The sequence below is a fragment of the Streptomyces sp. NPDC054866 genome, assembly GCF_053610745.1.
On sequence record NZ_JBSGZA010000001.1, the window covers coordinates 280,865 to 395,269 of the forward strand.

A 114,405-nucleotide genomic window follows, 5' to 3' on the forward strand; every position below is an offset into this window, starting at 1 on the left:
GTGAGGGTCACCCTGGAAGATCCGGTCGATAGCCGCTTGACGAGACCGGTGCCCGGCCCCGGAGCGGCTGCGGACCGGGCGCCCGCCCTACTCCCCGTGAGGGTCACCCTGGAAGATCCGGTCGATAGCCGCTTGACGAGACCGGTGCCCGGCCCCGGAGCGGCTGCGGATCGGGCGCCCGCCCTACTCCCAGTGACGGTCACCCCCGACGATCCGGTCGGCAGCCGCTTGACGAGACCGGTGCCCATTCCCGGACCGGCTGCGGATCGGGCGTCCGCCCTTCTCCCCGTGACGGTCACGTCGGAAGATCGGGTCGGCAGTCGCTTGACGAGACCGGTGCCCGTTCCCGGAGCGGCTGCGGACCGGGCGTCCGCCTTCTCCCCGTGACGGTCACCCTGGAAGATCCGGCCGGTAGTCGCTTGACGAGACCGGCATCCATCCCCGAACCGGCTGCGGACCGGGCGGCAAGGGTGACCCGTGACGGTCACGCCGGAAGAACCAGTCCGCACTCGGCAGGAAAGCCTGACGGCCCCACGGGAGTGGTCGAAAGTTCCACCCCCTGGCCGTCCGGTCGTCTTCCCTCGCGCGGTGGAGGGGCGGGTGTCAAGGGTGGCCCGGAGGGTCATCGGCGTAGCCGACGCGACGCAGGAGCGCCCTTTACTCCCGGCCCGGAACCGCCAACCTCAGGACAACCGGGCGGCCCCGGTAACCCTCAACGCCCCCGCCCCAGCAAAGCCCCGCCCCGACCCCGCGCCCCCCCCACCGATCAGCTAGCCGTAAGCGCCGTAACCAGAGCCGGCGTGACCTGCGAGATCTGCCACCGCCTCGCCCCGTGCGAGGCCAGCGCCGCCGTCACGGAATCCGCGTCCACCTGAGTCGGCGGCTCCCAGCAGACCCTTCGTACCGTGTCCGGAGTGATCAGGTTCTCCTGCGGCATGTTCAGCTCCTCGGCCAGCGCCGAGACCGCCGCCCGCGCCGCGGAGAGGCGTGCCGCCGCTGCCGGGTCGCGGTCCGCCCAGGAGCGGGGCGGCGGAGGGCCGGAAACAGCCTGGCCCGGCTGTGGGAGCTCGGAGTCGGGCAGGGCCTTGGCCCTGTCCACCGCGGCCTGCCACTGCTCCAGCTGGCGTCGCCCCATGCGGTGCCCGAAGCCGGTCAGGCCGGCCAGCGCGTGCACGTTGGGCGGCAGCCCCAGCGCCGCCTCGACGATCGCGCCGTCACTGAGCACCTTGCCGGGCGACACGTCACGCCGCTGGGCCACCTTGTCGCGCGCGGTCCAGAGTTCCCGTACGACCGCCATCTGACGGCGGCGCCGGACCTTGTGCATGCCGGACGTGCGGCGCCAGGGGTCCACGCGGGGCGGCGGAGGCGGCGCCGAGGAGATCGCGTCGAACTCCTCGCGGGCCCACTCCAGCTTGCCCTGCCGGTCGAGCTCCTTCTCCAGCGCGTCCCGCAGGTCCACGAGCAGCTCGACGTCGAGCGCGGCGTAGCGAAGCCAGGGGTCGGGCAGGGGCCGCGTCGACCAGTCGACCGCCGAGTGGCCCTTCTCCAGGACGAAGCCGAGCACGCCCTCGACCATCGCGCCGAGGCCGACGCGGGGGAATCCCGCGAGGCGTCCCGCGAGCTCCGTGTCGAAGATGCTGGTGGGGATCATGCCTATTTCGCGGAGGCAGGGCAGGTCCTGCGTGGCGGCGTGCAGCACCCACTCCGCGCCGGAGATCGCCTCGCCGAGCTCCGACAGGTCGGGGCAGGCGACGGGGTCGATCAGGGTGCTGCCGGCGCCTTCACGGCGCAGCTGTACGAGGTAGGCACGCTGGCCGTACCGATAGCCGGACGCACGTTCGGCGTCCACGGCCACGGGGCCACTGCCTGCCGCGAATGCGGCGATCACCTCTGCGAGGGCGGTCTCGTCGGCGACCACCGGGGGGATGCCATCACGCGGCTCGTCCAAAGGGATCGGCGCCGTTTCGACGTCGTCCGGAGGGCCGCCTCCGGTGGTTCGCAGTGAGCTGTCTGCTGCGGTCTCTTGGGCGTCGGTCACCTGTCAAGGGTATCTGTGTATGCACAGCGCCCGTCGACGGAACGTTCCGTCGACGGGCGCGCGAGGGGTGTAAATGAGTCAGTGGATGATTCCGGTGCGCAGGGCCACCGCCACCATCCCGGCGCGGTCACCCGTGCCGAGCTTGCGTGCGATGCGGGCGAGGTGGCTCTTCACGGTCAGGGCGGAGAGCCCCATCGAGACACCGATGGCCTTGTTCGACTGACCCTCCGCGACGAGGCGGAGAACCTCCACCTCACGGCCGGACAGCTCGCGGTAGCCACCGGGGTGGCTGGGCGCGCCCGGCGGGCGGCGGTGCATTCGGGCGGCGGCCGAGCCGATGGGCGCGGCGCCGGGGCGGGTGGGGAGACCGACGTTGTTGCGGGTGCCGGTGACGACGTAGCCCTTGACGCCGCCCGCGAGGGCGTTGCGTACGGCGCCGATGTCATCGGCGGCGGAGAGGGCGAGGCCGTTCGGCCAGCCCGCCGCGCGGGTTTCTGAGAGGAGCGTCAGGCCGGAGCCGTCGGGGAGGTGGACGTCTGCGACGCAGATGTCACGGGGGTTGCCGATGCGGGGACGAGCCTCCGCGATCGACGAGGCCTCGATCACGTCGCGTACACCGAGGGCCCACAGGTGGCGGGTGACGGTGGAGCGGACGCGCGGGTCGGCCACGACGACCATGGCGGTCGGCTTGTTCGGGCGGTAGGCGACCAGGCTTGCGGGCTGCTCGAGGAGAACGGACACCAGGCCTCCTGGGGTGCGGGACGTAAGCCGGCTCGGGGATGAAGCCGGAGCGAACCGTGCTTTCAAGGTCACAAACCTCTTCGGCACCAAACCCGCCCGCCTTTAGAGAATGATCACGATTTGGTGAGTAACAATTCGGGCGATTCGGACATGCGATCGATCATCCGAAGATCAACCCGAATCGCAGTCGTTCAGAATCGCTCATCCGCGTGATCGTTCGGTCCAGCGGACCCGCCCCCGTCTTCCACCCCCGCTTCCACCCCCGCGCCCCCGCCCTCCGTCAAGGCGTCTGCGGCCCCCGCCGCTGCGGCAGCGACACCACGGACCCGTCGCCGCCGTGCCCCTGGTTCGCCGGCGGCAGGCCCGCCACCTGGCAGAGCAGATCGCACCACGCCGCGAGATGCGCCGCCGTGTCCGGCGCCCCGCCGGGTCCCTCGCGCGGTGTCCACGACGCCCGGATCTCGATCTGTGACGCGGGCGGCCGCTCGGAGAGCCCGCCGAAGTAGTGCGAGCCCGCGCGCGTGACGGTGCCGCTCGGCTCCCCGCAGGCCAGGCCGCGCGCCTGTAGCGCGCCCGTCAGCCAGGACCAGCAGACCTCCGGAAGGAGCGGGTCCGCCGCCATCTCCGGTTCCAGTTCCGCGCGGACGAGTGTGACGAGGCGGAAGGTGCCCTGCCAGGCGTCGTGCCCCGCCGGGTCGTGCAGCAGGACGAGCCGTCCGTCCGCGAGGTCCTCGTCGCCTTCGACCACCGCCGCCTCCAGGGCGTACGCGTGCGGGGCCAGGCGCTGTGGCGGCCGCGTCGGGTCGATCTCGATCTCAGGCCGAAGCCGTGCCCCGCGCAGCGCCTCGACCGCCGCGCGAAAGGGCAACGGAGTCGAATCCGCCACCTTCCCCTCCGTACTTTCCATCTCGCCAGCGCCGTCCGACCGTTGTCCTTGAGCCGCAGCCATGCGGGGAAGATTAAGGGGAACGGCGGCTTCGCGCAGGGAGAGACACCCGTGCGAGGGGCCCCGGTCAAGGCAGCGTGCCCCTCCGGGAGGAGGTCGGGCGGGGGTCGGGCAGGGGCTGGCCGGGCGCGTGCGAGACTTTCCCGCGTGAGTGCCAACAACAGCCAGAGCCCCGCGGGCCGGCAGAACGCAGCGACGTACGACTCCGCTTTCATGAAGGCGTGCAGGCGCGAGCCCGTGCCGCACACGCCGGTCTGGTTCATGCGGCAGGCCGGGCGCTCACTCCCCGAGTACCGCAAGGTGCGCGAGGGCACGGCCATGCTGGAGTCGTGCATGATGCCGGAGCTGGTCACGGAGATCACGCTGCAGCCGGTGCGCCGCCACAAGGTCGACGCCGCGATCTACTTCAGCGACATCGTCGTCCCGCTCAAGGCCATCGGCATCGACCTCGACATCAAGCCGGGCATCGGCCCGGTCGTCGCCAACCCCATCCGCTCGCGCGCCGACCTCGCCCAGCTGCGGGATCTGACGCCGGACGACGTGGGTTACGTGACGCAGGCGATCGGCATGCTGACGGCCGAGCTGGGGTCGACGCCCCTCATCGGATTCGCCGGCGCACCTTTCACCCTCGCGAGCTACCTGGTCGAGGGCGGTCCGAGCCGTAACCACGAGCACACCAAGGCGCTCATGTACGGCGACCCGCAGCTGTGGGCTGATCTGCTCGACCGGCTCGCGGAGATCACCGGCGCCTTCCTCAAGGTGCAGATCGAGGCGGGCGCGAGCGCCGTGCAGCTCTTCGACTCGTGGGTGGGCGCCCTTGCCCCCGCCGACTACCGGCGCTCCGTGATGCCCGCGTCGCAGAAGGTCTTCGACGCCGTGTCCTCGTACGGCGTTCCGCGCATCCACTTCGGTGTCGGCACGGGCGAACTGCTCGGTCTGATGGGCGAGGCGGGCGCCGACGTGATGGGCGTCGACTGGCGCGTCCCGATGGACGAGGCGGTACGCCGGGTCGGTCCCGGCAAGGCGCTGCAGGGGAACCTCGACCCGGCGGTCCTCTTCTCCACGCGGGAGGCGATCGAGGCCAAGACGGACGAGGTCCTGGACGCCGCGGCCGGGCTCGACGGCCACATCTTCAACCTCGGCCACGGCGTTCTGCCGTCCACGGACCCCGACGCCCTGACGCGCCTCGTGGAGCACGTCCACACGCGGACCGCTCGCTGACAAAGCCGTTTCGTAGTTGGCTGAAAATCTCGCCTGAATGTGACGGGTGTGGCGGGAGCGGGGGCCTAGCCAGGTGCCCGTACCGCCGCGACCGCCTTGCGCGCCGCCACCAGGACCGGGTCCCACACCGGTGAGAACGGCGGTGCGTAGCCGAGGTCGAGTGCGGTCATCTGGTCCACCGTCATCCGGGCCGTCAGGGCCACGGCGGCGATGTCGACGCGCTTGCCCGCTCCCTCGCGGCCGACGATCTGGACGCCGAGCAGCCGTCCCGTGAGGCGCTCGGCGAGCATCTTCACGGTCATCACGGCCGCACCGGGGTAATAGCCGGCGCGGCTCGTCGACTCGATGGTCACCGACACGAACTGCAGTCCCGCCGCCCGCGCCTCCTTCTCGCGCAGGCCGGTGCGGGCGATCTCCAGGTCGCAGACCTTGCTGACGGCCGTGCCGACGACACCGGGGAAGGTCGCGTAACTCCCGCCCACGTTCGAGCCGATGACCTGACCGTGCTTGTTGGCGTGGGTGCCGAGCGCGATGTGGCGCTCGCGGCCCGAGACCAGGTCGAGGACCTCGACGCAGTCGCCGCCCGCCCAGATGTTCTCGTGGCCCCGCACCCGCATCGCGAGATCCGTGAGCAGCCCGCCGTACTCGCCGAGCGGAAGACCCGCCGCGCGGGCGAGCTGCGTCTCGGGGCGCACGCCGATGCCGAGCACCACGACGTCCGCCGGATACTCCGCGTCCTCGGTGGCCACCGCCCTGACCCGGCCGTCGTCACCGGTGAGGATCTTGGTGACCTCGGCGCCGTTCACCATCTCGATGCCCATGCCGGACATCGCGTCATGGACGAGGCGGCCCATGTCCGGGTCGAGCGTCGACATCGGTTCCGTGCCGCGGTTGACGACCGTGACCTCGTAGCGGCGCTGGATGAGGGCCTCGGCCATCTCGACGCCGATGTAACCGGCGCCGATGACGACCGCCCTGCGGCCCTCCGTGCCCGCCAGCGTGTCCAGGAGCGCCTGGCCGTCGTCCAGGGTCTGCACACCGTGCACGCCGGGGGCGTCGATGCCGGGCAGGGAGGGACGGACCGGACGGGCACCGGTGCCGATCACGAGCTTGTCGTACGACGTCCAGGCCTCGGCCCCGGACTCCAGGTCCCGCGTGCGGACCCGGCCGCCCTCGACGTCGATCTCCATGACCTCCGTACGCATCCGCAGGTCGATGTCGCGGGCCCGGTGCTCCTCGGGCGTACGTGCGATCAGCTCGTCCCGCGAAGGGACGTCGCCGCCGACCCAGTAGGGGATGCCGCAGGCCGAGTACGAGGTGAAGTGGCCGCGCTCGAACGCGACGATCTCCAGCTTGTCCGGACCCTTGAGCCTGCGTGCCTGCGACGCGGCGGACATGCCCGCCGCGTCACCCCCGATGACCACCAGTCGTTCCTTCGCGATCCTCATACGGACACGCTACGACGCGGCGGCAGTTGAAGGCCTCCAGGCGGCCGCTAGTCGTCATCGCCCTCGCGCGCCGGTGCGGCCGGGGCCGCGGGAGCCGCCGCCACAGCGGGCCGACGCGGCAGCCGGGGCCGTACCAGGCGCTGCCACAGCAGGAAGAGCAGCGCCGCCACCGCCGCGAACGGCAGGATCGCGCCGAGGACGACCGCGAGCCACCGCAGCATCGTCACGAAGGCGCTCCAGCCGCCGGACAGCGCGTCCACGAACGTCGGGTCGTCGTCGTCCGCGTCCGCCTTCTTCACGGCCGTCTCGCTGAGCGAGAGCGTGATGGTGGACATGCTCGTACGGTCCTTGAGCGAGGACTGCTGCGCGAGCAGCGCCTCCAGTTCGGACTGACGGGTGCTCAACTCCCCTTCCAGGGTGACGACATCACTCAGCTTCGTCGCCTTGTCCATCAGCTCCCGCACCCGCGCCACGCTCGCCCGCTGCGACTTGATGCGGCTCTCCACGTCGACGACCTGCTCGGTGACGTCCTGCGCCTTGGCCTTGCGCTCGATCAACTTGCCCGTGCCTTCGAGGGAGGTGAGGACCTCGTCGTACTGCTCCTGCGGGACGCGCAGCACGATGCGGGAGCGTTCGTGGCCGCGGCCGTCGCGGTCCGTGGTCTCGTCGCCGACGACGCCGCCCGCGTCGGTGGCCGCCGCGCGCGCCTCGTCCAGGGCCTTCGGTACGTCCTTGACGCGGACGGTCAGGGTGGCGGTGCGGATGATGTGCGTGGCGGTGAGCTTGGGCGGCTTCTTCTGACCGGACTTGTCCGCCTGGCCGCCGCCCACTCCTTTGTCGTCCTGGTTGCCGGGCGCGTACGCGTCCTCGCGCGCGGCGCCGCCCGCCGCCTTGTCGCTGTCGCCGCCGCTGTCGCCGCCCGCGCTGCACCCGGTGAGCGCGAGGGCGACCGCGAGCAGGACGGCCGAGAGTGCCTGGACGGTGCGGTGCCTTGACGTGCTCTTGCTGGACGCGTGCATCTCGACGTACCCCCCGAGGGTCGTGGTGACTGTTGCTCCTTTGACGCCGGGGAGGGGCGGAACGATGGTTGCTGGCCGGTCCCGATGGGGTCACGGTCGGGACTCGCGCGGCTCGCGGAGCACGACTCGTAAAGTGGAGGCATGCGCGAAACGGACACACGTACGGGCCATGTCGTTGTCATCGGTGGCGGGATCGCCGGACTGGCCGCCGCCCACCGCTTGCTCGACACCGGGGCCCGCGTGACCGTCCTGGAAGCCTCCGACCGGCTCGGCGGCAAGCTGCTCCCCGGTGAGATCGAAGGCGTCCGCGTCGACCTCGGCGCCGAGTCGATGCTGGCCCGCCGCCCGGAGGCCGTCGCCCTCGCCCGGGAGGTGGGCCTCGCCGACCGGCTGCAGCCGCCCGCCACGGCGACCGCCGCGATCTGGACCCGCGGGGCCCTGCGGCCGATGCCGAAGGGTCACGTCATGGGTGTGCCCGGCGACGCCTCGGCCCTCTCCGGAGTGCTCTCCGACGAAGGTCTTCGGCGCATCGAGCGGGACCGTGAGCTGCCGCGCACCGAGGTCGGGGACGACGTCGCGGTCGGCGAGTACGTGGCCGCGCGCCTCGGCCGCGAGGTCGTCGACCGCCTCGTGGAGCCGCTGCTCGGCGGGGTGTACGCGGGCGACGCGTACCGCATCTCGATGCGCTCGGCCGTCCCGCAGCTCTTCGAGGCAGCCCGCACGCACGCCTCGCTCACGGAGGGCGTGCGCGAGATCCAGGCCCGCGCCGCGCAGAACCAGCAGACCGGGCCCGTCTTCATGGGCATCGAGGGCGGCGTCGGTCAACTGCCGCTCGCGGTCGCGGAGTCGGTACGCGCGCGTGGCGGGGAGATCCGCACGGGGGCGCCGGTCACCGAGCTGCGGCGCACCCCGGAGGGCTGGCAGGTGACCGTGGGGGAGCAGACCATCGACGCCGAAGCCGCGGTCGTCGCCGTGCCCGCCTACGCCGCCGCCGCGCTCCTCGGCGTCGAGGCGCCCGCCGCCGCGGCCGAGCTCGCCACCGTCGAGTACGCCTCCATGGCCCTGATGACCCTCGCCTACCGCCGCAGCGAGATCGACCTCCCCGAAGGCAGCGGTTTTCTGGTGCCGCCCGTCGACGGGCACACCATCAAGGCGTCCACCTTCGCCTCGCGCAAGTGGGGTTGGATCGCCGAGGAAGACCCTGACCTGCTGGTTCTGCGTACGTCAGTGGGGCGGTACGGCGAGACGAAGATCCTGGAGCGTGACGACGCCGACCTCATCGCGCTCTCCCGGCGCGACCTGCGCGCGGCCACAGGCCTCGACGCCGAACCCGTCGCCACCCGCGTCACCCGCTGGCACGACGGCCTGCCGCAGTACCCCGTCGGCCACCACGCGCGCGTGGCCCGCGTCCGCGAGCACGTGAGCAAGCTGCCCGGCCTCGCCGTGTGCGGAGCGGCGTACGACGGAGTGGGCATCCCCGCCTGCATCGCGAGCGCGTACGCCGCCGTCGATCAGCTGGGCGGTGACCTGGCCGGTGTGCAGGAGCTCACCGCCAACCCGGTGCAGAGCCTGCACGGCGGCGGAGGAGAATAGGGCCATGAGTGACGACGCCCCCGCCAAGAGCCCGAACGCGGGCAAGAAGGCCAAGGACCTCAACGAGGTCATCCGCTACACGCTGTGGTCGGTCTTCAAGCTGCGCGACCTGCTGCCCGAGGACCGTGCCGGCTACGCCGACGAGGTCCAGGAGCTGTTCGACCAGCTCGCCGCCAAGGACATCACCGTCCGCGGCACGTACGACGTGTCGGGGCTCCGCGCCGACGCGGACGTCATGATCTGGTGGCACGCCGAGACCTCCGACGAGCTGCAGGAGGCCTACAACCTCTTCCGCCGCACCAAGCTGGGCCGCGCCCTTGAGCCGGTCTGGTCGAACATGGCGCTGCACCGCCCCGCCGAGTTCAACAAGTCGCACATCCCGGCCTTCCTGGCCGACGAGACGCCGCGCAACTACGTCAGCGTCTACCCCTTCGTGCGCTCCTACGACTGGTACCTGCTGCCCGACGAGGACCGGCGCCGCATGCTCAAGGACCACGGCATGATGGCCCGCGGCTACCCCGACGTGCGCGCCAACACGGTCGCCTCGTTCTCGCTCGGCGACTACGAGTGGATGCTCGCCTTCGAGGCGGACGAGCTGTACCGCATCGTCGACCTCATGCGGCACCTGCGCGCCTCCGAGGCCCGCATGCACGTCCGTGAAGAGGTGCCGTTCTACACCGGGCGCCGCAAGTCGGTGGCCGAGCTCGTGGCGGGCCTCGCCTAGTTAATTCGGTTGCCGCGCCCGCCGGGTGCGCGTTTCATCGAGAGGTCGTAGCAGAGAAGGCGTAGCCGAGAACGAAGGATGGTGCGTGTATGCCCAGGGCCCCGCGGAACAGCTCGAAGCCAGCCCATTCCGCGACGCACTGGAGTCCACCCCACCATGTCCCGCAACACCTCTCGGCGGGCCCGCACTGAAGCGCGCGCCCAGTCCTTCCGCTGCCTGCAGTGCGGTCTCGACGTATCGATGACCGCGCTGGGCACCGACCACCGCAACCACTGCCCGAACTGCCTGTGGAGCCGTCACCTCGACGACACCCCGGGTGACCGGGCCGCGGAGTGCGGCGCCCGGATGGAACCCCTCGCCATCTCCGTACGAGGAGACGGCGAGTGGGTTCTGGTCCACCGCTGCACGCACTGCGGCGTCCTGCACGCCAACCGCACGGCGGGCGACGACAACGCCCTGCCGCTGACCCGGCTCGCGGTGCGCCCGCTGGCACAGCCGCCGTTCCCGCTGGAGCGGCTCGGCGCGCTGTGACCGGCTAGGGCTTCTTGGGAAGAGCCGCTGCCCGCGCGCCGGACAGCGGCTTGGGCTCCTTGTGCGGTGCGCACTCCGCGCGCCGTACGGGGAGCCTGCCCTCAAGGAGGTACGCCTCCATGTGGCCGTTGACGCACTTGTTGGGTCCCGCGCCGATGCCGTGGGTGCCCGCGTCCCGCTCGGTCACCAGGACCGAACCCGCCAGCCTGCGGTTCAGCTCCTTGGCGCCCGCGTACGGGGTCGCCGCGTCCCGCTCGGCGGCCAGGATCAGCGTCGGGGCGAGCTCGCCCTCATCGGTGCGGACGTCCAGGGGCTGCTGCCGGGCCTCGGGCCAGTAGGCGCACGGCAGGTTCATCCAGGCGTTGTCCCAGGTCTCGAAGGGCGCGGTGCGCGCGAGGAGTGAGTTGTCGCGGTTCCAGGTCTTGAAGTCCGTCGGCCAGGGCGCGTCATTGCACTCGACCGCGGTGTAGACCGCGTTGCCGTTCTCCTGCTCCTTGGCCGCCTTCGGCTCGGGCGCCGCCTGCTCGATCAGCGGCTTCGGGTTGCCCTTCACATACGCCGAGAGCGCCGACGCGCGCGCCGGCCAGTAGTCGTCGTAGTAGCCGGCCTGGAGGTACGCCGACTGCAGCTGGCCGGGGCCGACCTTGCCGCCCGCGGGCTTGGTCGCAAGCTGGTCCCGCACCTTCTCGTAGCTGCGCAGCACCGCCTCGGGCGTCTTGCCCAGGTGGTACGTCTTGTCGTGCTTGGCCACCCACGTGCGGAAGTCGCCCCAGCGCTGCTCGAAGGCCGCGGACTGGTCGAGGTTGTTGCGGTACCAGATCTGCGCGGGGTCAGGGTTGACCGCCGAGTCGAAGACCATGCGGCGCACGTGCGTGGGGAAGAGCGAGGCGTACACGGCGCCGAAGTAGGTCCCGTACGAGGCGCCCATGAAGGTCAGCTTCTTCTCGCCGAGCGCGGCCCGCAGCACATCCAGGTCACGGGCGTTGTTCAGGCTCGTGTAGTGCCGCACGGCCTTCCCCGAGCGCTTGACGCAGCCCTCCGCGTACGCCTTCGCCTGCGCGATCCGCTTCAGCTTGTACGCGGTGTCGGGGTGGGTCGGCGCCTGCGTCGGGGCCTTGGCGAACTCCTTGGGGTCCTGGCAGGAGATCGGGGCCGAGCGGCCGACACCGCGCGGTGCGTAGCCCACGAGGTCGTACGCCGCCGCGATGCGCTTCCACTCGGGGATCATGCCGGCCATCGGGAAGTACATGCCGGACCCGCCGGGACCGCCGGGGTTGAACACAAGGGCGCCCTGCCGCTTGACGGCCTTGCCGCGTCGCGGTTCGGCCCGCTCCGTGGCCTTGGTGCGGCTGACGGTCAGGCTGATCTGCTTGCCGTCCGGGTGCGCGTAGTCGAGCGGCACCGAGACCGTGCCGCACTTGATCGAGGGGGGCAGGCTCTCCACCTTGGGGCAGGCGCCGAAGCGGATACCGGCCGCCTGCGCGCGCCGGGCCGCGACCTGGGTGCCGTGGGCTTCCGCCTCCGCGTAGAGGGACGGGTAGGGGTAGGTGTCGGCCGCGGACGCGCTTCCCGTGGGGGCGGCGACGAGTGCGGTCAGGACCAAGGATCCGGCGGTTCCGTAGAGGGCGGCTGCTGCTCTCATCGCTCTTCATCCCTTCATTCGGCCGTGCGTTGCTCGAACAAAAGGGATGATTCGTTTGGTAATAGGCGAAGTAAAGCACCGCCCCGCCGGTGTCGGGCGTGTCGGGCTCAATGACCCCGATGCGCCGTGTCCCGGTGTGCGAAGGCCGCTCGGAGTTCCGGGTCGGCGAGGGCGCGGGTGCCGCGTACGGCCACGGCGGTGAGGTCGGAGCCGCCGCGCGCGGGGAGCGCGCTCAGGAGGAGCTGGCCCGCGGGCGAGGCCCAGCGGGGGTAGGGGTGGATCTCGAAGCGGGCCACGGCCAGGCAGCTCGCGTTCAGGACGAGGGGCAGCGCGAACCAGAGCGCCACGGGCACCTGTCCCGGCGGCTCCTGGGTGGGCATCAGGAGCGCGACGGCCCCGAGCGCGACCACCACGACCGCGGCGGCCCGCACCTGCCGGACCGCTCCCGCGACCCCCGACCAGGAGCCTTCGGGCAGGGCGAGTCCCGCCGCGACGAGACGGTCGGCGAGGGCCCGCATCGCGTCGGTGCCGGCCGCAGCGCGGCGCACCGGCGCTATCGGCGACTGCCCGCCGGGCCCTATCGCGCCGAGCACGGAGCGCTCCATGTCGTCGCCGCCCACCGGGTCGACGACCGTCGCCCAGCCGGTGTGCGCGAGCAGCAGGCGCCGGGCGCGGGCCATCGACACCAGGGTGAGGTCGGTGACGCGGGCGGGACCGCCGGAGAGGAACGCGGCTTCGTAGAGCGTCAGTTCATGGCGGTGCCCCGGGGCCGCGCCGTGCGGGGCGGCGCGGTACGCGGTGAGGCAGAGCCGAGCACAGGACAGGCCCGTCGCGACCCAGGCCACGAGAAGGAGCGGAAGCCAGAACATGCCGGTGTTGTATGCGAGGGAGCGGGGGCCGCGCCATGGGTTATTCAGCATGCGGACGCGGGATCGCGGGTACGTAACGTTCCGTTTTGCCGCGGGGCTTTTCCTTGCGCCCGCCCTTGTCGCCACCCTTATCTCTCTCCTCATCCGTGGGCTTGGGGCGGGAGGCCGGTGGGGGCAGCGAGAAGGTGGGGGAGGGGGAGACCGGGGTCGCCGGGGACGGCGACCGGGTCGGGCCCGGCGGGGCGGGGGAGCGGGTCACGGGGACGGGGCCCGCCGACGCCGCGTCGCGCGCCAGATCGTCGAAGTCGACGAGGCCGGTGCCTTCGAGGACCGTGATGTGGTCGAGGACCGTCGTGTTCGCGTCGTCCGCGAGCGTGCGCACCAGCGAGTTGCGGGTGGTCGCGCGGACCTCGGCGACCACCGAGAAGACCTTGCCGTGGGCGGCGCGCAGGATGTTGGCGAACTTCTCGTCGTACGCGTCGCCGTGCGCGTCGCTCATCTCGTCGAGCCAGCCCCGCTGTTGCGCGGTCGGCTGGTTGGGCAGTTCCAGGTTGAGCTGCGTCGCCACCTCGCGCACCCGCGCGTCCAGGAACGTATGGCCCTCGACGAGGTGCTCGCCCGCCGTCTTGACGGCCTTGTTGGTGCCGCGCGCCTCGGCCTGCTGGCCGGCGGGGAGTTCCCAGAGGCCCGCGAGCCGCACCTTGGTGATGAAGTCCCGGTCGAGCGCGGAGAGCGGGCCGAACTCCGTCGACACGGTCTCCGCGTCGAGTCTGTCCACGCCGGTTCCCGACCTGTCCTCGTACGACCAGACGGGAAAGAGCAGCGCGGCCAGTGTCGCGACGAGCCCCGCGACGATGAGGCCGGTGCCGTTGATGGATCGCATGGCGCCTCCTGTTGCGGCACCGCACGTTAGTGCGCCACGGAGAGGCGCCTGCCGGTTACCGCCCGGAGTACGTCAACTGCCGTACGGGTAAGGGGCATGGGATGCGGGGCGGGCGGTGCTCGCGCGGGGATGCGGGCCGGGTGCCGTTCGCACGCCGGGGGCGGGAGGCCTAGGAGCTGCCTCCGCCGCCTCCTCCGCAGCCGCCACCGCCTCCGCCCCCGCCTCCACCGCAGGAGGACGAAGAGCCCCCGCCGCCGGAACTCCCGCAGCTGGAGCCGCCGCACGAGGAGCTGCCCCCGCCGCCCCCGCTGCCTCCGCACCACGCGATGGTGCCGGTGCTTGAGCTCGCGTACGACGAGGACGTCGCCGCCGTACGTCCCGGCCGGATGCGGTGCGCGGCCTGCAACTGCGCGCGCAGTTCGGGGTCGAGGACGCCGACCAGGCCCTCCACCGCCACGCGGTGCGCCGCGCCGGACACGTGCGCGCCCGCTGCTCGGTACTCCGCGAGAGCGGTCCGGCCCGTGGGGGTCACCCGGGTGCGGGTGGCCCGGCTGCAGAGCTGGCCGATCAGGGCGCCGAGCACCCAGGCCACGATCAGGAGGATGGTCGACGCGCTCACGGGGTCCCAGGAGGGGCCGTCGCCGTCCTCGGCGGCGATGACACCGATGGCGAGGAAGAACCCGGCGAAGACCAGGGCGTTGTGCCGGATCTTGCGGCGCCGCAGGCGATCCAGGACCTCGGGGCGCACCAGCAGGCCGCGCCGGGCCATCGCGTCACCGACCGCCTGTACGGCGGGGCTGCGCATCACGCCGATGCGCAGCCAGTGCAGGGCGCCGCTCGGCGCGGCGGCGTGGGCCTGGAGCACCGCGCCCTCGACGGGGTTGCGGACCTCGGGCGACTGGATCGCGACGATGCCGGGGAAGGCGACCACCAGGCGCCCGTCCTCGTGCAGGGCCGCGATCGCGGCGTCGGCGACCCGGCCGGGGCCGCCGGCGAGGAAGGCGGCCTCCAAGGGGTCGAACACGGCTCCGTGCTGTGCGTCCGGCTGCGGAGGCGCGGCCTGCCGTATGCGGGAGACGCCGACGAGGAGACCGGCCGTCGAGGCCGCGAGGAGAAGGGCGAAACAGACGGACAGGATCTCCACGGCCGCCGCCCCCTATCCCCGTCGCAGCGCGAACCGCGCCGCCCGCAGCCACCGCGTGACCGGCCGCGCGTCCAGCGGCGCGGGCCCGGACCGCTCCAGCCACCACCGGGTCAGCCTGCCGCGCGCCTCCGCGTCCTCGGGCCGCCCGGCGAGCAGCAGCCGCTCGGCGAAGTCCAGTGCGTCACGCCGGTATCCGCCGGACATCGGCCGCGACTGCGCGTACGCGATGAACTCCGGGCGATAGCTGTCGCCGAGGATCTCCGGCAGCTCGGGCGCCACCTTCGCCACGACGTCCGCCCGCTTGCCGGTCAACGCCCGGCTCTGCACGGCCAGCCGGGCCCGGTCGAACCCTTCGGGCGCGGGCGTCCCGGCCACCAGGGCGGAGAGGAGTGCGGTCTGGGCGAGGGCGAGGCGCTGGCGGGTGGCGTCCGGCACGGCGGCAGGGGCCGCGGCGGCCTGCGCCGTTCCGGAGGCGCACTCACCGGAGGCGGGCGCCTTCGTCCGCACCGTCGCCCGTATCGCGTCCAGCTCCCGTTCGAGCTCTTCCGGCGCCGGAAAGTTCTCGTCCCGCTCCAGCAGGACGCCCGGCGGGCTCACCCGTCCGGCGAGGTCCGAAAGGATCGCGAGGACCGGCTCAGGGACCGGGTGGGCGTGGCTGTCGTGCCAGACGCCGTCCCGCTCGAAGCCGCCCGCGACATGGACGTACGCGATGGCCTCGACCGGCAGCTCGTCCAGGGCCTTCGACGGGTCCTCGCCGCGGTTGACGTGGTTGGTGTGAAGGTTCGCGACATCGATGAGGAGGCGTACGCCCGTGCGCTCGGCGAGCTCGTAGAGGAACTGCCCCTCCGTCATCTCCTCGCCGGGCCAGGAGATCAGGGCCGCGATGTTCTCCACGGCGAGCGGCACCGGCAGCGTGTCCTGCGCGATGCGCACGTTCTCGCACAGCACGTCGAGGGCGTCGCGGGTGCGCGGCACCGGAAGCAGGTGGCCCGCCTCCAGCGGCTGCGAAGCCGTCAGCGGGCCCCCGGCGCGTACGAACGCGATGTGCTCGGTGACCAGCGGCGAGCCGAGTGTCTGCGCGCGCTCGGCGAGCGCGGCCAGACGCGTCTCGTCGGGGCGGTCGGCGCCGCCGAGGCCGAGCGAGACGCCGTGCGGCACCACCGTGACGCCCCGCTCGCGCAGCCGGAGGAGGGAGTCGGGGATGTGCCCGGGGCACAGGTTCTCCGCGACAGCCTCGACCCAGTCGATGCCGGGCATCCGTTCCACGGCGTCCGCGATCTCCGGACGCCACCCGATTCCGGTCCCCAGGTGCTTCATGTTCCCCCTCCTCCGCCAAGACCCCGCGTCGTGCTCGTGTCTTGTGAACGTGTGCAGGGGTCATGGCCCCGACAGACGCGGCCGAACCCCTGAGGGGGGACGTTCAGAGCTACATTTGAGGTTCCGGCCTGTCCGTGTTGACCTCCCCCGGCGGTGCGGGCGAGGGCCGCGACGTCGTGGACACATCACCGGTCGGGCCGGCCGGCGGGGGCTCCGGGGGAGCGACGCCGGAGGGCGGCGGAGGCCCGGTGGGGCTGGCCGTGGCGGTGGCGGCGCCGCCGTTCGCGATGTCGTCGAAGTCGACGAGGCCGGTCGCCTCCAGCATCGTGATGTGGTCGAGGACGGTCTGGTTGGAGTCGCTGGCCAGCTGCCGTATCAGCGTGTTGCGGGTGCTGTCCCGCACCTGCGCGATCACGCTGAACACCTTGCCGTGCGCGACCCGCAGCAGATTCGCGAACTTCCGCTGGTACTCCATGCCTTCGGCCTCGGTCAACTCCTGGAGCCAGCCCTGCTGTTGGGCGGTGGGCTGGTTCGGAAGCTCCACGCCGAGCTGCGCCGCGACCGCACGGGCCCGCTTGTCGAGGTCCGTGTGGCCGACGATCAGATGGTCACCCGCCTCCTTGATCGCCTCGGTCGGTGCCCGCTCGACGGCCTGCTGGCCCGCGGGCAGCTCCCACAGCCCGGCGAGGCGCACCTTCACGAGCAGATCGCGGTCGGCCGCCGAGAGCGGACCCCACTGGGTGGCCACCGACCCGGCGGCCAGATTGGCGGGCCCCGTGCCCGAACGGTCGGCGTAGGACCACATGGGGAACGCGAGCGCGCCCAGTGTGGCCACGAGTGCCGCGATGATCAGAGCCGTGCCGTTGATGCGCCGCAATGTGCCGTGCCTCCCTGCCCGTCAACCTGCCGTGGAGGCAAGCTACTTCCTGGTACCGGGAGATACGGAAGGGGCGTGCGTGATGTTCAACGCTTTGCGTGATCGGTGTGAGGCGCCGGTGGCCGTCACATCTATCCCATCTATCCCATCCGTCCCAGGAGAGCCAGCATCTCCTCCAGCGGTGACGCGCCTTCCGGTGTGGGGAGTACGGGCGCGAACGCGGCCCCGGAGCCTCGGCGTTCGGGATCCTTCGGCACGCGGCGGGCGATGTCGAGTGCGGCCTCGATGACGGGCTGGGGGAGGTCGAGGCTGACGCCGACTCCGGGCCCGAGGGTCGTCGCCACGTCCCAGGAGTGCACCACGTAGTCCAGGAAGTGGAAGCCGACGGCGATCCGCCCCGTGAACGTCCCACCGACCTCGGGAAGCGTGAATCCCCGCTCCAAGACGCCCTCTTCGGCGAACGCGGCCAGCACGTGACGCACCGACTCGTCGTAGACCTTGAACGGGTCGCGGCCGAGCTCCGGCGCGATCCAGTACGTACGGTCGGCGCCCGAGCCCCGCGCCGCCGCCGCGAACCCGTGGTGCTGCGCGGTCATGTGCGCCACCAGGTCGCGCAGCGTCCAGCCGGCGCAGGGGGAGGGGCGCTCCCAGTCGGTGCCGCGGGCCGCGCGTAGGAGGCGGAGGGATTCTTGGAGGGCGGTGCGGTCGAGGGCGATGAGGTCGGGTGCGGTGAGGTCGGGCATGAGGTCTCAGTGTCCTTCCGCGGTGTGAACAGCTGGGCTCGGCCAGGGACTTGAGCTGGTGAGCAGCGCGCTCGCAGCCGCCCAGACGGCGTGGGGATCGAATGGGCCGCTCGCCGTCCAGGTGGCGGCGCGCATCGCGCCCCGGTCCCGGTGCGCGCGGACGATCCGTATGTGGTCGGGCCGCCCGGCGAACGCGTACAGCGACCGCTCGTCGATCCAGACCGAGACGGATCCCGAGCACTTGCGCCACGGGTCGACCCAGAGCCACATGCCGACGGCGCCGGGCGTCTCCGGCCACCTCCGGCGCAGCCGAAGCCCGGACAGGGCGATCGGCACGGTCTGGGTGTGCCGGTGAGCGGTGAACTCCTTGACGCTCGCGAGGAGTTGCCCTGACGCGTGCGCTTCGGGGCCTGCTTGCCAGGGCGTACGCATGATCGTTCGCGGGGTCGATCGAGGGGCCGGTCGCGGGATCGGTGGAGGCATGCGATGAGCTTAAATCTAAACGAACGGTCGTGCTAATTGTTTCGCGGAATCGCGGGTTGCTCAGGGGGCCCCGGTGGAGATGGGGCGCTGGCGCTCAGGGGGAGTTGAGCTGAGGCACCAGCGATGGGTCCGTGGCCGCCGCGCGCAGTCGTGCCGTGATGGCGATGCCCGCCCTGCGGTAGATGGCCGGCTCGTCGTGCAGCACCGAGTGCGCGTTCGCCGTCTCCATCAGGGCGATGAGCTCGAAGGCGAGCTGGGGGACATCGGTGTCAGGGAGCAGTTCGCCGGTGTCGCGGGCCTCGGCGACGCAGTACTCCACCTGGCCGGTCCAGTCGCGGTCGGCGCGGACCAGCGCGTCGTGCACCGCGCCCTCGCGGGCGTCGAACTCGGCGATCACCCCGTGGAAGAAGCAGCCGCCGGGAAAGACGCGCTGTTCCGAGTAGTCGAGCCAGCGCGCGCACAGCTGCCAGACGCGGCCGAGGCCGGGCGGGGACTGCCTGGCCGGTTCCACCACCGCGTCGAGGAAGATGCGGCCGGCCGCGCGGATGGTCGCGAGCTGAAGCTCCTCCTTGGAGCCGAAGAGCGCGAAGACCCCGCTCTTGCTGAGCTTCAGCTCGGTGGCGATCCGCCCGACGGAAAGCGCGTCCAGACCCTCGACCGAGGCGATGTCGACCGTGCGGCGCAGGACGAGACGCCGGGTCTGGTTGCCGCGCTCCACGCGCCCGTCAAGCTTGGCGCCTGCCGCGCCTGGGCCTGTTCCCGCGCGTGTTCCCGTGCCTGCTCCCGCCGTGGTCGCCGTCGCGGCGTCCTCGCTCACGCTGAGCTCGCTCGCCATGTCGGTCTCCTCAACGCCGTGCCTCCGTGAGCTTCTCGGGTACATCCTCTCGCGGGGGCCGCGTGGCTGGCCCGCGTGGCAGGGGCCGCCTTCGTCGGCGGGCCCGCCGCGGCTCGCGACCGCGGCGGGGGCGAGTTCAGCGCAGAGCGGGGTGGTCGGCGACCACGGTGCAGGAGCCGGGGGCGATCTCCGTGAAGCCTGCGTCCCGTACCACCGGCAGGCCGCTCGCCACGAGTTCGCGCCAGAGCGCGGCGTCCGGGGTGCGGACGGAGAGCGGGAAACCGGCGTCCCGCCAGGCCGCGCGCTCCTCGTCCGACAGCTCCCACCACGCCAGTTGGGCACCGTGCCCCGCCTGCGCCATCGCCTTGCCCGCCGACATGTCGACATCGGGGCTCATCCACAGGACCGGCGCGGTCGCGTCCGCGGGCGGCACCGCTTCCGGGTCGTCCAGGTCCGTGCCCGAGACCTGGAGCCGAGCCAGGTCCTTGGGCCAGCCGTCCAGCGGTACCGGCGGAAACACGCGGACCTCTGCCGACTTGCCCGTGACCGTGATGCCCGGGAGCGCCTCGGCCCGCCGCCACTCGGCGCCGCGGGCCCGCCGCACCACCTTGCGGATCCTGGCGTCCTGCCAGTCACGCATGGCCTGCGCCCACTCCCCGTCGCCGATGGACCGCTCGTCGCCGAGCATGACGAGTACCGCGCGGGCCGCGGTCTCCAGGGCGTCCGTACGGTGCGGAGGCTCGGCGCGCTCGATGCGGGCCACCAGTGGCAGCACGTACTGCGGTGCCTCGTCGCGTGTCGTCTGCTCCACGCGGAAGGGGCTGTCCTGGGGGTCTGGGGTGTCCTGCGGCTGGGAGGTCCCGGCGGCCTGGTCGCTGCTCACGCGTCCAGTCTGCCAGGCGGAAGATCGGGCCCGTCAGGGGCTTTGCCCGATGGCACTCCCTCCCTTGCCCCGTCGCCGGGCCCTTGCGCGAGGATGGCGGCATGGACAGTGATCTTGCGGGGGCCGCGCTGCGGCTCGACGGGGTGGGGCGGCGCTATGCCATGGGCGGACCGTGGGTCCTACGCGGCGTCGGACTCGGCATACGTGCGGGCACGCTGGTGCGGATCGAGGGCGCGAACGGCACCGGCAAGTCGACCCTGCTGCGGCTGCTCGCCGGGATCGACGCCCCGACCGAGGGCCGCGTCGCAGGCCGGCCGCGCACGGCGTACGTCCCTGAACGCTTCCCCGCGGCGCTGCCGTTCACGGCCGCCGGGTATCTCACGCACCTGGGCCGCATCCACGGCCTGGCGAAGGGCGCGGCCGCGCGGGGCGCGGAGGAGTGGCTGGAGCGCTTCGGGGCGGGGAGTTACTCCCGTACGCCCCTGTCGGAACTGTCCAAGGGCAGCAGCCAGAAGGTAGCCGTGGCCCAGGCGCTCCTCGCGGCGCCCGAACTCCTGGTCCTCGACGAGGCGTGGACAGGCCTGGACGCCGCGGCCCGCGACGAACTCGACCGGGCCGTCGCCGAGCGGGTCGCCGACGGCGGTGCCGTCGTCTTCGTGGACCACGACCCGCGGCGGCTCTCGGGGACGGTCGACGTGACGTACGCGGTGGTCGGCTCGGCGGTGAACCTCCGTACCCCGGACGGCACTTCACCGGAAGCCGCGGCATCGGAATCCCCTTCGGTCGTGATCGAGGCGCAGGGACCGCCGGGCGCCACGCCGCCCCCTGTACTGGGCGCCGTAACAGGGCCCTCCCCGGAGGGCGCGCTGCGACTGACGGTGCCGACGACACACTCGGACGTCGCGTTGCGCACACTGCTGACGGCACGCCCGCCGTGGCATGTGGTGTCGGTAGCGGAGTCCGGGTCGGTGCCGGAGTCCGGGTCGCTGTCGCAGTCCGGGGCGGTGTCGGGCCAGGAGTCGGGCGTACCCGCCGCCCGCCCCGCGACGGAGGAGGTGTGCGACCGGTGAACGCTCTGCTCAGCTATCAGTCCGCCCTCCTCCTGCGCTCCCAGCGCTGGCTCGCCCCCGTGATCCTTTACGCCGCGTTCCTCGCCGTCGGCGTGCAGAGCGGGCAGCCGGTCCTCGACTCCCTCGCGTACGCGGCCGCCGCGCTGCTGCCCGTCGCCGCCTGGCTGGTGCGGATCTGCGCCACCAACGAGCCGCCCGCCGCCCGCAGTTGCGCGGCAGCGGCGGCCGGTTCCTGGCGGGCTCAACTGGCCTGCCTGCTCTCCGCGTTCCTCGCCACGGCCGTGCTCGGCGCCGTCGCCACCCTCGTCGTGGCGGTGATCAGTGACGCGGCGAGCACCGATCACCGGACGGCCGTGAACCGGCTCGCGGCGGGCGGAGCGGGGCTGCTCGCGATGCTGGTGAGCGCCCTCGTGGGCACCGCCATCGGCGCCCTCACAAGTTGGCCGCTGATGCGCTCGCCGGGCCGGGCGATCCCGGTGATGCTGCTCGCCGCGCTGCTCTCCCTGGTGACCACGGGCTCCCCGGCGAAGGCGGCCATGACCGGGCTCGTCTCGGGGTCGCGGGACGGGGTGGTGCCGCTGCCGCTGCTGCCCGTCGCGGGTGCGGCGGTGATCGCGGTGGCAGCGGTGGGGGTCGCTTGCGGGCTGGCCTCGCGCAGGGGGTGAGCAGCACCCCGGGGTACCGGGGTACCGCGGGGTACCGGCAGCTCAGCCCGAGCAGGCCGTGCGCTGCGCCTCGTGCCACTCACACACGGGGCACAGCGTCACTCCCCTGTGCGACTCCGGGTACTCGGTGGGCTCGCGGCACAGCACGCACTCGGCGAACGGGCCCGCCTCGGTGTCGGCGGTTCCCTCGGTGGCGGCGTCGTCCATGCGGGCAGCCTAGCCGCGCGAGTGCGAGGCCCCCGCCGCCCGGATCTGCTCCGACACCCGGACGAACCGGAAGCCGCGCTCGCGCAGCTTCGGGACGATCGTCCGCAGGGCACGCTCCGTCGTGGGAGCCGCGCTGCGCGTGCAGTGCATGACGACGACAGAGCCGGGCCGCACCCCGTCGAGCACCTGCCGGGCCACCGCGTCGGCGTCCGTCGCGAAGGCGTCGCCGCTCACCACGTCCCACTGCACGGCCGTGACACCGCCCGGAGCGAGCGCGCGCAGCGCCTGCTTGTCGTAACAGCCGCCAGGGAAACGGAAGTACGGGACCTGGCGCTCGACGCCCGCCTTGCGGAACGCGGCGAAGGCGCGCTCCACGTCGGCGCGCATGCGGGATGCGGGGACGGTCGGGAGGCCGTAGCAGCGGTCGGTGAAGGCGTAGTGGCTGTACGAGTGGTTGGCGACCTCGAAGAGCGGGTCCCGGCCGATGTCCTTGGCCTGCGCCGGGTACTCCTCGGCCCACCGCCCCGTCATGAAGAACGTCGCGGGCACCTTCAACCGGCGCAGCGTCGACACCAGCGCCGGGTTGTCGAAACGCTCACCCGCCGCGGCGCGCGGCCCCTGGTCGGCGGTCATGTCCGCGTCGAAAGTGAGGGCGACGGTGAGGGTGGCGGACGCAGGGGTGCGGGGGGCGTTCTTGAAGACGGGGGTGAGGCCCGCGGGGCCGGGGGCGAGGGTCGCGGGGCGGGGCGAGGCGCTTGCCGTGGGGCGCGAGGGCTGGTCGCGGCCGCCCGGCTCGGGGTCCGTGCCGCAGGCGGCGAGCGCGGAGAGGGTGAGGACGGTCAGGGCGCCGGCGGCGGTCAGCCTCCGGGCCCTCGGTCTCTTCGTAGCGGATCTCTTCGTGGCCGGTTTCTGCGCGGCCGGTCTCTGCTCGGTCAGTGTCCGTGTCGGGGCGATCATCTGGCGAACGTATCGGCATAAAAAGGATGAAATGGTGAGGTGCGGGCGACGCTGCCCCGCACTGCCCCGGACGGCCGAACCACCGGACGGCCGAACCACCGGACCACCGGACGGAACCGACCGGCACATCGTGACGTCTGGCACAGGGCGACCAGGACCACCAGGGCGTCGGTCGGCTGAGTTGGGAAACGCCCGAAAGGCGGCCGCAACATGTTCGTCCTGCTGATGTACGGCGCCATGCTCGCCGTACCGCTCTGGGGCATCGCGGTCGTGGTGAAGCTGATATCGGTCGTCCTCCCGGGGCGCCGACCGGACTGGCCCAGGGACCTGCTGCTCTGGAGCGCGGGCATGGCGGCAGCCGCAGCCGTCATCGCGTACACGATCGGGCTCGGCTTGGTCCAGTGGGACGCGAGCGAGGCCGAGTCGGGCGCGGGGTCCTCCCCGGCGGTTCCCTGCCGGTCCCTCCCGCCCGGCACGCTCGACCAACTCGCCGGGCACGAACCGTCCTACTTCCCGCTGGGCTTCGACTGTCTGCTGGACGGCGGCCGCGTCGTCGAGGCCGATGGCCCCTACGGCCTGCTGAACGTATTGGCCGCCGCCTTCGCCCTGGCAGCGGTGCTGTCGGCGCTCGCGGTGGGGTTTCTGGACGAGTACCGGGCGCGGGCGCAGAAGTCCTTCACGTGACGGGCGCGGAGGTCCCCTCACGTGACGGCGTGGATGTACCTCACGTGACGAATGAGTGCCTCTGTGGCGCGGCGCCACCCAATTCGCCTGCCAGGTAAGCGACTTCGGCGCCGGCGAGCGTGGCCGCGGCTATTCTGCTGGCAGCTTGAGGTCCTTGCAGATGTTGAGCGGAGGGGGACCGTGACACATGGGGCGCAGCGCGGGGAACTGATCGGCGGCCGCTACCGGCTCGTCAGGACTCTGGGGGCGGGCGGCATGGGGCGGGTCTGGCAGGCCCATGACGAGCAGCTCAGGACCGACGTGGCGATCAAGGAGTTGTTCCTGCCCGCGGTGATGTCGCCCCTGGACAGGGCGCATCGGCTGGAGCGCGCCATACGCGAGGCCCGCAACGCGGCGCGGCTGCGGGACCACCCCAACATCGTCACCGTGCACGACGTCGTCATCGTGGACGGCGTGCCGTGGATCGTGATGGAGCTCGTCACCGGTGCCACCCTGCAAGAACGCCTCCGTCAGGGGCGACTGGGAGTGGACGCTGCGGAGGCCGTGGCCACGGCCGTCCTGAGGGCACTTGAAGCGGCGCACAAGGTGGGCATCGTGCACCGGGACATCAAACCGGCCAACGTGATGTTGTCCGCGGACAACAGAGTCCTGCTCACCGACTTCGGGATCGCGTCCAACGAGGCCGATGCGGGGCTGACCGGTACCGGCGTGGTCATCGGTTCGGTCGCGTATCTCTCCCCGGAGCGGGCCCGCGGGCACAGGGGCGACGCGGCGAGCGATCTGTTCTCCCTCGGAACGACGCTGTACGAGGCCGTGGAAGGCGTGTCGCCCTTCCACCGTGGGACGGTCGTCGGCTCGCAGTACGCGGTCGCGCACGAACCTGCCCCGCCTCCGCGGTACGCGGGCCGCCTCGCGCCCCTGATCCAGGGGCTGATGGAGAAGAGGCCGGAGGATCGCCTGACGGTTCCGAAGGCGCTCGACCTGCTGGCTTCGCCCGCGCCGAGGCCGCGGCCGAAGCAGGAGAGCCCGGTCGTGACGGTGATGCCCTCGGTGGCGCCCTCCGTCGGCGGCCTGGCCACCGCGGGGGCGGTGCCCCCGATGCCCGCGCCCGCACCCGTAGATCGCGGCATCGGCACCCCGTACCCACCTCGGCCGGAATCGCCGCCGGGACCGTCCGGGCCGCTCGGGCCGTCCGGGCCACCGGGGTCGTACGGGCCCGCCCCCGCCGACACCGACCGGAAGAAACTCGCGCGCAAGCCCCGCCGCGGAGTGCTCCTCGGCACCGCGCTGGTCCTCGTGCTCTCCGGCGGTCTGTACGGCGGCTACCTGTGGACGCAGACGCAGTACTTCGTCGGCGCCCACGACGGGCATGTCGCGGTCTACAGGGGAGTCACCCAGGACCTGGGCTGGGTGAACCTGTCGAAGGTGGAGGCCGACCACCCCGAGATCGAACTCAAGTACCTGCCGGCGTACCAGCGCAAGCAGGTCGAGGGAGCCATCGTCGGGGACGGCGAGGACGACTCGAAGGCCAAGGTCGATGAGCTCGCCGTCCAGGCGTCGGCCTGCAAGAAGAACGAGCAACGCCGATCCGCGGAGAGCGACGCGAGCGACAGCACCCCTGCCCCCGGCCTCTCGAAGGAGGAGAAGAAGCTCGTCTCCTTGTGCCCCGCCCAGTAGTTCACACGGGCGGCAGCAGCAGCTCACGCCCATGCGGCCGTCAACAGCTCACGCGGCGGCCTTCTAGACCCAGCCGTCCAGCGACCCCATGTACGCGTCGAAGTCGTCGCGGTGGATGGTGTGTCCTGCGCCCTTGACCGTCCGTACCTCGAACCCGCGCCGCTCCAACTCCCCCTTCAGCTCGTCGGACACGAGGAAACTGGGGTCCGCTACCTGCACCAGCGACGGGACCGCCGGCGCGGCGGGCGTGCGGTCGATGGCGTTCGGTCCGGAGAGGGCGAGCGCGGTGTCCGGGTCCCAGGCGGCCAGCGTGGCGACCTCGACGTCGATGTCGGCCTCCTCCCAGCGCGGATTCAGGTTCGCGATCGTCCTCCGGGTCGCGTTCCGGAACTCGACGAACACGGCGGGGTCCACGCCCGCCGCGCCGAGCACCCACGCCGGGTCGGAGTAGACGGCCCGTGCCGGTGCGAGCCGCTCCACCGCGAGGGCCAGCGCCATCCCGCCCAGCGAGTGCCCGATCGCGAGCTCAACCCCGCTCGGCACCGTGTCGACGAGGTCGTCCGCGAAGATCTCCGGGCTGTACGCGCCGCGCCCGCTCGCCCCGTGCCCGCGCAGGTCGACGCCGATCACCCGGTAGCCCTTGTCGGCGAGGGCGGGACCCAGGCGGCGCCAGGTGCGGTGGTCCGACATGATGCCGTGGACCAGGACGGCGACGCGGTCTCCGGTGCCCCATTCGCGGGTGTTCAACTTCATGGTGATACCTGCTTTCCAGTTTCGTACGTGGACTGCGACTGCGACTGCGACTGCGACTGCGACCTCCGACCGGCCGCGGCCGGCTAATCAGCGCACGCCGCGTATGGGGCGGACCGCGAGCGCGCCGAGGACGGACAGGACGGCGCCCGCGACGAACAGGGCCGTGTAGCCGCCGCCTTGACCGCCTCCGCAGAGCGAGACGATGACGGAGGCGACGAACGGGGCCAGGATCTGTGGGCCCGCCTGCGCCATGTTCAGGACGCCGAGATCGCGGGCCGCGTCATCGGCGCTCGGCAGGATCATGGACACCAACGCGTTGTCGACGGCCATGAAACAGCCGAAGCCGAGGCCGTTGAGGGCGGCGTAGACGATCATCGCGGTCCAGGTCGGCGAGACGGCGGGGACGACGAGGGCGACCGCGGAGATCGTCGCGGAGGCGGCGACGAACAGTTTGCGCCGGTCCATCCGGTCCGAGAGCACACCGCCGACAACGGTGGACACGGCCATTGCGACCGCGCTGACGGGCGCGAGGACGGCGACTGCGTCCTCGGGCTCCATGCCGGACGGCAGATCGATGTGGTCTTGCAGGATGTAGAGCTGGTAGCCGAAGACGCAGAAGTAGCCGAGCACGAGCAGTGCGCGCCCGATGAACGCCCAACGGAAGTCGCGGTCGCGCAGGGCGCCGAGGAACGCCGCGAACTGCTTCTTGAACGGGACCGGCGCGGGCGCCTCCGACCGCCGCGCGGACGACTTCGGCCTCTCCCGGGCGAAGGCGGTGAACAGCACGGCGGAGAGCGCCACGAACAGGCCGAGCACCAGATATCCGGTGCTGAGGTGGTCGGCGAAGGCCGAGCCGATCAGCGCGCCGAGGGTCGAGCCGATCGGCAGTCCGATGCCGACGGCCGCGGACGCCCTGCCGCGGGCGGCGAGCGGTACGCGGTCGGGGACGACCGAGGTGAGCGCGGCCTGGAAGACGTTCATCACGGCCTGGCCGAGACACCAGGCGATCGTCACGAGCAGCACCGTCTGGACTCCGCCGAGCAGGGCCATCGCGCCGACGGCCGCGACGCCGCCCCCGAGTATCCAGGGGTTGCGGCGTCCGCTGCGGTCGGAGAGTGCGCCCGCCACGGGGTTGAAGACGGTGGCGAAGACCGCGCTGACCCCGCTGACGAGGCCCAGTACGGCGACCTTGTCGGCCTTGTCGATGTGCTCGATCTGGAGCGGCAGCAGCACGCTGCCGACGCCCACGTAGAGCGCGTACATCGCGGTGTTGGCCAAGGTCAGGAGGGGCATGAGGCCGCGCGGGGCGCCGGACCGGCCGTCGCCCTCGCCCTCCCCGGGCGGGGCCTGGGGCGTCTGGTCCTGGTGAGCGGAAAGGGCCACGTTGCCCTCCTCCTCAGAAGGTCGGTCGTGATGACCGAAGGGGTGGGTGACACGTGTAACTTGACACGTGTAAGGGCATTCCTAGCACTCACCCCGCGTCCGCACCAGAGCCGCAGCCGGAATAGCAGCGGGGAAGCGGCCGGGAAGAAGGCGGCCGGGAAGAAGGCGGCCGGAAAAAGCCGCCGTGAAAGGATGCGCAGCAGGATGACTGACAGCTCGGGCCCCCAGCGGGGCAGTGCCTCGCCCCCCACCAGCACTTCCGTCGCCCGGCACGCGGGTGTCTCACGTGCGACCGTCAGCTACGTCCTGAACGGCCTGGCCGCGGGACGCGTCAGCGACGCCACGCAGGAGAAGGTCCGCGCGTCCGCCGAGGAACTCGGATACGTTCCGCACGCCGCCGCCCGCTCCCTGCGCTCCGGCAGCAGCGGGCTCGTCCTGATCGCCGTGCCCGCCGACGCGGTGCCCGTCTTCGGGTCACTGTTCACGGGCTTCGTCGCCGCGTTCCAGGCGGAGTTGCAGGCGTACGGGCACACCGGCGTCCTGCACGGCGCCAGTGCGGGGGACACCCCGAAGGACGCCGCCCGCGCCTGGGCCGAGCTGCGGCCCGCCGCCGTCATCGCCACGATCGGCGCGCCGCTCGACGAGGCGTCCGTCGAGACGCTGAAGCGCTCGGGCACTTCAGCGGTCGTCTCCTACGGGCCGCCGCCCGCGCCCGGCGCGCACGGCATCGCCATGGATCAGGCGGAGGTCGGCGCTGTGGCCGGTGCGCATCTCCTGGCGGGCGGGCATCGGCGTATCGGCGTCGTCGTCCCGGTCGAGCACGGCCTCGGCATGTTCAGCACGCCGCGCCTCGAAGGCGTTCGGTCCGCTGCCGCCGCGTATCCCGACGCGCGGGTGGAGCCGGTCGATCTTGCGTACACCGAGGAATCGGCGGCCGAACTGGCCGCCAGCTGGCGCGACTTGGGCCTGGATGCGGTGTTCGCCTACAACGACGAGTACGCGATGCTCCTGATGCGAGCCTTGCAGGACACCGGCATCGACGTCCCCGGTGAGGTCGCCGTGGTCGGCGCGGACGATTTGCTGCTCGGCAGGCTGCTGCGGCCGAGGCTGACGAGCGTACGCATCGAACTCCCCCCGGCCGCCGAGGTCGCCGCCCTCGTCGACCGCCTCATCCGCGAGCCGGGGACACCGCCCGCGGTGCACGGGCGGTCGACGGCGCACATCGAGGTCAGGGAGTCCAGCCGCGGGGCGAAGTGAAGCCCTCCGGAGCCACGGAGTCACGGAGTCGCGGAGTCACGAACCATCCACCGCCGTCAGGGACATCGCCTCGGTGAATCGCTGCCTCAGCAGCTCGTACTCCGCCTGACGGCGCAGCAGCCGGCCCGGCGGCCGTTCCTTGGAGCGCGGCGCCGTGATCCGCTGGCCCAGCCTGAACTGCTCCCGCGTCAGGTCCAGTTCGACCCCGTTCGCCAGGCGGTTCCACCAGTTGAAGCCCTGCTGCTCGCCGTCGGCCGACCACACTTCGCCGACCAGCAACTCGCCGCCGAATATGTCGTGCACGACGAGCGCGGTGATGTCGCAGTGACCCCAGGCCGGGTTGGCAGAGGTCCACGGAGTGCGCTCGGCGTCGTCGGGCGAGCAGGTGTCGGCGGACCACGCGGCACGCAGCGCGGCTTCGATACCGGCAGGGGTCAGCGGGTTGGCTTCGCGCGGGCTCTGCGGGTTGGCTTCGGGCGGGCTCGGTGGGCTCGTTGGGTTCGGCGGGCTAGGTGGGCTCATGGTGATCACAATGGCATCCGCCACTGACAACGACGCCACCGTCACGGACGAAGGGCCCACCCATGCGCTCGACCCTCTTCAACGTCGCCTTCGACTGCGCCGACGCGTACGAACTCGCCCAGTTCTGGAGCAAGGTGGTGGGTCACCCGCTCAACGACGACGACCTCCCCGGCGAATCGACCGCGGCCATCGCCCTGCCCACCGGGCTCAACCTCTACTTCGCCGAGGTCTCCGAACCGAAGACCCACAAGAACCGCGTCCACGTCTGCCTCCAGCCCGACAGCACCCGCGACGCGGAAGTGGAACGACTCCTGGCGGTGGGCGCGACGTTGGCGGCGGACCGCCGGAATCCCGACGGCACCGGCTGGGTGGTCCTGACCGACCCTGAGGGCAACGAGTTCTGCGTGCTGCGCAGCACGGCGGAGCGTGCGGCGGGCGAGGCGGTCGGCTGTGACCGGGGCGAGGCTGCCGCCAACTGACGCAGGCAGCGGGCCGCACCCATTTTGGAGCGATCGATTCATAATGTGCTAGCGTCCTGATCGTCGATTTTGGAGCGGTCGCTCCATAATGTGGTCGAGTGATCAGGAGGAGCGTCAATGCCGCCTGCGGTGTACATAGTTGGGCTCGGCATCTTCACCCAAGGGACCTCGGAGTTCATGCTCTCCGGGCTCCTGCCGGGCATGGCCGCCGACCTGGGGGTGTCGATCCCGGACGCGGGGCTGCTGATCTCGGCCTTCGCGATCGGCATGGTCGTCGGCGCGCCGCTGCTCGCGGTGGCCACCCTGAGCTGGCCACGGCGGACCGCCCTCGTCTCCCTCCAGGCGGCCTTCGTCGTCGCCCACGTGATCGGCGCGCTCGCGCCCGGCTACGGGGTCCTGTTCGTCACGCGCGTGGTCAGCGCCCTCGCGTACGCGGGGTACTGGGGCGTGGCCGTGGCCACCGCGGTCGCCCTCGTGCCGCCCGCGGCCAAGGGGAAGGCGGTCGCCGTGGTGGCGGGTGGTCTGACGCTGGCCACGGTCGTCGGCGTACCGGCAGGCACCCTGCTCAGTCAGTACTCCAGCTGGCGCGCCGCGTTCTGGGCGGTGGCCGCCGCCACCCTGGTCAGCCTTCTGTGCACGCTGCTCGTCGTCCCCGGCGGCCGGCCCGAAGCCGGGCGTACGTCGGTGAAGGCGGAGCTGCGCGGTATGGCGAGTCCCCAGCTCTGGCTCTCGTACGCCATCACGGCCGTCACCTTCGGCGCGGTCATCGTCACCTTCAGCTATCTCGCGCCGCTCCTGACCGACGTGAGCGGAGTGTCCGAGGGATGGGTGCCGACGGTCCTCGCCCTGTTCGGAGTCGGCGGGATGGTGGGCCTGTTCATCGGCGGGCGCACGGCCGAGACGCGCCCCCTGCGGACCCTCGGCCTCGGGCTCGGGGCGCTCGCTCTCTTCTCCGCGCTGCTCGCCCTGACGGCAGGTTCCATGGGCGTCGTGATCGCGCTTGTGTTCCTCCTGGGTCTGGTCGGGTACGTCACCAATCCCGCACTCCAGTCACGGGTGTTCACCCTCGCCCCGGCCGCCCCGACGCTGGCCGGCGCCACCAACACGGCCGCGTTCAACGTCGGCAACACCCTCGCCCCGCTCCTCGGCGGCCTGGCCATCGACGCCGGACTCGGCTACGCCTCCGTGGCCTGGGTCGGCGCCGCACTCGCCGCCGCCGGAGCGGTGGCCGTGCTCTGGGCGGCGCGGCTCCAGCGGGCTGAACGGGACGTCGTGACGGAACCCCTTGAACGTACGCGCGTGGCCGCATGAACAGGCCTCGCATGAACACCCGCACTTGCGTCACCGCCGACCCCGACTGGTACGCATCGGCCGGAATCTCGCTCGGCATCCGCGTCGGAGACCTCGTCTTCGCCTCGGGACAGGCTCCGGTCGATGAGCGGGGCGTCACGGTAGGCGCCGGGGATTTTGAAGCCCAGGCCCGCAGGGCGCTGGCGCCGCGCTCGCCGATCCCGCGTGGATGATCGAGATCGAGGGCATCGGTGCGCTCGCGTAGTCACGCACCATCGGCGTCACGCACCATCGGTGTTTTGTACGTGTATTCCAAAACCCGTACTGTGGGTCCATGGCCAGGCCACGAGAGTTCGACGAGGACCGCGTCATCAGCGCGGCCATGGACACCTTCTGGCGTCACGGCTACGAGGGCACGTCGACGCGCGCGCTGTGCGACAGCACCGGCCTCGGGCCCTCCAGCCTCTACAACACCTTCGGCGGCAAGCGTCAGCTGTATCTGCGCGCACTGCGGCGCTACTACGAGACGAGTACCGCCGAGCAGGTCGAGATCCTGCAGGGCGAGGGCACGGCGAAAGAGCGGCTGCGGGCCATGATGGTCCATGCCGTGGACGCCGATCTCGACGAGGCGGACGGGCGCGGCTGCTTCGCGATCAACGCGGCCGTCGAGATCGCCGGGCTCGACCCGGAGGTCAAGGAAGCGGTGCGGCGCAACTTCGACCGCGTGGAGGAGGAGCTGCGCGCGGTCGTGACGGACGGCAGGCGCAAGGGCGAGCTCCGCTCCACGGCCGACGCACGGACCGTCGCCCGCCGGGTGCAGAGCACGTACTACGGCCTGCGCGTCCTCGCCCGCGTCCAGGACGACCGGCAGGCGCTGCTCGACACGGTGGAGAGCGCGCTCGCCGACCTGTGATCGCCCGGCATCCCAACGCCACCTGCGCGCAGCTCACTTGAGCCCTGGCGGGTCGAACAAAATCGGCGTGCCCCCGCCGCGGGATCTTTGTTCACGTGAAGTATCCCCAGAAGTAATCGCGGCTGATTGGATATGCGACGCCCACCCCCCCACTCTCAGGAGATTCAGTGCCGCACCCAGCGCTGCGCAGGACTCACGCCGCCGCGATCACCACCGTGCTCGCCGCGGCCACGCTCGCCGCCGTCGCCCCGTCCGCTACCGCGACCGCCGCCGACGCGCCTGCCGCCTCTGTCGACACTCCCGCACTCAAGGTGCTCTCGTACAACGCGTTTTTGTTCAGCAAGAACCTCTACCCGAACTGGGGCCAGGACCACCGCGCCAAGGCCATACCGGCCGCGGACTTCTTCCAGGGCAAGGACGTGGTCGTCCTCCAGGAGGCCTTCGACAACTCCTCGTCCGACGCGCTGAAGGTCAACGCCGCGGACCGCTACCCGCACCAGACCCCCGTCATGGGCCGGAGCAAGGACGGCTGGGACGCCACCGGCGGCGCGTACTCGTCGGTGACCCCGGAGGACGGCGGAGTGACCGTCCTGAGCAAGTGGCCGATCCTGCGCAAGGAGCAGTACGTCTACAAGGACGCCTGCGGCGCCGACTCGTACTCCAACAAGGGCTTCGTCTATGCCCAGTTGAACGTCAACGGCACGAAGGTGCACGTCGTCGGCACCCACGCCCAGTCCACCGACCCGGGCTGCGGCTCCGGCGAGGCGGCCGCGACGCGCGCCCTGCAGTTCAAGGAGATGGACGCCTTCCTGGACGCCAAGAACATTCCGGCGGGCGAACAGGTCGTCGTGGCGGGCGACTTCAACGTCGATTCCCACAGCGGTGAGTACGCCTCGATGCTCGCCGACGGCGGCTTCGCCCCCGCCGACGGCCGCGGCGGCCACCCGTACTCCTTCGACACCCAGGACAACTCCATCGCGTCCGAGCGCTATCCGGACGACCCCCGCGAGGACCTCGACTACGTCCTGCATCGCAAGGGCCATGCCCGCCCCGCCACTTGGCGCAACGAGGTGGTCAAGGAGCAGAGCGCGCCCTGGACGGTCTCCAGCTGGGGCAAGCAGTACACGTACACCAATCTGTCCGACCACTATCCGGTGATCGGGTCCTAGCCCCACGGGGTGCGCGGCGGGCAGCCGCGCACCCCGCCCGGCTTCGTCAGGTCCGGTGCCAGGGCCCCGTCACGGCGAACGTCGTGCCGGGGGTGTAGCAGTTGACGTACATCGTGTCGCGGTCCGGTGAGAACGAGACGCCCGCGAACTCGCCCCACTCGGGCTTCTCGGGGGTGCCGATGTTCTGCCGGTTCCGGGCCATCGTGTAGACCTCGCCGCGACGCGTCAGGCCGTACACGTGCTGTGCGCCGTCGCCGTCCTCGGCCACCATCAGGCCGCCGCTGGGCGCGAGGCAGATGTTGTCGGGGGACTCGCCGGGCAGCTGGATGTCGGTGCTCGGGCCGAAGACGATCACCAGGGTGAGGCGGCGCTTCGAGGGTTCGTAGCGCCAGACCTGCCCGAAGTGGTCGGCCGCCGAGCCCTCCGCGCTGTGCGCGAAGGACGACACGAAGTAGACGGAGCTCCCGCCCCAGTAGCAGCCCTCCAGCTTCTGCGCGTGCGTGATGCCCTTGGGGCCGAAGTCCTGTAGGCGGATGGGGGTTTGGGCTGCGAGCGGGTCCGGTACGTCGACCCATTCGATGCCCTCGAAGCACGCGCCCGTCTCCTGGATCGCGGAGAGGTCGGGCACGCCGGGCACCCGCATGGCTTGCAGCTTGCCGCCCGCGCGGAGCGAACCGCGGCCGCCCTCGGGCTTCTTGGGCAGGAAGCGGTAGAAGAGGCCGAAGGGCTTGAGGAAGGCGTCCTCGGTCTCGTAGACGACGCCCCGGCGTGGATCGACGGCGATCGCCTCGTGCTGGAAGCGGCCCATCGCGGTGAGCGGCACGGCTCCGGTGCGGTGCGGGTCGACGGGGTCGACCTCGAAGATGAAGCCGTGGTCCTTGGTGTAGCCGTTCGTGCCGGCCTTGTCCTCGTTCTCCTCGCAGGTCAGCCAGGTGCCCCAAGGGGTGGGCCCGCCCGCGCAGTTGACCGCGGTCCCGGCGATCGCGACGCGCTCACCGAGCACGTTGTTGTGGCGGTCGAGCGCGAGCGCCGTACAGCCGCCCTTGGCCATCGGGTCGTAGGTGAGGCCCTTGACCGTGGGCACGGGGGTTCTTCCGTTGTGGCGGTTCTCGTGGTTGCGGACGAGGTGGACGCCGCCGCGCTTGCCGCGGAACGCGTCCATGCCGTCGAAGTTGCTCGGCACCTTGCCCTCACCGGACGGCAGATCGCCGCCCTCCCGCGAGAGCACCTTGTAGCGGAAACCTTTCGGCAGATCGAGAAGACCGGCGGGGTCGGGCACCAACGGCCCGTACCCGGCCTTGCCCTGCGCGGCGGCACTGCCCGCGAAGAGTTCCGTGAGCGCGCCGGTGAAGGCGATTCCCGCACCCACCGCACCGGTACGGGCTAGCACCTGACGTCGTGTCGTGGACATAAAAGGTCGACCTCCTGCTGGCGGACAGGAACATGACCGGATGTGTGTACCACGTGCCCAGGCGTGCGGGAACCACGCGCGTAGAGGTGAGTCGCTACGACCCCACGAGTCCCTTCGCGTCCCGCGCGAGCGCCGTGAGCCGCGAGATCGCCCGGAAGTACTTCTTCCGGTAGCCGCCGTTCAGCATCTCCTCGCTGAACAGCTGGTCGAAGGGGACACCCGAGGCGAGTACGGGGACCTCGCGGTCGTACAGGCGGTCGGCGAGCACGACCAGGCGCAGGGCGGTCGACTGGTCGGGTACGGGCGTGACGTCGGTGAGGCAGACGGCCTCGATCCCGTCGGTGAGCGCTCCGTACCGGCTGGGGTGGACGCGCGCGAGGTGGTCGAGCAGATGCGGGAAGTCGTCGAGGCTCGCGCCTTCGGTCGCGTACGCGGCCTTGGTGACCTGCTCGTCCGAGTACGGAGCCGGCGCCTCCGGAAGCCCCCGGTGGCGGTAGTCGTCGCCGTCGATGCGCAGCGACTTGAAGTGGGTGGCCAGGCCCTGGATCTCGCGCAGGAAGTCGGCGGATGCGAACCGGCCCTCGCCGAGCTTGCCCGGCAGCGTGTTCGAGGTCGCGGCGAGTGCGACGCCCTCCTCGACGAGCCGCGCGAGCAGCGAGGAGACGAGCACCGTGTCGCCCGGGTCGTCGAGCTCGAACTCGTCGATGCAGAGCAGCCGGTGGCCGCTGAGCGTGCGCACGGTCTGCTGGAAGCCGAGTGCCCCGACCAGGTTCGTCAGCTCGACGAAGGTGCCGAACGCCTTCTGCTCGGGCGCGGCGGGCGTCGCGTGCCAGAGGGAGGCGAGGAGGTGGGTCTTGCCCACTCCATAGCCGCCGTCGAGGTAGACACCGCGGGGGCCGGTGGGGGCGGCGGGCTTCTTCTGGAACCAGCGGCGCTTGCCCGCACCGGACGCGTGCGCCCCGCCGAGCCCGGCCGCGAAGCCGCTCAGGACCCGCACGGCCTCGGTCTGGCTCGGCTGGTTCGGGTCCGGGATGTACGTATCGAAGCGGACGGAGTCGAAGCGCGGCGGCGGCACCATCTCGGCGACCAGACGGTCGGCGGGTACATGGGGCTCGCGGGCGCACAGCGACAGGGGAGCCGCTTCGGCTATGGGGCTCTGCCCGGGGGCGGCGGTGGAGGACGACACGGTCCCTAACTCTAAGCGCCGTGCAAGACTGCTGGACATGCGACGCCTGTTCCCTGTGACCGACCAGACAGACGAAACATCAGTACGAGAGTGGGGGCTGGGGGAGCTGGCCGACGCGTACGCCTACCCTCCGGGCGAGGCCTCGTGGCTGCGCGCCAACATGGTGTCCACGCTGGACGGGGCGGCCCAGCACGACGGCCGTTCGCACCCCATCTCGAACGCCACGGACATGCGGATCTTCGGGACCCTGCGCTCGGTCGCCGATGCCGTGGTCGTGGGCGCCGAAACGGTACGCCAGGAGGGTTACCGACCGGCACGCGCGCGTGACGCCTTCGCTGAGCGCAGGGAGGCCGCCGGGCAGACGGTGGCGCCCGCGATCGCCGTGATCAGCGCGAGCCTCGACCTGGATTTCACCCTTCCGCTTTTCACCTCGCCCCTGGTGCCCACGCTCGTGGTGACCGGCGCCGCGGCGCCCACCGACCGGGTCGCGGCGGCCGAGAAGGCGGGCGCCGTGGTGGTGGTCGCGGGGGAGGGCGCGGTGGTCGAGCCGGAGCGGGTCGCGCCCGCCCTGGCCGAGCGCGGTCTGACCCGGCTGCTCACGGAGGGCGGGCCCCGGCTGCTCGGCCAGTTCGTGGCCGCGGGGGCCCTGGACGAGCTCTGTCTGACGGTGTCCCCGATGCTCACCGCGGGGGACGCGCAGCGGATCGCCTGGGGGTCCGCGGTTGCGGTGCCGGAACGGTTCGCACTGGCTTCCGTACTGGAGGAGGCCGGGTTCCTCTTCACCCGATACCGTCGAACCTGACAATCAGCGGAATCAGCCGTTCCGTTTGGCTTCCGTTGGGCACACTAAAAGTCGCAGACCCCGTGCGGCCACGGGGCAGGATGGTTTCCGCAGGGGCTTGCCGAGACAGACTCCCGGCAGCCCACGGATGAGAAGGGCGCCTGTCGTGTTCACAAGCGTATTGATGATCGAGAAGGCCCTGACCTCCGCCGACGTGGAGTTCGTCACCACCTTGCACGGCGACGAGACGGTCAGCTTCCGGGTGCTGCTCCAGCCCCGTGGCGATCAGGCGGACCGCCTCCTTCGGGCCATCGACGACGTGGCTCTGGGGGAGCTCGACGAGGCGGCGAAGGAAGGCGACGTACCCGAGGGGCAGGACGCCACGGCCCCCGCGCAGAAGGCCCTCGCGGTCTCGCTGACGGCGCTGCGCGCGGCGGGCTGCGAGGCGACGGGACAGCTGATCGAGGACCACCCCCTCGACGCGCTCAAGGAACTGGTCGACGAGGCGGACGCGGACGAGGTCATCGTCCTGACCGACCCGCACTACGTGGAGGAGTTCTTCCACCGGGACTGGGCGTCCCGTGCCCGGCACAAGGTGGGCGTACCGGTTCTGAAGCTGTTCTCGCACACGGAGGACTAGGAATTAGGCTGGGCCGGCCCAGTTACTAGGCTGGACCCCGCCGGGCCGCACGGCCCGGCACGTTCAGTCGCCGTCACACCTGGAGAAAAACCTATGGCACCCGGCCTTCCCACCGCCATGGACCGACCGCACTTCATCGGCATCGGCGGCGCCGGAATGTCGGGCATCGCCAAGATCCTGGCCCAGCGTGGCGCCAAGGTCGCGGGCAGCGACGCGCGGGAGTCCGCCACCGCCGAGGCCCTGCGGACCCTGGGCGCCACGGTCCACATCGGCCACGACGCCGCGCACCTCGCGCCCGACGCGACCTGCGTGGTCGTCTCCTCCGCGATCCGCGCCGACAACCCCGAGCTGGCCCGCGCCACCGAGCTCGGCATTCCGGTCGTCCACCGCTCGGACGCGCTCGCCTCTCTCATGGAGGGCCTGCGTCCGATCGCGGTGGCCGGCACGCACGGCAAGACCACGACGACGTCGATGCTCGCCGTCACCCTCTCCACCCTCGGCCTCGACCCCTCGTACGCCATCGGCGGCGACCTGGACGCGCCGGGCTCGAACGCCCTGCACGGCGACGGCGGCATCTTCGTGGCCGAGGCGGACGAGAGCGACCGCAGCTTCCACAAGTACGCGCCCGAGGTCGCCATCGTCCTGAACGTGGAGCTCGACCACCACGCCAACTACGCGTCGATGGACGAGATCTACGAGTCCTTCGAGACCTTCGCGGGCAAGATCGTCCCCGGCGGCACGCTGGTGATCGCCGCGGACCAGGACGGCGCAGCCGAGCTGACGAAGCGGGTCCGCGGCCTGGGCGAGCTGAACGTGGTGACCTACGGCGAGTCCGAGGGCGCCGACCTGCGCATCCACAAGATCACCCCGCGCGGCCTGACCAGCGAGGTCACGGTGATCCTGAACGGCAAGTTCCTGACCTTCACGGTCTCCGTCCCCGGCCGCCACTACGCCCACAACGCGGTGGCCGCCCTGGCCGCGGGCATCGCGCTCGGCATCCCGGCGCACAACCTCGCGTCGGCCATCGGCTCGTACACCGGCGTCAAGCGCCGCCTCCAGCTCAAGGGCGAGGCGGCGGGCGTGCAGGTCATCGACTCGTACGCGCACCACCCCACGGAGATGAGCGCCGACCTGGAGGCGATGCGCTCCTCCGCGGGCGACTCGCGCCTCCTGGTCCTCTTCCAGCCGCACCTCTTCTCCCGCACGCAGGAGCTGGGCAAGGAGATGGGCCAGGCCCTGGCCCTCGCGGACGCCTCCGTGGTCCTCGACATCTATCCCGCACGCGAGGACCCGATCCCCGGCATCACCAGCGCCCTGATCATCGACGCGGCTGTGGCGGCGGGCGCCGACGTGCGCGCCGTGCACGACAAGACGGAGGCCGCGGCGGTCGTGGCGGGAATGACGCGGCCCGGCGATCTCGTTCTCACCATGGGAGCGGGCGATGTCACGGACCTCGGCCCGCAGATCCTGTCAGAGCTGTCGAAGTAGCGAGTCGAAGTAGTAAGGGGTTCAGTCTCATGTCGTACGACGTCGAGAAGCCGGACGAGCAGTGGCGCGCGGAACTGAGCCCCTCGGAGTACGCGGTCCTGCGCCAGGCAGGCACGGAACCGGCCTTCGTAGGTGAGTACACCGACACCAAGACCAAGGGCGTCTACTCCTGCCGCGCGTGCGGCGCGGAGCTGTTCACCTCGGAGGAGAAGTTCGAGTCGCACTGCGGCTGGCCGAGCTTCTTCGACCCCAAGGACACGGACGCGGTCGAGCTCATCCAGGACACCTCGCACGGCATGGTGCGCACGGAGGTGCGCTGCGCACGATGCGGCTCGCACCTCGGTCACGTATTCGAGGGCGAGGGCTACGCGACACCGACGGACCAGCGGTACTGCATCAACTCGATCTCACTGACGCTGGCGCCCGAGGAGGGCTGAGCCACCGGTCACGATCCCGGCGCCCGGCAGCGGAGGACGCTGCCGGGCGCCGGTGTGTGCCGGTCCTGGACGCTCGCTCTAGCTTGCTCTAGAACGTCAGCTTCCAGCTGTTGATGTAGCCCGTGTCCTGCGCCGCCACATCCTGCACCCGCAGCTTCCACGCGCCGTTCGCCGGTTCGCTCGATGCGTTGACCGTGTACGTCGCGATGACGTTGTCCGCCGAGTCGTTGCCGCTGGAGTTCTTCAGGCGGTACGCCGTGCCGTCCGGTGCGAGCAGGTCGACGACCACGTCGCCGCGCCAGGTGTGCCGGATGTCGACGTCCGCCTTGAGGGTGGCCGGGGCGTTGCCCGTGCGGCCCGTCACGTTCACCGTCGAGGTCACGGCCGCGCCGTTGTCAGGGATGGCGACGTCCGTGGTGTTCTCGTACGAGTCGCCGGGCGGGATGGGAGTCTCCGTGCCGAGGGTCCAGACCGCGTGGGCGATCGCGTCGCTGTTGCGGTCCAGGGCGGTGTCGTTGATGTTCGACGTGGTGTCGCACGACGAGTGGTAGCAGCGGTCGAAGGCCTGGCCGGCCGTGCCGCCCCACTTCTGGGCCTGGGCGCTGGACTTCGTACGGCTCGCCCCGGTGAAGAGGCCGCCCACCGGGATGCCCACGTTCTTGAAGCTGGCGTGGTCGGAGCGGCCGTCACCCTCGGTCTCGATCTCCGTGGGGACGTTCAGGCCCGCGTAGTAGTCCTTGAAGGTCTTCTCGATCGTGGGGTCGTCGTCGTAGACGAAGTAGCCCGGGTTCGGGGAGCCGATCATGTCGAAGTTGAGATAGCCGGAGACCTTTGAACGCTCCGTGGCGGGAAGGTTGTTGACGTAGTACTTCGACCCGACCAGGCCCAGCTCCTCCGCGCCCCACCAGGCGAACCGCAGATGCTTCGTCGGTTCAAGCTGCGCTCGTGACACCGCGAGCGCGGTCTCCAGGACGCCTGCCGAGCCCGAGCCGTTGTCGTTGATGCCGGGGCCCGAGCTGACGCTATCGAGGTGGGCGCCCGCCATCAGGACCTTGTTCGGGTCGCCGCCAGGCCAGTCCGCGATGAGGTTGTAGCCGGTGGCGCCGCTGGAGGTGAACTGCTGCACGGTGGTGGTGAACCCGGCCGCGTCCAGCTTGGCCTTCGCGTAGTCGATCGAGGCCTTGTAGCCGGGGCGTCCGTGGGCGCGGTTGCCGCCGTTGGCCGTGGCGATGGACTGGAACTGGGAGAGGTGCGCCTTGACGTTGGCGAGCGGGATGTCGGGGGCCGCGAGCGTCGGGGAGGGGGCCGCGAGGGCCGTCGGCGCGGTGACCGCGAGCAGTCCGGCGGCGGCGAGTGTGGCGACGCCCGCGGTGGCCCGTCTCAGGGTGCGGGGTATGGCGGGTCTGGAGATTCTCATGTGGGGCTCCGAATTCCGAACAGCGAGGGGGACGGAACGTACTGACGCCCTGCGAGCGGATGCCGCAGGGCGTTGGAGCTGTGCTGAGGAGAAGGGTGGGGCGGTTGTGCGTTGCCTGATATTGAAGCTGGGACGACCCACCGTCAAGAGAGGAAACCGGTCAGATGCCGGTCAGCCAGTTTCGGATATCGGACACCCCGCCAGGGCTCGCACGCGGGGTTGGACTCAGTCCTCGTCGGGGGTCTCCGGGCGCAGGAGCGGGTGCTTCACGCCCGGGAACACCCGGGCCTTGATCACCGGCTCGGCGGAGCCGCCCTGGACCACCGTCTCGGTGATGCCCCACGGGCGGCCCGGCAGGACGACGAGGATGGTGTACGAGGAGGAGCAGCCCATGCAGTCGTAGCGGTCCGCCCAGGTCTCGACCTCGGTGCGGCTGCCGGGATAGCGGGCCACGTGGCGGTGGCGCGCGTGGCAGCGGTCGCACTTCTCGCCCGGCTCGCAGGTGCCGCCGCAGGGGCACGGCACGTCCAGGGTCTCGGCGGGCTGCCAGCGCTGCGTGACGACCGCCTCGCGGGTGGCGCCCATGTCCTTCATGGCCTTGAGGTTGCGGGCGGCGACGTTGTACGACTCGCCGGTCGACGTCATCCGGTTCCGGATCACGTCCTTGCGTCCGCGGTTCGTCGTCATGCTGGGCCTCCTGGGGTTCACGCAGCCCACCAGGAGGCCCATGAGATCGGTCCCTCTACGGTACCCGCCCGTAGGGGGAGGCCCCGAATCCCGCCGGGCTACTCGATGACGAGCTCGACCTCGATGTTGCCGCGCGTGGCCTTGGAGTACGGGCAGTACGCGTGCGTGGCCTCGACCAGCTGCTGCCCGGTCTCGCCGGCCAGGGAGTCCGGCAGCTCCACGCGCATCACGACCGCGAGGCCGAAGCCCGCGCCGTCCTTGCCTATGGAGACCTCGGCGGTCACCGATACGTCCTTGGTGTCGACCTTCATCTCACGGGCGACCGCCCCCATGGCGCTGGCGAAACAGGCCGCGTACCCGGCGGCGAAGAGCTGCTCGGGGTTGGTGCCCTGTCCGTTGCCGCCGAGGGCCGGGGGCATGGCGAGCGCGAGGTCGATCTGGCCGTCGGAGCTGACGGCGCGGCCCTCGCGGCCGTTGGCGGTGGCGACGGCGGTGTACAGCGCGTTCATGGGGTGTCCTTCGGTTTGTCCGGCGTCGGGCGTCGGTTCGTTCGTCCGGCTCGTTTGGCCTGATCAGATAGTGGCACACAATTCAGTTGTGCACAACTGAATGGCGCGTACGAGGTACCCTTGACCCATGACGTCATCGCCGACCGCCGTACCGCCCGGACGCGAGCTGCCCGACGTGCCCGACGCCGAGCTGCTCCGCCTCGATCACCAGGTCTGCTTCTCGCTGCACGCCGCCTCGCGCGCCTTCGGCGGCGTCTACCGCGATGCCCTCAAGGACCTGGGCCTCACCTACCCCCAGTACCTGGTCATGCTGGTGCTCTGGGAACACGGTCCGCAGCCCGTCAAGGCGATCGGCGAGCGGCTGCGCCTCGACTCCGGCACGCTCTCGCCGCTCCTCAAGCGGCTGGAGACGTCAGGGCTCGTCCGGCGTGAGCGCAGTGCCGCCGACGAGCGCTCCGTCACCGTTCAGCTGACGGATGCCGGGACCGAGCTGCGTGAGCGGGCCCTGCCGGTGCCGCGCCGGATCCTTGCCTCGACCGGGATGACGGTCGAGGAGATCCTTGCTCTGCAAGGACTCCTCGGCCGCCTCACGGGCGCTCTCGACGAGGCTCAGTGACGTTTCACCGCTTCACGCCTTCACGGCCTCACCGCTTCAATTCCCGCATGTACTTTCCGAACTTCTCCAGGCCGTCGATGTTGCGCGGGCCGCTGATGCCCTCGTTGTAGTCGAGGACGAAGAAGTTGTTCTTCTTCACGGCGGGCAGTTCCTTGGTGTGCGGGGACTTCTTCAGGAAGTCGATCTTCTTCTTGGCGGGCATGTCGCCGTAGTCGAAGATGATGATGACCTCGGGCTCGGCCTTGGCGACGGCCTCCCAGTTCACCTGGGTCCAGCGCTCGTCGAGGCCGTCGAAGATGTTCTTGGCGCCGGCGGCCTTGATGATGTCGTTGGGCGGGACCTGGCTGCCTGCCGTGAAGGGCTGGTCCGTGCCGGAGTCGTAGAGGAAGACGGGGGTCCGGTCGCCCTTGGGGGCCTTGGACTCGACGGCGGCCACACGCTTCTTGAGGCCGCCCACGACCTCGTCCGCCTTCTTCTCCACCTTGAAGATCTTGCCCAGACGGTCAAGGTCCGAGTACAGGGCCTTGAACGGGGTCACTTTCTCCGGGTACTTGGGGTAGTTGAAGCAGCTCTCCGTGTGCATGAAGCTCTGGATGCCGAGCTTGTCCAGGATCTTCGGGGTGATGCCGCGCTGATCGCTGAAGCCCGAGTTCCACCCCGCGACGACGAAGTCGGACTTGGCCTCCACGACGAGCTCCTTGTTGAGCAGGTCGTCGCTGAGCATCTTCACCTTGGCGTACTCCGACGCCCAAGGGGACTCGCTCACCGGCGGGTTGGCCGGGGGCATCACGTAACCGTGGACGTGCTTCGTCAGGCCGAGGCTGAACATCTTGTCCGCGCTGCCGCCTTCGTAGACCACCGCGCGCTGCGGGGTCTTGTACGAGACCGGCTCGCCGCAGCGCTTCACGGTGACCTTCTCGGACGCGCCGCCCGCGCTCTTGGAGTCCTCGTCGACCTCCGCGCCGCAGCCGCTGAGCAGCAGGGCCGCCGTGAGCGCCGATCCGATGGTGGTACGTGTACGTGTTCTGGGCATGGTCGGTCGTGCCTTTCAAAGGGGAGTGTTCAAAGGGGCGTTCAGAGGGGAGTCGAGGGGCTCAGTGCGTAGAGGAGTTGGGGGGCGCCGGTCAGGGGGTGGCTGATCACGGTGGCCTTGACGCCGAACACCTCGTCGACCAGACCCGTGGTGAGCACCTCTTCCGGCGTGCCGGCGGCCACCAGCGCGCCCTCGGACAGCACTCCGATGCGGTCGCACGCGGCCGCCGCGAGGTTGAGGTCGTGCAGGACCACGAGGACGGTGAGACCCGAGCCCTTCAGGAGCGAGAGGAGCTCCATCTGGTGGCGGACGTCGAGGTGGTTGGTCGGCTCGTCCAGGACCAGGATCCGCGGCTCCTGCACCAACGCCCGCGCGAGCAGGACGCGTTGACGTTCCCCGCCCGACAGGGTGAGTACGCCGCGGTCGGCGAGGCGGGTGAGGTCGAGACGGGCCATCGTCCGCGCGCACAGGTCGCGTTCGCGTGCGCCGAGCGCCTGGTTGCCGCGCAGATGGGGCGCGCGGCCCAGGGCGATGACCTCCTCCACCGTGAAATCGAGGTCCACGGCGCCGTCCTGGGCCATCGCGGCGACGACCTGCGCGCTGCGGCGCGGCGTCAGGCGGGAGAGGTCGTCGTCGCCCACCCTGACCACGCCGGAGCTCGGGCGCAGCGCACGGTAGACGCACTTGAGGGCGGTGGACTTGCCGCTGCCGTTCGGGCCGACCAGGCCCACGATCTGGCCGCTGCCCACCTCCAGGGACAAGGCCCGGACGAGGAGCTTGCCGTCGATCGTCACGGACAGGCCGTCGAGTGCGAGTTCCATCTCAACGCCCCCCGAACATATAGGCCTTGCGCCGCATCAGCGTGACGAACACCGGCACCCCGACCAGTGCCGTGATGACCCCGAGGGGCAGCTCGCGCGGCGCCACGAGGGTGCGTGACACCAGGTCGACCCAGACCATGAACACCGCGCCGACCAGCGGCGCGACGGCAAGCACCCGTGCGTGCGTGGCACCGACCACCATGCGTACGAGGTGGGGCATCACCAGGCCGACGAAACTGATCGCACCGCTGACGGCGACCATCACGCCGGTGATCAGCGAGGCGAGCAGGAGCAGGCCCTTGCGGTGCCGGTCGGGGCTGATGCCCAGGCTCGTCGCGGTCTCGTCGCCGAGCGCGAGGACGTCGAGCGCCCGGCTGTACCTGTAGAGCACCGCGAGACCGAGCAGTACGCAGGCGGCGACGACGGGCAGGGCGCCCCAGCTCGCGGCGCCGAAGCTGCCCATCGTCCAGTACAGGACCATGCTGGTCGCCTCGCTGTCCGGCGCGAAGTAGATGATCACGCTCATCACGGCCTGGAAGCCGAGTGCCATGGCCACGCCGGTCAGGACGAGCCGCAGCGGCGAGAGCCCGCCACCGCGGCTCGCCGAGGCGACGTACACCAGAAGGGAGGCGACGAGCGCCCCGATGAACGCCCCCGCCGACACCGCGTAGATGCCGAGTGCCGCGAGCCCTCCGGTGACCGTGACGGCGACCGCGCCGACCGAGGCTCCGGACGAGACGCCGAGTACGAACGGATCGGCGAGCGCGTTGCGCACCAGCGCCTGGATGGCGACGCCGACCGCGCTGAGGCCGGCGCCCACAAGTGCCGCGAGGAGCACGCGGGGTGTGCGGATCTGCCAGATGATCTGATACGTCGTCAGCTCATCCGCATCAATGCTCCCGCCGCTCAGAGCCGCCCACAGCAGCCGGGCCGTGTCCCCCGGCGTGACGACGGCGGAGCCGAGGCCGATGGCCACGACCACGGAGACGAGCAGGGCGAGAAAGAGCACGCCGCAGACCACCGCCAGCCCGCCCCGGGAGGCAAGACGACTCCGCACACCCTTAACCGGCGGCGGGTCCGGCGTGGGTGAATCGGGGGCCAGGGCAATGGCTGCCGTGGGGGAGGTCGGGGGCGGCGGGGGCATGACGGTGGTCGGGCCTCTCAAGTCGGTTTGGACTTAGGGGGTTGGGGCCTGTGGGGTGGCGGATCGGGGGGCGTGAGGCCGTCGGCAGCGGGGGCGGGGCGGCCTACTCCTGCCGGGGCGGGGGCGGAGTGCCGTGCGGGGTGCTAGATAGCGGCGCTGGCTCTGGGGCGGGGCCCGTGGCGGGTAGCTCGGGTGGCCCTGGTGCGACGGGCTGGGGTGAGGCTGTCGGGTGTCAGGGGGCCGGTGGCCCGCTCCTGCCGGGGCAGGTGCGGGCGGCCGTGCGGGGGCTGGATGACGGCCTGGCTCCTTTCCCCGGGTTGGGTCCAGCGTGTGGGGGCCCGTGGTGGGTGGCCCTGGTGGGACGGGCTGGGGTGAGGCTGTTGGGCGTCAGGGTCGGTGGCCCGTTCCTGCCGGGGCGGGCGCGGGCGGCCGTGCGGGGGCTAGATGGCGGCCCCGGCTCCCTTCGCCGGGCCGTCCTTCCCGGGTCCGTCGCTCGCCGGGTCCCGGTCCGCCGGGCTCTCGTCCGTCGGGCCCTGGTTTCTCGGGCCCTCGTCCGGGTCCAGGTCCGTCCGGCCTTCGCCCGGGCCCCGGTCCGTCGTGCCTTCGCCCGCGGGTTCCTCGTCCGGCCGGTCCTCGCCCGGGTTCCGGTGCGTCGGGCCCTCGCCCGTCGGGTCCCGGTCCGCCGGGGTTTCCTCCCCCGGTCCCGCCCTCAGCACGAGAACCGCTGCCACCAGGGCCACGAGGACCAGTGCACCGAACGCCACCGCGATCCCCGGGTACCCGGCGAGGCCGAGGCCGAGGCCGCCCAGGCCCGCGCCCACGAAGACTCCGAGGCTCATTCCCGCGGCGTTCACGCTCAGGGCCGCGCCCCGCTGGGTCCCGCAGCGGCGGACCAGGAGGCTGACCACGCATGCGGCCACCACGGCGTGGCTCGCCGCGTGCAGGGACGTCATGGCGAGCGCGAGCGGCAGCCAGTGTGTGAAGTAGAAGCCCACGACCGAGACGAGCGCGGCGACCAGGCCGATGGCCAGCATCCGCTCGGTGCCGATCCGCGGCTCCTCGGAGTTCGTGACCCGCCCCGTGAGGAGGTTGCTCACGAAGAACGACGCGCCGCTCAGCGTCCACACGAACGCGAAGAGCCCGGGGTCGAGTTGGAACCGGTCGTCGTAGTAGGCCGCCAGGTAGGAGAGGTAGCCCATGAACACCGCCGTGCGCAGCAGGGCGATGAGCAGGAGCGGTACGACCCCGGGGATCTTCCCGAGCGCCTTGAACGAGGCCACGTAGCCCAGGCGTTGGGTGGCGTCCCTTTCCTCCACCGGCTTGTCCTTGCCGTGTACGAAGAAGATCGCCGCCAGGAGCAGCGACACTCCGGTCACCGCGAACAGGTCGCCCTGCCAGCCCCAGAGCAGCGCGGGCAGCGCGATGACCGGCGCCGCGAGCATCGCCGTCATCGACTGGGTCGCCGTGACGAGCGTCGCCGCGCGCCCCGCGGCCTTCCCTGAGCCGAAGCGGTCGGCGGCTGCCGCTGTCAGCGCCGGGTTCAGCACCGACGTACTGGCGCCGACAAGGAGGCAGAACACGGCGAGCAGGATGAAGTCCCCGCTCGCGCCGAGCGCGGCGGAGACGCCGAGCGCGGCGAGACCGCCCGCCGCGGCCCACTCCTTGCGCACCCGGTCGATCAGCGGGGCGAGCGCGGTACCCACCAACAGGGCCGCGAGACCGCCGAGTCCGCGCAGCCCGCCCAGCGTGGCAACACTGCTGTCGGCGTCCTCGGCCATCGGCACCAGATACGTGCTGAAGATGGTGAACGGCAGCAGCCCGACCGCGGACGCGACCAGGACGGGCCACAGCGTGCGGGCCATCCGCAGGTCGCCCGGCAGCGCTTCCTCAGCGGCGGCTGGCGGCGCGGAAGTCGGCGCGGGAGCCTTGGAGTTGACGCTCACGCCGCCTCCTTGTAGCGGTAGAGCGGCGTCTCGTCGGCGCTGAACTGCGAGAAAGCGAAGGGTTCCGCGGAGAGCCCGGTCACCCCTGCGGGCAGGAACGCGCGCGCCACGGCGCTGCCGCTCTGCGCGTACACCACCAGCGGCACCCCGTGCTCGCGGCAGTGCGCGAGGATCAGGTCGAAGGTGCCGTTGCTCAGCGTCATGCCGGTGGCGACCACGGCATCGGCCTCCTTCAGGACCTCCGTCATGTCGTCGGTGACCCGGTCGCCCCACTGGGTCGTACGGAGATTGAGATCGCAGGGCAGGCAGACGCCGCCCCGCTCACGTATCGCCGCGACGAGGGGGTTGACCACGCCGATGAGTGCCACCTTCGCGCCCGGCTCGATGTCGAGCAGCCCGGCGATGGCCGCGTCGCGGGCTTTCGCGCGGACCTCCGGGGTGCCGGTGGGCAGCGTGACGCGCTCGGCGTCGGCGGCGTCCCGGTGCGGGTTCACCTGCGCGAGATAGGCGTCGAGCGCGGCGATGCGGACGGGCGTGGACTCGGCGCGCAGCAGCTTGTCGAGGCTGTGGCCCGATGCGTTCTCGCAGAAGTCCGGGGCGAGTTCACCGGCCTCGAAGGAGCAGGCACCGAACGCCGTGCCGACCCGGAGCAGCAAGTAGTGGTTGTGGTACGTCACTTCGCTGCCCGCGAGGCGGGTGGTGTTGTACAGCCAGAACGCGCTGGTGACGGAGAGGTCCTTGGGGTCGGGGCCGTGCTCGCCCGCCAGGACGGCGTCGATGAGCTCCGCGACGTTGTGGGGCGTGCGCGGCTCGGGGTGCGACATGTGGTGTGCCTTCGGGGTTCGGGGGTTCGGAGTGCGGAAATCGGGGTGCGGAGTTCGGGGTTCGGAGTGGTGATGGACGCTGTTATGGGAGGAGGTCGGGCCAGGAAGTGGTCGACCAGGGGTGCCTCAGCTCGTCGAGCGAGGTGATCTCATGCGGCTTCAGGGTGTCGATGTCCGGCGCCTGGGCGTGTTTCGCGTAGGCGTTTTCGACGTAGCGATGACCCGTGTCCGCCGCGATGAATACGTACGTACGGGAATCGTCGCGGCGCTGTTCCCAGAGAGCGGTCAGATAGGCGGCGCCGGCGGAAAGGCCGGCGAAGATTCCGCTGGTCCTCAGGAGCGAGACCGCGCCGGACACAGCGCAGTCGAAATTCACCCAGTGCACGCGGTCGTACGCCTCGTGCCGGACATTCTGGAATTCGATGGCGCTGCCGATCCCGGCGATGATCATGTCCGGGTCGGACACGTGCTCCGAGCCGAAGGTGACGCTGCCGAAAGGCTGCACGCCGACGAGTCTCACGTCGCGTCCCGCGTCCCGCAGATACCCGGCGATGGCACCGGTCGATGCCCCCGAGCCGACCCCGCCCACCAGGGCGAGCGGCCCCTCGGGCACCTCCGCGTCGATCGTCTCGGCCACGTCGCGGTAGCCGAGGTAATGAATGCTGTCGTGGTACTGCCGCATCCAGTGGTACGAGGGATTCGCCTCGAGTATCTCCGCGATGCGCCGCACCCTCAGCTCCTGGTCGAGCCGGAGATTCTTGGACGGCCGCACCTGTTCCAGCGTGGCGCCGAGTATGTCCAGCTGGACGCGCAGGGTGTGGTCCACGGTCGTGGAACCCACGATGTGGCATTTCATTCCGTAGCGGTGACAGGCGAGCGCAAGGGCCTGCGCGTAGATACCGCTGGAACTGTCGATGAGGGTGTCGCCGGGTTTCACGGCACCGGAATCAAGAAGGTGACGGACCGCTCCCAAGGCCGAATAGATCTTCATCGTCTCGAACCGGAGACAGACCAAGTCCGGCTCAAGGGATATGAGATCGGGTTTCTTCACCGCTTCGGCTATGTGGTCGTGCACGTCTGCCCCCTGTGTCCTTGTGTCCTTGTGTCGCTGTGTCCCCGCGTTCGGTCGCCGGGCCGAGAGCATCACACTAGATGAAAATGATTGTCAAGACGGATAGGGTTGTGGCAGCCTGTGGGCGCTGGAGGCGTCGGGATGTTGAGAGGAGACCTGTGAAGCTGTTCCAGGAGGCCGGGCCGCGGCCCCTCCCCGCGGTCGCGGGATCAGCCGGAGTCGGAGTGGGTGCGGCTTTCGGGACCTTCGGCGAGCTGCTTCAGGGCGTACTGCCGGAGGAGGACGGGGACTTCCTGGTGACGTTGCCCGTCGCGCGGTGGACGATGGCCACGTTCCGGCGGGAGCCGGGCTGCGGGGATGTGACGGTCCGGCCCGCGGGCAAGACCAAGGCGCTTCAACTGGCGCGTACGATCGGTGAGTTGGCGGAGCGGCAGACCGGCGTGACGTCGACCGGGGGAACCCTCCACGTCAACAGCGTCATCCCCGAGGGCAAGGGTCTGGCGAGCTCATCGGCCGACCTGGTGGCGACTGCGCGGGCGGTCGGGCAGGCGCTGGGCGTCGAGATGCCGCCTGCCCGCATCGAGCGGCTGCTCGCGGACATCGAGCCCACGGACGGGGTGCTCTATCCGGCGATCGTCGCCTTCCACCACCGCACCGTGCGCCTGCGCGGCATCCTCGGCTCGCTCCCGGTCATGGCCGTGGTGGGGATCGACGAGGGCGGCTCGGTCGACACGGTCGACTTCAACCGCATCCCCAAGCCGTTCACGCCGGCCGACCGCCACGAGTACGCGCGCCTGCTCGACCGCCTCGCGTGCGCGGTCCGCCGCCGCGACCTGGCGGAGGTCGGCAGGGTCGCGACGCGCAGCGCCCAGATGAACCAACTCCTGCGCCACAAATGGACGTTGGAGCCGATGCGGGAGATCTGCCGGGAGGTCGGCGGCCTGGGCGTCGCCGTCGCTCACAGCGGCACGACCCTGGGCATTCTCCTTGACACCGCCGACCCGTCGTACACGCAACGGGTCAGCGCGGCGGCGCGGGCGTGCGCGGAACTGGCGGGCGGGGTGACCGTCTACCGGACGCTGAGCTTTCCCCGAGGGGCCGGGCTCGTGCGGGGCTGAGGGGAACGGCGGTGCGGGGTCAGAAGAACACGCCGCACCGCAGCAGCACGTTCGCGTACGGCGTCGCCTCGCCCGTGCGTACCACCAGGCGGGCCGTGGCCGTGCGGCGCTTAAGTTCCTCGTGGGGGACCAGGGTGAGGGGTGTGACGCGGGCGGACAGGATCCCGGCCGCGGCAGGGTTCGCCTCCCGGACCTCCGTCGCCGCCGTTCCGCCCTCCGTGACCAGCTCGGCGAGCAGCCCGTCCAGTACCTCCGCGAAGGAGGGGACGCCCGCCCAGAACGCCAGGTCGACGACCCGGGGCCCCGGCGGTATGGGCATGCCCGCGTCGCAGATCAGGACCGTGTCTCCGTGGCCCAACTCGGCCAGGGCGCCGGAGAGATGGCGGTTGAGGATGCCGGCCTTCTTCATGCGCCCTCCACCTGGCCTGCCACCTCGTCCGCCGTCGGGTACGACTCCTGCGCGCCCTGCCGGGTGACCGAGGCCGCCCCCACGCGCGCCGCGTACGCCGCCGCCGTCGCGAGGTCCTCGCCCAGGCCGAGGCGCCAGGCCAGGGCCGCCGTGAACGCGTCGCCCGCGCCAGTCGTGTCCACCGCGTCCACCTTCGGGCTCGGCACGGTGACGGGGGAGCCGCCGCCGTCCGCCGTCAGGGCTCCCTCCGCACCCAGGGTGATCACTACCGAGCGGGGGCCGAGGGCGAGGAGCGCCCGCGCCCAGTCCTCGGGGGAGTCTGCGGGAGCCGCGTCGTCGCCCAGGATGTAGCGCGCCTCGTGCTCGTTCACCACCAACGGGTCGCATGCGGCGAGGACTTCGGATCGCAGCGGTGCCGGTGGGGAGGGGTTGAGGACGAAGCGTGTGGCGGCCGGCAAGGTGCGTACGACCTCGGTGACCGTCTCGATCGGGATCTCCAGCTGGGACGACACCACCCGCGACGCGGCGAGCAGGCTGCCCGCCGCGCGGATGTCCTCGGGCGTCAGGCGGGCGTTGGCGCCCGGCGAGACCACGATGCTGTTGTCGCCCGACGGGTCGACGGTGATCAGCGCGACGCCGGTTGGCGCCCCGCCGACCAGGACGCCGACCGTGTCCGCGCCCGCCGCGCGCTGCGATTCGAGCAGAAGCCGACCGTGGGCGTCGTCGCCGACCCGCGCGAGCAGGGCCGTACGGGCGCCGAGTCGGGCCGCCGCGACCGACTGGTTGGCGCCCTTGCCACCGGGATGCGTGGCGAGGTCGGAGCCGAGGACCGTCTCACCGGGGGCGGGGCGGCGCTCGACGCCGATCACCAGGTCGGCGTTGGCCGACCCGACGACCAGGAGGTCGTACGTGGCGTCGTCGAGGTCGTGGTCACGGCTGGGGTCGTGGGCGTGGTCGCGGTCGTGCATCTGTGGGTCCGGCTCCTGCTCTACGGGGATGCGGCGGCGGGTTGTGGTGTTGGCGGGGCAGGTCGGGTCGGGGGCGGCGGGCGCGGTGCGGGCGGCTCACAAGCGGTGCCACCGGGGGAGTGGTCCCGGTTCACGCTGACCGGCACCACGCTCCCGCCCGGCGATTGCCGGGCGGGGCCACGGCGCAGCGGGGTGCGGTCGTGTCCGGCCTGGGGCGACCGCCTCGGGTGCCGAGTGAGTGGACGGGTTCCGTCGTCGGCGGTCACGGCGGGCACGACGACCCCGGCCACCGTAGCCCGGTGCCTGAGCCCGCCGACCCGGCGGCCACGCGCAGCCACCCGCAGCCACCGTGTCGTCAGGAGAAGTCAGCCACGTTCCTCTTCGTGACCACCTTCACCGGGACCTTCACCATCGTCTCGACCTCCTTGCCGCGCACCGCCTTCACCGCGTTCTGCACGGCGATCCTGCCCAGCTCCTTCGGCTGCTGTGCCACGGACGCGTACAGCGTGCCCGTCTCAACGGCCTTGAGACCGTCGGGAGTTCCGTCGAAGCCGACCACCGAGACCGACTTGCCCGCCTTGTTGCCGAGTGCCTTGGCCGCGCCGAGGGCCATCTCGTCGTTCTCGGCGAAGACGCCGTTGATGCCGGGGTTGGACTGGAGCAGGTTCGTCATGACGTCCAGGCCCTTCGTGCGGTCGAAGTCCGCCGGCTGGGAGGCGACGACCTTGATGCCGGGGTACTCCTTGATGCCCTCGGCGAAGCCCTTGCCGCGCTCTCGGCTCGCCGACGTGCCCGCGACGCCCTGGAGCGTGACGATCTTGCCCTTGCCGCCCAGCTTCTCCGCGAGGGTCTTCGCGGCGAGCTTGCCGCCCGCGACGTTGTCGGAGGCGACGAGCGTCGCCGCCTTCGCCTTGTTCACGCCGCGGTCGGCCGCGATCACCGGGATGTCGGACTTGTTGGCGCCGCGCACCGCCGGGCCCACCGCGTCCGAGTCGACCGGGTTGACGATGATCGACTTCATGCCCTCGCCCGTGAAGTTCTGCAGCTGGTTGGTCTGCTGCGAGGCGTCGTTCTGCGCGTCCGTGACCGTGAGGTCGATACCCGCCTTCTCGGCCTCCGCCTGCGCGCCCTCCTTCATCTGCACGAAGAAGGGGTTGTTGAGGGTGGAGAGCGACATGCCGACCTTCGTCGTCGTGCCGGAGGAGGAGTCCTTGTTGAAGAAGGAGATGCCGCCGATGACGGCGGCCACCAGCACGGCCGCGATACCGAGCTTCAGGACCTGGGGACCCTTCTTGCCGCCCCCGGCTGCCGCGCCCGTTGATGCGCCGGGAGTCGCCCCCGCCTTGCGCCGCAACGTGTCGAGGAGGACCGCCAGCGCGATGACGACGCCGATCACGACCTGCTGCCAGAACGCGGACACGGAGAGGAGGTTGAGGCCGTTGCGCAGAACCGCCAGGATCAGCGCGCCGATCAGCGTGCCGGACGCCTTGCCGACACCGCCCGCAAGGCTCGCGCCGCCGATGACGACTGCGGCGATCGCGTCCAGCTCGTAACCCTGTGCGGCCTGCGGCTGCGCGGAGACCAGACGGGACGCGAGGACGATGCCCGCGACGGCGGCGAAGAGGCCGGACAGGCCGTAGATGACGAGCTTCTGCCGCTTCACGCGAAGCCCGGAGAGACGAGCCGCTTCTTCGTTGCCGCCGATCGCGTACATGGAACGGCCGATGTACGTACGGCCGAGGATGAGGGCGGTGACCAGACCCATCGCGACCATCACGATGACCGGGACCGGCAGCCAGCCGCCGATGGTGTCACCGAGGTTGGAGACCGAGTCGGGGAACGGGATCGGGCTGCCCTGCGAGATGACCAGGGAGAGACCGCGGGCCACCGACAGCATCGCCAACGTCGCGATGAACGGCGGGAGTTTGCCGTACGAGACGAGCATGCCGTTCACGAAACCGCACGCTATGCCGGTGCCGACGGCGAGCACGATCGCGAGCCAGACCGGCAGGCCCTCGGACGTCGCCGACCAGGCGAGGACCGTCGCGGAGAGCGCGGCCACCGAGCCGACCGACAGGTCGATGCCCGCCGAGACGATGACGAAGGTGACGCCGAACGCGAGGATCGCGGTGACCGCGGCCTGCACGCCCACGTTGAGCAGGTTCTGCGTGGTGAGGAAGTCCCCGGAGAGCAGCGACATCGCCACCAGGAGGACTACCAGGGCGCTCAGGGCGCCGTTGTCGAGCAGCACGCGGCGCAGACCGGTGGCGCCACCCGCGTTGCTCTTCAGCGTTTCAGTGGCCACGGGAGGCCTTCCCTTCGGTTGCTTCGTTCTCTGTCGCCGCGGAGGTGTCCGCCGCCGCACTGCTGACGGCCAGTGCCATCACCGCGTCCTGCGTCGCTTCGTCCGCCGCGAGTTCGCCCGCGATGCGGCCCTGGGCCATGACGAGCACGCGGTCGCTCATGCCGAGGACCTCGGGCAGGTCGCTTGAGATCATCAGGACCGCGTGCCCGGAGGCCGTCAGTTCGTTGATGAGCTGGTAGATCTCGACCTTCGCGCCCACGTCGATGCCGCGCGTCGGCTCGTCGAGGATCAGGACCTTCGTGTCGGCCAGCAGCCACTTGCCGATGACGACCTTCTGCTGGTTGCCGCCGGACAGCGTGCGCACGTGCTGGCCGAGCCCGGCCATCCGTACGCCGAGCTGCTCGGCGATCCGGGCCGCCGCCACGCGCTGCCCCTTGAGGTCCACGAGCCCGGAGCGCGTCGCCGAACGCAGCGTCACCAGGCCGAGGTTCTCCTGCACGGAGGCGTCAAGGAGGAGCCCTTGGCCCTTGCGGTCCTCCGGTACGAGGCCGATGCCGGCCCCCATCGCGGCGATCACGTCATGCCGGGGAAGACGCTCGCCGCGTACGTCGACGGAGCCCGCGTCGTACGGATCGGCGCCGAAGACGGCACGCGCCACCTCGGTCCTTCCGGCGCCGACGAGGCCCGCGAGGCCGACGACCTCTCCGGCCCGCACCTCGAAGCTGACGTCATGGAAGACGCCGTCGCGGGTGAGGCCCTTCACCGTGAGCAACTCGCCACCGGTGTCGGGGCGTTCACGCGGGTACTGCTGCTCGATGCTGCGGCCCACCATCAGCCGTACGAGCTCGTCCTCCGCTGTAGAAGCGGGCACTTGGTCGACGCTGCGGCCGTCGCGCAGGACGGTCACGCGGTCGCCGAGCGCGGCGATCTCCTCCAGGTGGTGGGTGATGAAGACGACGCCCACGCCGTCCGCGCGCAACTGCCGCACGATCGCGAAGAGTTTGTCGACCTCCTCGCTCGTCAGGACGGCCGTCGGCTCGTCCATGATCAGGACGCGCGCCTCCAGGCTGAGCGCCTTGGCGATCTCGACCATCTGGAGCCGGGCGATGCCCAGTTCGCGCACCTTGGCGCGCGGCGACACCTGCACGCCCACCCGCTTCAGGAGCTCCTCGGCCGCCGTCTCCATCGCCTTCCGGTCGATCATCCCGAAGCGGCGCGGCTGGCGGCCAAGGAAGATGTTCTCGGCGACGGTGAGGTCGGGTACGAGGTTGAACTCCTGGTAGATCGTGGCGATTCCGAGCCGTTCGGCGTCCTGTGCCCCATGGATGCGGGCTTCCTTCCCGTCCACGAGGATGCGGCCGCTGTCGGGGCGGTAGGCGCCGGAGAGCATCTTGATGAGCGTGCTCTTGCCCGCGCCGTTCTCGCCGAGCAGGACGTGCACCTCGCCGCGGCGGAGGTCGAAGTCGACCGAGTCGAGCGCGACGACACCGGGGAAGGTCTTGCGTATCCCCTCGATGCGCAGCAACTCCTCGGGGCCGCGGTCGGCGCCGCGCGGCAACTCGTCTGTGTCGCTCACGTGTTGCTCCTCTGCTCGGTGGGGGACTCGCCGCAGGAGCGGCGTACGACGAGACGGGCGGGCAGGGTGACGGACCGGGGGCTCCTGCCCTCGATCAGGTCGACCAGGGCCTGCACGGCGGCCCGGCCCAGATCGCCGGTCGGCTGCGCGATGGCGGTGATCGGCGGATCGGTGTGCACGAACCACGGGATGTCGTCGAAGGCGGCGAGCGCGATGTCGTGCGGCACGCGAAGGCCGCGCGCGCGGATCGCGTCGAGCGCGCCGAGCGCCATCAGGTTGTCCGCGGCGAAGATGACCTCGGGCGGCTCGGGCAGCGCGAGGAACCGCTCGGTGGCGCGGCGCCCGCTGTCGGCCTGGAAGTCGCCCTGCCCGATGTAGTCACCGGGCAGCGGAAGCCCGTACGCGCCGAGCGCGTCCCGGAACGCGTCGACGCGCTCGCTGCCGGTGGTGGTGGCCGCGGGGCCGGCGATGATCGCGAGCCTGCGGTGGCCGACGGCGTGCAGGTGGGCGACCAGGTCACGGACGGCTTCGCGGCCGTCGGCGCGGACGACGGGGACGTCCACGCCCGGGATCCAGCGGTCCACGAACACCATCGGGGTGCTGGAGCGCGCGGTGTCGAGCATCAGCGGGGAGCCGCCGTCGGTAGGGGAGACCAGGAGCCCGTCGATCCGCCGGTCCAGGAGCGTGCGTACGTGGTGGTCCTGGAGCTCGGGCCGCTCGTCGGCGTTGCCGATGATCACGCTGTAACCGAGCGCGCGGGCCGCTTCCTCGACGGAACGGGCCAGGGCCGTGAAGTACGGGTTCAGTACGTCGCTGATGACCAGGCCGAGTGTGCGGGTCTGGTCGGTGCGCAGGGAGCGGGCGACGGCGTTCGGGCGGTAGCCGAGGCTCTCTATCGCGGCGAGGACGCGGGCGCGGGCCCCCGGGCTGACCGAGGGGTGACTGTTCAGGACACGCGAGACCGTGGCGACGGATACGCCTGCCTCGGCCGCGACGTCCTTGATGCTCGCCATCGCCGGTCCACCTCCTTGTGGAATCGATTACACGGAGGATTGGAATCGATTACACGGGTGGGTGGCAAGACCCTGGCGGGTCAGCGAGACCAGATTGTGATGCGGGGTGCTCAGGTGAGCGGAGGGGTGCGGGGGACGCCGGGTGGCTGTCGGATTTACATGAACGGCACCGTCAGCCACGGGCTGTCCGGATCCGAGATCAGCTCGCGGTGGGCCTGGAGCACCGTCGTGTACCAGTCGCCGAACTGCTCCTCGTCGAAGTGGAGGCAGCGGCCGAGGACGTAGCCCGCTGAGAACTCCTCCCACGAGGTGTACGCCGACCTGGCCTCGTGGCTCGCGCGCTCGACGGCCGCCTCCAGCTCCGCATGGCTCGCGTACCGGGCGCCGCGCCCCCAGCGGGCCATCTTCGACGCCCGCCCGATGTCCCAGGCCGCGATGGTGCGGACGTGACCGTCGGGCGGCAGGAGGTCGTCGGCGCGGAAGCGCGACTCGTAGCGGATGATCTTCCCGGCGAGGCCGCGCAGCGCGGCGACGAAGTCGTCCAGGTCGGGGTCGTCGCCCGGCTTGTGCGGGGAATCGTGGCCGCCGGTCTCGGCCATGCGGTCGCGGATCGTCACCTCCACGCACTGGCGCCACAGCTCCGGGTCGACGCGCGGGCCGAACTGCTCGATCAGCGACGTACGGGCACCGAGGACGAAGTCCCAGTACCACGGGCTGACTTCACGGTTCAGGAGGCGCTCCTGCGTGCCGAGCCAGTCCTCTCGGCCGTGCACGCCCCACCATTCCTCCAGGCGCTCGACCTCGGAGTTGTAGCCCGCGCCGTGCCAGTCCAGGGTGTTCCAGGCGTCGCCGTTGGCGAAGCAGAGGTGGGCGCCGCAGGCCAGGCCGTGCAGCAGGGCGGGGGACTCCGGGGTGCCGGTGCGGCGGGTGTCGATGCGGTCGTGCAGACGGCCGTCGACGTAGAGGTCCGCGTGCAGGTCCGCCCAGACGTCCCGTTCCTCCTCGGTCGTCAGATAGAACTGCTGGCAGGGCGTGGCCGCGTTGACCACCAATATGTCGATGTCGTCGGGCAGTTCGGCGGCGAGCGTGCCCAGCGTGACGAACTCGTACACCACCTCGGGATGCGGGCGCGGGAGCAGTCCGACCGTGTACATCTGCGCGATCCGGCGGCCGTCGGGGAGATCGACGGTGAGGACCGGGCGCTCGGTCGCTCCCGGTTCGATGTCGGCCGCCGACACCGGGCGGTATAGGCCGGTGACAGCTATCGCCCGCAGATAGGTGTACGCGTCGTCGGCCTCGCACAGTTCGTACAGGTGCTCTTCGAGGTCGGCGGGGGCCTGCCAGCGGCTGCCGTCATCGGGGGTGTCGACGTTCGGGAAGATGTCGTCGTGGTACTCGTCATCGGCTGCGGGGACGGCTGCGCCGTGCATGCGGGAGTCTCCGTGGTCGGTGGCGCGCGGGGCTCGCGCGCGGGCTCGCAGTAGATCTTGAACCGTATCCGATGGCCACGGGACCGCCGAGTCACTGCGCCTTCGGCGCCTTTACCGGCATCGACTTCACCTTTACCGGCACCGACTTCAGCCCGTTGATGAAGTTGGAGACCAGGCGCCGGGGTGGCCCCGCGAGTTCAAGAGGTGCGGTCCCCGCGGCGCGGAACTCCTCGTACAGGACCCGGAGTTGGAGGCGGGCGAAATGTGCGCCCAGGCAGACGTGCGGGCCCTCGCCGAAGGAGACGTGGGGGTTGGGGGAGCGGGACAGGTCCAGGCGGTGGGGGTCGGTGAAGACGCGTTCGTCGTGGTTGGCCGACGCGTGGAAGACGACGACCTTGTCCCCGGCGCGGATGGTCCGGTTCGCCAGGATGGTGTCCTTGATGGCTGTGCGGCGGAACGTGAGCACGGGAGGGTGCCGGCGCAGCAGTTCGTCCACCGCCGTGGCGAGGGGAACTTCGCCCTCGCGCAGGCGGCGGTACTCCTCCGGGTGCTCCATGAGGGCGAGGAGGCCGCCGGGTGCCGCACTGCGCACGGTGTCGTTGCCCGCGACGGTGAGCAGGAAGAAGAACATCTCCAGTTCGGGTGCGGTCAGTTCGGGGTCGTTCGCGAGGGTGGTCATGATGTCGTCGGCGGGTACGCGGCGCTTGTGCGCCGCGAGGTCCTGCGCGTAGCCGAACATGTCGCGCAGCATCGCCGGTGAGCGTGGGTTGAGCGGCTTGCCGTCCCGGCCGAGCTTCAACTCCCCGGCTTCGTCCGGGTCTTGGTAGCCGATCACGCGTTGCGTCCAGTGCAGCAGCAGGCCGCGGTCGCTCTCGGGCACGCCGAGGAGGTCGGAGAGGTTGAGCAGCGCGTAGTCGTCGGTGACGGCGGTGACGAGATCGCAGGTGCCGTCGGAGTCACGGGCCCGGTCCGCCGCCGTGGAGAGCAGGGAGCGGGCCCGGTCGCGGGCAAGGGTCTCGAAGCGCTCCACACGCCTGGGTGTGAAGGCGCGGCTCACCAGGCGGCGCAGTCTCCCGTGATCGGGCGGGTCCTGATTGAGCATCATGCGACGGATGAACGGCAGGTCGTCCGGGTCGGGATCGCGGATCTGGGTGGCGCCCAGGTGCGAGGAGTAGGTGACGGAGTCCCTGAGCACGCGGACGACGTCCGCGTGCCGGGTCACCGCCCAGAAGCCGGGCCCCGCCGGCCAGTCGAGCACCTGCGGCTCGTGCTGCCAGGCGACGGGGTACCGGTCGCGGAGTACGCGGTAGCGGTCGTGCGGGACCCCGGCCGCGTACTGCCTGGGGTCGAACACGTCGGGTGGGACGGTGAGTTCGACGCTCACGACGAGCCGTCGCCGCTCTCGCTGTCACCCGCGCCGTCGCCCGCGTCGTCACCCTCGCCGTCCTTACGCAGGAAGTCCTCCACGGCGCGGATGAGAGCGAGCGGAGTCTCGTCCATCGCGTAGTGGCCCGCCTGGCTGAGTTCGGTGAGTTCGGCGCGCGCGTACCAGCGCAGCCAGGTCCGGCGCATCAGGTCCGCCCCCAGCGCGGGATCCAGCGCCCCGACGACCGCGAGCGCCGGCACGGTCGAGCCCTCGACCCGGTCGTGGAAGTCCTCGCCCGCCCAGGAGTCGAGCCAGGCACGGAAGGCCTTCGCGTCGCTGACGTCGAGCGAGCGTTCCACCATGCGGTCGAGCCAGGCCGCGGGCCGTGCACCGCCGGTGGTGGCGTCGATGATCGCGCGGCGGTTCCCCGGCAGCCGGTCGGCCTCGGAGAACAGCTCCCGCTGTTCCGGCGGCAGTTCGAGTCCGGAGGCGGGCACGGGCGATACGCCGACGAGCCTGCGGACCCGGTGCGGTGCGATCGCCAGGACCCGCTGGGCGACGCAGCCGCCCATGGAGTGGCCGATCAGCGAGAAGCGGTCCCAGCCGAGGCGGTCCGCGAGGCCGACGACATCGGCGGCCCCCTCGGAGGTCGTGTACGCGCCCGCGGCGTCCTTCGCCTCCCCGTAGCCGCGCAGATCGACCACCGCGTACTGGAACGCTGCGAGGTCGAGGTCCGCGAGCACCGGCGCGTAGGCCGACCGGTCGGCGAACCACCCGTGCACGGCGATCACCTTGTGGGGGCCGTCGCCCAGGAGGGCATGGGGGAGCTGGAAGGACGGGGAGGACGAAGAGGGGGAAGAGGAGGAGGAAGAGGAGGCCACGTCGACTCCGATCGCCTTGAGGAAGGCATCTTGGGAAGGGGCCGTTCGTGGCGGCCCGGGACCACGTTGGCCCCAACTTTCCTGCGCCGCAAGGGTGCCCGGCGCCGCCGGAGAGCGGGGCGTGAACCGAGTGATTCCCGAGGAAGGTGAAAACTTGGCGGACGGCCTGCGATCGAGGCACGCGGGTGGTCACAATGTGGCATGGCCATCCGCCGACTCAGCTATCGGCTCGACGAGGAGCCGGTCACCGGAGCCGTCCGTCTGATCCCCGCGCAGGCGGGACCGCAGGAGCAGGAGAAGGAACAGTCCCTGGAATCAGCTGAGGTCGCCGAGTACGTGCTCGCCGTCGGTCACCGCAGAGGGCTCAGCCGCAGTCGGCTCCCCGGAGGCGGCGCCCTCCTCTGCGCCACCGTCGGCGCGGAACAGCGGGTCGACGCCGTGCATGCGGACTCGGTCGATGAACTCCCGGCGCCCACACTGGACGTGGTGACGGAGCGGCTTGTCGCCTTCGCCCGCGAGAACGCGTCCCGCGTCGAACCCTTCCTTGCCGACGTGCGCCGCCTTTTCGACGAGCGGGCCGGGCGGCAGATCGTCGTCGCCGAAAACGATCCGCGGACCGTGGCCCACTGGGTGGCTCTCGCCTGCGCCTCGCTGCCTGGGCCGTACGCCGCCTCGCTGACGTTCAGTACATGGACGGCGGAGCCTCGGCGTGCGCCGCAGCAGATCCTCGGCATCGGCCCTGACGCCGACTTCGACCGCTTCGACGGTCCGACGCTCGACCACCTCTACCGGGTGCACGACGGCATCGGGGGCCAGGGCAGTACGCCGGTGCCCGACACCTGGGCCGAGGTGACCGCCCGGCAGTGGATCGAGGGGACACCGCCCGAGCCGGACGCCGACGACGACCCGTTCGCACTGGCCCGACCGACCCTCGACGTACGGCAGTTGGCCGCGATGTCCGGCGAAGCGCGCCGTGACGTCGCCCTCGCCCACGCCGCTTCCGTGGCCGAGCAGAGCGCGGGCAGCCCCGTCGTCGACGAGCTGTACGCGCTGTGCCAGGAGCTCGGCGCCGAGGACCGTGCCGCGGCCGAACCCCTCGCCCTCGCCTTGGTCCGGCACTACATGTCCGTGGCCGTGGCCCAGGACACGCTGCCCGACCTCGCCGCCTGCGAACGGCTGCCGCTGAGCACAGAGGCCTGGCTGCGGCTGCGCGGGGAGTTCGGCGGGCGCGCGGACGACGAGCTGCGCCGCAGGCTGCGCGCGCCCATGGAGACCTGGACCGAGCCGCTGCGGCTCGCGCTCGCCATGGGCGCGGACGCGGGGCGCGGCCTCGACGAAGCCATGCAGCGGCTCGCCAGGGCGCTGCTCAACCCCGGGCGGCGGGAGTGCGCCGAAGCCGTCGAGGTCCTGGAGGCGCTCGGCCACGAGGGTCTGAACCGGCGGGTCCTGAAGCTGCTCGCCCTGCACCTCACGGACCACAAACTGGACCGGCTGCGCGACTTCGCCAACGCCCCGCAGGGGGAGTGGCTGCTGAGGAACATCGACGACGCGCCCCTCGCCGTCCGCCTCGCCGAAGCGGCCGCGCGCTGGAGGAGGGAGCCCGGCGGGCCGCGCGGCGCCGAGCTCTTCGGCGCGCTGACCGAGCTGCTGCCGGGGCGGCGGGTGAACGACGTCGAGACGCTGAAGCTGCTGTGGCGCCTCGTGTGGGGCGGCCGGCAGCCCGACCGCGTCGACATGATGAGGCTCGCCCGGATCTGTACAGCGCGTCTGATCATCGACGCGGGCTTCGGTATCCGTCTCGTGGGCTTGCTCAAGGAGCCGGAACGGGTCGACGCCGAGCTGGTGGACCTGGCCAGGGCGCTCCTGTCCGTGTCCCTCGGCCCGCGTGAGCGTGCCACCGCGGAACTCCTCGTACTGGCCAAGGACTTCGCCGACGGCCGGGTCCCCGTGGGCCGCGCCGTCGACGGGCTCGGCGTCACCCTGCGCCAGGCGTCGCCCGTCCATGTCGTCCTGCGCAGGGGAGTGGACGAGCTGATCGCGCGAGGCATCGCCGAGGTGGATCCGGTCGACCTGTGCCGCTCGCGGGTGCTGAGGTTCCTGACGGCGGCGGAGGGCGATGTGCTGCGGCCGTACCGCGCGTATCTCCTAGACGACGGCGGCGCACGCGAGCGTCGGATCCACGCACTGCCGCACCAGCCCGCAGCCATCGCCGCGCTCTACCACGCGTGGCGCCCCCGGCACGGGCGCGGGGTGACGGTGGAGTGGCAGCGGGTCGCCGACGAACTGCTCGCGCGGATCCTGGCGCCCGTGCTGCCCGCGCTCGACGACTGGACGCTGAGCGAGGTCGCCACGGAGCTGGCCCGCCTTGCGCAGGGGCGTGGGCAGCAGCGCGTACAGGAATGGAACGCGTGGCGCAGCCGGCAGGCACAGGTGCGGGCACAGTCGCAAGGCCCGCCGAGGCCGCAGGGGCCACCGGGGCCGCAAGGGCCGACGGGACGACCGTAAGCCCCGACGCGACCGCAAGGCCCGACGAGACCGCGAGGCCCGCAACACCACAAGGCCCCCCGGACCGCAAGGACCAATCTCTTGACCCCAGCTCCACAGACGACAGCTCCACAGACGACGCGCGAGAGGACCAGCGTGAGGAAGACCAGCGACACCAGTGTGACCGTCGAGGCCCAAGGCGCCGCCGACAACTTCCCCGGCGGAAGCATGGCCAACCGCCCCGTCCACTTCATCTGGATGCTCGACTGCTCGGGCTCCATGGGCGTGAACGGCAAGATCGGCGAGCTGAACTTCGCCATCCGTGAGGCCATCCCCGAGATGCAGCAGGCCGCCGAGTCCAACCCGGCCGCCTCGCTGCTCGTGCGCGCCATCTCCTTTGCCAGCGGCGCGAGTTGGCACGTGGGCGAGCCGACCCCCGTGGACCGGTTCGCCTGGGAGGACGTGCACACGTACGGCGGTACCGACATGGGCGCGGCGTTCAAGCTCGCCGCGGGCGCGCTGCAGACCCCGCCGATGCCGCAGCGCGCGCTGCCCCCGGTCCTCGCGCTCGCCTCCGACGGGCAGCCCACGGACGACTGGCGCGCGGGCCTGCGGGAGATCGACGCGACGCCGTGGGGCAAGCGTGCCGTGCGGGTCGCGGTGGCCATCGGGGACGACGCGGACAAGAGCATGCTCAAGGAGTTCCTCGGCAACCCGGAGCTCGAGCCCCTCCAGGCCAAGAACCCCCGCCAGCTCGCCGCGGCCATCCGCTGGATGTCGACAGCCGTCGTCAAGGACGCGTCGACGCCGAAGGTCGAGGACGCCAAGCCCGCGTCCCCGCTCGGCCCCGCGCCGCTGACCAAGGACGACGAAGACGACATCTGGTGAGCGGGCCATCGACACCTGCAAGCACGCAGCAGGAGACCGGCAGTTGGGCCCTGCTCAGCGCCACGGTCAAGGGAGTCGGCAAGAAGTACAGCCAGGACAGCGGCGGCGTCCTGTCCGTGGCCGAGGGGCGTGCCGCGGTGCTCACCGTCGCCGACGGCCACGGCTCCGCCGCACACTTCCGCAGCGACCTCGGCTCCTGGTGGGCCGTCGAGGAGTTCACCGCGTGCGCGGTGGGCTTCGCCTTGGAGGCGGTGCGGGTGGGCGCCGACGCGACGGGCTGGAACGGCCTGCGCGCCGAGGCCCGCAGGCTGCCGCAGCAGGTGGCGCACCGCTGGCGCGAGCGAGCGCTCCTGCACGACTGCAACTCCCCGGCGCACGGCGGACGCCACGTGTCAGCTCCGGCCGACGACGAACCCGACCTCGCCGTGTACGGGAGCACCCTCATAGGCGCCGTAGTCACTCAAAGCATGCTGTTCTGCTGGCAGTTGGGCGACGGGGACATCGTCCTCGTCGACGCGGACGGCACCCCGCACACACCGCTCTCGACGGGGCCCGACATGGGGGACGAGACGGACTCGCTGTGCGAGCCCGAGCCCTGGCGCAAGATGCGGTCGCACTGGCAGCCCTTCACCGGGGGCGCGCCGCCGGTCGTGCTCCTGTCCACCGACGGCCTCTCCAAGAGCTTCGCCGACCACCAGGGTTTCCTGGACTTCGCCACCGGAGTCACCGAACGCGCCGCGGCGCAGGGTGTGCCCGCCGTGCAGGCGCAGCTCGCGGACTGGCTGGAGCGGGCCGCCAAGTACTCCGGTGACGACACCACGTTCGTGGGCGCCTTCGCGGCCACGGCACCCGCTGAGACCGAAAGCTCAGCCGACCGCTCAGCCGAAAGCTCAGCCGAACAGGAAGCCGAGAGAGGAACCGCATGGTGAACGGCATGCTCGCCGCCGGAAAGACCCTGGTGGCCGAGTCGGGGGACAAGGTCAAGGTCGCCGAACTCTTCGGCTCCGGCGGCCAGGGCGAGGTCTACCGCGTCACGACGCCGCAGGGCGATCGGGCGCTGAAGTGGTACTACCCGCAGCTGGCCGACGCCCGCCAGCGGCAGATCCTCGAAGGGCTCATCGCGCGCGGCTGGAGCGACGACCGGTTCCTGTGGCCCACGGCGATCGTCCTCGACCCGGAGGGCAGCCAACCGGGCTTCGGCTACCTCATGGACGTACGCCCTTCGCGCTTCCAGGACCTGCCCGCGCTGTTCCGCCGCGACCCCTCGGTGTCCGCGGCGACGATGCGCACGCTGGTCACCGTGGCGCTGCACACCGTCGAGGCGTACCGCTCGCTGCACTCCAGGGGGATCGCCTACCGCGACATCAACTGGGGCAACATCTTCTTCGACCCGCACACCGGGGACGTCCTGGTGTGCGACAACGACAACGCGGTGGTGGAGGGCGAGTCTGCCGCGGTCGCCGGGACGATGGACTTCATGGCGCCCGAGCTGGTCCGCCGCGACAAGGGGGCGCAGCCCGGCACCCAGACCGACCTGCACTCGCTCGCCGTCCTGCTCTTCCTGCTCCTCATGAACGACCACCCGTTCAACGGCGCGCAGGCCCTGCAGATCCGCTGCATGGACGAGGCCGCCAAACGGCGCCTCTACGGCACCGATCCCGTCTTCATCTACGACCCGTCCGACGCCCGCAACCGACCCGTGCCCGGCGAGCAGCCGACCGTGGTCGCCACCTGGGGCGCGCTGCCGCCGATCCTGCGGGACCTGTTCGTCCGTACCTTCACGGAGGGGGTACGGACACCGGTCAAGCGGGTCCGCGAGTCGCAGTGGTGCGACGCCCTGAGCCAAGTCCTCGACGCCATCACCCAGTGCGGCTCCTGCGGCAAGCAGAACCTCACGCAGCCGGACGGCGCGGCCCCCGACTGCTGGAAATGCGGTCGTACGCTGGTGCTGCCGCCGCGGCTCGAACTGGTCACCGGTACGGGGACATCGCGCACGCGGCGCGGCATCAGGCTCGCCCCGAGCGCGCGCGTCTACGCCCATCACCTGGTCGAGTACCCCGACCGGCACGACTTCCGTGCCGTCGTGGGCGAGGTGACCGCACACCCGCAGAACCCGGGCAGGTTCGGCCTCACCAACCACACCAAGGACGTGTGGACCGCGCGGAAGGACGACGGGACCGTGCGGGACGTGGAGCCGGGGCGCACGATCGCGCTGCGGGCGGGACTGCTCCTGGAGTTCGGGGGCGGGGCGGAGGCGGAGATCCGGGGCTAGGTGCTGTGAGAGGGCGCGGGCGTCTGCTTCGTACGCCACCGGTGCCACCACGTCCGCCACCAGGGAGCGGGTGTCGGTGGTACCGGTGGTGGCGCTGCGGGCAGCACGGCTCGCGCGGACGGCGCGCCGATGGCCACGGCATCCGGCCTCGGCAGCGCGGTCACGGTGAACCGGCACTCCGCCGGGGAGACCTGGAGCGCCACGGGCCGCCCCGAGACGTGCTGGCTGCGTGCCACGCGCCGCTCACCGCCGCGTTCGCCGTCCTCCCAGGAGATGAGCGTGAGGACGGCGGGCTCGGGCCACTCGAACCGCAGCTCGGCGCGGTCGGCGGCCACGCGCCGCACCTCAAGGTCCCGTACCTCCCCCTGGCGTTCGACGACCACGTTCGGGCCGGCGACCGCGCGGTCGCCGAGCACGCTCACGGCCGTCATCCGCAGCCTTTCGCGGGGCGGCGGCAGCACGTCGACGGAGGTCGGCGGCGGTCCGTCGGGCGGAGTGAGACGGCCCACGTGCTCGGACACGTCCGCGCCCGGCGGCACATGGTGCGCGAACCACGGCACCAGATGGGCGTCGCCGCGTGCGGGCGGACGCCACGCGACGCGTACGCGGCCGTCGTCGAGGCGCCGTACGGAGAGCTCCTCCACCGGCGACGGCCAGCGTTCGACGCGGGCGGTGACGGTGCGCCCCGGTGACCGGACGAGCCGCCCGCCGGGACCGGGGTAGGCGCACCGGACCTCGTAGGCGTAAAGGCCCACGGCGAGCGGCGTGTCCAGGAGCCGGTCGTGCTCGCAGAACACCCGCTGCCCCGGGCCGCTTCCGCCCTCGGCCCTGCGTACGACAGTGACCTCCAGGGCCGAGGGATCCGGCCGCCACCGCAGCCGCACGCCGTCCGGCACCGCTTCGACGCGCAGCTCCGAGACGTCCGGGGTGAGCAGCACCTGTGCGGTGACGCGTGGCACCCCGGCGATGCGGCCCCGGCGCATCGGGAACACGGCGTAACGCAGCGGGCGTCCGGTGGGGGGATCGAGGTCGGCCCTCGTGAGGGCGGTGTCGTCCGCCGACACCTCGACGGCGAGCTCGGGGGCGTCGTCGGGGTACCGGAGCACGCGGTACGACACCGGGTTCGTGCCAGTGGCAGTGCCGGTGCCGGTGCCCCGGCCGTCGTCGCTCGGGGCGTGCCAGGACAGTCGTACGGTCCGTTCCCCGACGGAAGCCGTCACCTCCGACTCGCTCGCGGCGGAGGGAGCGTCGGCCAGGAGTGCGGCGACGCGCAAGAGTCCGGCCTGCGCGTCCACGTCGTCGCGGGCCTGCCGCAGGGCGCCGAGCCAGGCGGCGGCCGCGCCACGAAGATCACCCTTGGCCTTCAACTCCTCTGCTGTGACGGAGAGTTGGCGTACGGACGCGGACCTGGCCCGGAGCGTGCCGAGCAGCGCGGCCAGTACGTGATCCGTGGGCGCGGGGGCGATCAGCTCCGCCAGCCGTTCCGCCTCGCGCAGCCGGGTGCCCGGCCAGATGTCGTTGAGCGTCTCGGCGGCGTGCCGGGCGTCGCCCGCCGCCGGGAAACGGACGGCGGCGACGGCGTCCACGAGCGGTCCCGCCTCGCCGCGGTGCACGCCGAGGGCGACGGCGTGCGCGGCGGCGGGTGGTGTGCGGGCGGCCCCGGACTTCCGTTCCGCGGTGCCGTCGCTCAGCCGGCAGCACAGTTCCCACAGGACGATGCGGCGCAGGCCCATCGGGTCGTCGCGTACGACGGTCTCCAGGACGTCCACGACGGCGGCCACGTCCAGGGCGCGCGGGTAGGCCGACGCGATCCACTGGGCACGGCACTTCTGGACGTACGCCAGGTCGGCACGCTGCCACAGGCCGCCGCGGGCGGGGAACCACAGGCCGTCGAGGATACGGAAGCCGTCGTCGGTCTCGGCCTTCGGCAGCGTGCCGAACAGCGCCTGCGTCGACTGCCCCGAAACGTTCGCGGGCGCGGGGGCGCGCAGGGCGTCGGCCGCGTGGCGGAAGCCCAGTTTCCTGATGGTCGCGTGCAGTTGGGCGTAGCCGCGCATCGCGGGGAAGGCGGGGAGGCTCGGTAGGGGGAGCCCGAAGACGTCGTCCGGCGGGCGCTCGCCGGGGTGCCAGTTCGTCATGGGTCAGCTGCCCGGCGTCGTGTAGAAGTACACCCTGACCTTCGCCGTCGACACGGGGTCGCCCAGGTTGTGGAAGTCGTCCGTCGCGGTCTTCTTGGTGAACATGCCCGGACGGCCCTTGCCGAGCAGCGAGTTGACGCGGTGCGCGTACGCCTCGCCGTTCCTGGAACCGCCGAACGTCAGCACCAGCGCCGCCTCACGGCCCGCCCACTTCCCGGTGTTCTTGTGGATCTGCGTGGCGAGATCACCCTTGTCCGTGCCCTTGACCCGGAACTCCTCCGGCCGCAGCTCCACCGAGCGGGGGCCCGTGGGGGGATTGGAGGGCGGCGGCTTCGATTCCCTCTGGGACGCCTTGGGGCGGTCGGCCAGGGGGTCGGGGCGGTCGGCCATCGACACCAGGGCAAGGACGAGGAGCAGATCGGCGAAGAGCCACCCCGCGAGGACCACCACACTGATCCGCCCTCGGCGCCGCGGTCGGCTCACGCGTCGCCCCCGCCGGGCGGCCGGTGCGGGGGCCGCGGCGGCGCGTCGACCGGTTCCGCCGGGGAGGGGATGTGGCGTCCGCGGGCGTGCAGGGCGCGGGTCTCCTCGCTCCGGAGGGTGCCATCGCTCCGGAGGGTCTCCTCGCTCCGGAGCGTGTCATCGGAATCCCCGGCGCCGTCGACGGCCTGCCCGTTCGAGCCGCCGCCCCACGCATGTCCGTTCCCCGCGACGGCCGGCGCCCCAGGCAGGCCCGACGGCAGGCCCGACGCCCCCGCGAGCGCCCCGATCCGGGCGTCGAGCCGCGCCGCCGCGTCCTGCCAGTGCGCCGCCGCCGCGTCCCACCGCTCCGTCGCCTCGCGCATCCCGTCCACCGCGTCGCCCGTACGTCCCGTGCTCGCGACCAGCGCCTGCGATGCCCGGTCGGTGGCCTCGGCCACCGACTCCGACTTGGTGACCAGCGACTGCTGGGCGGCGATCAGGGACTTCAGGGACGCCTCGACCGTGTCGCCCGCCGCCTTGACGCGGTCGGCGATGCCGCGCGCCGCGTCCGCGCCCGCCACGCTCGCCTTGTCCGCCGCCGTACGGCCGTCGCGCAGGGTCTGCTCTATGCGGGACGCCGCGACGCCCAGCTTCGGGACTTCGACGGTGAGCGCGTCCGCCGAGGCCTTCAGCGCGTCGATGGATCTGCTCACCGCCGTCGTCGTGTCGGTGAGCGCCTTGTGGCTCGTCGCCGCCTTCGACGCGAGCTGCCGCATCTGGGTGGCCGCCTTGGTGAGCTCGGAGGCGAACTGCTGGGGTGAGGCGCTGCGGTGCGGGACGAGCACCATCTGCGTACGCGTGAGGACGGACGCGAGTTCGGCGAGGAGGCGCTCACGCTCGCTCTGCTGTTCCGCCTCCTCGCGCTCCGTGCGCGCCCGCACTCGCGCGTGCCACACGGAGAGCAGGACGAGGAGGGCGATCAGGAGCACCGCCATCAGCGCGACGTTCTCGAAGCGGCCGAGTGCCGTCAGATGCCCGCCGAAGCCGGACTGCCACAGCTGGAGGAAGGGCCGCGTCGACTCCTTGGGGTCCTCCTTGCTCAGCTCCCCGTACGCCCGCACCGCCTCCCGCAGTCCGAACCACGTCACCAGGAGCGGGATGAAGACGAGGATGCCGAGCGCCGCTTCGAGGCGTCCGTCGTGCCGCCCCGCCTGCCCGGCGGGCGGCGTCAGGACGCTCTCGGGGCGTACGTAGGCGTCCACGAGGTCCACCTCGGCCCATCGGTCGAGCTGGTGCGCGGGCTTCAAGTCATCGGCGAGCACGGTCAGTTCGGCCGAACGCGGTGCGAGCGACGGATGGGCTGCCAGACGCCGCAACTCGTCGATGAGTTTCCGCTCGTCCAGCAGTTCTGCGGGCGTCAAACGCTTCCCCCTGTTCTCGGGCCTCGCCGGTTGTGCCCGTCGCGGTTCAACCGCCGCAACAGGGCCTCGGCATCGGCGTGTTCAGGATTCCATGTGAGGCACTTCCCCAGGGCCTCAATCGCCTCATCGCGTCCCCCGAGACGCTGTACTTCCACCGCGTGCCGGTAGGTGCGCTCCGCGAGCAGTCCGCGTACGCGTTCGCTGGTCGGGTCATGGCCGTACGCGCACCGCAGCCACCGCTCGGCGTCGGGGAAGTGGCCGGGCGAGGTGTCGGCCATCGCGGCCGCGCAGTGCACGTCGATCATCGCGTCGAGCACGTCGGCCCCGGCGGGCCTGGTGGCCGCCCCCATCCACGCCGCGTGCGAGGCCTGCACGGCGTCCTCGTACCGCCCGAGTTCCAACAGGTGCTCCGCGCGGGCGAGTTGACGCAGCGCGATCCGGTCGGCCGGAGGTGGCGTCTGTGCGTCGGGGTCCACCGGCGGCGGCATCGACGTCAGCTCGTCGAGCAACGCCCCCGCCTCCGCGACGATCTCCCGCAGGAGCGTCACGGCCTCCTGCGCCCGCCCTTGCCCCGCGAGCAGCCGCGCCTGTTCGACATCCCTGCGCGGCGAGGCCTCCCGCGCCTGCTCCGCGCCCCCGACCAGCGTGGCCGTCAGAGCGGGCGCGTCCGACAGCGTGTCCTCGACCGGGTCGGCGGGCTGTAGCGGGCCCTCCTCCAGCGCGGCGGAACCGCCTGCCCCGCCCGCGAGCCGCACCGCGTGCTTCAGCGCCCCCAGGGCGAGCAGCTCGGGCGGCGCCTGCACCCGGTGCCCGCCGAGCTCGGCTGCCCCCGAACCGATCTGCTCCATCAGGGTGTTGCCGCCCGTCAGGAGCAGCGTGTCGACGTCCGCGGGCGTCATCCCCGACTGGTCGAGCAGCGACCGCGCACGCTCGACCGTGCGCCGCACATGCAGGGCGAGGTAGGCGTCCAGATGGGGCCGGGTGATCCGCACGTCCAGCGGCGGACCCGTCCCCACGTCCAGGGACAGCTCGGCGCCCGCGCTCCCCGGCGTGCTCAGCGCCTCCCGCGCCTCCTGCGCCCGCGCCCGCAGCGCGAGCCACACCTCGGGGTCCACCCCCGACACCGACCCGGGGCCGCGGTGCCTGCGAAGCAGCCGTACCGCCGACGAGAGGACCTCCCCGTCGAAGGCGCGCCCGCCCGAGGTGGCCGCGCCCTCGTGGCCGAGCGCGCGGTAGTGCCCCCGCACACCGCGGACCAGGCCGAGTTCGAACCCCTCGTACCCCATCCCGTACACGAGGAAGGTCCCGCTGTCCCGCTCCGAAGCGTGTCCGACGACGGCGGCCATCGCGTCGCTGATGAGCCGCGTGGGCGCGAGCCCCGCCTCCTGCGCCGCGTCCCGCAGCGCCGCACGCTGCGCCGACCGGTAGGCCGCGGGCACACTGATCACGGTCTGCGCGAGCGTCCCCGACGTCTCCGCCTCAAGGCGCTCCCGCAGCAGCCGCAGCATCCGCACCACCAGGCGCTCCGGCTCGAACGACGCCCCCCGCGCCCGGACGGGCCGCCCGCCGCCGACCCGGCTCTTGAGGCTGGGGAAGGAGACGGGAAGCACCCCCGCGGGGGCGGGCTCGCACAGCAGCCACGGCCAGTCGGGCCGGTCGACGACCCCCGGGTCGAGCCGGCGAGCGGGCTGCCCCGGCAGCGCGAACAGCGCACGCAGGCCCGTGCCGCCGAAGTCGAGCCCGAGGCACACAGGGGCGCGCCCCACCGCTGAAGTCATCCGTCGACCGTGTCTTCCCCGACCTGGAGGATGCCGCCGTAGTCGGGCCGGTCGGGCAGCGACCGCACCCGGCGCTCCGACTGGGCCACCGCCACCAGACTGCGCAGGTTGCGGGCCTGCTGCGCGGTCTGCACCCGATTGCCCTGCCGGTGGGCCTGCTTGACGAAGTCGACCGCCTCGTTGATCTGCCGCACCGTGTCCGGCGGCGCGCCCTCCGACGCCAGCTCGGCCTGCCGGAACTGACTGGCAAGACCGCACTGGTGGAACACGTCGTCCAGGAGCAGCTCGGTGAGGCGCTTGTACTCGCCGCTGTCGCCCATCGCCGCCGCCCGCTGCGCCTGCTCGATGTCACGGCGCACCTTCATCGCCTGCACCGGCTCGATGTACGTGCCGTACCGCTTCAGGAAGTGATCGGCCTCCCGCTCGGCATACCCCAGCTCCTCGCGCAGCACATGGCTGTCGACCTCCGCGCCCGTCTCCGGCGGCGGGGTCCTCGGCCGCTCCCGGTTCGGGGTCGCCTCAAGCGTCATGTCGGTGCCGCGCACACTGATGCGTACGGTGATGATGCGGTCGGCGGAGTAGTTGAACGACACGTCCACGTGCCGGTTGATCTCGATCTCCTGCGGCAGGTCGAACTCGACGACACCCTGCTCGTGGTTCTCGCTCGCCACCTGGCTGTCGCCCTCGTAGACCGGGACGCGGATGCGGCGGCTGTCGGTCGCGTGGAAGGTCCGCTGCCGCGGCTCGGGCAGCGGGTAGGGCGAACCCGCCGGGATGATCTCGACGAACACATCGCGCTGGGAGCCCTTGACCGCGGCGATCCCCATCGCCATGGGCGTCGACTCGTACAGACCCGTCGAGCCGACAGGGCGGGCGTTGACCAGGCTCTCCGCGCAGTCCTCGCAGACCTGCGCGGAGTCTTCGTTGACCTTCGCGCACTGCGGGTCGGGGCACTCCACGCCGTCCAGGGTCTCGGCGAGCACCCCCGCGCCGAAGGCGACGCACTCCATGGGGTTGATGTTCCTGCGGACCTTGTCCTTGCCGAAGAACGCCTCGACCGCCTCGTACACGGGCCGGGTGAGCGTGCCGCCGCCCACCAGGAGGACGTCGGAGATGTCCGTGGGCGCCAGTTCGTAGCGGCCGAGGGTCTCCGTCACCAGGTCCATCGTCCGGGACACCAGCGGCGCGATCATCGCGTTGAACTCGCCCTGGGAGAGCGTCATCTCGACGTCGAGCACGCCCTTCTGGCTGCGGTACGCCGCCGGGATCACGATGTACGTCTCGTCGAGGTCGTTCAGCTCGCGCTTGGCGCGCTCGGCCGCCTTCTTCGCCTGGAAGAGGAACGCCTTGTCGCCCGACGGATCGACCTGGTGCTCGTCCCGCATCCACTGGATGATCCGCTCGACGATGGCGAGGTCGAAGTCGTCGCCGCCCAGCCAGATGTCGCCCGCCGAACGCAGCACCTGGAACTGGCTGTTGCCCTCCCGGTCCTTGACCGCGTTCAGGACCGAGATGTCGAAGGTGCCGCCCCCGAGGTCGTAGACGAGGACCCGGCTGCGTTCGCCGCCCGGCTTGTGCAGGCCGAAGGCGACCGCGGCGGCCGTGGGCTCGTCCACGATCTTCTTCACCACCAGGCCCGCGCGCTCGGCCGCCTCACGGGTCGCGGCGCGCTGGGCGTCACGGAAGTACGCGGGCACGGTGATCACGGCGTGCGTCACCTGCTCGCCTAGGGTCCGGGTCGCGTCCTGGACGAGCTTTTCCAGGATCATCCGCGAGACATCGGCCGGCGTCAGCGTCTTCTCGCCGAGCACCACGTGGGCACGCGGGTCGTCGTCGGGCCCCGCGACGATCTCGTAACTCAGCCTGCCGCGCGCCTCGGCCACCGACGTGTCCGCGAAGTCCCGGCCCATCAGGCGCTTCACGGACACCACCGTGTCCTTGGGCTGTCTGATCGCCCAGTTCAGCGCGTCCTCACCGACGAGCGGCTGGTGGGGGCGGTCCTGCCGGGCCAGGCCCACCACGGACGGGGTGAGCCGCTCGCCCTTGCTGTTGGTGAGTACCGCGATGTCCGCGCGGTGCGGATCGTGGGCGGCGACCGCGCTGTTCGTGGTGCCGAGATCGATGCCGATGGCCTTCATGAACGCTCCGTTCCCTGCTCGGGGCCGCCGGTCACGGCGACGACCACCCGGGCGGCGCGCAGGACGTGCCCCCGGTATCGATATCCGCGCTGCAGAATCTCCAGGACCTCGTCGTCGGTAGCACCGGGCGGCGCGGCGCGGACCTCGGCGACGTGATGGGTCGCGGGCTCGGCGCGCTCGCCGACCCGGCCCACGGGCTCAACTCCCTGTCCTGTCATGGCCGTTTCCAGCTGACGGGAGATCAGTTCTAGGCTTCTTCGGTACGAATCCGGGGTGGCCGCCGTGCCGTCGGCGAGCAGCCGGTCGAAGGAGTCCAAGGTGTCGGCGAGCACGAGAAGGAGCTGTTCGGTCAGCGCGCGATGGGCGGCGTCCCGCGCGGCGAGGGCCAGGGAGTTCTCATAGGCGAGGCGGGCCGCGGTGACCGTCGTCGCGGGGGACGGGTCCTGCGTACTCATCGAAGGCGGGCTCCTCGGTGTCGCGGGGGTGTCAGATCGCCGGGGGTGTCAGATGTCGAAGGTGATGAGGTCGTCGAGGAGGCGGACGATTTCCTCCGGGGGGTCGGAGGGTGAGGGGCGCTCGGGGGCTGCGGGCTGCCCAGGGGCCCCGGCGGCGAGCGCGCGGTCGAGCTCCGCTTCGGCGGCGGGTAGCTCAGCCGCCAAGTCCACGTCGTACAGCAGCAGTTCGGCCACCATGCGGCGGCGTACGACACGCAGCTCGTCCCAGGCATGCTGGGTGGCCGGTGTCATCAGGCGCCGGGCGAGCAGCTCGAAGGAGACGTCCTGGAGGTCGGCGTGCGACATGCCGGGGGTGACGCCCACCTCGGCGAGCGCGTCGTAGGGGTACGGGCCGCCGTCCCAGCTCGTCGACGGATCCTTGATCACTGTTCGTCTCCTCCTGCCGCACTGTCGATGAGCCCGTCGAGCCGCCGCCGCACCGCGTCCAGCAGCGCGCGCCTGATGCGGCTGTTCGTCGGGTCGGCGCGGGTGGCGCGGATCAGATGATGCAGGGCCCGCCGGATGTCGCCGCGCGTGAGGGACTCCTCGGCGCGGTCCGTCAACAGGGCTGCCCAGGAGCCCAGTTCGTTCTCGTCGGGCGGTGCCTCCTCGCTGTCGCTGCGCATCAGGTCACGCAGTCCGTCCACCCCGAGGTCCTGGGCGAGGAGCCGCTCCATCTCGTCCAGGGCCTCGCCCAGCGTCTCCCGGTAGCCGTGCGTCAGGGCCTGCCCGAGGCCCACGTCCAGGAGCCCGAGCGCCTCGTGGAGGATCTCCAGGCGGCCCGGGATCGTGTGCGTGTGCGCGTCGAGGGTGAAGACCAGGGCGCGCGCCAGATTGTCGCGGGCGTGACTGGACGCGGGGTTGAGGGCCAGGGCGCGGCGCAGGTCGGCCTCGGCCCCGTAGGCGTCGGAGCGCATGCCGTACTTGGTGCGGGTGTAGCCGCGCCACACTCCGCGCATGGACAGCAACGCCGAGAGCTTCGCGTTGAGTTGGTTCACCAGGTCGCGGTCGAGGGGGTGCAGGACCGGCGGTACCGCTTCGACGAGCGTGACGGCTTCGTCCAGACAGTCACCGCGCTGTGCGCCACCCCGGTCGACGAGGGCTTCGACGCGGCCGAGCACGGCGGTGACGACCGCCTTCTTGCTGCGGGCCTGCATACCGGCCCGCCGGGACACGCGGACGAGCTCGGCCCACTCGGCGAGGGCACGGTCGAGGCCGCCCGCGCCGTCGGTGAGAGCGGTGCGGGAAAGAGCCAGGCGTACGCGCACGGCCAGCTCGACGCCGTCCTGAAGCAACTTGGTGTGCCGCTCGGGCAGTTGGACGTACGCGGGATTGCGGCGCAGGAAGTCCTGGCAGTGCGCGCACGCCTCGATGTGCTCGGCCGGTGCGGTGGCCGACGCCGGGCCCGCGCAGTCGGCGGGCAGCGTGGTGAGGGTGGCGAAGGCGGGCAGCGCGCGCAGGGCTGGCTCGAACTTGTGGACTTCGGAGAGGGCGAAGCTCTGCGCCAACTCCGAGAAGGCCCAGCGCAGTTCGCGTACCGCGTAGACGCCCGGGTCCTTTCCCTGCTCGGCCGCCGCGTCCAGGGCGGCGGAGAGTGCGCCGAGCGGCGCCTCCAGGTGGAGCAGACGCAGGTAGCGGGGGCCGCAGGCGAGCGGTGCGGTGCCCGCGCCCGGCACGTCGCGCAGGCCGCCGAGGTCCTTGAGGACGCGGGCCGCGCCAAGCTCGGCCTCCAGGAGGGCCGCCAACTCCTCGTACGCGGTGGCCTGTTCGGGGCGCTCCTGCTCCGTGTGCCGCTGTTCGCAGGCGGACAGCTGCCCGAAGAGATGCCGGCTCAGTTCGAGACGCAGCTGGGCGGTGTCCTCGCTCGCCAGGTCCCGTTCGTAGCAGGCGGCACGCTCGGCGCGCCAGCCGTCCCAGTACTCGTCGTCGCTGAGGAGCGTCGCCCAATAGGCCAGCGCGGACTCCCAGGCGGTGACGGCGTGCTCCCAGGCCCCGCTCTGTTCGAGCTCCTGCGCCTGCCAGAGCCGGGCGGCGGCGAGTCCATGGACGACGGCCATGTCACCCGGGGCCGCCGCGAGCCGCCGCTCCCACTCGGCGGCGGCCGCTTCCCGGTCACGGGCGAGCAGCAGCAGGAGGGGCGCGTCCCGCGGAAAGCGCCCGCACAGATCCCCCAGGAGCCCGGCAGCCGCCCCCTCGTCCGGCGAGAGCCCGGCCATCGCGTCGCGCAGCGTGGCGGGGGAGTGCCACCGGTACAGGAGCGCGTCCAGCTGGAGCCGCCGCGCCGGAAGCCGCAGCCGGTCCCAGGCGACGCGCTCGGACCATGTCATGCCGCCGCGTTCGAGGAGCGTGTACGAGGCGTCGTTGACGGCGTCCATGGTGGCGCCGGGGTCGACGCCGGCGTCGCGCAGCGCGAAGTACGGGTACGTCGGGTCGCTGGACGCGAAGGGATCGGCGACGAGCGGGGCGCTGGTGAGTCCGTCCGCCCAGGGCAGCAGTTCGAGCAGCCGCCGGAGCCTGCGACACCGCGCGTCGGCCCGGTCGAGACCGCCGCCTGCCCGCTCGTACGCGGCGACTGCGTCGCTCCACCGCCCCGCGGTCTCCAGCAACCGCCCTTGCGCATAGGCGAGATGGGCGTCGGCGTCCCGATGCCCCGCACACCGCCGGAAGGCGTCGGCGGCCTGCTGCCACTCCTGGTGGGCGTCGGCGAGGCGCCCGCGCGCGTAGGCGCCGAGCGCGGCGGCGTCCCTGTGGTCCCCGAGCGCGGCGGCTCCCTCCTGGACGCGGGCCCAGTCCCCCTCGGCCTCGGAGAGCCGCACCTGGGCGTACCTCCGGCGACGGGCGGCGTCCTCGAACACTCCGGGTTCGGCCTCCACGGAACTGAAGGCGGCCACGACGGCACGCCACTCCGCGGGGCTCGCGGCAACACCCTCGGCGATCCGCGCCTGCGCGTAACGCCGCCGCACGACGACATCGCCCCAGCGGTCGGGCAACGCCTGGTAGGCGAGGAGGGCATCGGCCCATCTGCCGCTGAGCTCGTGGGTACGGGCGAGGGCGTAGAGGTGGAGATGCAGGGGCTCTTGACCGGGGTCGGCCTCGTGCGTTTCGGGGTGGTGGGGGTGGGGTTGTTGGCGGGGGGTGCTGTTGGGGTTCGCCGTTGTGGCTGGTGTGGGGGGTGGCGGGTTGGTGGGGTGAGCGTGGGGTTCTTGCCTGGGGGTGCTGCGGGCGGTCTCCGTTGTGGCTGGCGCGGGGAGTAGCGGGTCGGTGAGGCGAGCGTGGGGTGCTTGAACGAGGGTGCCGCTGGTGTTCTCCGCTGTGGCCTGCCCGGGGGGAAGTGCCTGGGTGAGGTGGTGGTGGGCGTTCTGGCGGGAGGGGGCGTCGGCGCTCGCTTCGGGATCCGCCGGGGGCAGCCCCCGGGCGTAGATCTCGCAGGCCGCGGCCCAGTCTCCCGCCGCCTCCGCCAACCGGCCCTCCGCCTTGCGGCGCAGGGCGCCGACCGCTCCCGCGCGGCCCGTGTCGGGGACGTCGGCCAGCAGGCTCAGGACCGCGCTCCAGTCACCCCGCAGTTCGGCGGCGACGCGGGCGCGCGCGTAGCGGCGGCGGTCGCGCACCTCGCCGTGGGCGTACGTGTCGTGCAGCCGGCCGAAGCCGTCGATCACACCGGCCCACTCGGCGCGGGCGTCGGCGACCCGGCCGCGTGCGTACAGGAGGCGGTCGGGCACGTCGAGCAGGTCCGACGACAGCCGCTCGAAGCATGCCAGCGCGTCCTGCCAGCGCGACTCGTCCTGACAGAGGCGGCCCTGCGCGTACGTCCGCAGCGCGTCCGCGTCGTCCAACCCGCCGCCCCCAACGGCCGGCCCCGCGACGACGCACTCCGCGAACGCGTCCGCCGCCTTCGGCCAGTCGCCGCCGGAGGCCGCCACCTGGCCCTGGACGTAGCATCTGCGCGGCCGCACGTCGCGGTACTCAAGGGGCAACAGGCCGAGGCTCGTCAGGGCGTCGGCCCAGTTCCCGACGCCCGCCGCGTCAAGCGCCTCCTGGTACATCCGCTCCCGCAGCCCGCTCAACCACGGCTCCACGTCCCACCCTTGGGCGGCCGCGGCCTCCAGGTCCGCGAGCGCCTCCGGCCAGGCCTCACGGTCCGCGGCACAGCGCCCCCGTACGTACAGCAGCCGCACACCCCCGTCCAGGAAGTCACCGGCACCGGCGAACCCCTCGACCGCGTCGGACCACGCGCCCGCGCGCTCGGCGACACGTCCGGTGGCGTAGGCGCGCCAGCGGGCGAGATCAGGGCCGGGGGTCCCGGCGGGGATCTCGCCGGGGGTCTGCCCCGGGGGCGCATCGCCGCCGCCCACCCGGAGAGCCTCCGCCTCCGCCTCCGCTTCCGCCTCCGCGAACGCCGCCCGCGCCGCCCCCCACTCCGCCGCCTCGGCCGCGGCACGCCCGCGTACGTACGCCGCCCGAGCCGCCGAGTCCTCAAGCCCTCCGCACGCCGCGTACCCTGCATCCGCCGCGCCCCACTCACCGGCGTCCTGCGCGACCCGGCCGCTCACATAGGCCGCGCCCGCCACGGCCCCCCGGTGTCCGGGCCGCCGGGCGAGGACGTCGGCGTACGTAGCCGTGGCGGACGCCCAGTCCAAGCGGTGACGGGCCCGCTCGGCGGCTCCGAAGGCCTCCGATACGTGGAGTTCGTCGCGGGCCGCGGCGAGGCGGGATGCCGTGTCCCTGAGGCCCGCGGGGTGCGCGGAGAGCAGCTCCTCGTACCCCGCGACCGCCTCCGCCCAGTCACCGGCCTCCTCGGCGGCACGCGCCCGCTCCGCGAGCCCGGTGAGATGCCGGAGCCGCTCCACCTCCGTAGTGAGGCAGGCGGGAGGGGGGCCGGGCAGCGCGTCGCGCAGGGACTCGAACTGCGTTACGACGGCGCCCGCGTCCCGCTCCGCCGCAAGCAGCGAGCACAGCTTCTCCAGCTCCTCCCAGGCGAGTTCGAACGCCGCCTCCGCACGCAGCCGCCGCTGCTCGTCCTCGAACTGGCGGGTCTCGGCCCGCAGTGTCCGCTGCACCTGCGCCCACTGCCCCAGGTCGCGCTGGAACCGCGCCGCACCGATCAGGACCGTGGAGTCGACATGCCCCACGGGTCTCTGGAAGGCCAGCAGCGCGTCCGCGCCCTCGCGCAGCGGATCGGCGACGGCGCCACCGTCGTCCCGCACCTCCCGCGCCTTGAACAGCCAGCCCTGCCTGCACGACTCGTGCAGGAACAGCGCGGGCGTCGCCCACTCCACCGCCGTGTGCCCCGGCAGATGCGAGATGCGGCGGCGCGCGGCACCCACGGCCTCGTCGATGGTGCGGTTCGCCGCGAGCCCCTTGAACAGCTCCGGGCTGAACTGTCCCGCCGACACATCACTCACCCGCCCCCGCATCGCCACCACGGCGGGCACGCCGCCGCCGATCAGCGCCTGGGCGAGCCCGGAGAAGGGCTCGGCGAGTGAACTGTCCGCTCCGGAGCAGAGGTTGAGCGCGACCAGGCGCAGCCCCGGCGCCTTCAGGAGGATCCCGCTGAGCAGATCGGCCGGTACGTGGTCGACACCGCCGCCCTCGGTCTCCAGGGTCACCACACCCTTGCCGAGTTCCTCGTCGTACGTCCCGTGCGCGATCAGCAGCAGGGCTGTCGGCAACGGGGAGTGCGCGCCGAGAGCTGCCTCCAGGCTCTTGCGCGTCGCCCGCTCGACCACCGTGGTCCGCACGGCGACCTCGGGCAACTCCTGGCGCAGCGCGGCCACTTCGGCGTCGAGGCGCAGGGGCGGGAGGCCCGCGTCGACGGGCGACGCGCAGGCCACGAGCAGCCGGATCAGGCTCGGTTCGTCCGCGGGTTCGGGAAGCCGCTGGCCCAGTGGGCCGCCGGGCAGTGAACGCACCAACGAGTAACTGTGGTTGAGGGCGAGCGACTGCTGCGGCTGCCCCGGCGGCGCGCACAGCGTCTCGAAGGGGAGGTCGCGCAGCTCCTGCGGCACGTCGAACCGGATCCGCAGTCCGCGCGCCGGGCGCATCCGCTGGGCCCGCTCCAGTGCGAGGCCGACACAGGCGCCGACGCCTTCCGGGCGGGGACCGGGACCCCGCTCTCCGAAAAGCAGCTGGAAGACACCGCGGCCAAGTCCCCGGAGCTGGGCCACCGTGTGCTGCTCACCCATGGGGGCCAGGCCGAGCTCGGCCGAGATCAGCTGGTCCCACTGGTCGCGGAAGGCCGCGGGTTCGCCGTTCACCGTGATCACTTCGGCGGCGGTGGCGGGGCCGTTGGCCGTGACCAGGTAACGGGACGTGCCGATGGGGCGGATGCGGATGCGGAGTTCCTCGTAGGCGAGCATTGGGCCGCCGTCACCTCCCGCTCTCTTGCGGCTCTACTTCTTGCCGCCCTGCCGCTTGCCGCTCTGCTTCTTGCCGCTCCGCAGCGACATGGTCGAGGTCGGCCAAGGCCGCGTCGCGCTGCTCGGTCAGCTCGGGGTCGCCGGGGAAGTGGGTTAGTGCGGCGTCGAGTTGGTCCAGCGCTTCCCGCAGGGCCGCCCTGGCCCCGGACACGCTGCCCGAACGCCACCGCCGCGCGGCGAGCCCGCGCAGTACGACACCGAGGCTGATCTGTGCGCGCAGCAGGTGCGGGTTGAAGGCGACGGAGCGCCTCAGGTCCGCGGCGGGGGCGTCGAGGAAGGTGCCGTCGCGGTTGGCCGCGGAGATGCCCCGGTCGGCGAGGAGCCGCGCCAACTGCCCCTCCAGGCGCCCCCGTTCATTGGCGCCGGTGATGGCGCGAACCGCCTCCAGCGTGTCCACGGCTCGCGTCGGATCTCCCGCGCGATGCGCCGCCCGCGCCGCGCCGAGCGCCAAATTGACGACGACCGCCTGGGTCTCGCGGTAGCGCTCAAGCTCCCTGCCGTGCACGAGGGCGCGCCGCCAGGACGCCGCGGCGGCGCGGAAGTCGGGGTGTGCGGCGGTCAGTTGGCTGCTCCCCAGGTCGAGCCGGGCCCGCAGCGCGAGGCCGCGGGCGTCGCGGGCGAGGCGGTGGTGCTTGTCGGGGTGCCCGGCATAGGCGGGGTTCAGCGCGTCGAAACGGCCGCAGTCCGGTTCGCAGATGGCGGCGGCGGCTTCGCTGCGCTCGCGGCAGCTGGGGCACCGCAACTCGGTGAGCGCGGCGAGGGCAGCCGCGGGCTTGCCCTGCTTGAGCAGGAGCTGGGCAAAACCGAGTTCGGAGAAGGCGTAGGCGAGTTGCGACTCTGCAACGACGGTCTCTGGTGCCGCCGCGGCAAAGGAGCCGAACTCGTCGACCAGGCCGAGCCCTGCGATACGTAACGGCCCGCCCACCAGGGGCTCCCCGCCACGCCCGGCCGGGAACCCACCGACCGCGGCCAGAATCCTCGCGGCATCAGCCTCCCGTTGAAGCAGCGCCCCCGGCGGCACGCGGTCACCGGCGTCCCCCTCCGGCATCCGCCGCTCAATCAGCTCCCGTAGATCGCCCCGGAGCCCCGCGTCGAGAGCCGCCTCCACGGGCACGCCGAACCTGGCCCCGGCCGAGGCGCGCCGGTGCTCCCAGAAGGCGTCATCGTGCAGAAGGGCGCCCCAGGCGGCAACGCACCGCTCCCAACCCTGCTCCCCGGGCGAGTTGAGCAGCGCGAGGGCCAGCGTGTGGGTGATCCGGTGGTCGGCGGGGTCACGCCGGGCGGCACCCTCCAAGAGCGCGACGGCGGCTTCACGCCGCCCCCCGAGGACGAGAAGGACGGCGTACAGGGGTACGAACTCTCCCTCAACCTCACCAGGGCCAAGCAACGAAAGAGAGGCCTCAACAACCCGAGCCCCCCACCCCACCCCCACAAGCCCCACCCCCGCCCCAAAACCCCCACCATGCCCGCCGGGCCCACCCGGCTGGACCTGTTCGCCGGACCCACCCAGCTCGGCCTGCTTGCCGGGCCCGTCCGGCTCGGCCCGCTTGCCGGCGTCGCCTGGCGTGGCTTGCTCGCCCACCTCGACCTGCGTGCTCTGCTCACCCCGCTCGCCCAGCTCAACCGCCCAACCCCGCCTGTCCACCTCGGCCCGCGTCCTCCGCTCACCCCCCACCCTCAACCCAGCCAGCGCTGCCTTACGCAGCAACAGGGCGAGTTCACCCCCCGCCCCGCCACCCGACAGCGCCGTCATCACCCACCGCGCCTCCGCATCCAGCGCGCCCTCTTCCCCCGCCCTGCGCAGATCGTCCAGCGCATCCTCGTACCGCCTCAACCGCACCCGCACGTACGCCCGTTGAATCCGCGACCGGCGGTGCGGGCTCGCGCAGTTGAGTGCCGCGGTGAAGTGTTCGTCCGCTGATTCGTACGCCGCCCGGTGTGCCGCCGCGCACCCCAGCCAGTGCAGGGGCTCCGACGCGTCGGGCCGCAACTCGTGCGCACGCCCGAACTCCACTGCCCCCTCCTCGGCCTCCCCCGCCGCAAGGCGGAGCCGTCCGAGGCCGACGTGCGCGCGCGCCCGGAGAGCTGCGCCATCCGTCCCGTCCCCGATCAGGGCCAGCGCCGCCAGGAAGTCCCGCTCCGCGGCTTCGACGTCGTGCCGTGTCTGGCTCAACTCGCCTCTGGTGCAGGCCTGTTCCGCGTCGGTCGGGTCATTCTGCGGCCCCACTTCACCACCCCCGGTCCCCGGCGGGTCAGCCGGCCGCTTCGTCCAGCTCGGAGCGCCAGCGGCCCTGCTCCCTGTCGTAGTGCAGCGGGCCCTCGCTGAACCGCGCCAGGTCGAGGCCGAGGAGCTGCTCGTACGCCTCGCCCGGCAGGCCCGGCTCCAGGACCACGCGCAGTCCCGTGCGCCGGTCCTGGAGCACCAGCGGCCGAGGGGCGGAGCCGGAGGAAGGGTCGGTGGGGTCCGCGGAGCGCGACGACCGGCGTACGACATCCTTGAGCGCCGCATACGAGTCCTTGACCGCCTCCGCGCCGAGCCCGCTCAAGAACGCCTGTAGAGGCAGGGACGCCAGCATGATCCAGGGGATGTCCGCCGCGCCCCGGTGATCGACCGCGCGGCGCACCCGCGCCGTGTGGACGCCCAGGCCTTCCAGCGCGGAGACCAGATCCCGCCGCAGGTCGTCAGAGGCGTCCTGGCCGAGGAGCAGCTCCGCGGGCAGCGGCGGTGCGTCGGTCATGTGGGCGGTCCTTCCTTCCCGGAGCTGATCTGCCGAGTTGATCTGCCGAGCTGATCTCCGTCCCGCAGCCTAGAGGCGGCAACCGCACCGGTGCGGGGAAACCTACGATTCCGCCGCCGCGGCCTCCACGGCCTTCCGCTCCAGCTCGGCCAGCCGTGCGTCCGCGGCCGCCCGGCCCTGAGCGGTGCCTTGCAGCGACCGGAACAGACGCTGCGCCCGTATCGCCTGGGTGTAGTCGCCGAGCAGCTCCAACTCATCGCGCAACACGGCCAGTTGGGCGGGGTCCGGGCCGGTGTCGTCCAGCTCCCGGATCAGGTGGACCCGGGCCGGCTCCACCATCCCCTGCTCCCGTGCGAGCTCCAGCCAGGTGGATTCCGGTTCGTCGTCGGGGTCCACCCCATAGTTGGAGTCGTCGAACGAGCGCGCCCACTCCTGGACTTGACCGGCCTCATCCGGAAGCCCGGCAAGGCCGCACCACGTGTCGTACGTCGTCTCATGGACCTCACGCAGCAGCGGCAGGTCCTCGGCCAGACCGTAAAGCCCCACGAGGACGACGGCGAGCCGCAGCTCGTCGGACATGGGAGCGTCCGCCTCGTGCTTGAGGAGGTGGCGCAGGAGGGCGTGATCGGTGTTCCGCCGGTCGTACTGAGCGGCGCGCAGCACCGCCACCCTGCGCGCACGGTTCCCGGCCACGCCGTCCCAGACTGTGCGGTCGCCCGTCCGCAGCAGGGCCAGGTCGGTCCGGCCCTTGGCGAGCACCTGCTCCCAGAGGGGCGGGCGCGGATGGGGGTCGAGGCGCTTGTAGGCCAGGTGTTCCACGGCGTTGAGGAGGAGGTGGTCCGGTTCGGTGCGCAGGAGCGCGGCGTGCAGGCGCGCGACGAGCTGCACGGGGGAGCGCTCCGGGAGCCCGAGCGCGCCCCGCAGCGCGGTGCGGCGCTCGTCGAGATCGGGCACGCAGTCCTCGCGGAAGTCGCCCTCCGTGTCGGCGATCTCAGCGAGTATCCGCGCCTCGCCGTCGGTCGGCGACAGGCCTACGTAGTCATGCCAGCCCGGCAGTCCGACGAGGATCTCCAGGGCTTCGTCCACGCTGTCCCCGATGGTTCCCGCGGACCCCTCGGAATCGGCGTACAGCACGGAACCGTCGCCGCACACGAAATACGTGCCTCCGGAATCGTCCCCCGCGATCGGTTCCAACGGGCCGCCCGACGCGAGGCGGACCTCTTCGACGTGGTCCGCGCGGGACAGGTCGAATGCGAAAGGGAACGCGGCCAGCTCGGCCAGACGCGGGTCCTGTCGCAGCAGACGGAGTGCACGTTCGGTCATGTTCCGAAAGTAACAGCGGTCACTGACAGCAGACCCACAACAGGACTACCCGATTCCCTATGCACTTTCCGATACTTTTACTGCGGAATGGGAGATTCGGGGAACTGTGCCGGGGGTGCCGGGAGTCTTCTGAGGTGAGAGGGCGGCCACTGACCAGGCCGCTCAACCAGCACCAGGACAGGGGGCGTTCGGCTCCAGGCCTGGGCCATTGCATTTGCATTGATCAACGCGACTGGTTGGCGTGACTGATCGATGCGACTGATCAACACGGGGGTGTTCATCTTGACCGACATCATTGAGCGCATCACTGACCGCCTGACGGGTTCGGCCTCCGAGGTCGACGCGGCGTCGGCAGCGGGGGAGTTAGCGCCGTACGTCACGCCGTTGCCGGTGCCGCCGGTCCTGCGGCCCGACTCCGTCGACGTGCGCGACGAGACCGACGTGCCCGCGGAGACCGAGATCGCGCTGCGCCCGGCCTGGATCCGACTGCACCCGCAGCTGCCGCCGACGTTGATGTGGGGGTACGACGGGTGCGTACCGGGCCCGACGATCGAGGTGCGGCGTGGACGGCGCATCCGGATCGCGTGGACCAACCGCATCCCGCAGGGCGCCGAGTATCCCGTCACCTCCGTCGAGGTGCCGCGGGCCGTCCCGAGCCCCGCCACGCTGCCCGGGCGCGGGGGCGTCGAGCCGAACAAGGACGTGGCCGCGCTGCCGGCCTGGTCGGTGACGCACCTGCACGGCGCGCAGACCGGCGGGGGCAACGACGGGTGGGCGGACAACGCGGTGGGGTTCGGCGACGCGCAGCTCTCCGAGTACCCGAACGACCACCAGGCGGTGCAGTGGTGGTATCACGACCACGCCATGAACATCACCCGCTGGAACGTCCAGGCGGGGCTGTACGGCACGTATCTGGTGCGGGACGACGAAGAGGACGCGCTCCATCTCCCCTGCGGGGAGCGGGAGATCCCGCTGCTGCTCGCCGACCGGAACCTGGACACGGACGAGGACGGCCGTCTGAACGGCCGCCTGCTGCACAAGACCGTGATCGTCCAGGAGAAGAACCCGGAGACGGGCAAGCCGGTCTCGCTGCCCTTCACGGGCCCGTACAGCACGGTGAACGGCCGCATCTGGCCGTACGCGGACGTCGACGCGGCCTGGCACCGCTTCCGCCTGGTGAACGCGTCGAACGCCCGTATCTACGACCTCGTCCTCGTCGACGAGGACAACAACCCCGTGCGGGGCGTCATGCACCAGATCGGCAGCGACGGCGGCCTGTTGCCGCGCCCCGTGCCGGTCGACTTCGACGAGGAACTGCCCACGCTCACCGTCGCCCCGGCCGAGCGGATGGACCTCCTGATCGACTTCCGTGCCCTCGCGGGCACGCGCGTACGTCTGGTGAACAAGGGCCGCGGCCAGGCCCCCGGGGTGCCGGACCCGGCGAACGACGTGCGCTATCCGGAGGTCATGGAGTTCCGCGTGCGGGACACCGAGGTCGATGACCCCTTCTCGCTGCCGGAGATCCTCTCGGGCTCGTTCCGCCCGCTGAGCCATGACATCGACCACGGTCACCGCCTGATCGTCCTGACTCCGCCCGCCACGAAGGGCGGCGGGGGACACCCGGAGATCTGGGAGATGACCGAGATCAAGGACGCGGGCGACATCCGGGTCCCGACCGAGGGGGTCGTCCAGCTGCGGGGCGCGGACGGAAAGACCAAGACCTACGGCCGCACCGCCCGCACCTTCAACGACGGCCTCGGCTTCACCATCGCCGAGGGCAGCCACGAACAGTGGAGCTTCCTGAACCTCGCGGTGAACCCACCGGTGACCCACCCCATGCACATCCACCTGGCCGACTTCCAGCTCCTCGGCCGCGACGCGTACGACGTGTCAGGGTTCGACGTCTCCGTGGGCGGCACATTGGCGCCGATCGCCTTCGACCCGAAGAGGGAGATCCCCCTCGCCCCGAACGAGCGGGGCTGGAAGGACGTCTTCCTGGTCCCCGGCGGTCAACTGCTCCGCGTGATGGGCAAGTTCGACGGTGCGTACGGCCGCTTCATGTACCACTGCCACCTCCTGGAGCACGAGGACATGGGCATGATGCGCCCCTTCGTGGTCATGCCGAAGGAGGCTCTGAAGTTCGACCACGGGGCGGGGCACGGGGGCCATGGCGGGGCAGGCCACGGGGGAGGTCACGAGGGCTGACAGAGTCCTCGGACGGACAGCCAGTTCCGCAGGGCCTCGGCATGGACCAGCGGAAACTGGCCGTCCTGGCCGTATTCGAGCTCGCTGCCCGTGCTGCCCAGGTGCAGGGTCAGTTGCTCGACATGCCGACCACGGGCATCGCTGAGCAGGAATCGCAGATCGCCCCAGCACATGCAGCAGAAGGCGTCGGCGGACAGGTTGATCGCCAGCAGCGTGGACAGCTCGCGGAGCTCGCTGGGGTCGCTCACATCGTGCCGCAGCTCCGGCTCGCCCAGTGTTCCGGTGATCTGGACGCTGGTCGTCCGCTCCCAGAGGGACGTGATGTCGGAGGCGGTGTTCACGCGGTCACGGTATCTGGCTGGACGTCACTCTTTCGTGAATCGTCGCGCCGGGTCACGCCGGGTAGTTCTGTGGCCGGAGGCGAGCCATGGAACAGACTGCGTTGCGTCCCAAGCCGATGCCCGGACAGGAGCCCGGCTCAGGCGGCGAGTTCGGCAGAGGCGGCAGATTCGGTGTCGCACGGAGGCTAGGTGTCGGGCGGAAGGCCCGCGCCGGGCGGACGTCCGACGCGGGCCACAGATCCGGACCCGGATCCGGACCCGGGACCGGACCCGGGACCGGACCCGGGACCGGACCCCGGCCCGGATCCGGCCACCGCCCGCACGCCGCGCGGCGGCGCGGGCGGCGGCTGATCACCCTGCTCTTCGGGCTGCTCTTCTCGGCCGTCCTCGTGCTGACGGGGGTGGGCCTCGGCACCGTCAGCGCCACGGTCATAGGGATGAGCAAGCTCGCCGACATGCAGAAGCAGGCGCAGCAACAGGAGCAGAAGCAAGCGCAGGCGCAGAAGCAGGCGCAGGCGCAGGGTGACTCCAAGGGGCGGGACCGCCCGGAGCCCGTCGCCCCGCCGAAACCGCCGCGGAAGGAGCCCGGCAAGGGCGAGGGCGAGGAGCGGACCGCCGCGCGACCCACGCTCGGCGTGGAGGCGGTCGACGCCCCCGGAGGCGCCGGGGCCCTGCTCGTCGGCGTGCACAGCCCGGGGCCCGGCCACACCGCCGGTCTCGTACGCGGCGACGTACTGCTCGCCTTCGGCAAGACCCGCATCGCCTCGGCCAAGGCCCTGGCGGCCGTCGTCGCCGCCGACCCGGGGAGGAACGTCACGGTGACCGTCCGCCACGCGAGCGGAGGGTGGCAGTCCCTGTCGGTGACGCCGGGCTTCGTCACGTGAGGTGCATAGCGTGAGGCGGCATGACGTGAGATGGCGTGGGATGGCGTGACGAGACGGGGCCGCCGCAAATCGGCTCGCGCACGCGCCAGGGCAGGGGCAGGATCGGCACCACGGCACACCACCGGCACAGCGCCGTACCCGCCGCAGCGAGCAGCCCTGGAGGCCCCCATGACCGGCACCCCCATGACCGGTACCCCCGCGCCCTTTACCGCCGACGACTACAAGGCCCGCATGGACCGCGCGGCGGCCGACGCGGCGGACGCGGGGCTCGCCGGGCTGCTCGTCGCGCCGGGCCCCGACATGGTCTGGCTCACCGGCTACCGGCCGACCGCCACCACCGAGCGCCTCACCGTCCTCGTGCTCGCCGCAGGGCAGGAGCCGGTGCTCGTGGTGCCCACCCTGGAGGCCCCGGACGCGGAACTGGCGGCGGGCGCGAGCGCGCTCTCCCTGCGGGACTGGACCGACGGCAAGGACCCCTACGCCGCGACCGCGCCGCTCCTGGACGTCGACGGCCGCTTCGGGATAAGCGACAACTCCTGGGCCATGCATCTCCTCGGCTTCCAGAAGGAGCTGCCGAACACCTCCTACGTGTCCCTCACCGAAGCGCTCCCCATGCTGCGCGCCGTCAAGGACTCCGCGGAGCTGGGACGCCTCGCGGCGGCCGGAGCCGCGGCGGACGCCGCGTACGAGGAGATCAAGAAGGTTCCCTTCGCGGGCCGCAAGGAGACCGACATCGCCGCCGATCTCGCGGATCTGCTGCGGCGGTTCGGGCACTCCCAGGTCGACTTCACCGTCGTCGGCTCGGGCCCGAACGGCGCCAACCCGCACCACGAGGCGGGCGGTCGCGTCATCGTGGACGGCGACATGGTCGTCCTCGACTTCGGCGGCCTGCTGCACGGCTACGGCTCGGACACCTCGCGCACGGTGCACGTGGGCGAGCCCGACGCCGAGGAGCGGCGCGTCCACGACGTCGTGCGCGAGGCACAGGAGGCCGGCTGCCGCGCGGTGCGGCCCGGTGCCGCCTGCCAGGACGTCGACAGGGCGGCGCGGGCGGTGATCGCCGATGCGGGGTACGGCGAGCACTTCATCCACCGCACCGGGCACGGCATCGGCGTCACCACCCACGAGCCGCCCTACATGATCGAGGGCGAGGAACTGCCACTCGTGCCCGGCATGTGCTTCTCCGTGGAGCCCGGCATCTATCTGCCGGGCCGCTTCGGAGTGCGCATCGAGGACATAGTGACGGTCACCGAGGACGGCGTACGGCGCCTCAACTCCACGCCACGTGACCTGACGATCGTCAACTGACCGCCCCCGCAGGCCTCATCCCGTAGTGCTCACGGTGTCGCGAGCACCGTAGCGCTCACGGTGTCGCGAGTACCGCGCACGACTCGGCGGGCAGCCGCAGCAGCCCGTCCGCGCCGGGCGCGGTGACCGGCTCCCACGCCGCGAGCACCCGCGCGCCACGGCCGCCCAGCGGGATGTCGACCGTCTCCTTGCCGATGTTCACCGCGATCCGCAGATCACCGCGCCGGACCGCGAACCAGCGCCTCTCCTCGTCGTACGCGACCCGGAGCGACGCCAGATCGGGGTCGCGAAGGTCGCCGCGGCTGCGGCGCAGGGCGATCAGCTCGCGGTGCCAGGCCAGCACGCGCGCGTGGGGGTCGGTCAGGGGCTCGGCCCAGTCGAGACAGGAGCGGTCCCTGGTGGCCGGGTCCTGCGGATCCGGAATGTCTCCCTCGGCCCAGCCGTGCGCCGCGAACTCCCGGCGCCTGCCCCGGCGTACGGCCTCCGCGAGCTCCGGATCGGTGTGGTCGGTGAAGAACTGCCAGGGCGTCGCGGCGCCCCACTCCTCGCCCATGAACAGCATCGGCGTGAACGGCCCGGTGAGGGTGAGCGCGGCGGCGCAGGCGAGCAGGCCGGGGGAGAGCGTGGCGGAGAGCCGGTCTCCTTGCGCGCGGTTGCCGATCTGGTCGTGGGTCTGCGTGTAGCCGAGGAAGCGGTACGCGGGGGTCCTGGCGCGGTCCACGGGACGGCCGTGCCGGCGCCCCCGGAAGGTCGAGTACGTGCCGTCGTGGAAGAAGCCGCCCGTCAGCGTCTTGGCGAGCGCGGCGAAGGGCGCGCGGGCGAAGTCTTCGTAGTAGCCGTGTGCTTCACCGGTGAGCGTGGAGTGCAGCGCGTGGTGGAAGTCGTCGTTCCACTGCGCGTGCAGGCCGAGACCGCCCTCCGCGCGCGGGGTGACGACGCGCGGATCGCCCTGGTCGGACTCGGCGATCAGTGAGAGCGGCCTGCCGAGCTCGGCGGCCAGCTCGTCCACGGCCGCCGAGAGCTCTTCGAGGAAGTGGCACGCGCGCGTGTCCCGCAGCGCGTGCACCGCGTCCAGGCGCAGACCGTCCAGGCGGTAGTCGCGCAGCCAGGCGAGCGCGCTGCCGATCAGATACGCGCGCACCTCGTCCGAGCCGGGGGCGTCGAGGTTGACCGCCGCGCCCCACGGAGTCTGGTGGGTCTCCGTGAAGTAGGGCCCGAACGCGGGCAGATGGTTGCCGGACGGGCCGAGGTGGTTGTGGACCACGTCGAGGACGACTCCGATGCCGTGCGCGTGCGCGGTGTCGACGAATCGTTTCAGCGCATCGGGGCCGCCGTACGGCTCGTGCACGGCCCACAGGGAGACACCCTCGTACCCCCAGCCGTGCCGCCCCGGGAACGGACAGAGCGGCATCAGCTCCACATGGGTGACGCCGAGCTCGGCCAGGTGGCCGAGCCGCCCCGCCGCCGAGTCGAGCGTGCCGTCCGGTGTGTACGTCCCCACGTGCAGCTCGTACAGGACCGCGTCCCGCACTCCGCGCCCCGCCCAGGGCGCCCGCCACGCGTACCGGTCGTGGTCGACGACGGCGCTGAGCCCGTCGGGCCCGTCCGGCTGGCGTCGCGAGCGGGGATCGGGCAGCACAGGCCCTTCGTCGAGCGAGAAGCCGTACCGCGCCCCGTCGGCGGCCTCCGCCCGCACCGTCCACCACCCGGCCCGGCCGTCGGCGCGCTCCATCGCACGCGTGGCGCCCTCGCACAGCAGGGCGACGCGTTCGGCCCCCGGGGCCCACACCTCGAACTCCACTGACAGTTCCCCCTTCTCCGACATCCGCTGACGTCCGTTCCATCGTGCTGCAGAAGTGATCGGTTCGCGGTCGTTCCGCGTTTTCTGGACACCCCGGCCGAGCTGACCGACAATCACCAGGGTGACGTCGTCCTTTGAGATCCACACGTACCCCGCGCGGCTGACCGACGCCGAGCGCGACAGGGCGCTGAAGGTGCTCAGGGAGGGCGCTGCCCTCGGCAAGCTGTCCCACGACACGTTCGTGCGGCGCATGGAGCTGGCGCTCGCCGCCCGCCAGCCAGACGAACTCGCCGCGCTCACCGCCGATCTGCGGACCGAGGGACGTCTCTCGCGTGCGGTGTTCGGCACGGTCGGGGCGGTCTCCGGGTTCACGGTCCGGCTGCGCAGGGCCTGGCAGGCCGAGAAGCTGCCGAAGCTGCTTCTGCCGGTGCCGACGAACCCGTATCCGCTGCGGATCGGCCGCGACCCGGCGAACGGGCTCAGGCTCAGCCACGAGACCGTCTCCCGGGTCCACGCGGAGCTGAGCAGGCAGGGCGGCATGTGGGTGCTGCGTGACCTCGGGTCGACCAACGGCACGGCCGTGAACGGCCGCAGGGTGATCGGCGCGGCGGTCGTCCAGGACGGCGATCAGGTCAGCTTCGGGAAGATGGGCTTCCGGCTCTCGGCTTCGTGAAGCCCTTGCGGGGCCAGGCGCGTGCTGTGCGTGGGGTCAGTCGCCCGCCACGCGCGCGTGGCGGGCCGCCGCGACCGTCGTCCGTGACTGGTGCTCGACCTGGTCCTCCAGCGGCACTCAGCGCGCCCTGAACCGCTCGGCGAACGCGTCGCTCCAGTGCATGACGAGCCGTTCGAGGCGGGGCGCCGCCGGGTCGCCCGCCGTGGCGAGGACCCGCAGCAGCATCGCGGCGGCCCGCAGCGGAAGGCGGCGCCCGAAGGCGTCGACGCTGCCGATGTACGCCATCGACGTCCCCGCGGGCGGCAGCCGGGCCCAGTCGTCGGCGAGGCCCGGCACCAGGTCGAGCGCCCAGCGTGCCGCGCGCAGCAGCGGCCCCCGCGCCTCCGGGAGCCGCGGCAGCGCCTCGCTGAGGATGTCCTCGACCAGGCGCGCGTCGTGCCGCAGCCGCCGTGAGAAGCCGCGCAGCGCGAGCACCGGGGAGGGATGGACGGCCGCGTCGTCCACGAGGTCGCTCGCCCACATGGGGACCTCGACGATGGCGGTCAGGCCGCCGTACCGGTGGGCGTGGTGCCAGGTGGTGTGCCGGGCGTCCTCGGGGAGGCTCGGATAGGCGGCCGCCGAACCGGGGCCCGGCAGCACATGGACCCCCGGCCCCGACACCGGCCAGCCCGCGGCGTCCGAAGCCCCCGCCTCCACCGGTATGTGCAGCTCCGCGGCGGACTTGGCGAACGGCTCCGCGAGCCCTGGGATGTCCCGCGTCAACTGCACCCAGCTGCCACCGAGATCGGTCCCGTGCAGCGACACCTGCAAGTAGGGCCGCAGTTCGTCGATGACGCCGGTCAGGGCGCGCGTCTCCGGAGGGAGCCGATCGGGTGGCAGTACGGAGGGGGACCACTCCGGCTGCTCGGGTCCCGCCGGCCGGAAGAAGTGCCGGTGGTAGTCGAAAAGGGTGCGCGGGGCGGGCGTGCGGTGCAGGTTCGCGCCGTCCGGGTCGGCGCACAGGAGGAAGTGCCAGGAGGTGTCGGCGCGCAGGGCCTCGTCCCGCAGGGTCCGTTCCGCGAGGTGGAGCAGCGTCGAGCCGCCGTTCGGTTCGTTCGAGTGCGCGCCGGCGACGACCAGGACGGCACGCGGGGAGCGGCCGACGGACAGCAGGTGGAGAGGCCTTCCCGCGCGCGAGGCGCCCACCTGGCGCAGGGTGCTGAGGTCGGGGCGGTGGGCGGCCAACTCTCTTGCGGACAGCACGAGTTCGGCCACATTGGGATAGCGCTGCTCCGCCAGTTGACTCACCCCCGTCTTGTCCGCTGACGCAATCCGCAGTACGCCACGCGGTCGGGCACGTGTCAAGCGTGCGACCCAAGGGATGTCACCCCACGTCGGCCTTGTCCGACAGCATCACCCGAATGGGCGTATGGGGACTGCGTGAACGGGCCTTCGGTGATGCTCTGAATCCGTGCCCTCGAGAACCGTGTCGTCGAGCTCGGCCCCTCGTGGGCACCGTCCGTCACCGGCTCCGCCGAGCTCGTCCTCGAACGCCGGACGGGCTGAGATGCCCAGCCTTCTGGACCCCGGCGTGGAGCGTGATCCGTATCCGCTCTATCGCACTCTCCGCGAAGGCTTCCCCCTCGTCCGCGACGAACTTCTCGGGGCCTGGCTGCTCAGCCGGTACGCGGATGTGCGGGCCGCGCTCGTCGACGCCCGGCTCGGCGCGGCGGGGGCCGGTCCGAGCCCGGCCTGCCAGGGGCTTCTGGAGCCCGCGCTGCGGGCCGCAGCCGAGCGCACCGCCTTCGTCCTCGCGCGGCGCATAGCCGGGCGGCGCGAGGTCGACCTCGTCGCCGAGTTCAGTGCCTGGCTGCCCGCGGCCGCCGCCGTCGCCGCGCTCGGGCTGCCCTGGGAGGACGCCGCGCGGGTACAGGAGTGGTGCCGTACGGCTCCGGCGCATCCCGGCGGCACCCACCCCGAGCTGGCCGCGGTGCTGCGCCCCCATCTCGCGAGGCGGCGCGCTCACCCCGGCACCGACCTGCTCTCCGTGCTGTGCGGCGCCCGGGTGGACGGGCAGGCGCTCCGCGACGACACCGTCACCGGTCTTGCCGGGACACTCCTCACCGGTGGCGGTGAGGCCGCCGCCCACGCCCTGGCCTCCTTCCTGGCCAACCTCCTCGACCACCCCGCCCAGTTGGACCTCGTGGCCGCCCGTCCGGAGCTGATACCCGGCGCCTGGGCGGAGTCCCTGCGCCGTGATCCGCCCGCCCCCGTCGTGCTGCGCCGCGCGACCGCGCCGATCGCCCTGGGCGGCACCACGCTGCCCGCCGGAGCCGTCGTGGCCTGCCTCGTCGGCTCCGCGGGACGCGACCCGTTCCGTTTCGCCGATCCCGACCGCTACGACATCTTCCGCGCGGATCCGGCACACCCGGCGGACCCGGCGCACCTGGCGTTCGGCGCGGGGCAGCGCTTCTGGCCGGCCGCCGCCCTGGCCGCGCTCACCGCCGAGTGCGGTCTGCGGGCCCTGCTCGACGCCATGCCGGGCCTGCGCTGGGCCCCCGGCTTCAGGCCCGCGCCCCGGGGCCTCATGGCGCGGGCGCCACGCCTGCTACTCGTCCGCCCCTCCTGAGACCTGCTCCGGACCCGTCGGCACCCGCTCAAGAAGCACCACCGGCAGCTCCCCGAAAAGCTCCTCCACGCGTGCGTGCCCCGTGAACTCCCGCCCCCGGGTGAGCAGATCAGCCCACCGCCCTTCCGGAAGCTCCAGTTCCGTAGAGCGCCAGCCGCCCGCCTCCGCCAGGCGCGAGGAGAGCCGGGTGGCCGCCGCGATCACCTCTCCGGAGCGCGTGAAGGCCACGCAGTGCGCCGCGCTCGGCCCACGCGCAGCCAGCGGCTCGTACGTCGCCGCGCCGCCGAACAGCTCCGGGCGCCGTCTGCGCAGCCGCAGCGCGGTCGCCGTCAGGGCCAGCTTCTCCTCGGAGAGGTCCCAGCGGTCACGGTGCTGCTCCAGGTACTCAAGGACGTGCGGCTGGAACCGCACGGGCCGCCGGTTGTCCGGGTCCACCAGGGCCCGGTACTCGCCCTCCGTGCCCTGGTAGAGGTCGGGTACCCCGGGCATCGTCAGCTGGAGCAGCGTGGCCCCGAGGACGTTCGCTCGCACATGGGGCCGCAGGCTGCTCGCGAACTCCGCCACGGTGTAGAGCGGCGGGCCGCAGGGGCCCGCCTCCACGAACGCCGTCACGGCCTTCTCGTACGGCTCGTTCGGCTCGGTCCAGCTTGTGTGCAGGCCCGCCTCGCGCACGTGCTTGAGCAGGGCCATCTGCAGCCGTTCGTCGTAGGGGAAGCCGAAGCCGACGGCCGTCTGCCAGGCCGCCCACGCCAGTTGGGGATCCGGCGCGCTGGTGCCGCCCACACGCGCGGTCTGCTCCGTCACGTCGACCAGGAGGTCGGCCCACCGCTCCGGGCACTGCGTGAGGACGGAGATGCCCGCCCGTACATCGGCGCTGCGCTTCGTGTCGTGCGTGGTGAGCACCGTCCCCGCGTAGGGCCAGTCGCGCTGCACGCGCGCGCAGTAGGCGTGAAAGGCCTCGGGGGAGACCGCGGGGCGCTCGGGAGTGCCGCCCACCTCGGCCGCCGACAGGAGCGGCGCGTGCCGGTAGAACGCCGTGTCCTCGACCGCCTTGGCCCGCAGCGCCGACGAGGTCTGCGCGAACCGCGCGCGGAAGCCGTCCACCGCGGGCCCGGACCCGAGACGGCCGAGGACCAGGTCCCGTACGACATCGACCGCCTCGGCCTCCTCCCGCACAGCGAAGGCCGCCTTCGCCTCCTCGGCGGCCCCCACCGTGAGCACCGAAGCCGGTTCGGCGCCCCCGGAGACGTACGGCCGGTAGACGGGAAGCCGCACGAGCAGCTCCAGGAGCGCGGTGCGCAGGGCCCACGGCGCGTGGTCGCGCAGCGCGGGGTCCGCGGCGCAGAGCGCGGTCGCCTCGCGCGTGAGGCGGTCGGTCTCGGCGGCCAGCTCATGGGTGAGCACCTTGTACGCGGCGCGCCGCACCGTCGCCCCCCAGTCGCCGCCCCGGTCCACCGCGGGCGCCGTGAACCTCCGGTACTGGCCGAGGAGCTCACCGGCCCCCGCCGGGTCCGTGAAGAGGCCGTCGAGGTGGCGCAGCGCGTCGTATCCGGTGGTGCCCGCGACGGGCCACGCGGCGGGCAGCTGCTCCCCGTCGGCGAGGATCTTCTCGACGACCGTCCAGCGCCCGCGCGTGGCCTCCTGGAGCCGCTGGAGGTACGCCCCCGGATCCGCGAGGCCGTCGGGATGGTCGATCCGCAGCCCCTCCACGACGCCGTCCCGCAGCAGTTCGAGGATCTTCGCGTGGGTCGCGTCGAACACATCGGGGTCCTCGACGCGCACCCCGATGAGGTCCGAAATGGTGAAGAAGCGCCGGTAGTTGAGCTCTGTACGGGCAAGACGCCACCAAGCGAGCCGGTACCACTGTGCGTCCAGGAGACGCGGCAACGGCAGCTCACCGGTGCCTTCGCGCAAGGGGAACTCGTGTTCGTGGTAGCGCAGCACGTCGCCGTCCACCCGCAGCCGCTCCAGCTCGTCCCCGACCCCGCGCCCGAGCACCGGAAGCAGCACACGCCCGTCGCCCGCGTCCCAGTCGATGTCGAACCAGCGCGCGTACGGCGATGTGGGCCCCTCCCGCAGGACCTCCCAGAGGGCGCGGTTGTGGCGCGGGACAGCAGCCATGTGGTTCGGCACGATGTCCACGACGAGGCCGAGCCCGTGCGCCCGCGCGGTGCGGGAGAGGGACCGCAGCCCCTCCTCGCCGCCGAGTTCGTCACGCACGCGCGCGTGGTCCACGACGTCGTAGCCGTGCGTGGACCCCGGAACGGCCTCAAGCACGGGCGACAGGTGCAGATGCGAGACCCCCAGCGATGCCAGGTACGGGACGGCCGCTTCGGCGGCCTCGAAGGGGAACTCCGGCTGGAGCTGCAGCCGGTACGTGGCGGTGGGCGGCGGCGGGACCGCGGGCTCTGAGCGCTCAGGCGTCATGCGAACGTACGTACCCGCCTGGCGGGCTTTCGTGCCATCGACTCATGCTTCTGGCCGTCAGGGTGTCGCTAGCTTCGGACGATGGCTGCAAAAGTACAGGTCGCGCAGGACGGGCCACGGGACGACCGGGAGAACCGGGAGGGCCGGGGCGCGCAAGGCCTCCTGGCCACCTACCGGGAAGTGATCGGGCACACCGGAGCGCTCCTTCCGGCGATCTCGTTCCTCGGCAGGCTCCCTGTGGCCATGATCCAGTTCGGCAGTGTCCTGCTGGTCACCGAGACCAGCGGATCGCTCGCCACGGGCGGCGTGGTCGCCTGCGCGCTCGCGCTCGGCCAGGTGACCATGGGCCCGCTCGTCGGCCGCCTCGCCGACCGGCGGGGCCAGCGCGCCGTCGTCCTCGGATTCTCGCTGCTCAACGCCGTCGCGATCGCGGTCTACACGCTCGGCGCCCTCCTGGAGCTGCCCACGCCCGTGCTCGTCGCCCTCGCCGTGCTCGCGGGCGCGAGCATCCCGGGGATCGGCCCGCTGGCCCGCGCACGCGCCGTCCCGCTGGTCCGCCGGGCGGGTGGTGACGACCGTCTGGTCAACACCGTGCTGTCCCTGGAGAGCACCATGGACGAGCTGTCCTTCGTGCTCGGCCCCGCCCTGGTGGGCCTCGCCGCCGTGGCGGGCCACCCCGCGTACGCGTTCGGCGCTGCCGCCCTGCTGGTCGCCGTCTGCGGCTCCGGCTTCGCGCTGCACCCCACGGGCCGGACGGCCCAGGCGACGGGGCAGCCACCACGCGCGCGTGGCGGCCGGCAACGCCTCCCGCGCCAGGTCGTCGTCGTACGCGTCGGGCTCGTCTTCGTCGGTGTCCTGCTCGGCGCCTGTGGAGCGGGCATCACGGCCCTCACCGAGGAGTTGGGCCGGCCAGGCCAGGCGGGTCTCGTCTACGCCGCCATGGGCGTCATGAGCGCCGTCGTGGGGCTCTCCATGGCCGCGCTGCCCGAGCGCTTCGGCCTGTACGCGCGCTGGCGCGTGGCGACGGCCGCCGCGGCGCTGCTCTCGCTGCCGCTGGTGTGGACGGACAGCATGACGGGTCTGTACCTCGTGGTGACCGTCTTCGGCGCGATCTTCGCCCCGAACCTGATCACCGGCTTCGCGCTCACCGAGCGCTCCTGCCCGCCGCGGCGTCTCGCCGAGGGGATGACGTGGGCGGCGAGTGCCTTCGTCGGCGGCCAGGCGGTCACGCTCGCCGTGGCGGGCCGCCTGGCCGAGTCCCACGGCCCCGGAGCGGCGTTCGCGCTCGGCAGCGCGGCCGCCGCCGTAGCGTTCCTCGTGGCGCTGGTGGCCCGCCCCCAGGCAGAGAGCAGGCCTCGGGTCACGCGGGCCGCTGCAGGACAGTGAGGCTCCGGTCGGCGAGCGTCAGGCGCTCACCGGCCCGCGCCTTCGGTCCCGTGTCCGGCGGCACCCCCTCCGGCCGTGAGGTGTCCACGACCACCTGCCACTGGCGGCCGTGATTGACCGGGACGACGAACTCCAGTGGCCGGTCCGACGCGTTGAACATCATCAGGAACGAGTCGTCGGAGATCCGCTCGCCGCGCGTACCCGGCTCGGAGATCGCGTTGCCGTTCAGGAACACCGTCAGCGCCCGTGCCTGCGACGCGTCCCAGTCCTCCTGCGTCATCTCATCGCCCTCCGGCGTGAACCACGCGATGTCGGACAGCTCGTCGTGCGTGCCCTCGACCGGGCGGCCGTGGAAGAACCGCCTCCTGCGGAACACGGGGTGGTCGCGCCGCAGCCACGCCATCGCGCGCGTGAACTCCAGCTGGGTGCTCTCGCCCTGCGGCCAGCGCACCCACGCGATCTCGTTGTCCTGGCAGTAGGCGTTGTTGTTGCCGCCCTGCGTCCGGGCGAACTCGTCGCCGTGGCTGAGCATCGGGACGCCCTGCGAGAGCATCAGCGTCGCGATGAAGTTGCGCATCTGCCGCTCGCGCAGCTCCAGGACGTCCGGGTCGTCCGTCTCGCCCTCGGCGCCGCAGTTCCAGGAGCGGTTGTGGCTCTCGCCGTCCTGGTTGTCCTCGCCGTTGTCCTCGTTGCGCTTCTCGTTGTACGAGACGAGGTCGTGCAGCGTGAAACCGTCGTGGCAGGTGGTGAAGTTGATCGACGCCAAGGGGCGCCGCCCGTCGTCCTGGTAGAGGTCGGACGAGCCGGTGAGCCGTGACGCGAACTCCGCGAGCGTGCGCGGCTCGCCGCGCCACATGTCGCGCACCGTGTCGCGGTACATGCCGTTCCACTCGGTCCACAGCGGCGGGAAGTTGCCCACTTGATAGCCGCCCTCGCCTACGTCCCAGGGTTCGGCGATCAGCTTCACCTGGCTGACGACCGGGTCCTGCTGCACGAGGTCGAAGAACGACGACAGACGGTCCACCTCGTGGAACTGCCGGGCGAGCGTGGCCGCGAGATCGAAGCGGAAGCCGTCCACGTGCATGTCGGTGACCCAGTGCCGCAGCGAATCCATGATCATTTGGAGTACGTGGGGCGACCGCATCAGGAGCGAGTTGCCGGTCCCCGTGGTGTCCATGTAGTAGCGGGGATCGTCCGTCAGGCGGTAGTACGAGGCGTTGTCCAGACCCTTGTAGGAGAGCGTCGGGCCCAGGTGGTTGCCCTCGGCCGTGTGGTTGTAGACGACGTCGAGGATCACCTCGATGCCCGCCTCGTGCAGCGCCTTCACCGCCTGCTTGAACTCCAGGACCTGCTCGCCCCGGTCGCCCCAGGAGGCGTACGCGTTGTGGGGCGCGAAGAAGCCGATCGTGTTGTAGCCCCAGTAGTTGTTCAGGCCCATGTCGACCAGGCGGTGATCGTTCACGAACTGGTGCACCGGCATCAGCTCCAGGGCCGTCACCCCCAGCTGCACCAGGTGATCGATGACCGCGGGATGCGCGAGCGCCGCGTACGACCCGCGCAGCTCATCGGGAAGATCCGGGTGCAGCATGGTCAGGCCCTTCACATGGGCCTCGTAGAGCACGGTTTCGTTGTACGGGGTGCGCGGCGGCCGGTCGTCGCCCCAGTCGAAGTACGGATTGACCACCACGGACGTCATCATGTGCGGCGCCGAGTCCATGTCGTTGCGCTTGTCCGGGGCGCCGAAGCGGTAGCCGTACACCTCCTCGCCCCAGTCGATCCGGCCGCTGACCGCGCGGGCGTACGGATCGAGGAGCAGCTTCGCCGAGTTGCAGCGGTGCCCCCGCGCGGGTTCGTACGGGCCGTGCACACGGAAGCCGTACCGCTGGCCGGGCATCACGCCGGGCAGATACGCGTGGAGCACGAACGCGTCGGACTCACGCAGCTCGACGGCTGTCTCCGAGCCGTCGTCGTGCAACAAACAGAGCTCTATGCGGTCGGCGGCCTCGGAGAAGACCGCGAAGTTCGTGCCGGCGCCGTCGTACGTGGCACCGAGTGGATACGCCTGCCCTGGCCACACCTGCATGCATACGACTCTTCCACTACCGCCCCCTCGGCCCGGGGTCACTTTGGTCAGAGTCTCCCCGAAAGTGGGGCAACCACGCGGGAGTTGAACCCGTCTAACCGACCGACCACATACTCGGTATGCCCCTTCTTGGGGCTCGTGGGGGAAAAGGGGAGTAAGTGAGAGAGCTAGTCAGACGCCACCTGGGGAAGGTGATGGCGGGCGCGGCAGTCGTGACGGCTGCCACCGCCGTGCTGGTGGGCGTCACACTGCCGGGGGCGGGCGAGTCGGGGGACAGCCAGGCCAACGCGGCGGCCGCGCAGCCGAACGCGATCGCGAAGGACGGCGTCGTCGAGGCCGCGCCCGACGAGGGCGAGAAGGGCATAGGCAGCGACCCGCTGACCGACGCGGAGATCGAGCGCGCCGAGAAGGCCTCGGTGACGGGCGGCATGCGCTCCAGCGCCAGGGACGTCGAAGGAGACCGCGGACCGCAGCTCCTTTCGACGAACCTCAGTGAGCCGGATCCGAGCGACGCCGGTGCCACGGCCCCGCGCAGCGCGGAAGTCGTCTACTACGACTACAAGAAGGACGCGGTCATCACCAAGACGGTCAACGTGGAGACCGGCAAGGTGGAGGACACGAACACCGCACAGAACGTCCAGCCGCCGCCCAGCCAGGAAGAGCTCGCCGAGGGCGCGAAGCTGCTGATCGCCGACCCGCTCGGCAAGGGCCTGAAGCAGGACTTCAAGCACGCCACGGGCAAGGAGCTCGCCGGTCCGGGGCAGTTGCAGCTGAGCGGCATGGTCTTCCGCAAGGAGACCGTCGAGCGCGTGCCGTCCGACCTCACCGAGTGCGGCAAGCACCGGTGCCTCCAGGTCGTCACCAAGGTCAAGAACGGTCCGTGGATCGACACCCGGTCCCTCGTCGTCGACCTGAGCACCCGTTCCGTGGGCCGCCTCGGCTGATTCCAGCCGCTCGCGCACGACACCACACTTCTGCTTCTCCTCGTACGAGGGAGTTCACACCGCAATGCACGTCAACAGACTTTCGCGCGCCCGCAAACGGGCCACCATGGCCCTCGCGGTCTCCGCGCTGATCGGCGGCGCCGTCACCGTCGCCTCGCCCGCATCGGCCGCACCCCAGGCGCCGAGCGCCCCCGCGGCGGCGGCCGACTGCAGTGACGCCTACAAGATCGAGCAGACCGTCGACGGCGGCACGACCTGGCGCATGTGCTGGCACTACAACAGCCTTTCCGGCCTGATCCTCGACAAGATCAGCTACCAGCCCAAGGACGAGGCGAAGCCGATACCCGTCCTGACCAGCGCCCGGCTCGCGCAGGTCCACGTCCCCTACGACGACGGCGAGGCCGAGTACGACGACGTCACCGGCACCGACTTCGGCCAGGCCCTGCAGAACCTGAACCCCGGCGAGTGCCCCGGCGGCACCATCAAGACGGTGAAGGTCCCGCAGCGGGGCAACGTGAAGGGCCTTTGCACCACCACGCGCGCGCGTGGGCACGCGTACCGCCTCAACGACGACGCGAGCACCGGCGGCAACGGCAAGGTCTACAGCGGCCAGGGCAAGGACCTGCTCGTCTACACCGTGAACAAGGCCTCCTGGTACGAGTACATCACCGAGTGGCGGTTCTCGTCGGACGGCACCATCACCTCCCAGGTCGGCGCGACCGGCAGCCTCTCGCCGTACGACTACGACGGCGGCGACAGCCGCGGCTGGCCCATCGGCAAGGGTGATCAGGCCAAGGCCGAGAGCCACGCCCACAACGTCTTCTGGCGGCTCAACTTCGGCCTCGACGGCTCCCCGAAGGCCAAGGTCGAGCAGTACGACTCCAAGGTCACCGCGCCCGCCGGACAGGGCAGCCCCACCACGAAGACCACCCGCACCAAGGTCACCAAGGAGCTCGCCGGCGACCGCAAGGACATGCGCTGGTGGCGCATGGTCAGCGGGGCCGGCAAGAACAAGGACGGCCACCCCCGTTCGTACGAGTTCGTGCCCGGGGCCAGCACCAAGCACGCGGGACGCCCCTTCACCAAGCACGACGTGTACTTCACCGAGTACAAGAAGTGCGAGCAGTACGCGAGCAACAACATAGGGTGCCCCGACGGCGCACCGACCAGCGTCGACAAGTGGGCCAACGGCCAGACCCTCAAGCACCCGATCGCCTGGGTCAACATCGGCTACCACCACATCGCCCGTGACGAGGACCAGCAGCCGATGCCGGTCCACTGGCAGGGCTTCTCGCTGGCCGCGCGCGACGTCACCGCTATGAGCCCGCTCACTCCTCAGGACCTCGCCGGCCAGAACGGCCAGCCGCCGCTGGGTCGTTGATAATTGACCCTTGCCATCCGGCTGCACCGCCCGCCGCTCCCGGAGTACCCTTCCTTGATCGTTGAACGGGGGAGTGCTCGGGGGAGCGGAAGGGGTGCGCTGGGTGAGCTCGGGAGGGCGGGAACTGCCCCCTGGTGACGAGGGTCACGAGGGGAGTTCCGCGGACGGCCCGCCCGGAGCGGTGTCCCTGGCGCGGCCGATGGAGATGGGGTCTCAGATCGGACCCGAACTGGACTGGGGCGCCGAAGCCTGGCGCGAGGTGCGCACACGCGCCCAGCGCGCCGGGCGGGCCTACATCTGGCTGAATCTCGTGGAGCAGCGGCTGCGCGCGGTCGTGGCCGCTGTTCTGCGCCCCATCTACGAACCGGTCCACGCCGACGACTGGGTGGTCGCCGCCGCCGGACCCGCCGGGCAGGAGTGGGTGCAGCGGGCCGTCGCCGTACGCGAAGTGAGTCGCCGCAAGGGCTACTTGCTCGACCCGGCGGACGACAACGTCCTGAGCTTCCTCACGCTGCCCCAGCTGCGCGAGCTGATGGTGCAGCACTGGCCGTGCTTCGAGCCGTACTTCGACGACCGCAGGGACGTCGAACTCGCCCTGGACGAACTGGAAGTGACCCGGAACGTCGTATCGCGCAACCGTGCCCTGTCCACCGCGGTGCTCGCCCAGGCGGAGCGCGCGTCGGCGAAGCTCCTGGACATACTCGGCACGGGCACCGACACACCGTCCGCACGCCGGTTGCCCGTCGACGCCGTCGAGTCCCTGGTCGGCGACCGGTACGCCGACGTGGTGGGCGTCCACTCGGACCGGGTGCGGCTGCTTCGGCAGTTCCCTGCCGAGGACATCTTCGGGGGCGCCCGTCGCCTCGACGCGATCGGGATAGGCCTGAACCTCCTGGTCCAGAACTTCTCCGGACGCCGCCTGGTCCGCCTCGCGGAGTCCGGCTGCCGGGTGCGGCTGCTCTTCCTCAACCCGGCGAGCAGCGCGGTCAAGCGCAGGGAGCGTGAACTGGGCCTGAAGCGGGGTGAGCTGAGCCGCAGCGTCGAGATGAACATCCTGCACATGCGCCGGGTGCGGGCCCGCCTGCGTGACCCGGGCGCCTTCGAGATCCAGGTCTTCGACGAGACGCCGCGCTTCACCGCGTATCTGGTCGACGGGGACGGCGCGGACGGCATCGCGGTCGTCCAGTCGTATCTGCGCAGGACGCGCGGGATGGAGGCGCCGGTGCTCGTGCTGCGCGGCGGCCGCCGGGTGGTGAAGGCGGACGAGCCGGACGAGAGCGGACTCTTCGAGACATATCGGGAGGAGTTCGAACTGGCGTGGGCGGACTCGCGGCCGGTGTCCTGAGCCGGGTCGCCTGAGCCAGGCCGTCCGAGCCGGGTCGTCCGAGCCGGTTCTGGGCGGCAAGCGGAATGCGCGCCTCGGATTGTCAGTGGCGCGTGGGATCGTGGTGGTCAATGGGGGAAAGCACCACAGAGAAGGGGGGCGGCCATGGGCTGGCACCGGGAGCTGCTGATCGGTTTCGACCTGGAGACGACCGGGACGGACCCGCGCGAGGCGCGCATCGTCACGGGCGCCGTGATCGAGGTCAGGGCCGGCGAGACGCTGGGCCGCAAGGAATGGCTCGCCGACCCGGGGGTCGAGATCCCGGCGGAGGCCGTGGCGGTGCACGGCATCTCGACCGAACGGGCGGCGGCGCACGGCAGACCGGCCGCGGAGGTCGCCGACGCGATAGCCGCCGTGCTCGTCTCGTACTGGCAGACAGGCGTCCCGGTCGTCGCCTACAACGCCACCTTCGACCTGACGCTGCTCTCCGCCGAGCTGCACAGGCACGGCCTGCCGTCCCTGCGCGAGCGCCTGGGCGGCGCCGAACCGGCCCCGGTCATCGATCCGTACGTGATCGACCGCTCCGTCGAGCGCTACCGCAAGGGCAAGCGGAACCTCGAAGCGGTCTGCACCGAGTACGGCGTGCTCCTGGAGTCGGCGCACGACGCCACGTCGGACGCCCTGGCCGCGGCCCGTCTGGCCACCGCCATAGCCGACCGCCATCCCAAGCTGGCCGCGTTCGGCCAGGCGGAGCTGCACCGGCGCCAGATCGACTGGTATGCGCAGTGGGCGGCGGACTTCCAGAAGTTCCTGCGGAAGAAGGGCGAGACGGACGCCGTGGTGGACGGCACGTGGCCCCTTCGGGAGGAGTTCAGCGCGTCCGGGGTCTGACCTCGCTCAGATCTCGGAAGGGGTGCCACCGCTCTCAGAAGGGGTACCACCGCACACTCGGGTCACCGTTCCGGAGCGATGCCACCCGACGGCGGAACTCGGCCAGGGCTTTGGGGTTGGTGGGCGCATGCTGCGCGACCCACGCGCAGCTGGCCGTCTCCCGGGCGCCCCGGAGCACCGCGCACCCCTCCCACTCCCGCACGTCCCAGCCGTACTCGTCGACGAACCCGTCGTACGCGTCGGCGGGCAACCCGTAGCGGTCCCGCGAGAGCGCCATGACGACGAGGTCGTGTTCGCGCAGATCGGAGGAGAAGGTCTCCAGGTCCACCAGGACCGGACCGTCCACGCCCACAAGGACGTTGCGGGGGAGGGCGTCACCGTGGATGGGGCCAGGAGCAAGACGAGGGGTGAGCGCCGACGCCGCGGCCTCGAACCCGTCCCTGCGCTCCCGCAGATAGTCCGCGTCCTCGACGTCGATCGCGTCACCGGCAAGGCGCAGCCAGCGCTCGACCCCGCCGAGGAGCTCACGCCTGGGCAGCTCGAACCCGGGCGCGGGCAGCGCGTGCACGAGCCGCAGCAGTGCGGCCAGGTCACGCGGCTCGGCAGGGCGCACGGCCTCCGGAAGGCGGTGCCACACCGTCACCGGATGCCCGTCCACGAGGCGGGGTTCACCCTCGGCAGCCCGCACCGCGGGCACCCCTGACTCCTCGAGCCACCGCGCGACCCGCAACTCCCGCCGCGCACGGTCCAGAAGCTCGGGCGCCGCACGTCCGACCTTGACCACCGTCCCGCCACCGCCGAACACCGCGTTCTCGCCCAGCGCGAGCAGCGCCGCGTCCCGCTCCAGACCCGCGGCGTCCAGTACGTCCCGTGCCCGCGCCTCGTCCATCCGTTGCCTCCCGCACCGTTCGCAGCCGTTCGCCACGTTCGCCGGCACAGTCTCCCATTCGTACTGGCCAAGCGGCTGCGAGGCCTGCGTAGCTGCTTGACGTATCAAGATCCCATCAGCACGATGACGGGGGCCGCGTGGGCGGCCAAACCCCGATGAGCCGCCCAAAGGAGCCGATTCCGTGACATTGGCGACCGCGAAGAAGCGGTCAGCGCAAGGCGCGTCCGCCCGCAGAGGCGCGGACCACGGCGCCTGGTTCCTGGTCCTGCCCGCGCTGATCCCGATCCTGATCCTCAGCGTGGGCCCGCTCCTCTACGGCATCACGCTCGCGTTCACCGACTCCCAGTCGGGCCGCACCGAGCCCACCGAGTGGATCGGCCTCCTCAACTTCCAGGACCTGCTGCACGACACCCTGTTCTGGGACTCGTTCCGCATCGGCCTGCTGTGGGCGGTCGGCGTGACCGTGCCGCAGTTCCTCCTCGCGCTCGGGCTCGCCCTCCTGCTCAACCAGAATCTGCGCTTCCGCTGGCTGGCGCGCTCGCTCGCGATCATCCCCTGGGCGATGCCCGAAGTGGTCGTCGGCATCATGTGGCGCCTGGTCTACAACCCGGACGCGGGTGTCCTGAACGAGACCCTGGGCAACCTCGGCTTCGGCGACGGCCGCGACTGGCTCACGGGCCTCGGCACCGCACTGCCCGCCGTGATCGTCGTGGGCATCTGGGCGGGCATGCCGCAGACCACCGTGGCGCTGCTCGCCGGACTGCAGAACACCCCGCGGGAACTGCACGAGGCGGCCGAGATGGACGGCGCGGGCGCCTGGCGCCGCTTCCGCACGGTCACCTGGCCCGCGCTGAAGCCGGTCGCCCTCGCCATCACAGCGCTCAACTTCATCTGGAACTTCAACAGCTTCGCCCTCGTCTACGTCCTGACGAACGGCGGCCCCGGCGGCCGCACCCGCCTGCCCATGCTCTTCGCCTACGAAGAGGCGTTCCGCTACGGCCAGTTCGGCTACGCGGCGGCGATGGGCTGCGTGATGGTCGCGGTGATCTCGGTGATCCTCGCGTTCTACCTCGTGGGCCGCCTGAAGGGAGACGACGAGAAGTGAGCACCACACGCACCACACGCACCAGCAAACCCGCGCGCGCCGGACAGTACCTCGCGCTCCTCGGCTACCTCGTCTTCCTCGCCTTCCCCTTCCTCTGGCTGATCTCCACGGCGTTCAAACCGCCGCGCGAACTGGCCAGCCTGCACCCCACCTGGATTCCCAAGGACCCGACCTTCGCCAACTTCCGCCAGGCCTTCGACGAACAGCCGCTCCTGCGCGCCGCCGGCAACTCCCTGATCGCGGCCGTCTGCGCGGCACTCATCGCCGTCGCCATCGCGACACCGATGGCGTACGTCATGGCGCGGCACCGCACGCTCCTGGCACGGGCGGCCACCGGCTGGGTCGTGGTCAGCCAGGCGTTCCCCTTCGTCCTGGTGATCATCCCGCTCTTCCTCGTCCTGAAGAACCTCGGCCAGATCAACTCCCTGCCGGGCCTGATCATGGTGTACGTGGTGTGGGCGCTGCCCTTCGCGCTGTGGATGCTGGTGGGCTATGTGCGCGCCGTACCCACCGAGTTGGAGGAGGCGGCGGCGGTCGACGGCGCGGGCAAGCTGCGTACGCTCGTCTCGATCACCGCGCCGCTGCTCGCGCCCGGCATCGTGGCCACGATCCTGTTCGCCTTCATCACCGCGTGGAACGAATTCTTCTTCGCGCTCGTCCTGCTCAAGACCCCGGAGAAACAGACGTTGCCGGTCGTCCTCACGCACTTCATCGGCGCGGAGGGCGCCGCCGACCTCGGCCCGCTCGCCGCGGCCGCGTTCCTCGCCACCCTCCCCTCGCTCGTCATCTTCGCGATCATCCAGAAGCGGATCACGGGCGGCATGCTGACCGGGGCGGTGAAGAGCTGATGCGCGCACGGATCGCCACCGCGGCGACCGCGGCCCTCGCGCTGCTGCTCGCCGGATGCAGCGGTGAATCCGACGGCTCCGACGACGGCAGGATCACCCTCCGCTTCCAGTCGCTCGCCTGGCAGAAGGAGTCGGTCGACGCCAACAAGGAACTCGTCAAGGAATGGAACGCGAGCCACCCCGACGTCAAGGTCGAGTACGTCCAGGGCAGTTGGGACAGCGTCCACGACCAGCTGCTCACCTCCTTCGAGGGCGGCGAGGCGCCGGACATCATCCATGACGCGTCGGACGACCTCGCCGACTTCGCGTACGGCGGCTATCTCGCGGACCTCGACGAGCTGCTCCCCGACCGGCTCAAGTCAGACATCCCGGAGCGCAGTTGGCAGACGACGACATTCGGTGACGGTGTCTACGGGGTGCCGTTCCTCCAGGAACCCCGCGTCCTGATCGCCAACGCGAAGTGGCTGAAAGCGTCGGGCGTACGGATCCCGACGCCCGAAAAGCCCTGGTCCTGGGGCGAGTTCCGCTCGGTCACCAAGGAACTGAGCGACGGCAAGGGGAAGTACGGCGTGGCCTGGCCGCTCAAGGAGCCGGTCTCCGCGACGCTCAACCTCTCGCTCTCCACCGGCGGCCGGATGTTCCACCGCGGCGACGACGGCAAGGTCGACATCCGCTTCGACAAGGCCGACGAGATCATGCCGCGCACCGTCCACGACCAGGTCAACAACGACAAGAGCGCGTCCAGCACCACCCTGGGCATGGGCGGCTCGGACACGCTGCCGGGGTTCTTCGGCGGCAAGTACGCGATGGTCCCGCTCGGCTTCTCCTACCGCCAGCAGATCGTCCAGCAGGCGCCCAAGGGCTTCGACTGGCAGGTGCTTCCCGCCCCGGCCGGGGCGGAGGGGCTCGCGCAGGGCGTCAGCCCGCAAACGCTGTCGGTCTCCGAGGACACCGAGCACAAGAAGGAGGCGGTCGAGTTCATCGACTTCCTCCTCCAGCCGAAGAACATGGTGCGCCTCGCGCAGGGCGACTGGATGCTTCCTACTGGCACGGAGGCCTTGAAGGACCCGGCCCTGCGCACCGAGAAGAACGACTGGGCGACGGGCACGGCCCTGGCGAAGGACCTCCGCTCGGCGCCCGCGCAGTCGGTGCGCGGCTACGCGGAGTGGAAGGACAAGGTGGCGACGCCGGCGCTCCAGGAGTACTACAGCGGGGCGATCGGCCTGGAGGAGCTGCGCAAACGCCTTGTGAAGGACGGGAATCTGGTCCTCAAGAGGTACCAACGCTAGGCCGTCACCAGGGCCAGGGCCAGGGCCAGGGCACCGGTCAGCGGGGGAATCCGTTCCCCTGCCCCGCCCGCACGAGCCCCGACTCGTACGCGGCGATGACGGCCTGCGCGCGGTCGCGGACGCCCAGCTTGGCGAAGATGCCGGTGGCGTGGTTCTTCACGGTCTGGACGCCGATCTCCATCCGCTGCGCGATCTCGGCGTTGTCGAGGCCCGCCGCGATCAGGCGGAGCACGTCGACCTCGCGCGGGGTGAGCCCTGCGAGGTCCGCCGTCGGCGGGTGCGAGGCCGGGACCGGGGTCACGAAGGTGGCGAGCAGCCGGGTCAGGAGCCGCGGGGCGACGACCGCTTCGCCGCGGTGGACGGTGCGAAGGGCGGCCACCAGCTCCTCGGGGGAGACGTCCTTGGGCAGGAAACCCGAGGCCCCCGCCCGCAGGGCACCGACCACGTGCTCGTCCATGTCGAAGGTGCTGAGCGCGAGGACCCGGCACCCGGGCAGCTCGGCGGCCAGGCGCTCGGTGGCCCTGACGCCGTCGAGCACGGGCATGCGGATGTCCATCAGGACCACGTCGGGGCGGAGTTCGCGGGCCGCCGCGACGGCCTGCTCGCCGTCCCCCACTTCGCCGACGACCCGGATGGCGGGGTCGGAGAGCAGGATCAGCGAAAGACCCCGGCGCACCAGCGGCTGGTCGTCCGCGATGAGAACGGTGATGCCGCCGGGCTCGCCCCCGGCTTCGGAAGCGGGCTGAGTACCGGGGTCGGGTTCAGCGGGAGTGGAGGATGTCATCGGGGCCTGTCCTTCTCGTACGTGTCGGTGGACAGCGGCACGCTCGCGCTCACCATGAATCCGCCTTCCTCGCGGCTGCCGGCGCGCAAGGTGCCGTCGTGCAGGGCGACGCGCTCCCGCATGCCCAGAAGACCGTACCCACCGCCTCCGCCCTTCCCGCCGGGCGCCCTGCCGTCACCGGCGCCGTCGTCCGCCACTTCGACGGTGACGCGGCCCGGGAGATAGGCGAGCCGCACCGTGGCACGGGCGGGGCCCGCGTGTTTGCGGGCGTTGGTCAGCGCCTCCTGGACGATCCGGTAGAGGGTGAGGCCGACCGGCATCGGCAGCTCCACCGGCCGCCCGGTGACGTGGAGTTCGGCCGGCAGGCCCGCGGCGGTCGAATCGGCGACGAGCCGCTCGATGCCGTCCACCCCCGGCTGGGGTTCCGACGGCGTCTCCTCCGGGGTCTCGGTGCTGCGCAGGACCCCGAGGAGCTGCCGCATCTCGGCCAGCGCCGTGCGGCCGGACTCCTCCAGGGTCACCAGGGCCTCGCGGGCCGTGTCGGGGTCGCGGTCCAGGGTCGCTCTGGCCCCGCCGGACATCAGGTACATGGTGGTGATGTGGTGCGCCACGATGTCGTGGAGCTCCCGCGCGATGCGGCGCCGTTCCTCGGTCACCGCGCGGTCGGCGAGGAGCTTGCGGTTGATGTCCAGCTGCCGCTTCCACTGCCGCACGGCCAGGCCCACGGCGACGATGAGGCAGGGCGTGACCAGCACGTCGGTGAGGCCCATCCCCACGAAGGCCACGTCGTTGTGCCAGTACCGCGCGAGCTGCACGGGCGCGGTGGCCACCACACCCAGCGCCACGGCGCGCCGCCCGCTGTACCTGGCCACGGTGTAGAGCGCCACCGCGACGGCGCCGCCGTAGCTGTTCGACATCGGCTCGCCCGGATCGACGACGAGGCCGAGATTGACGGCCATCTGCACGGCGAGGACCGCGCCGAGCACCGGCACGGGGTGGTGGCGCCTGAAGAGCAGCGGGAGCACGGAGACGGCGACCAGCAGGACACCGACCACGGTGACGGGCGCCCCCGTGCCCTCCTCGCCCGGGGCGAGGTAGGACAGTACGTCGAGACCCACCGCGACGACGGCGACCGCCACGTCGCCCGGCGTCGGCCGCGCCCCGCCCGTGGGCGGTGCGTGAGGGAAGAAGTCGCGGCCCATTCGGGCGCCTCCAAGTCGAGCAGGGGCGTCGGGCCCTGACGGCCCTGGTGTTCCCGTCTTTCCGCACCATTACATCCCGGCACGACCGCCCGGGAATCGGCACGGGGGCGGTTCCTCCACCCAGTACTGGAGTACTGCCCGCGACGAAGTACCGGACCAGGGTCACGGGTGCGTCCCCTTCCGGCGGCCGACGCTTTCAAGAGGCCCCGCGTGATGACCTGTTGGCATGATCCGCAACCTGACCTCTTTCTCCACCCGGCATCGATGGATGACGATCGTCGTCTGGACCATTCTCGGAGCGGCACTGTCGTTCGTGGGGAAAGCGATGATGTACGACGTCACCGACTCCCAGGCCGGGGATTTCCTGCCCAAGAAATACGACTCGGCGGTGGCGCTGCGTATAGCCGAGGACGAATTCGGCACCAAGCCCGACCCCAACGCCCTGACCGTGCTCGTCGGCAGGGACGACGGCAAGAAGCTCACGCCGGGCGACCAGCGGCGGATCGCCGCCACGGCGGACGGCCTCGGCCGGGAGCGGATCGTCGCGCCGAAACCCGAACCGCTCATGAAGGACCATTCCCAGACGCCGCGCGTCTCGGCGGGGGCAGTGGCCCCTGACAAGAGTTTCCGGCTCCTCACGGTGTCCCTCGACGGAAATCCCGACGACCCCGGTCTGCAGGACGTCTACAAGAAATTCCGTGACGGCGCGAAAGACGAATTCGCGGCAGCCGACCTGCGTGTGGGATTCACCGGCGGCATAGCCTCCACAGTGGACAACACGGAGGCCGAGGAGCCCATCGGGAAAGTCGTCGGCAATCTGACGATGGGCCTCATCATCCTCCTGAACGTGCTGGTGTTCCGCAGCCTGGCGGCCGCTTTCGTGCCGCTGATCGCGGTGGCGCTGATCGGTGGCGTCGCCTCGGGAGCGGTGGTCGGCGCGGCGAAACTTTTCGGCATCAGCCTCGACCCGTCCACCCCCTCGCTGATCGGTGTCGTACTCCTGGGAATCGGCATCGACTACTTCCTCTTCCTGATGTTCCGATTCAGGGAGCAGTTGCGGAACCACCCCGAGCAGAACGCCCGGACGGCCGCGGCCGAGACGACCGGGCGCGTGGGCGGCGCGATCACGTCCGCGGCCCTGACGATCGTGGCGGCCTTCGCGACCCTCGGCCTCGCGAGCTTCGGGCAGTTCCGGGTCCTCGGCCCCGCGATCGCGATCTCCGTACTCGTGATGCTCCTCGCGAGCCTCACGCTCATGCCCGCCCTCCTGGCCCTGCTCGGCCGCGGCATGTTCTGGCCCGCCAAGGCCTGGAAGAAGGAGCGCACCGGCGGCATCAGCGCCCGCCTGGGGCACGCGGTGAGCGCCCGCCCGGTGCGGTACGCGCTCGGCAGCCTGGTGCTGCTCGGCGCCCTCGGCGCCGGCGCGGTCGGCATGAAGATGAGCTACGACCAGCAGGGCCTGCACGAGACCGCGGCCGTCAGGACCGCCGAGCAGATCTCCCGAAGCCTGCCCGCGGGCGTGTCCGACCCGCACAGCGTGTACGTACGGAGCACCGACGGCGGTGACATCAAGGGGAGTTCACTCACCGGCATGACCCGCGCCCTCGCCAAGGCGGACGGTGTCGGCGAGGTGGGCAAGCCGGTCCTCAACAAGGACCGCACGGCCGCGCGGGTCGATCTGTTCCTGAGCGTCAAGTCCGATACGCAGAAGGCACGCGACCTGGTCTCGGGCCCCATCAGGGACACGGCGGCGCGGACCACCCCCGAGGGCACCAAGGCGTACGTCACGGGAACGGCCGCGGTCTTCGCCGACATCTCGACGGCCGTGGAGAAGGACCTGCGCCTGGTGTTCCCGGTGGCGGCCCTGCTGATCGCGGTCATCCTCTTCCTGCTGCTGCGCTCCCTGCTCGCACCGGTCGTCCTGATGATCGCCGTGGGGCTCGGGTTCGTGGCCACACTCGGCGCGAGCACGCTGCTCTTCCAGCACGGACTCGACCGGCCCGGGGTCTCGTTCACGCTGCCCCTGGTGCTCTTCCTGTTCGTCGTCGCCCTCGGCACCGACTACAACATCCTGATCACCGACCGGATCAGGGAGGAGATGGAGAAGCCGGTCCCGGCGCGGCACGCGGTGGCCGAGGCCGTCCGGCACACCGCGCCCGCCGTCGCCACGGCCGGAATCGTGCTCGCCGGTTCCTTCGCCAGTCTGGCCGCGAGCCCCTCCACCCAGGAGATCGGCTTCGCCACAGGGCTCGGAATCCTCCTGTCCTCGCTCGTGCTCTCCCTCGTCCTGGTGCCCGCGCTCGCCGCGCTCCTCGGCCGCGGCCTGTGGTGGCCCCGCAGGCCGAGCCGGACCCGGAGCGGTCGGCACACACCGGGCGGGCCGTCCGCTCCCGAGCAGTACCGGCCGTATGCGGCGGACCCGGTGTACTCGGAACGCCAGTAGGCAGAGCAGAACTGTCACGGAAGTTGGTGGGGCGGCCCCTGTCACACCGCCACCGACTCCTCCATCTCCTCCTCCTGCTGCTCCTGCTTGGTGTCAGCGGCCGGTATCACCGCCGGCCGCTGACACCGCTCCCAGAGCGCCGCGATGCCGGTGATCACCAGACCGGCGAGCAGCCAGGCCGCCAACGTCCAGACGTGTCCGCCCAGTTCATGACCGCCGAAGTACAGGTGGCTGCGGATGCCCTCGACGAATCCGGCGCCGTTCCAGAAGGCGTGCAGGGAGCCGAAGAAGCCGTTCTGGAGTTCCGGCCTGAAAAGGCCGCCGGAGGACGTGAAGTTGAGCATCACGAAGAGGACCATCATCGTCAGCGTCGTCCAGCGCTTGAGGAACGTGTGCAGTCCGACGCCGATGAAGAGGATGCCGGCCGCGTACAGCCACGCCATGGCCCACACGCCCCACAGGCCCTGGTGCACCAGGTGGAAGACGGGCCCGGCGAGTGCCGCGCCGATCAGGCTCACGGCGAACGAGACGCCGACGACGAGCCCGGCCCGGGCCCGCATCCGCAGCCCGGCCCCCGCGGCGCCCAGCGCCGCCACCGACGCGTACGAGCCGATGCTCACCGCGACGAGCAGGAAGAACAGGCCCTGCCCCGTGGGGTCGTCGTCGACCGTGCCCGCCACATCCGTGACCTTCAGCGGTACGCCCTGCCCGGCGGCCACCGGCGTGAAGATCTTCTCGACCGCCATGGCGCTCATGTCGGAGCCCGCGGTGGCCACGATCACCTCGGGGGTCTTGGCATCGGGGACGTAGGCCCCCGATATGTCCATCGACCTGAGCTCGTCGACTGCCTGCGCGCGGGAGCCGACGGTCCGTACATCGAGGGCGTCGCCCGCCTTGTCCTTGACGGTCTGCGCGAGGGCTTGCGTCTGCTCGCCCGATCCGACGACGGCGATCGGCATGTCGTGCGGCTCCGGCGTGACGAACGCGCCCATGTAGGCG

The 114,405-nt window shown here is 71.6% G+C and carries 96 protein-coding genes and 1 pseudogene (1 of these 97 running past the window's edge); 38 read left to right on the top strand and 59 right to left on the bottom strand.

What is annotated here, in order from left to right; all coding sequences use genetic code 11:
• Positions 1-766 precede the first annotated feature (766 nt).
• The 3 genes from ACWGI2_RS01095 to ACWGI2_RS01105 all read right to left on the bottom strand — a co-directional run bounded on the left by ACWGI2_RS01095 (position 767) and on the right by ACWGI2_RS01105 (position 3,728).
• Positions 767-2,038 carry an HRDC domain-containing protein gene (locus ACWGI2_RS01095; protein WP_453692886.1) on the bottom strand — a complete coding sequence of 424 codons (1,272 nt, stop codon included), beginning with the start codon at positions 2,036-2,038 and terminating at the stop codon, positions 767-769.
• Positions 2,039-2,116: 78 nt separating this feature from the next.
• Positions 2,117-2,779 carry a response regulator transcription factor gene (locus ACWGI2_RS01100; protein WP_160507754.1) on the bottom strand — a complete coding sequence of 221 codons (663 nt, stop codon included), beginning with the start codon at positions 2,777-2,779 and terminating at the stop codon, positions 2,117-2,119.
• Between the two features lie 280 nt (positions 2,780-3,059).
• The gene (locus ACWGI2_RS01105) at positions 3,060-3,728 is read right to left on the bottom strand and encodes a DUF3000 domain-containing protein (protein ID WP_453692888.1); all 669 of its coding nucleotides are present in this window, start codon (positions 3,726-3,728) and stop codon (positions 3,060-3,062) included.
• Between the two features lie 144 nt (positions 3,729-3,872).
• Here ACWGI2_RS01105 and hemE point away from each other — a divergent pair, with 144 nt between their 5' ends.
• The gene (gene hemE, locus ACWGI2_RS01110) at positions 3,873-4,946 is read left to right on the top strand and encodes a uroporphyrinogen decarboxylase (RefSeq protein ID WP_160507756.1); all 1,074 of its coding nucleotides are present in this window, start codon (positions 3,873-3,875) and stop codon (positions 4,944-4,946) included.
• A 65-nt stretch (positions 4,947-5,011) separates the two neighbouring features.
• On the opposite strand, the gene ACWGI2_RS01115 is transcribed toward hemE, so the two are convergent.
• Positions 5,012-6,394, bottom strand: a complete 1,383-nt coding sequence (locus ACWGI2_RS01115) for an FAD-dependent oxidoreductase (RefSeq protein WP_453692890.1) — start codon at positions 6,392-6,394, stop codon at positions 5,012-5,014.
• Positions 6,395-6,441: 47 nt separating this feature from the next.
• Positions 6,442-7,413: a DUF4349 domain-containing protein gene (locus ACWGI2_RS01120; protein ID WP_453692892.1), complete on the bottom strand. Its 972-nt coding sequence runs from the start codon at positions 7,411-7,413 to the stop codon at positions 6,442-6,444.
• Positions 7,414-7,554: 141 nt separating this feature from the next.
• Between ACWGI2_RS01120 and hemG the strand changes: the two genes are divergently transcribed.
• The 3 genes from hemG to ACWGI2_RS01135 all read left to right on the top strand — a co-directional run bounded on the left by hemG (position 7,555) and on the right by ACWGI2_RS01135 (position 10,261).
• Positions 7,555-9,006 carry a protoporphyrinogen oxidase gene (gene hemG, locus ACWGI2_RS01125; protein WP_453393982.1) on the top strand — a complete coding sequence of 484 codons (1,452 nt, stop codon included), beginning with the start codon at positions 7,555-7,557 and terminating at the stop codon, positions 9,004-9,006.
• Positions 9,007-9,010: 4 nt separating this feature from the next.
• Positions 9,011-9,730, top strand: a complete 720-nt coding sequence (gene hemQ / locus ACWGI2_RS01130) for a hydrogen peroxide-dependent heme synthase (protein WP_367045746.1) — start codon at positions 9,011-9,013, stop codon at positions 9,728-9,730.
• 156 nt (positions 9,731-9,886) lie between these two features.
• Entirely contained in the window at positions 9,887-10,261 is a 375-nt protein-coding gene (locus ACWGI2_RS01135; RefSeq protein WP_453393983.1) for an RNHCP domain-containing protein, read from the top strand.
• A 4-nt stretch (positions 10,262-10,265) separates the two neighbouring features.
• Here the strand turns inward: ACWGI2_RS01135 and ACWGI2_RS01140 are convergent, their stop codons facing one another.
• The 10 genes from ACWGI2_RS01140 to ACWGI2_RS01185 all read right to left on the bottom strand — a co-directional run bounded on the left by ACWGI2_RS01140 (position 10,266) and on the right by ACWGI2_RS01185 (position 19,937).
• The gene (locus tag ACWGI2_RS01140; RefSeq protein WP_453393984.1) at positions 10,266-11,903 is read right to left on the bottom strand and encodes an alpha/beta hydrolase; all 1,638 of its coding nucleotides are present in this window, start codon (positions 11,901-11,903) and stop codon (positions 10,266-10,268) included.
• Positions 11,904-12,010: 107 nt separating this feature from the next.
• A complete protein-coding gene (locus ACWGI2_RS01145; protein ID WP_453692894.1) occupies positions 12,011-12,772 on the bottom strand; it encodes a TIGR04222 domain-containing membrane protein in 762 nt (253 codons plus the stop codon).
• Between the two features lie 40 nt (positions 12,773-12,812).
• Positions 12,813-13,655 (bottom strand): DUF4142 domain-containing protein, encoded by an 843-nt coding sequence (locus ACWGI2_RS01150; RefSeq protein ID WP_453692896.1) that lies wholly within the window; start codon positions 13,653-13,655, stop codon positions 12,813-12,815.
• Positions 13,656-13,824: 169 nt separating this feature from the next.
• Positions 13,825-14,799: a TIGR04222 domain-containing membrane protein gene (locus tag ACWGI2_RS01155; RefSeq protein ID WP_453393986.1), complete on the bottom strand. Its 975-nt coding sequence runs from the start codon at positions 14,797-14,799 to the stop codon at positions 13,825-13,827.
• 12 nt (positions 14,800-14,811) lie between these two features.
• The gene (locus ACWGI2_RS01160) at positions 14,812-16,116 is read right to left on the bottom strand and encodes a DUF692 domain-containing protein (RefSeq protein ID WP_453692898.1); all 1,305 of its coding nucleotides are present in this window, start codon (positions 16,114-16,116) and stop codon (positions 14,812-14,814) included.
• Positions 16,117-16,225: 109 nt separating this feature from the next.
• A complete protein-coding gene (locus ACWGI2_RS01165) occupies positions 16,226-16,993 on the bottom strand; it encodes a DUF4142 domain-containing protein (protein WP_160507765.1) in 768 nt (255 codons plus the stop codon).
• A 140-nt stretch (positions 16,994-17,133) separates the two neighbouring features.
• A complete protein-coding gene (locus ACWGI2_RS01170; protein WP_453692900.1) occupies positions 17,134-17,736 on the bottom strand; it encodes a TIGR03086 family metal-binding protein in 603 nt (200 codons plus the stop codon).
• Between the two features lie 6 nt (positions 17,737-17,742).
• Positions 17,743-18,168 carry a hypothetical protein gene (locus ACWGI2_RS01175; RefSeq protein ID WP_453692902.1) on the bottom strand — a complete coding sequence of 142 codons (426 nt, stop codon included), beginning with the start codon at positions 18,166-18,168 and terminating at the stop codon, positions 17,743-17,745.
• A 145-nt stretch (positions 18,169-18,313) separates the two neighbouring features.
• Positions 18,314-19,054: a TetR/AcrR family transcriptional regulator gene (locus ACWGI2_RS01180; protein WP_453692904.1), complete on the bottom strand. Its 741-nt coding sequence runs from the start codon at positions 19,052-19,054 to the stop codon at positions 18,314-18,316.
• Between the two features lie 136 nt (positions 19,055-19,190).
• Positions 19,191-19,937, bottom strand: coding sequence for an aminoacyl-tRNA hydrolase (locus ACWGI2_RS01185; protein ID WP_453692906.1), 747 nt, complete (start codon positions 19,935-19,937; stop codon positions 19,191-19,193).
• Positions 19,938-20,038: 101 nt separating this feature from the next.
• On the opposite strand from ACWGI2_RS01185, the gene ACWGI2_RS01190 reads away from it, so the two are divergent.
• On the top strand, positions 20,039-21,007 hold the full coding sequence (locus ACWGI2_RS01190; protein WP_453692908.1) for an ABC transporter ATP-binding protein: 969 nt from the start codon (positions 20,039-20,041) through the stop codon (positions 21,005-21,007).
• Positions 21,004-21,672 (top strand): ABC transporter, encoded by a 669-nt coding sequence (locus ACWGI2_RS01195; protein WP_453692910.1) that lies wholly within the window; start codon positions 21,004-21,006, stop codon positions 21,670-21,672. The genes ACWGI2_RS01190 and ACWGI2_RS01195 overlap by 4 nt, the downstream gene beginning before the upstream one ends.
• Positions 21,673-21,714: 42 nt before the next feature.
• Here the strand turns inward: ACWGI2_RS01195 and ACWGI2_RS01200 are convergent, their stop codons facing one another.
• Positions 21,715-21,879 carry a hypothetical protein gene (locus ACWGI2_RS01200; protein ID WP_453692912.1) on the bottom strand — a complete coding sequence of 55 codons (165 nt, stop codon included), beginning with the start codon at positions 21,877-21,879 and terminating at the stop codon, positions 21,715-21,717.
• A gap of 9 nt (positions 21,880-21,888) precedes the next feature.
• Positions 21,889-22,836, bottom strand: a complete 948-nt coding sequence (locus ACWGI2_RS01205; protein WP_453692914.1) for a polysaccharide deacetylase family protein — start codon at positions 22,834-22,836, stop codon at positions 21,889-21,891.
• A gap of 210 nt (positions 22,837-23,046) precedes the next feature.
• Between ACWGI2_RS01205 and ACWGI2_RS01210 the strand changes: the two genes are divergently transcribed.
• Both ACWGI2_RS01210 and ACWGI2_RS01215 read left to right on the top strand, forming a co-directional pair.
• The gene (locus ACWGI2_RS01210; RefSeq protein WP_453692916.1) at positions 23,047-23,520 is read left to right on the top strand and encodes a hypothetical protein; all 474 of its coding nucleotides are present in this window, start codon (positions 23,047-23,049) and stop codon (positions 23,518-23,520) included.
• A 180-nt stretch (positions 23,521-23,700) separates the two neighbouring features.
• Entirely contained in the window at positions 23,701-25,197 is a 1,497-nt protein-coding gene (locus ACWGI2_RS01215) for a serine/threonine-protein kinase (RefSeq protein WP_453692918.1), read from the top strand.
• 63 nt (positions 25,198-25,260) lie between these two features.
• On the opposite strand, the gene ACWGI2_RS01220 is transcribed toward ACWGI2_RS01215, so the two are convergent.
• Both ACWGI2_RS01220 and ACWGI2_RS01225 read right to left on the bottom strand, forming a co-directional pair.
• Entirely contained in the window at positions 25,261-25,950 is a 690-nt protein-coding gene (locus tag ACWGI2_RS01220; protein ID WP_453692920.1) for an alpha/beta fold hydrolase, read from the bottom strand.
• Between the two features lie 87 nt (positions 25,951-26,037).
• A complete protein-coding gene (locus ACWGI2_RS01225) occupies positions 26,038-27,333 on the bottom strand; it encodes an MFS transporter (protein WP_453692922.1) in 1,296 nt (431 codons plus the stop codon).
• 204 nt (positions 27,334-27,537) lie between these two features.
• On the opposite strand from ACWGI2_RS01225, the gene ACWGI2_RS01230 reads away from it, so the two are divergent.
• A complete protein-coding gene (locus tag ACWGI2_RS01230; RefSeq protein ID WP_453692924.1) occupies positions 27,538-28,590 on the top strand; it encodes a LacI family DNA-binding transcriptional regulator in 1,053 nt (350 codons plus the stop codon).
• A gap of 36 nt (positions 28,591-28,626) precedes the next feature.
• On the opposite strand, the gene ACWGI2_RS01235 is transcribed toward ACWGI2_RS01230, so the two are convergent.
• Entirely contained in the window at positions 28,627-29,112 is a 486-nt protein-coding gene (locus tag ACWGI2_RS01235) for a YunG family protein (RefSeq protein ID WP_453692926.1), read from the bottom strand.
• 62 nt (positions 29,113-29,174) lie between these two features.
• Here ACWGI2_RS01235 and ACWGI2_RS01240 point away from each other — a divergent pair, with 62 nt between their 5' ends.
• The 5 genes from ACWGI2_RS01240 (at position 29,175) to sph (ending at position 32,963) form a co-directional block, all read left to right on the top strand.
• Positions 29,175-29,591, top strand: coding sequence for a VOC family protein (locus tag ACWGI2_RS01240; protein WP_453692928.1), 417 nt, complete (start codon positions 29,175-29,177; stop codon positions 29,589-29,591).
• A gap of 117 nt (positions 29,592-29,708) precedes the next feature.
• The gene (locus tag ACWGI2_RS01245) at positions 29,709-30,902 is read left to right on the top strand and encodes a Cmx/CmrA family chloramphenicol efflux MFS transporter (protein WP_453692930.1); all 1,194 of its coding nucleotides are present in this window, start codon (positions 29,709-29,711) and stop codon (positions 30,900-30,902) included.
• An 11-nt stretch (positions 30,903-30,913) separates the two neighbouring features.
• Positions 30,914-31,114: a hypothetical protein gene (locus tag ACWGI2_RS01250; protein WP_453692932.1), complete on the top strand. Its 201-nt coding sequence runs from the start codon at positions 30,914-30,916 to the stop codon at positions 31,112-31,114.
• A gap of 101 nt (positions 31,115-31,215) precedes the next feature.
• The gene (locus ACWGI2_RS01255) at positions 31,216-31,794 is read left to right on the top strand and encodes a TetR/AcrR family transcriptional regulator (protein WP_453692934.1); all 579 of its coding nucleotides are present in this window, start codon (positions 31,216-31,218) and stop codon (positions 31,792-31,794) included.
• 167 nt (positions 31,795-31,961) lie between these two features.
• Complete coding sequence (gene sph / locus ACWGI2_RS01260) at positions 31,962-32,963, top strand: sphingomyelin phosphodiesterase (protein ID WP_453692936.1); 1,002 nt, start codon at positions 31,962-31,964, stop codon at positions 32,961-32,963.
• Positions 32,964-33,009: 46 nt separating this feature from the next.
• Here sph and ACWGI2_RS01265 read toward each other — a convergent pair whose 3' ends face one another.
• Positions 33,010-34,374 (bottom strand): alkaline phosphatase PhoX, encoded by a 1,365-nt coding sequence (locus ACWGI2_RS01265; RefSeq protein ID WP_453692938.1) that lies wholly within the window; start codon positions 34,372-34,374, stop codon positions 33,010-33,012.
• A 94-nt stretch (positions 34,375-34,468) separates the two neighbouring features.
• A complete protein-coding gene (gene zapE, locus ACWGI2_RS01270; RefSeq protein ID WP_453394005.1) occupies positions 34,469-35,560 on the bottom strand; it encodes a cell division protein ZapE in 1,092 nt (363 codons plus the stop codon).
• Between the two features lie 37 nt (positions 35,561-35,597).
• On the opposite strand from zapE, the gene ACWGI2_RS01275 reads away from it, so the two are divergent.
• The 4 genes from ACWGI2_RS01275 (at position 35,598) to msrB (ending at position 38,906) form a co-directional block, all read left to right on the top strand.
• Complete coding sequence (locus ACWGI2_RS01275; RefSeq protein ID WP_453394006.1) at positions 35,598-36,362, top strand: pyrimidine reductase family protein; 765 nt, start codon at positions 35,598-35,600, stop codon at positions 36,360-36,362.
• 145 nt (positions 36,363-36,507) lie between these two features.
• The gene (locus ACWGI2_RS01280) at positions 36,508-36,981 is read left to right on the top strand and encodes an indole-3-glycerol phosphate synthase (protein ID WP_160507790.1); all 474 of its coding nucleotides are present in this window, start codon (positions 36,508-36,510) and stop codon (positions 36,979-36,981) included.
• A gap of 93 nt (positions 36,982-37,074) precedes the next feature.
• On the top strand, positions 37,075-38,469 hold the full coding sequence (murC, locus tag ACWGI2_RS01285; protein ID WP_453394008.1) for a UDP-N-acetylmuramate--L-alanine ligase: 1,395 nt from the start codon (positions 37,075-37,077) through the stop codon (positions 38,467-38,469).
• Positions 38,470-38,498: 29 nt separating this feature from the next.
• The gene (gene msrB, locus ACWGI2_RS01290; RefSeq protein ID WP_160507792.1) at positions 38,499-38,906 is read left to right on the top strand and encodes a peptide-methionine (R)-S-oxide reductase MsrB; all 408 of its coding nucleotides are present in this window, start codon (positions 38,499-38,501) and stop codon (positions 38,904-38,906) included.
• An 88-nt stretch (positions 38,907-38,994) separates the two neighbouring features.
• On the opposite strand, the gene ACWGI2_RS01295 is transcribed toward msrB, so the two are convergent.
• The 3 genes from ACWGI2_RS01295 to ACWGI2_RS01305 form a co-directional block, all read right to left on the bottom strand.
• Entirely contained in the window at positions 38,995-40,323 is a 1,329-nt protein-coding gene (locus ACWGI2_RS01295) for a M28 family metallopeptidase (RefSeq protein ID WP_453692941.1), read from the bottom strand.
• 225 nt (positions 40,324-40,548) lie between these two features.
• On the bottom strand, positions 40,549-41,010 hold the full coding sequence (locus tag ACWGI2_RS01300) for a hypothetical protein (protein ID WP_453692943.1): 462 nt from the start codon (positions 41,008-41,010) through the stop codon (positions 40,549-40,551).
• A 98-nt stretch (positions 41,011-41,108) separates the two neighbouring features.
• The gene (locus ACWGI2_RS01305) at positions 41,109-41,519 is read right to left on the bottom strand and encodes an organic hydroperoxide resistance protein (protein WP_249587090.1); all 411 of its coding nucleotides are present in this window, start codon (positions 41,517-41,519) and stop codon (positions 41,109-41,111) included.
• 127 nt (positions 41,520-41,646) lie between these two features.
• Between ACWGI2_RS01305 and ACWGI2_RS01310 the strand changes: the two genes are divergently transcribed.
• Entirely contained in the window at positions 41,647-42,135 is a 489-nt protein-coding gene (locus tag ACWGI2_RS01310) for a MarR family winged helix-turn-helix transcriptional regulator (protein ID WP_453692945.1), read from the top strand.
• A 28-nt stretch (positions 42,136-42,163) separates the two neighbouring features.
• On the opposite strand, the gene ACWGI2_RS01315 is transcribed toward ACWGI2_RS01310, so the two are convergent.
• From ACWGI2_RS01315 to ACWGI2_RS01340, 6 genes are all read right to left on the bottom strand, one after another.
• A complete protein-coding gene (locus ACWGI2_RS01315; protein WP_453692947.1) occupies positions 42,164-43,168 on the bottom strand; it encodes an ABC transporter substrate-binding protein in 1,005 nt (334 codons plus the stop codon).
• A 41-nt stretch (positions 43,169-43,209) separates the two neighbouring features.
• Positions 43,210-43,989, bottom strand: a complete 780-nt coding sequence (locus ACWGI2_RS01320; RefSeq protein ID WP_453692949.1) for an ABC transporter ATP-binding protein — start codon at positions 43,987-43,989, stop codon at positions 43,210-43,212.
• Position 43,990: 1 nt separating this feature from the next.
• Positions 43,991-45,133 carry a FecCD family ABC transporter permease gene (locus tag ACWGI2_RS01325; protein WP_453692951.1) on the bottom strand — a complete coding sequence of 381 codons (1,143 nt, stop codon included), beginning with the start codon at positions 45,131-45,133 and terminating at the stop codon, positions 43,991-43,993.
• 440 nt (positions 45,134-45,573) lie between these two features.
• Positions 45,574-47,076 carry an MFS transporter gene (locus ACWGI2_RS01330; protein ID WP_453692953.1) on the bottom strand — a complete coding sequence of 501 codons (1,503 nt, stop codon included), beginning with the start codon at positions 47,074-47,076 and terminating at the stop codon, positions 45,574-45,576.
• Positions 47,073-47,900 (bottom strand): Rossmann-like domain-containing protein, encoded by an 828-nt coding sequence (locus tag ACWGI2_RS01335; protein ID WP_453394017.1) that lies wholly within the window; start codon positions 47,898-47,900, stop codon positions 47,073-47,075. The genes ACWGI2_RS01330 and ACWGI2_RS01335 overlap by 4 nt, the downstream gene beginning before the upstream one ends.
• An 82-nt stretch (positions 47,901-47,982) precedes the next feature.
• Positions 47,983-48,975, bottom strand: coding sequence for a pyridoxal-phosphate dependent enzyme (locus tag ACWGI2_RS01340; protein ID WP_453692955.1), 993 nt, complete (start codon positions 48,973-48,975; stop codon positions 47,983-47,985).
• Between the two features lie 161 nt (positions 48,976-49,136).
• Here ACWGI2_RS01340 and ACWGI2_RS01345 point away from each other — a divergent pair, with 161 nt between their 5' ends.
• Positions 49,137-50,090 carry a GHMP family kinase ATP-binding protein gene (locus tag ACWGI2_RS01345; protein WP_453694617.1) on the top strand — a complete coding sequence of 318 codons (954 nt, stop codon included), beginning with the start codon at positions 49,137-49,139 and terminating at the stop codon, positions 50,088-50,090.
• Positions 50,091-50,109: 19 nt separating this feature from the next.
• Here the strand turns inward: ACWGI2_RS01345 and rbsD are convergent, their stop codons facing one another.
• From rbsD to ACWGI2_RS01385, 8 genes are all read right to left on the bottom strand, one after another.
• Positions 50,110-50,499: a D-ribose pyranase gene (rbsD, locus tag ACWGI2_RS01350; protein ID WP_453692957.1), complete on the bottom strand. Its 390-nt coding sequence runs from the start codon at positions 50,497-50,499 to the stop codon at positions 50,110-50,112.
• Positions 50,496-51,467, bottom strand: coding sequence for a ribokinase (locus ACWGI2_RS01355; RefSeq protein WP_453692959.1), 972 nt, complete (start codon positions 51,465-51,467; stop codon positions 50,496-50,498). The genes rbsD and ACWGI2_RS01355 overlap by 4 nt, the downstream gene beginning before the upstream one ends.
• A gap of 355 nt (positions 51,468-51,822) precedes the next feature.
• Positions 51,823-53,772 (bottom strand): ABC transporter permease/substrate-binding protein, encoded by a 1,950-nt coding sequence (locus ACWGI2_RS01360; protein ID WP_453692961.1) that lies wholly within the window; start codon positions 53,770-53,772, stop codon positions 51,823-51,825.
• Complete coding sequence (locus ACWGI2_RS01365; RefSeq protein WP_453692963.1) at positions 53,762-55,348, bottom strand: sugar ABC transporter ATP-binding protein; 1,587 nt, start codon at positions 55,346-55,348, stop codon at positions 53,762-53,764. The genes ACWGI2_RS01360 and ACWGI2_RS01365 overlap by 11 nt, the downstream gene beginning before the upstream one ends.
• Complete coding sequence (locus tag ACWGI2_RS01370) at positions 55,345-56,361, bottom strand: LacI family DNA-binding transcriptional regulator (RefSeq protein ID WP_453692965.1); 1,017 nt, start codon at positions 56,359-56,361, stop codon at positions 55,345-55,347. The genes ACWGI2_RS01365 and ACWGI2_RS01370 overlap by 4 nt, the downstream gene beginning before the upstream one ends.
• A gap of 155 nt (positions 56,362-56,516) precedes the next feature.
• Positions 56,517-57,791 carry a DUF1266 domain-containing protein gene (locus ACWGI2_RS01375; protein ID WP_453692967.1) on the bottom strand — a complete coding sequence of 425 codons (1,275 nt, stop codon included), beginning with the start codon at positions 57,789-57,791 and terminating at the stop codon, positions 56,517-56,519.
• 91 nt (positions 57,792-57,882) lie between these two features.
• Entirely contained in the window at positions 57,883-59,175 is a 1,293-nt protein-coding gene (locus tag ACWGI2_RS01380) for a cytochrome P450 (RefSeq protein ID WP_453692969.1), read from the bottom strand.
• Positions 59,172-60,038, bottom strand: coding sequence for an alpha/beta fold hydrolase (locus ACWGI2_RS01385; RefSeq protein ID WP_453692971.1), 867 nt, complete (start codon positions 60,036-60,038; stop codon positions 59,172-59,174). Before ACWGI2_RS01385 ends, ACWGI2_RS01380 begins: the two co-directional genes overlap by 4 nt.
• Positions 60,039-60,239: 201 nt before the next feature.
• On the opposite strand from ACWGI2_RS01385, the gene ACWGI2_RS01390 reads away from it, so the two are divergent.
• The 4 genes from ACWGI2_RS01390 to ACWGI2_RS01405 all read left to right on the top strand — a co-directional run bounded on the left by ACWGI2_RS01390 (position 60,240) and on the right by ACWGI2_RS01405 (position 65,682).
• Positions 60,240-62,543 (top strand): GTPase-associated protein 1-related protein, encoded by a 2,304-nt coding sequence (locus tag ACWGI2_RS01390; protein ID WP_453692973.1) that lies wholly within the window; start codon positions 60,240-60,242, stop codon positions 62,541-62,543.
• Positions 62,544-62,750: 207 nt separating this feature from the next.
• Positions 62,751-63,410, top strand: a complete 660-nt coding sequence (locus tag ACWGI2_RS01395; protein ID WP_453394886.1) for a vWA domain-containing protein — start codon at positions 62,751-62,753, stop codon at positions 63,408-63,410.
• Entirely contained in the window at positions 63,407-64,339 is a 933-nt protein-coding gene (locus tag ACWGI2_RS01400) for a PP2C family serine/threonine-protein phosphatase (protein WP_453692975.1), read from the top strand. The genes ACWGI2_RS01395 and ACWGI2_RS01400 overlap by 4 nt, the downstream gene beginning before the upstream one ends.
• Positions 64,333-65,682 (top strand): protein kinase domain-containing protein, encoded by a 1,350-nt coding sequence (locus ACWGI2_RS01405; RefSeq protein ID WP_453394029.1) that lies wholly within the window; start codon positions 64,333-64,335, stop codon positions 65,680-65,682. The genes ACWGI2_RS01400 and ACWGI2_RS01405 overlap by 7 nt, the downstream gene beginning before the upstream one ends.
• Here ACWGI2_RS01405 and ACWGI2_RS01410 read toward each other — a convergent pair.
• The 11 genes from ACWGI2_RS01410 to ACWGI2_RS01460 form a co-directional block, all read right to left on the bottom strand.
• Entirely contained in the window at positions 65,679-67,820 is a 2,142-nt protein-coding gene (locus tag ACWGI2_RS01410; RefSeq protein WP_453692977.1) for a hypothetical protein, read from the bottom strand. The genes ACWGI2_RS01405 and ACWGI2_RS01410 overlap by 4 nt on opposite strands.
• Positions 67,821-67,823: 3 nt before the next feature.
• Positions 67,824-68,303: a hypothetical protein gene (locus tag ACWGI2_RS01415; RefSeq protein ID WP_453692979.1), complete on the bottom strand. Its 480-nt coding sequence runs from the start codon at positions 68,301-68,303 to the stop codon at positions 67,824-67,826.
• Positions 68,300-69,703: a hypothetical protein gene (locus tag ACWGI2_RS01420; RefSeq protein ID WP_453692981.1), complete on the bottom strand. Its 1,404-nt coding sequence runs from the start codon at positions 69,701-69,703 to the stop codon at positions 68,300-68,302. The genes ACWGI2_RS01415 and ACWGI2_RS01420 overlap by 4 nt, the downstream gene beginning before the upstream one ends.
• Positions 69,700-71,481: an Hsp70 family protein gene (locus ACWGI2_RS01425; protein WP_453394033.1), complete on the bottom strand. Its 1,782-nt coding sequence runs from the start codon at positions 71,479-71,481 to the stop codon at positions 69,700-69,702. The genes ACWGI2_RS01420 and ACWGI2_RS01425 overlap by 4 nt, the downstream gene beginning before the upstream one ends.
• Entirely contained in the window at positions 71,478-73,619 is a 2,142-nt protein-coding gene (locus ACWGI2_RS01430) for an Hsp70 family protein (protein WP_453394034.1), read from the bottom strand. Before ACWGI2_RS01430 ends, ACWGI2_RS01425 begins: the two co-directional genes overlap by 4 nt.
• Positions 73,616-74,074: a nucleotide exchange factor GrpE gene (locus ACWGI2_RS01435; protein ID WP_453394035.1), complete on the bottom strand. Its 459-nt coding sequence runs from the start codon at positions 74,072-74,074 to the stop codon at positions 73,616-73,618. Before ACWGI2_RS01435 ends, ACWGI2_RS01430 begins: the two co-directional genes overlap by 4 nt.
• Positions 74,075-74,122: 48 nt before the next feature.
• Positions 74,123-74,500: a hypothetical protein gene (locus tag ACWGI2_RS01440; protein ID WP_453394036.1), complete on the bottom strand. Its 378-nt coding sequence runs from the start codon at positions 74,498-74,500 to the stop codon at positions 74,123-74,125.
• Entirely contained in the window at positions 74,497-80,469 is a 5,973-nt protein-coding gene (locus ACWGI2_RS01445) for a CHAT domain-containing protein (protein ID WP_453394037.1), read from the bottom strand. Before ACWGI2_RS01445 ends, ACWGI2_RS01440 begins: the two co-directional genes overlap by 4 nt.
• A gap of 10 nt (positions 80,470-80,479) precedes the next feature.
• Positions 80,480-82,756 carry a tetratricopeptide repeat protein gene (locus tag ACWGI2_RS01450; RefSeq protein ID WP_453692983.1) on the bottom strand — a complete coding sequence of 759 codons (2,277 nt, stop codon included), beginning with the start codon at positions 82,754-82,756 and terminating at the stop codon, positions 80,480-80,482.
• 25 nt (positions 82,757-82,781) lie between these two features.
• A complete protein-coding gene (locus ACWGI2_RS01455; protein ID WP_453394039.1) occupies positions 82,782-83,267 on the bottom strand; it encodes a hypothetical protein in 486 nt (161 codons plus the stop codon).
• A 102-nt stretch (positions 83,268-83,369) separates the two neighbouring features.
• Complete coding sequence (locus ACWGI2_RS01460) at positions 83,370-84,590, bottom strand: hypothetical protein (protein WP_453692985.1); 1,221 nt, start codon at positions 84,588-84,590, stop codon at positions 83,370-83,372.
• A gap of 252 nt (positions 84,591-84,842) precedes the next feature.
• On the opposite strand from ACWGI2_RS01460, the gene phsA reads away from it, so the two are divergent.
• Complete coding sequence (phsA, locus tag ACWGI2_RS01465) at positions 84,843-86,795, top strand: O-aminophenol oxidase PhsA (protein WP_453692987.1); 1,953 nt, start codon at positions 84,843-84,845, stop codon at positions 86,793-86,795.
• Here the strand turns inward: phsA and ACWGI2_RS01470 are convergent.
• The gene (locus ACWGI2_RS01470; protein WP_453692989.1) at positions 86,783-87,136 is read right to left on the bottom strand and encodes a hypothetical protein; all 354 of its coding nucleotides are present in this window, start codon (positions 87,134-87,136) and stop codon (positions 86,783-86,785) included. The genes phsA and ACWGI2_RS01470 overlap by 13 nt on opposite strands.
• A gap of 86 nt (positions 87,137-87,222) precedes the next feature.
• On the opposite strand from ACWGI2_RS01470, the gene ACWGI2_RS01475 reads away from it, so the two are divergent.
• Together ACWGI2_RS01475 and ACWGI2_RS01480 are read left to right on the top strand one after the other, a co-directional pair.
• Positions 87,223-88,020: a PDZ domain-containing protein gene (locus tag ACWGI2_RS01475; protein ID WP_453692991.1), complete on the top strand. Its 798-nt coding sequence runs from the start codon at positions 87,223-87,225 to the stop codon at positions 88,018-88,020.
• A gap of 183 nt (positions 88,021-88,203) precedes the next feature.
• Positions 88,204-89,328 (top strand): M24 family metallopeptidase, encoded by a 1,125-nt coding sequence (locus ACWGI2_RS01480; RefSeq protein WP_453694618.1) that lies wholly within the window; start codon positions 88,204-88,206, stop codon positions 89,326-89,328.
• 55 nt (positions 89,329-89,383) lie between these two features.
• Here ACWGI2_RS01480 and treZ read toward each other — a convergent pair whose 3' ends face one another.
• Positions 89,384-91,129: a malto-oligosyltrehalose trehalohydrolase gene (gene treZ / locus ACWGI2_RS01485; RefSeq protein WP_453694619.1), complete on the bottom strand. Its 1,746-nt coding sequence runs from the start codon at positions 91,127-91,129 to the stop codon at positions 89,384-89,386.
• Between the two features lie 121 nt (positions 91,130-91,250).
• Here treZ and ACWGI2_RS01490 point away from each other — a divergent pair, with 121 nt between their 5' ends.
• The gene (locus ACWGI2_RS01490) at positions 91,251-91,802 is read left to right on the top strand and encodes an FHA domain-containing protein (RefSeq protein ID WP_453394044.1); all 552 of its coding nucleotides are present in this window, start codon (positions 91,251-91,253) and stop codon (positions 91,800-91,802) included.
• Positions 91,803-91,838: 36 nt separating this feature from the next.
• Here ACWGI2_RS01490 and ACWGI2_RS01495 read toward each other — a convergent pair.
• Positions 91,839-93,089, bottom strand: a pseudogene (locus ACWGI2_RS01495) (M14 family zinc carboxypeptidase).
• Positions 93,090-93,348: 259 nt separating this feature from the next.
• On the opposite strand from ACWGI2_RS01495, the gene ACWGI2_RS01500 reads away from it, so the two are divergent.
• A complete protein-coding gene (locus ACWGI2_RS01500; RefSeq protein WP_453692993.1) occupies positions 93,349-94,410 on the top strand; it encodes a cytochrome P450 in 1,062 nt (353 codons plus the stop codon).
• On the opposite strand, the gene treY is transcribed toward ACWGI2_RS01500, so the two are convergent.
• On the bottom strand, positions 94,390-96,837 hold the full coding sequence (gene treY, locus ACWGI2_RS01505; RefSeq protein ID WP_453692995.1) for a malto-oligosyltrehalose synthase: 2,448 nt from the start codon (positions 96,835-96,837) through the stop codon (positions 94,390-94,392). The genes ACWGI2_RS01500 and treY overlap by 21 nt on opposite strands.
• An 81-nt stretch (positions 96,838-96,918) precedes the next feature.
• Between treY and ACWGI2_RS01510 the strand changes: the two genes are divergently transcribed.
• The gene (locus ACWGI2_RS01510) at positions 96,919-98,223 is read left to right on the top strand and encodes an MFS transporter (protein WP_453394048.1); all 1,305 of its coding nucleotides are present in this window, start codon (positions 96,919-96,921) and stop codon (positions 98,221-98,223) included.
• On the opposite strand, the gene glgX is transcribed toward ACWGI2_RS01510, so the two are convergent.
• A complete protein-coding gene (gene glgX, locus ACWGI2_RS01515) occupies positions 98,198-100,306 on the bottom strand; it encodes a glycogen debranching protein GlgX (protein ID WP_453692997.1) in 2,109 nt (702 codons plus the stop codon). The two genes, ACWGI2_RS01510 and glgX, sit on opposite strands and share 26 nt — an antisense overlap.
• Before the next feature lie 158 nt (positions 100,307-100,464).
• Here glgX and ACWGI2_RS01520 point away from each other — a divergent pair, with 158 nt between their 5' ends.
• The 4 genes from ACWGI2_RS01520 (at position 100,465) to ACWGI2_RS01535 (ending at position 104,846) form a co-directional block, all read left to right on the top strand.
• A complete protein-coding gene (locus ACWGI2_RS01520; protein ID WP_453394050.1) occupies positions 100,465-101,250 on the top strand; it encodes a Tat pathway signal sequence domain protein in 786 nt (261 codons plus the stop codon).
• Between the two features lie 64 nt (positions 101,251-101,314).
• Positions 101,315-102,631, top strand: coding sequence for a copper amine oxidase (locus tag ACWGI2_RS01525; protein ID WP_453692999.1), 1,317 nt, complete (start codon positions 101,315-101,317; stop codon positions 102,629-102,631).
• Between the two features lie 103 nt (positions 102,632-102,734).
• Positions 102,735-103,976: an SAV2148 family HEPN domain-containing protein gene (locus ACWGI2_RS01530; RefSeq protein WP_453693001.1), complete on the top strand. Its 1,242-nt coding sequence runs from the start codon at positions 102,735-102,737 to the stop codon at positions 103,974-103,976.
• 144 nt (positions 103,977-104,120) lie between these two features.
• Positions 104,121-104,846, top strand: a complete 726-nt coding sequence (locus ACWGI2_RS01535; RefSeq protein WP_453693003.1) for an exonuclease domain-containing protein — start codon at positions 104,121-104,123, stop codon at positions 104,844-104,846.
• 34 nt (positions 104,847-104,880) lie between these two features.
• On the opposite strand, the gene ACWGI2_RS01540 is transcribed toward ACWGI2_RS01535, so the two are convergent.
• Positions 104,881-105,735 (bottom strand): phosphotransferase, encoded by an 855-nt coding sequence (locus ACWGI2_RS01540; protein WP_453394053.1) that lies wholly within the window; start codon positions 105,733-105,735, stop codon positions 104,881-104,883.
• A gap of 181 nt (positions 105,736-105,916) precedes the next feature.
• Here ACWGI2_RS01540 and ACWGI2_RS01545 point away from each other — a divergent pair, with 181 nt between their 5' ends.
• From ACWGI2_RS01545 to ACWGI2_RS01555, 3 genes are read left to right on the top strand one after another with little or no spacing between them, the layout of a single operon-like run.
• Positions 105,917-106,840, top strand: a complete 924-nt coding sequence (locus ACWGI2_RS01545; RefSeq protein ID WP_453693005.1) for a carbohydrate ABC transporter permease — start codon at positions 105,917-105,919, stop codon at positions 106,838-106,840.
• The gene (locus tag ACWGI2_RS01550; RefSeq protein ID WP_453394055.1) at positions 106,837-107,688 is read left to right on the top strand and encodes a carbohydrate ABC transporter permease; all 852 of its coding nucleotides are present in this window, start codon (positions 106,837-106,839) and stop codon (positions 107,686-107,688) included. Before ACWGI2_RS01545 ends, ACWGI2_RS01550 begins: the two co-directional genes overlap by 4 nt.
• A complete protein-coding gene (locus ACWGI2_RS01555) occupies positions 107,688-108,977 on the top strand; it encodes an ABC transporter substrate-binding protein (RefSeq protein ID WP_453693007.1) in 1,290 nt (429 codons plus the stop codon). The genes ACWGI2_RS01550 and ACWGI2_RS01555 overlap by 1 nt, the downstream gene beginning before the upstream one ends.
• Before the next feature lie 37 nt (positions 108,978-109,014).
• Here the strand turns inward: ACWGI2_RS01555 and ACWGI2_RS01560 are convergent, their stop codons facing one another.
• Positions 109,015-109,761 (bottom strand): response regulator, encoded by a 747-nt coding sequence (locus tag ACWGI2_RS01560; protein ID WP_453693009.1) that lies wholly within the window; start codon positions 109,759-109,761, stop codon positions 109,015-109,017.
• Positions 109,758-110,963, bottom strand: coding sequence for a sensor histidine kinase (locus tag ACWGI2_RS01565; protein ID WP_453693011.1), 1,206 nt, complete (start codon positions 110,961-110,963; stop codon positions 109,758-109,760). Before ACWGI2_RS01565 ends, ACWGI2_RS01560 begins: the two co-directional genes overlap by 4 nt.
• A 226-nt stretch (positions 110,964-111,189) precedes the next feature.
• Between ACWGI2_RS01565 and ACWGI2_RS01570 the strand changes: the two genes are divergently transcribed.
• On the top strand, positions 111,190-113,406 hold the full coding sequence (locus ACWGI2_RS01570; protein WP_453693013.1) for an MMPL family transporter: 2,217 nt from the start codon (positions 111,190-111,192) through the stop codon (positions 113,404-113,406).
• 41 nt (positions 113,407-113,447) lie between these two features.
• On the opposite strand, the gene ACWGI2_RS01575 is transcribed toward ACWGI2_RS01570, so the two are convergent.
• Positions 113,448-114,405, bottom strand: partial view of a hypothetical protein gene (locus ACWGI2_RS01575; RefSeq protein ID WP_453693015.1) — the 3' portion only. It continues 122 nt past the right edge of the window; the window shows 958 of its 1,080 coding nt (coding positions 123-1,080); its start codon lies beyond the right edge, outside the window; the stop codon is at positions 113,448-113,450.

Excerpts from the sequence above, each read along its gene's own strand:
- ACWGI2_RS01115 (WP_453692890.1), bottom strand. The coding sequence starts at position 6,394 with ATGAGGATCGCGAAGGAACGACTGGTGGTCATCGGGGGTGACGCGGCG.
- ACWGI2_RS01145 (WP_453692894.1), bottom strand. The coding sequence starts at position 12,772 with ATGTTCTGGCTTCCGCTCCTTCTCGTGGCCTGGGTCGCGACGGGCCTG.
- msrB (WP_160507792.1), top strand. The coding sequence starts at position 38,499 with ATGTCGTACGACGTCGAGAAGCCGGACGAGCAGTGGCGCGCGGAACTG.
- ACWGI2_RS01535 (WP_453693003.1), top strand. The coding sequence starts at position 104,121 with ATGGGCTGGCACCGGGAGCTGCTGATCGGTTTCGACCTGGAGACGACC.
- ACWGI2_RS01570 (WP_453693013.1), top strand. The coding sequence starts at position 111,190 with ATGATCCGCAACCTGACCTCTTTCTCCACCCGGCATCGATGGATGACG.
- hemG (WP_453393982.1), top strand. The coding sequence starts at position 7,555 with ATGCGCGAAACGGACACACGTACGGGCCATGTCGTTGTCATCGGTGGC.
- ACWGI2_RS01150 (WP_453692896.1), bottom strand. The coding sequence starts at position 13,655 with ATGCGATCCATCAACGGCACCGGCCTCATCGTCGCGGGGCTCGTCGCG.
- ACWGI2_RS01320 (WP_453692949.1), bottom strand. The coding sequence starts at position 43,989 with ATGGAACTCGCACTCGACGGCCTGTCCGTGACGATCGACGGCAAGCTC.
- ACWGI2_RS01245 (WP_453692930.1), top strand. The coding sequence starts at position 29,709 with ATGCCGCCTGCGGTGTACATAGTTGGGCTCGGCATCTTCACCCAAGGG.
- ACWGI2_RS01405 (WP_453394029.1), top strand. The coding sequence starts at position 64,333 with ATGGTGAACGGCATGCTCGCCGCCGGAAAGACCCTGGTGGCCGAGTCG.
- ACWGI2_RS01315 (WP_453692947.1), bottom strand. The coding sequence starts at position 43,168 with ATGCCCAGAACACGTACACGTACCACCATCGGATCGGCGCTCACGGCG.
- ACWGI2_RS01375 (WP_453692967.1), bottom strand. The coding sequence starts at position 57,791 with ATGCACGGCGCAGCCGTCCCCGCAGCCGATGACGAGTACCACGACGAC.
- ACWGI2_RS01555 (WP_453693007.1), top strand. The coding sequence starts at position 107,688 with ATGCGCGCACGGATCGCCACCGCGGCGACCGCGGCCCTCGCGCTGCTG.
- ACWGI2_RS01425 (WP_453394033.1), bottom strand. The coding sequence starts at position 71,481 with ATGACTTCAGCGGTGGGGCGCGCCCCTGTGTGCCTCGGGCTCGACTTC.
- ACWGI2_RS01395 (WP_453394886.1), top strand. The coding sequence starts at position 62,751 with ATGGCCAACCGCCCCGTCCACTTCATCTGGATGCTCGACTGCTCGGGC.
- ACWGI2_RS01235 (WP_453692926.1), bottom strand. The coding sequence starts at position 29,112 with ATGAGCCCACCTAGCCCGCCGAACCCAACGAGCCCACCGAGCCCGCCC.
- ACWGI2_RS01175 (WP_453692902.1), bottom strand. The coding sequence starts at position 18,168 with ATGCGTACGCCCTGGCAAGCAGGCCCCGAAGCGCACGCGTCAGGGCAA.
- glgX (WP_453692997.1), bottom strand. The coding sequence starts at position 100,306 with ATGCAGGTGTGGCCAGGGCAGGCGTATCCACTCGGTGCCACGTACGAC.
- ACWGI2_RS01190 (WP_453692908.1), top strand. The coding sequence starts at position 20,039 with ATGGACAGTGATCTTGCGGGGGCCGCGCTGCGGCTCGACGGGGTGGGG.
- ACWGI2_RS01480 (WP_453694618.1), top strand. The coding sequence starts at position 88,204 with ATGACCGGTACCCCCGCGCCCTTTACCGCCGACGACTACAAGGCCCGC.
- ACWGI2_RS01300 (WP_453692943.1), bottom strand. The coding sequence starts at position 41,010 with ATGACGACGAACCGCGGACGCAAGGACGTGATCCGGAACCGGATGACG.
- ACWGI2_RS01210 (WP_453692916.1), top strand. The coding sequence starts at position 23,047 with ATGTTCGTCCTGCTGATGTACGGCGCCATGCTCGCCGTACCGCTCTGG.
- ACWGI2_RS01325 (WP_453692951.1), bottom strand. The coding sequence starts at position 45,133 with ATGCCCCCGCCGCCCCCGACCTCCCCCACGGCAGCCATTGCCCTGGCC.
- ACWGI2_RS01310 (WP_453692945.1), top strand. The coding sequence starts at position 41,647 with ATGACGTCATCGCCGACCGCCGTACCGCCCGGACGCGAGCTGCCCGAC.
- ACWGI2_RS01500 (WP_453692993.1), top strand. The coding sequence starts at position 93,349 with ATGCCCAGCCTTCTGGACCCCGGCGTGGAGCGTGATCCGTATCCGCTC.
- ACWGI2_RS01435 (WP_453394035.1), bottom strand. The coding sequence starts at position 74,074 with ATGAGTACGCAGGACCCGTCCCCCGCGACGACGGTCACCGCGGCCCGC.
- ACWGI2_RS01200 (WP_453692912.1), bottom strand. The coding sequence starts at position 21,879 with ATGGACGACGCCGCCACCGAGGGAACCGCCGACACCGAGGCGGGCCCG.
- ACWGI2_RS01240 (WP_453692928.1), top strand. The coding sequence starts at position 29,175 with ATGCGCTCGACCCTCTTCAACGTCGCCTTCGACTGCGCCGACGCGTAC.
- ACWGI2_RS01135 (WP_453393983.1), top strand. The coding sequence starts at position 9,887 with ATGTCCCGCAACACCTCTCGGCGGGCCCGCACTGAAGCGCGCGCCCAG.
- ACWGI2_RS01565 (WP_453693011.1), bottom strand. The coding sequence starts at position 110,963 with ATGGGCCGCGACTTCTTCCCTCACGCACCGCCCACGGGCGGGGCGCGG.
- ACWGI2_RS01160 (WP_453692898.1), bottom strand. The coding sequence starts at position 16,116 with ATGAAGCACCTGGGGACCGGAATCGGGTGGCGTCCGGAGATCGCGGAC.
- ACWGI2_RS01525 (WP_453692999.1), top strand. The coding sequence starts at position 101,315 with ATGCACGTCAACAGACTTTCGCGCGCCCGCAAACGGGCCACCATGGCC.
- ACWGI2_RS01305 (WP_249587090.1), bottom strand. The coding sequence starts at position 41,519 with ATGAACGCGCTGTACACCGCCGTCGCCACCGCCAACGGCCGCGAGGGC.
- ACWGI2_RS01355 (WP_453692959.1), bottom strand. The coding sequence starts at position 51,467 with ATGCACGACCGCGACCACGCCCACGACCCCAGCCGTGACCACGACCTC.
- ACWGI2_RS01220 (WP_453692920.1), bottom strand. The coding sequence starts at position 25,950 with ATGAAGTTGAACACCCGCGAATGGGGCACCGGAGACCGCGTCGCCGTC.
- ACWGI2_RS01455 (WP_453394039.1), bottom strand. The coding sequence starts at position 83,267 with ATGACCGACGCACCGCCGCTGCCCGCGGAGCTGCTCCTCGGCCAGGAC.
- rbsD (WP_453692957.1), bottom strand. The coding sequence starts at position 50,499 with ATGAAGAAGGCCGGCATCCTCAACCGCCATCTCTCCGGCGCCCTGGCC.
- ACWGI2_RS01560 (WP_453693009.1), bottom strand. The coding sequence starts at position 109,761 with ATGACATCCTCCACTCCCGCTGAACCCGACCCCGGTACTCAGCCCGCT.
- ACWGI2_RS01140 (WP_453393984.1), bottom strand. The coding sequence starts at position 11,903 with ATGAGAGCAGCAGCCGCCCTCTACGGAACCGCCGGATCCTTGGTCCTG.
- ACWGI2_RS01105 (WP_453692888.1), bottom strand. The coding sequence starts at position 3,728 with ATGGCTGCGGCTCAAGGACAACGGTCGGACGGCGCTGGCGAGATGGAA.
- ACWGI2_RS01295 (WP_453692941.1), bottom strand. The coding sequence starts at position 40,323 with ATGAGAATCTCCAGACCCGCCATACCCCGCACCCTGAGACGGGCCACC.
- ACWGI2_RS01410 (WP_453692977.1), bottom strand. The coding sequence starts at position 67,820 with ATGACGAACTGGCACCCCGGCGAGCGCCCGCCGGACGACGTCTTCGGG.
- ACWGI2_RS01170 (WP_453692900.1), bottom strand. The coding sequence starts at position 17,736 with ATGCCCGACCTCACCGCACCCGACCTCATCGCCCTCGACCGCACCGCC.
- ACWGI2_RS01120 (WP_453692892.1), bottom strand. The coding sequence starts at position 7,413 with ATGCACGCGTCCAGCAAGAGCACGTCAAGGCACCGCACCGTCCAGGCA.
- ACWGI2_RS01460 (WP_453692985.1), bottom strand. The coding sequence starts at position 84,590 with ATGACCGAACGTGCACTCCGTCTGCTGCGACAGGACCCGCGTCTGGCC.
- hemQ (WP_367045746.1), top strand. The coding sequence starts at position 9,011 with ATGAGTGACGACGCCCCCGCCAAGAGCCCGAACGCGGGCAAGAAGGCC.
- ACWGI2_RS01250 (WP_453692932.1), top strand. The coding sequence starts at position 30,914 with ATGAACACCCGCACTTGCGTCACCGCCGACCCCGACTGGTACGCATCG.
- ACWGI2_RS01445 (WP_453394037.1), bottom strand. The coding sequence starts at position 80,469 with ATGCTCGCCTACGAGGAACTCCGCATCCGCATCCGCCCCATCGGCACG.
- ACWGI2_RS01430 (WP_453394034.1), bottom strand. The coding sequence starts at position 73,619 with ATGAAGGCCATCGGCATCGATCTCGGCACCACGAACAGCGCGGTCGCC.
- ACWGI2_RS01180 (WP_453692904.1), bottom strand. The coding sequence starts at position 19,054 with ATGGCGAGCGAGCTCAGCGTGAGCGAGGACGCCGCGACGGCGACCACG.
- ACWGI2_RS01475 (WP_453692991.1), top strand. The coding sequence starts at position 87,223 with ATGGAACAGACTGCGTTGCGTCCCAAGCCGATGCCCGGACAGGAGCCC.
- ACWGI2_RS01510 (WP_453394048.1), top strand. The coding sequence starts at position 96,919 with ATGGCTGCAAAAGTACAGGTCGCGCAGGACGGGCCACGGGACGACCGG.
- ACWGI2_RS01205 (WP_453692914.1), bottom strand. The coding sequence starts at position 22,836 with ATGATCGCCCCGACACGGACACTGACCGAGCAGAGACCGGCCGCGCAG.
- ACWGI2_RS01275 (WP_453394006.1), top strand. The coding sequence starts at position 35,598 with ATGCGACGCCTGTTCCCTGTGACCGACCAGACAGACGAAACATCAGTA.
- ACWGI2_RS01230 (WP_453692924.1), top strand. The coding sequence starts at position 27,538 with ATGACTGACAGCTCGGGCCCCCAGCGGGGCAGTGCCTCGCCCCCCACC.
- murC (WP_453394008.1), top strand. The coding sequence starts at position 37,075 with ATGGCACCCGGCCTTCCCACCGCCATGGACCGACCGCACTTCATCGGC.
- treY (WP_453692995.1), bottom strand. The coding sequence starts at position 96,837 with ATGACGCCTGAGCGCTCAGAGCCCGCGGTCCCGCCGCCGCCCACCGCC.
- ACWGI2_RS01265 (WP_453692938.1), bottom strand. The coding sequence starts at position 34,374 with ATGTCCACGACACGACGTCAGGTGCTAGCCCGTACCGGTGCGGTGGGT.
- ACWGI2_RS01335 (WP_453394017.1), bottom strand. The coding sequence starts at position 47,900 with ATGTCGCACCCCGAGCCGCGCACGCCCCACAACGTCGCGGAGCTCATC.
- ACWGI2_RS01255 (WP_453692934.1), top strand. The coding sequence starts at position 31,216 with ATGGCCAGGCCACGAGAGTTCGACGAGGACCGCGTCATCAGCGCGGCC.
- ACWGI2_RS01540 (WP_453394053.1), bottom strand. The coding sequence starts at position 105,735 with ATGGACGAGGCGCGGGCACGGGACGTACTGGACGCCGCGGGTCTGGAG.
- phsA (WP_453692987.1), top strand. The coding sequence starts at position 84,843 with ATGCGACTGATCAACACGGGGGTGTTCATCTTGACCGACATCATTGAG.
- ACWGI2_RS01370 (WP_453692965.1), bottom strand. The coding sequence starts at position 56,361 with ATGGCGAGCATCAAGGACGTCGCGGCCGAGGCAGGCGTATCCGTCGCC.
- ACWGI2_RS01390 (WP_453692973.1), top strand. The coding sequence starts at position 60,240 with ATGGCCATCCGCCGACTCAGCTATCGGCTCGACGAGGAGCCGGTCACC.